Genomic DNA, 115,343 nt, shown 5'->3' on the forward strand with positions numbered 1-115,343 from the left:
ACCAACACCAATGGTTAACTGCCAAATAATATAAAATATTTATGATTTAGTATTTTTTTAATCCCGCGATGCATAAACCTCAATAATATCAATGATTCAAAATGAGAGAGTGCTCGGTACAGGCCGGTTGATTTTTCACTATGCTTGGAGATGCCTTTTGTTTCACCTCATCCCATGCTATCAAAACAACAAGGAGTTCACCGGGTATGTCTAACTTTTTTATGAACGACCGCAAGTCGCTGATTAATGACGTTATCGAAGGCGCTATCCTCACCACCCCTTACAAGAATCTGGCCAGACTTGACGTCGATTCGGCGATACGTGTCGTGGTGAGAAACGACTGGGACAAGAACAAGGTCGCCCTGATATCCGGCGGTGGTTCAGGCCACGAGCCCGCACACGTTGGGTTTGTCGGCAAAGGTATGCTGACCGCTGCCGTCTGCGGCGATGTTTTCGCCTCCCCGAGCGTAGACGCGGTGCTTAACGCTATCGTCGCTGTCACCGGTAAAGCAGGCTGTTTGCTGATCGTGAAGAACTATACCGGCGACCGTCTCAACTTTGGCCTGGCCGCCGAGAAAGCCAAAAATCTGGGCTATGACGTTGATTTAGTCATGGTTTCAGACGACATCGCGCTCCCTGACAACAAACAGCCGCGCGGCATCGCCGGTACGGCGCTGGTGCACAAAGTGGCAGGCTATGCGGCCGAACAGGGAAAATCACTTAAAGAGGTGACCCAACTTGCTCAGCAGGCCATCGACGCGACCTCGAGCATCGGCGTCGCGATGCATGGCTGTAATCTGCCGGGCGACGGTGATGAAGAGGAGAACGACCGTATCGCTGCGGGGCACGTGGAGCTGGGGCTGGGCATTCACGGCGAGCCGGGAGTGTCGGTGCTGAAAACCCACAATAGCCAAAAGATAGTCAATACGCTGGTTGAGGCGCTGCAAAAGGGCCTGAAGAAAAAGGACAAACTGGCGTTGCTTATCAATAACCTGGGCGGTGTATCTCCGCTGGAGATGAACCAGATAACCAAAGAGCTGGCGCATTCTGGGCTGAAAAATGCCATAACTTATCTCATCGGTCCTGCGGCGCTGGTCAGTGCGCTGGACATGAAAGGCTTCTCACTGTCGGCCATCGTGCTCGACAGCACCATTGAAGAGGCACTGCTGGCCGAGGTCGAGGCAGCCGGCTGGCATCCGCCGGTGAAGTTTGAAAAAGTGCCGCTGCAGAAGGCGAAAAAAATCACTCAGAAGGTGAAAGTTAAATCCTCTGCCAACGCCGAGGTAGGCAAGGTGGTCAAGATCATCACCGAGACGCTGGTTTCGCTGGAAAGTGAGCTGAACAAGCTCGATGCCAAAGTGGGTGACGGTGACACAGGATCGACCTTTGCTTCAGGCGCCAAAGATATTCAGCAACAGAATGAAGGCAACAAGCTGCCGTTGAATGACCTGTCTGCGCTCTTCACCGTGGTGGGTGACCGGTTGGCTACCGTGATGGGCGGGTCAAGCGGCGTGCTGATGTCTATCTTCTTCACTGCCGCAGGGCAAAAGGTGGCGGAAGGCGGCAATCTGGCCCAGTCGCTGCTGTTTGGACTGGAAAGAATGAAGCACTACGGCGGGGCTGATTTGGGCGACAGAACCTTGATTGACGCTCTCCAGCCCGCGCTCGAGGCGCTCGACAAGAAGGCGGGAGACGTGAAGGGAGCCTCTAAGGCTGCGGCAAAAGGGGCCAAAGATACCGCCAGTATGAAAAAGGCCAATGCCGGTCGGTCGTCTTATCTGAACAGCAACAGCCTGAAAGGGGTTAAAGATCCCGGCGCGGTGGCGGTAGAAAAAGTCTTTGCCGCACTGTTGGAAATAAAAGGATAAACCCAAAAAGCCCCGATGCAACTCGGGGCTTTACCTTTTCTAGCTCGGCCAACGGTCGAGAACGATTCCTCTATGCTCGGCCCTCGAGCCAAACTCCGCAAGCAGCGCTTTGACGTCGGGGTCCATATACCCCGCATTGTCATGCTCGACCCTGACCACGCTGTTGTCCGGGATTTCTGCCAGCAGGCTTTGCAGGCGCGGACTGTGCAGGAACGTCAGGTTCTGCTGAAAGCGCATCACGTAATGATTATCGTAGCGCGTCAGCTGTAGCGCATTGCTGTGACTCTTGTAAGTGCTGGTCAGCAGCTGCGCCAGCAAACCCATCCCGATACCGACTAGCATGCCGAACACCATGATGCCGACAATGGTTGCGATGAAAGGCACAAACTGCGCCAGGCCAAGCTTCCACTGTGCTTTAAACAACTCGGGTGAGGCCAGTTTGTAGCCGGTATACAGCAGCACCGTCGCCAGACAGGCCAGCGGAATGGTATTAAGCATCTCGCTAAAGAATATGCCGCTCAGCAGGAGCAGAATGCCGTGCAGCAGGATGGAGGTCTTACTGCGCGCCCCAGCGTTGACGTTAACCGAACTGCGCACGATGACTGCGGTAATCGGTAAGCCGCCGAGCAGACCGCTGAGCATATTGCCAATGCCCTGCGCCCGCATCTCTTTATCCGAGCAGGGCGCGGGCGTTTGCTGCTTCAGTTTTTTTAGCGCTTCCTGGCTCAGCAGCGTCTCCAGGCTGGCGACCAGCGCCAGCGTAATCGCGACGACGTAAACGGAGGGATTGGTCCACGCACTCCAGTTTGGGCCTTCAAGCTGCGCGGTCAGTTCGCCGAAGCTGTCGAATGAGGGAAGCAAAATACGCGGCATGCCCTGAATACTCTCGGGGAAAAGGTTTCCGCCAAACACCACGGCAAGACTTCCCCACAGCACCGCCACCAATGGGCCAGGTACGTAGGTCAAAAATTTGTTCTTCTTGAAGGCAGGCGTTGCCCAAAGCCAGAGGATAAACAGCGAGACAAGTGCCACGCCCGCGACTACCGGTGAGAGATGAAAAGAAGGATCGCCGAAGATGCCCCGTAGCCCTCTGTTTCCTTCATAGCCCAGTGCAACGGGGATCTGCTGGGTGATGAGCAGCAGGCCAATCGCCGCCAGCATCCCCTGAATCACGCTGCCGGGGATCAGTCGGGCAAACCGCCCGGCCTTGATTATCCCGAAGACAATCTGCAACGCCCCGGCCAGGATCAAGGCCAGCAGCAGGGAGGAGAAGGAGCCGAGGGTTTCCATGGCTCCAATGACGATGGTGACCAGCCCGGCTGCGGGTCCGCTCACCGCAAAACGCGACGGGCTCAACAGCGTGACCACCACGCCGCCTATCACGCCGGTTAGCAGGCCCACGAAAGGGGGCATGCCGCTGGCCTGAGCAATGCCCAGACTCAGCGGCAGGGCGACAAGGAAAACGACGATACCTGCGGGAATATCGTGACGAAGTGCGTTCAGATTCATGATGCGCCCTCTGCTGTGCTTTGATGCACCAGCTCTTTGAGATGTCCGCTGTGCAGATCATACACACAGCCAAATATGTTGAGAGTATGGCCCTGAGCCCAGCGTTGTTGCACCGGTGCGGTGGCCGTCAGGTTGGCAAACTGGGTTAGCACGTTGGCTTCCACCAGGCGATCCTGCCGCGTGCTTTCGTCCTGTGTGGGGTCTGGCGAAGGGTTCAGGCTCTCGCTCAATGCCTGGCGAAGCAGACCAATACGTCGGGAGAGGGCGTTATCCTGTGCAGCCAGCGGCATATCGGGGAGTGCGCTGGCAGCTTGCACGCCGCCGCAGCCGTAATGGCCGCACAGGATAATTGCGGAGATTTTGAGGTATTCGAGCGCATATTGCAGCACGCTAAGCAGGTTATCGTCATCGCTGACCACCATATTGGCGATATTGCGATGCACGAACAGCTCGCCCGGGTGGGAACCGGTGAGCACTTCGGCAGGGACTCGGCTATCTGAACAGCCTATCCATAGCGAATGAGGCTGCTGCGGCTGGGCCGTTTGTTCAAAGTACTTGGGACTGCATTGGCGCTGCATCAGCGCCCAACTTCGATTGCGAGCCAGCAGGGGTTTTAAGGTTGTCACGATGTGCTTCTCTCTGTCAGGGGAAAAGACGGCAATGGGCCGCTCGTCCGGTGGCTATCAACGTTTAAAGATTTACTACCTTTAATTACGACTGGAAGCTTCTTGATACATTTTTTAACAGATTAGACGGCATCAATGCCTTAGGACAATCCCCTGTTTTGGATCCCCCTCGCAGCAATTAGATAAAATTTGTGAATGTATTCGCGCTAATCTCTGTGATTTCAGGCCTTGAACAAAGATTATCCATCAATTTGGCTTAACTTATTTTCTGATGAAAATTACAGTTCTTTGCAAAACGAAACCAAAACCGGACATTAAATGCTCTGCAAAGTGGTGCGCGATGAGAAAAATTGCTATATGCTACTAGTTATCATTATCAGTTAACTGAGGGCAGCATCATGATTGCAGCGATAGTTACGGCGTGCGGATTGTGGGGAGTCAGTTGGTGTCTCGGAAAACGTCTTTCTAGCGCCTGGGGCGTTCTATTGCCCTGCGCGCTGCTGCCCATTCTGGCGCTGGCCAATATGACGCTGGAACAGCTCAGGTATCTGGTGATTATCGCGATGCTGGCAACGCTGGTGATGTTGCTTAACGGAACGTGGCGTCACTACGTCCTGCTGCCATCATTCGTGGCGCTGGCGGGTGGACTGGCGGCGATATCGGTGAACTTTAATTTGATGTAACAATGCAGAATATAGAGCTTTTTGGGATTATCTAAAAAGATTGGCTTATCGAACAAAGGATTGTACTGAGGGAGTTTTACAACAAGGGAATATCAGGGAGGGATTACAGGAGTCATCTGGTGCGAAGAGAGGGACTTGAACCCTCACGTCCGTAAGGACACTAACACCTGAAGCTAGCGCGTCTACCAATTCCGCCACCTTCGCACAAATGATTACTCTTACTGCTTATTAACATCGTTCATACATCACAGTGGTGCGAAGAGAGGGACTTGAACCCTCACGTCCGTAAGAACACTAACACCTGAAGCTAGCGCGTCTACCAATTCCGCCACCTTCGCGATCCGTTTCTTGTCACATAGATTTCGTCTATACGACTAAGACAACCACGGGGCCGAATTCTAGAGATTTTCGCGAGGGCGTCAATACTTATTTCTTCTATTAGCGGTGATTGTTGTAAAAAACAGCAAATCAGAGCCGAATTAGCCATTTCGAGACGAGATAGCGCGTTTATCGTTGGTTTTATGAACGTTTATTTTTTGCTACAGCCTCGAAAAGAGTTCGATGAGCCAGTCAAGCAGCACCCGAACGCGGGGGGCGAGAAAACGCCCCGGTGGATACATAATGTACAATGGCATCGGGGGCGGTATAAATTCAGGTAGCACCTCGACCAACTCTCCTCTCGCCAGACTCTGACTGACGACCTGCCTCGAGGTCTGTATCAGCCCATAGCCCGCTTTTGCGGCCGCGATATAGGCATCTGCCCCGCTGACCACCAGACTGTTCGCCATCTGCACTGTCTGCGTCTTCTTGTTAACCACAAATTCCAGCTGTGACTCTGGGCGCTGGTGGGCAAAGAAATAGCCCACGGCCTGATGCTTGCCGAGTTCCATCAGTGTCTGAGGCTGGCCACAGCGCGCAAGATAGTCTCTCGACGCACAGGTCGTCTGGGCCAGCATGGCAATTGGGCGCGACTGCAGGTTCTCACTCTCGCCCGGCCAGGCGCGGATCACGCAGTCAACGCCCTGATGCAGCATATCGACGGCGTTGTCGTTGGCGCTCAAGGTCAGATTAATGTGGGGATACCGTGCAGAAAAGTCCGGCAGTGCAGGTAACACAATTTCACGCGCCACGGAATGCGGCATGTCGATGCGCACATTGCCTTCAGGCTGAAGTTTTCGATGGGCAAACAGGTTATCGGCCTCGTCAAACGCCGAGATTAACTGGAGGCAGCGCTGATAATACAGTTCGCCCTCTTCGGTGATTTTTACCTGCCGCGTGGTGCGCAGGAAAAGTCGCACACCGAGGCGTTGCTCGAGGTTTTTGAGCGTCGTGCTGACCGTTGCGCGCGGCAGCTCAAGATCTTCTGCTGCGCGACTAAAACTGCCTAACTCGGTGATGCGAATAAAGATCCGCATAGCCTGAATCTGATCCACGAAGAGCCTTTTTAATTGGTTGCGATTTATGAACAGTGTTGCACAAATCGGCGTATTTATCTTTATGGCTTAAACAACCAAACTTCTTTCCATCTTCTGAAACAGGGTTAAGGAAAGCATAATGAAACAACGTCAATTAGGTAAAAACGGTCCGATGGTTTCAGCTTTAGGGCTCGGTTGCATGGGAATGAGCGAGTTTTACACTCAGGGCATGGACGAAAAAGAGTCGCTGGCGACGCTGGACCGCGCCATTGAGCTTGGGGTTACTTTGTTTGATACCGCCGACGTTTATGGTCCGCATACCAATGAGGAGCTGCTCGGCAGGGCATTGCAAGGGCGTCGTAATCAGGTCTTTCTGGCGACTAAATTCGGCATCGTTCGTGACTCGGCCAACCCGTTGGCACGAGGCTCCAACGGGCATCCTGACTACATCCGAAAATCGGTCGAGGGCAGCCTCAAGCGCCTTAATACCGACGTGATTGACCTCTATTATCAGCATCGTGCCGATCCGAGCGTACCGGTTGAAGACAGCGTTGGTGCGATGGCGGATCTGGTGCGTGAGGGCAAGATTCGTTACCTCGGGTTGAGTGAAGTCTCGGCGGCCACGCTTGAACGAGCGCACAAAGTGCATCCGATTAGCGCCTTGCAGACTGAGTATTCGCTGTGGAGTCGTGAGGTCGAAGAAAGTGTTCTGCCTGCCTGTGCACGTCTGGGCATCGCCTTTGTGCCCTACAGCCCGTTAGGTCGTGGATTTTTGACTGGCGCTATTCGCACGCCGGACGATTTTGCCGACAACGACTTCCGCAAAGGCAATCCGCGTTTTCAGGGGGAGAATTTTGCCAAAAACCTGCATCTGGTTGACAAGATAGTGGAAATTGCCAGAGAGAAAGGCGTTAAGCCTTCCCAGCTGGCATTGGCGTGGGTATTGGCACAGGGAGAAAACGTTGTGCCCATCCCGGGAACTAAGCGTCGCACTTATTTAGAAGAGAACATCGCCGCGCTTGATGTCATCCTGAATGAAGCCGAACTCGCGGCGATCGATGCGGCCTTCCCGCAGAATGCCGCCGTGGGGGAAAGATACGCTCACGACGTCATGCAACTGATTAATAGCTGAATCTTTCAAACTACAGCAGGTTGGCGGCTTTCGGTTATCCCAGTGGCTGACTTATGTCAGCGCCTGGAGATTGCTCCCGTTGCCGCCTCTCTGTCGCGTTAAGCTATTACGGGGGAATTAACGCTTTTTCTTCTTCACGTCGCGCGGTGGGCGGCCACGAGTGGCTTCGTACACCTTGAAACGACCATTCTGCGCCAGCACTTCATGGCTGCCGAAGGTGGCATCCAGCAGGGCGGCGTAAGGCAGGAAGGCGTTAGCCACGATGCGCAGTTTGCCGCCGATGTTCAGGTGGTTTACGGCCCCGCGGATCAGCTGCTCGGCCGCGTGAAGGCTGGTCTGTAAGCCCTCGTGGAACGGCGGGTTGGAGATAATCATGTCGAAACGCCCGGTAATGTCGGAATAGACGTTACTGGCTATCACCTCACCCGTAAGCCCGTTCGCCTCGAGCGTTGCCTTACTGGCTGCCAGCGCAGGGGCACTCACGTCACTCAGGGTAACTTTCATCTTCGGTGAGTAGGTCGCCAGCACCGACGCCAGAACGCCTGAACCACTGGCGATATCCAGCACTTTACCTTTGATTGGCTCTTCGAAGCTGTTGATCAGCAACAGGCTGCCGCTGTCCAGGCCTTCACGGCTAAACACGCCCGGCAGGGTCTTGATGGTGACTTCTTCAACCATGTAGGTCTGCCACCAGTCTTCTGCATCAAACTCTGGCTGTTTTTCAAGACGGCCGTGATACAGGCCACAGCGGCGGGCGCTGTCGACTTTATCGAGCTGGCAAATCTCTCCCAGGATCTCTTCTGCGCTGCGGACTCCGCTGCGGTTTTCACCCACCACGAAGACGTCAATGCCGACAGGTAGTTGGGAAAGCAGGTTGAAAAGCTGGAACTTGGCTTCCTGTTTGCTCTTTGGCCAGTAGTAGACAAGCATATCGCTCGACGCGATAAACTCGGCATCCGCGACCAGACCAAACTGCACGTCCTCTTTCATCGAGGCGTTGAGCATCTGCCAGTGGTGGTATTGGTTGGTGTGGACTCGCACACTTTCGGCGTCGAAATCGGCCGGCAGGTCATCTTGTAAATCACCGGCGAACAGGACGCGGCGGCCAATAAAATCATCGCTATGGCGCAGTATGACTTCACTGGCCGGGGTTAATGCTGACATCAGATAAGGCTCCTCAGGAATATGGGGCGCATTATAGAGGTTTATTGGCGCAGGTTCGATGTGTTTGCTAGCATAGCGCGCTATAAGAGTCGCCGACGGGCAGGAAAAAAGCATGGCAACAAGACGAGACTGGCTATTACAGCAGCTGGGAATTACCCAGTGGGCGCTGCGACGCCCCACGGTTTTACAGGGTGAGGTCGCCGTCAGTTTGCCTGAGCACACGCAGCTGTTAATTGTTGCCGACGTGCTGCCGCCTGAAGGTAACTCACTGGTTAATGACGTGATTCGCAGCCTAAGCCTGCATCCCTCGCAGGTTTACTGCCTGCAAACGGATCAGGTTGCGATGCTGCCTGAAGACACGCACTGCAATACCTGGCGACTGGGCATCAGCGAACCTTTGACGGTCGCCGGTGCGCAGTTATACAGCCCGGCGCTGGCCGAGCTTTCTCAAGACGCTGGGGCGAAACGCGCGCTCTGGCAGCAGATTTGTGAAAATGAACAACATTTCTACCCTGACAGCCGCGGATCTGACGCGCGCCTTTGAGATTGAACAAGCCAGTCACGCCTTTCCCTGGAGTGAAAAAACCTTTGCCACCAATCAGGGGGAGCGTTATCTCAATCTTAAGCTCGAACGGCAGGGCAAGATGGTGGGGTTTGCTATCGTGCAGACGGTACTCGACGAGGCCACGCTGTTTAACATCGCTATCGACCCGGCGTATCAGCGTCAGGGATTAGGCCGTTTACTGCTGGAAGAAGTGCTGGCGCAGCTTGAGCCGCGCGACATCTTTACCCTGTGGCTTGAGGTGCGGGCGTCGAATCGTGGCGCTATCTCGCTGTATGAAAGCATGGGGTTCAATGAGGTCTCGATTCGCCGTAATTACTATCCTGCGGCGGCGGGGCGGGAAGATGCCATCATCATGGCGCTGCCTTTAGGATAAAAAAAGCGGGCTTTTGGCCCGCTTTTTACATTTCGACACTGGGGTTATTGATGGCCGTGCGTTCTGTGCTTGGTCACAAAACCGAGAATCACACACATCACGAACACCACGAAGTAAAGTCCGTTCGCCGTTGCCAGCGCTGCGTGTGCACCGCTGTGGGCGACGATAGGGCCAGTAACAACGAAGGTCAGCATCGTGCCGACGGTGCCGCAGGTCAGAATAAAGTTCACCAGCTTCGGTGAGGAGACTTTGGTTTGCAGCGAGCCGAGGGTAATGATGGTGGTATAAATGGCGCTGGAAACGAAGCCAAGGCCGAGAATCGCGTAGGTCAGATGCGCCGGATTAGCGGTGGAGATGAACAGATACATCGCCACGGTCGCCAGTGCGGTCAGCAGGGTTACGATGCGCTGTAGGTCGAAGAAACGCAGCACCACGCTGAACACCCACATACCAATCATGTACGAGGTCCAGAAATCACTGACCAGCTTACCGGCCTGATTGATGTCCAGGTTGAAGGTTTTGGTCACATACTCCGGCACCCACTGAATGAAGCCCAGCTGGCCGAGGATGTAGCACAGCGCCGCAATCGACAGGAACAGTACGCCAATCCCCCATTTCTCTTTCGCGACCGGCTGTGCGTTGGTGTCGCCTTTATTGCCCAGGACCGGGAATTCGGCCATCAGCGTCAGCACAAAAATCGCCAGATAGATAACGCCGATGCAGGCATAGACCCAGTACCAGCCCACGCTGCGCGCCAGCAGTACGCCCGCAATTATTGGGAAAATCATGCCGGCCATGCTGAAGAAGGAGTCGGTAAACAGCAGGCGCGATCCGCGCTGGCGGCCTTCATAAATATGGGTTATCAGGAAGGTACCGATCGACATTGTGATGCCGCTGACCACCCCGAGTATGAACATGCACAGTGAGAAGACGCTGATACTTTTACTGAACATCAGGCCCGCGACCGCCAGCACCATCAGCACGAAGCCGAAAATGAGCTGACGTTTCAGTGGGATAACTTCCATCAACCAGGCATTAAGGAAGATAGCTATCAGGATCCCGGCGTTCAGGAAGGTAAAGGTGTTGCTCATGCTGGAAACCGGCAGGCCGAAATATTCGGCGATATTGCCCATAACCATGCCGGTAACAATGACCAGTGCGCCGGTCAGGCCGTAAGAGAAAAAGCTGATCCAGGTGAGAAGCAATCGATTACTTTTAGTCATTAAGATACATCCTTGTGATGTATAAGAGGTTAAAAAAACGCAAAAAAAGAGTTCAGATAACAGCAGCACAGGCTGCCGAGTCATGCCGTACAACTTTTATTGGCCGATTATCCAGAAAGGAACGGACCAGTTTTGTGATGGGACGGGTATTTTTAATGCAAGCCGTAAAGTTATGCAAAATTAATATGTGATTCAGGTCACGTTTTATTGAAAATTGCGAGAAATAAGGCCAATTTTCGCCCATTTAAGCCGCCTCCCTCAATCTCCTTTTTCGCTGTTACGGCAGCGAATGTAAAAGCATTGATTGTCTATCCCTGCCAAATCATAGAAAATAGCCGGCTATAACTTTTATTACCGCTTTGCCTGATGCCGTTCTGGCTAAAATCAATACCGATGCAGGGCGGACAACCGCAGAAACGTGGAAAAACATGTCTCCTAGTGAATACGCCCTCGAAGTCGCCAAACGTCGCACCTTCGCCATTATCTCGCACCCCGATGCGGGTAAAACTACCATCACTGAAAAAGTACTGTTATTCGGACAGGCTATTCAGACCGCCGGTACGGTAAAAGGCCGTGGCTCTAACAACCACGCCAAGTCCGACTGGATGGAGATGGAAAAACAGCGTGGTATCTCGATTACCACTTCCGTGATGCAGTTCCCTTACCGTAATGCGCTGGTTAACCTGCTCGATACCCCGGGGCACGAGGACTTCTCCGAAGATACCTACCGTACGCTGACCGCGGTTGACTGCTGCCTGATGGTAATCGACGCCGCGAAGGGCGTTGAGGATCGTACCCGTAAGCTGATGGAAGTGACCCGTCTGCGCGATACGCCGATCCTGACCTTTATGAACAAGCTTGACCGCGACATCCGTGACCCGATGGAAGTCATGGACGAAGTGGAGCGCGAGCTTAAAATCGCCTGTTCGCCAATTACCTGGCCTATCGGCTGCGGCAAACTGTTTAAAGGGGTTTACCACCTCTATAAAGATGAAACCTATCTTTATCAGACCGGTAAAGGCCACACCATTCAGGAAGTTCGTATCGTTAAAGGATTGAACAATCCCGACCTCGATGCGGCTATCGGCGAAGAGCTGGCAGCGCAGCTGCGTGACGAGCTAGACCTGGTGCAGGGCGCTTCTCACGAGTTCGACCATGAAGCCTTCCTGAGCGGTGACCTGACGCCGGTGTTCTTCGGTACCGCGCTGGGTAACTTCGGCGTAGACCATATGCTCGACGGTCTGGTCGAGTGGGCGCCTGCGCCAATGCCGCGCAAAACCGACGTGCGCGAAGTCGTTGCCGCTGACGAGAAGTTCACTGGTTTTGTGTTCAAGATTCAGGCCAACATGGACCCGAAACACCGCGACCGCGTAGCCTTTATGCGCGTGGTGTCCGGTAAATACGAAAAAGGCATGAAGCTGCGCCAGGTTCGTACCGGTAAAGACGTGGTGATTTCCGACGCGCTGACCTTTATGGCCGGCGACCGTTCTCACGTTGAGGAAGCTTACCCGGGCGATATCATCGGTCTGCACAACCACGGCACGATTCAGATTGGCGATACCTTTACTCAGGGTGAAAACATGAAGTTCACCGGTATCCCTAACTTTGCGCCAGAGCTGTTCCGCCGTATCCGTCTGCGTGACCCGTTGAAGCAAAAGCAGTTGCTTAAAGGTCTGGTTCAGCTGTCGGAAGAGGGTGCGGTGCAGGTGTTCCGTCCGCTTATCAACAACGACCTGATCGTGGGAGCGGTGGGTGTGCTGCAGTTTGAAGTTGTCGTGGCGCGTCTGAAGAGCGAATACAACGTTGAGGCGATTTACGAGTCGGTCAACGTTTCTACCGCACGTTGGGTTGAATGCTCAGACGTGAAGAAATTCGAAGACTTTAAGCGTAAGTGTGAGTTTAACCTGGCGCTGGACGGTGGGGACAACCTGACTTATATCGCACCTACGATGGTTAACCTCAATATCACCAAAGAGCGTTATCCTGAGGTTGATTTCCGCAAAACGCGCGAGCATTAATCTGCCGCACGCGTTTTCAGCGTTTCAAATTTCTCCTAAAAGACGGCGCAAGAGCCGTCTTTTTTTATGATTTTTTTCTGAATATTAGTTTCATTGTGAAATTACTTTGCACATTTTTGTCGGTTTTTTCGCCTATAATGGCCTAAAATGCTCGGACTTATCTGTATTACAGGTTAATTAGCCATTCTTACTACAGTTTTGTTCATGGTCGGCTATATTAAATAAACGCACAACGAAAGGCAGGTTTAAACGCTGGCCTCGGGATTCTAAGTAGAGACTTGTGCTGATTTATTAGAATTCACAGTGAAGTGTCACAGTAATGAATTTAAGTCGCCACGACCATGTGGTGTACAGAGTCCTAAATTTTTGGGCTCCCAAACTGTTAAGGAAGAAATCGATGAAAAAGTCTAATTTTGCATACTCAATGATGGCCGTTGTTCTGGGTACCGCCCTGATGAGCGGTAGTGCACTGGCTGCAACCGCTGAAAGCACGATGAATTCTGCGGGTGCAAAAATCGATAGCTCCATGAAGAAAGTTGATGGCTACATGGGCGATAGCGCCACCACAGCAAAAGTTAAAAGCGCTTTGGTAGACGATAAAGCAATCAAAAGCACCGACATTTCAGTTAAAACAGACAATGGCGTCGTGACACTGAGCGGTTTCGTCGGCTCTCAGGCAGAAGCGGAACAAGCTGTCGCGGTAGCCACCAAAGTTGAAGGCGTTAAATCCGTCAGCGACAAATTGCATACTAAAGACAGCAAGACTCAGTCAGTGAAAGGCTATGCGGGCGACACCGCCACCACGACCTCCGTAAAAGCCAAACTGCTGGCCGATGACATCGTGCCATCACGCATGGTTAAAGTTGAGACTACCGATGGCGTCGTTCAACTGTCAGGTACGGTAAAAGATCAGGCTCAGTCTGACCGCGCTGAAAGCGTTGCCAAGACCGTTAGCGGCGTGAAGAGCGTCAAAAACGACCTGAAAGTTCAGCCTTAATCCCTCTGAACGCGTTGCCTGCCCCACGGTGGGCAACAACCCTGACAGTTCTTATTGTTAATTAGAAAGGTCAGCGGCTTATTAGTAGAAATTTTTGGAACCACGAGTACTGAATAAAATAGAACGATTAACGATTTTTTTACCTGAAAAATCACTGAGTTTTCATCCGTTTTGTTTTTTTCAAGCTATCTTTAATACTGTACATCTTATTAAGTATCTACAGTAATAGCCGTTATTCAGGACGCATTTGTTAACCGAGTGACGTACGAATATTTTAAATAGGGTAAGGAGAAGCTTATGTTTCGTTGGGGTATTATATTTCTTATCATCGCGTTAATCGCGGCAGCTCTTGGTTTCGGTGGACTGGCAGGTACAGCGGCCTGGGCTGCAAAAGTGGTCTTCGTAGTCGGTATCATCCTGTTCCTGGTGAGCCTGTTTACCGGTCGTAAGCGTTTATGACGCTGTGAAGACTAAAGGATAAACTGATATTTATCTGATATTTCCCGGAGATTAAAAGGAATAACCTCGTAAGGCGCAGGGACGTAATGGAAGAGCCTGATGTTATTCATAAGCGTTATTTCCCATGCCGTATCCATGATGGAAACTGCACCTGATTTACAGGAAGTAACGATTTAATCTCCGGGATTTTGCAAGAAAGTGACGGATCGGTAAAAGACGGAGTATGCTCATCACAAAGAAGTGATTTTTGAGGAGTCTTCGTTGGGATACAGAATACCGGTCACGCTGGGTAACATTGAGCCCCTGGCCTATAAACCCTACATGCCGGGTAAAATCGCGTTGGTTTGTGAAGGCGGCGGGCAACGAGGCATCTTCACAGCGGGTGTGCTGGATGAATTTCAGCGTGCAGGCTTCAATCCATTTGATCTCCTGATCGGCAGTTCTGCCGGTGCTCAAAACCTTTCAGCGTATATATGCGGTCAGCCAGGCTACGCCCGGCGAGTCATCACGCGCTACACCACCAGCCCTAATTTCTTCAATCCTCTGCGATTTGTGCGCGGTGGACACCTTATCGATCTCGATTGGTACATTGATACTATTTCTAAAACCATGCCGCTGGCGATAGACACCGCCGAAAAGCTGCTGATTGATGGCCGGGAATTCCTGATGTGTGCCTGTCGCAGTGACGACTATGAGCCCAACTATTTTGCCCCCACCCGCGACAGCTGGCTGCCGGTGATTAAGGCCTCGAGCGCGATTCCGGGTTTCTACCGCATGGGCGTGGACCTCGACGGTATCAGCTATCAGGATGGCGGCATTAGCGATGCGATTCCCGTTGAGGAAGCCTACCGTCGCGGCGCCGACACGATTGTGGTTATCCGCACCGTGCCTTCCGCGATGTTCTATACGCCGCAGTGGATGAAACGTATGGAGCAGTGGCTGAGCGAGAGCAGCCTGCAACAGCTGGTGCACATGGTGCAGCATCATGAAAAGAGCTATCACCGTATTCAGCAGTTTATCGAGAACCCCCCTGGCAACCTGCGTATCTTTGAAATCTTCCCGCCGAAGCCGTTGGCCAGTCATGCGCTGGGCAGTCGCTTACCGGCTCTGAACCAGGATTATCACCTCGGACGCCGCTGCGCGCGCTATTTCTTGTCGATTGCCTCGCACTGGCTCATGCAGCGTGAAAATGACCAGCCGCTGCCGATCATGACTCCGCGTCCGAGAAGACCGCAGATAGTCGTGCCACCGATTGTCTCGCCTGAGATTGAATTGCCGGTTAGCCCGGTGGCGGCTGCAAATCAGTCTGACCTGATTATTCCTGATACTGCCGTGGCCGATGCCCGCCTTGCTGACCCGATTGCGCTGTCTGATAGCGGTAGCGAGAGTCCTTTCCTGCAAGCGGTTAATGCCTTTAAGGACGATATTTCAACCGCCATCAGCGCGCTCGCAGTCAGAAAATCAGCTTCTGAGATTTCCGTCGAGCGGCCAAAGACTGAGGGAGAAGGAGACAAGCTGTGAAGCCGGGATTGATAGACACTCACTGCCATTTTGATTTCCCTCCCTTCAGCGGTAACGAAGTTCAGAGTCTGCAAATGGCTGCCGAAGCGGGCGTTAACCAATTGATTGTGCCGGCGGTCGAGTCAGCACATTTTGCCCGCATCGAGGCGCTAGCCGAAAAACATCCTCAGGTTTTTGCCGCATTGGGGTTGCACCCTATCTGTATCGCCTCGCACAGCGAAGCCTGCCTTGAGAAGCTGGACCAACGTTTATCTGCACAGAATGAAAAGGTCGTCGCCCTGGGCGAAACCGGATTAGACCTTTATATGGAAACGCCGATGTTTGATAAACAGCAGCGTTTCCTGCGGGCGCAGTTCAAGCTGGCGAAGCAGTACAACCTGCCGATTATCCTTCATTCGCGGCGCACCCATGACCCCCTTGCCGCCATGCTGCGTAAAGCCGCACTCCCGGCAACGGGCGTGGTGCATGGTTTTGCCGGCAGCCTGTCGCAGGCCGAAGCCTTCGTGCGCCTTGGTTTCTCGATAGGCGTCGGTGGGACTATCACCTATGAGCGGGCGCATAAAACCCGTCAGGTGATGGCCAGGCTACCGCTTTCTTCGCTGTTGCTGGAGACCGATGCACCGGATATGCCGTTACAGGGCTTTCAGGGAGAGCCGAACCGACCCGAGCGGGCGGCCAGAGTCTTTACCGTGCTGTGCGAACTTCGTAATGAATCGCCAGAAGAGATTGCTCAGGCGCTGCGCGAAAATACCCGTCGTCTCTTTAATCTCAATGTCCCCCCTCAATGATGTGATGTTATTTAAATAACATTTACACTCGGCAATATTGGCCTTTTATAACTCTAATTTGTGATTTTTGCCGTAGTCTCTCCTAAAAATGTTATTTAAATAACATGTCGCGGTGGGGTAAAATCCTCTCATGAAGCGCGTTACCCGCATCAGCGATTGTCATGATTCGGGTATACACTTTTACTCTATGCCCGAAGGTGGGTATACGGCTATAACGTGATGTGAATCTCATTTTTTTGAGTAACGTTGCAATCAAATTTCATTTTGTGTGAAATACTGCACACCATAAATGGCGTAAACCTGTTCAAATTATCCCAACAGGTGACGGATTGTCCCGGCTGTGTGCCCAGTTTTGACGGCCTGTCAGAATTGAAAATTGTTGGAGAGTGTTATGACTGATTTACTCGCAGCGGCGCAGCGCGCACTGAATCTGATGGATTTAACCACCCTGAACGAAGACGATACCGACGCGAAGGTGATTGCTCTGTGTCAGCAGGCTAAAAGCCCGGCGGGCAATACGGCGGCTATCTGTATCTATCCACGGTTTATTCCCGTTGCGCGCAAAGCGCTGCGCGAGCAAGGCACGCCGGACGTACGCATTGCGACCGTGACCAACTTCCCGCACGGCAATGACGATATCGAGATTGCGCTGGCCGAGACACGCGCGGCGATTGCCTACGGCGCAGACGAAGTCGACGTGGTCTTCCCTTACCGTGCCTTGATAGCCGGTAACGAGCAGGTGGGTGCAGAGCTGGTAAAAGTGTGCGCAGAGGCCTGTCATGACGCCAACATTCTGCTGAAAGTGATCGTCGAAACCGGTGAGCTCAAGCAGGAATCACTGATCCGCAAAGCTTCCGAGATTGCCATCAAGGCGGGGGCAGACTTTATCAAGACCTCAACCGGCAAGGTGCCTGAAAATGCGACCCTGCGCAGCGCTGAGCTGATGCTGAACGTCATCAAAGACATGAACGTTGCCGAGTCCGTTGGTTTTAAACCTGCCGGCGGCGTGAAAACCGCAGAAGACGCCGCGCAGTATCTGGCGCTGGCTGACAATATTTTGGGCCGTGAATGGGCCGATGCCCGCCACTTCCGCTTTGGCGCCTCCAGCCTGTTGGCGAGCCTGCTGACCACGCTTGGCCATCAGGGACAGAAGTCCGGCAGCGGCTACTGATAACCCCTGCGAGGCGGCGGCGCGTTGCTGCATGCCTCGTTTTTTACTGCTGATATTGTGCTGTCCTCTCTGTATCCAAACTGGGGTGTGAACGTGGCTTCTGTACAAAAAACCTTTCTGGCTCAGGAAATTATTCGCAAGAAACGTGACGGACAACCGTTAAGTGAAGAAGAAATTCGTTTCTTTATTAATGGTGTTCGCGACAGCAAGGTTTCTGAAGGTCAAATTGCCGCGCTGGCAATGACTATCTATTTCAATGATATGAACATGGATGAACGCGTAGCGCTAACTATGGCGATGCGCGATTCCGGCACAGTGTTGAACTGGAAGCCTCTGGCGCTTAACGGGCCGATTGTCGATAAGCACTCTACCGGCGGCGTGGGTGATGTTACCTCGCTGATGCTCGGGCCGATGGTTGCCGCCTGCGGTGGCTATGTGCCGATGATTTCGGGTCGTGGTCTGGGCCACACCGGCGGTACGCTCGACAAACTCGAGAGTATTCCAGGATTCGACATTTTCCCCGACGATGAGCGCTTCAGAAAGATTATTCAGGACGTCGGTATCGCGATTATAGGACAGACCAGCTCGCTGGCGCCTGCCGACAAACGCTTCTATGCGACCCGCGATATCACCGCGACGGTAGATTCGATTCCGCTGATCACCGCCTCTATTCTGGCGAAGAAACTGGCTGAGGGGTTGGATGCGCTGGTCATGGACGTTAAAGTTGGCTCCGGCGCGTTTATGCCGACCTTCGAACTGTCGCAGGATCTGGCGCAGGCGATTGTTGACGTCGCCAACGGCGCAGGTTGCAAAACCACCGCTCTGCTGACCGACATGAATCAGGTGCTGGCCTCCAGCGCAGGCAACGCGGTAGAAGTGCGTGAAGCGGTCCGCTTCCTGACCGGTGAATACCGTAGCCCGCGTCTATTCGAGGTGACCATGGCGCTGAGCGTCGAGATGCTGCTTTCCTCGGGATTAGCGCAGGACGACGCGGATGCTCGCCGTAAACTGCAGGCGGTGCTCGACAACGGCCGTGCGGCGGAAGTCTTTGGTAAAATGGTGGCGGCGCAGAAAGGTCCGACAGACTTTGTAGAAAATTATGACCGCTATCTGCCTCAGGCGACCCTGAGCAAGAGGGTGTATTCAGAAAGGACCGGGATTGTTACCTCAATGGATACCCGCGCCCTGGGTATGAGCGTTGTGGCACTTGGCGGCGGACGTCGCCGTGCCAGCGACGCTATCGATTACAGCGTTGGGTTAACCCATATGGCGCGCCTCGGCCAGCAGGTTGATACTCAGCAGCCTCTGGCAATGATCCACGCCAACAGTGAAGAAGCCTGGCAACAGGCTGCCGATGCGGTACGTTCGGCCATCGTGTTGAGCGACGAGGCGCCAGAGACGCTGCCGGTGGTTTATCGCCGTATTAGCTGACGGCGTTGGCCCGGTTAACCCATTCACCAAAAGCGGCGGCCGTGCTGCCGCTTGCAACGCGTATTAATGCGCAGGAGAGCAAAATGAAACGTACATTTATCATGGTGTTGGACTCATTTGGAATAGGCGCCAGTGAAGACGCCGAACGCTTTGGTGACGTGGGTTCGGACACGCTGGGCCACATCGCCGAGGCCTGTGCCAGCGGCAAAGCCAATGTAGGCCGTAAAGGTCCGCTGCATTTACCCAATCTGACTGCGTTAGGTCTGGCGAAAGCCGCCGAAGCCTCAAGCGGCCATTTCCCGGCTGGGTTGGACGCTAATGCCGAGATAATCGGCGCGTATGCCTACGCCAAAGAACTGTCTTCCGGCAAAGATACGCCGTCAGGCCACTGGGAAATCGCCGGTGTGCCGGTATTGTTTGACTGGGGCTACTTCTCAGAGGAGACCAACAGCTTCCCGCAGGAGCTGCTCGACAAGCTGGTTGAGCGCGCTAATCTACCGGGGTATCTCGGTAACTGCCACTCTTCCGGTACCGTTGTGCTGGACGCACTGGGCGAAGAACACATGAAAACCGGCAAGCCGATTTTCTACACCTCCGCTGACTCGGTATTCCAGATTGCCTGTCACGAAGAGACTTTTGGCCTCGACCGCCTGTATGAGCTGTGTGAAATCGCTCGTGAAGAGCTGACCGAAGGCGGCTACAACATTGGCCGCGTCATTGCGCGTCCGTTTGTGGGTGACAAGGCCGGGCACTTCGAGCGTACCGGTAACCGCCACGACCTCGCGGTAGAACCGCCTGCGCCGACCATCCTGAAAAAGCTGGTCGACGAGAAGCAGGGCGAGGTGGTTTCCGTCGGTAAGATTGCCGATATTTATGCCCACGTCGGCATTACCAAAAAAGTCAAAGCCACCGGTCTGGACGCACTGTTTGATGCTACGGTTAAAGAGATGAAGGCTGCTGGCGATCGGACTATCGTCTTCACCAACTTCGTTGATTTTGACTCAGCCTATGGCCACCGTCGCGACGTACCGGGTTATGCGGCTGCATTGGAGCTTTTTGACCGCCGCCTGCCTGAACTGCTGGAGCTGGTCAAAGAAGATGACATCATTATTCTGACCGCTGACCATGGCTGTGACCCTACCTGGCGCGGCACCGATCATACTCGCGAGCACATCCCGGTATTGATCTATGGTCCAAAAGTGAAGCCCGGCTTCCTTGGCGCGCGTGATACCTTTGCCGATATCGGACAAACTGTTGCCAGCTACTTTGACCTGTCACCAATGGAATACGGAAAATCCATGCTTTAAGGCGGATTTTTTGCGAAACTTCTATTTTATATCCCATGATTATAAGGAATGTTATTTATGGCAACGCCACACATTAATGCAGAAATGGGCGATTTCGCAGACGTAGTCCTGATGCCTGGCGATCCGCTGCGCGCTAAACATATTGCCGAAACGTTCCTGGAAGATATCAAGCAGGTCAACGACGTTCGCGGCATGCTGGGCTTTACCGGCACCTACAAAGGCCGCAAAATTTCAGTAATGGGCCACGGTATGGGCATCCCATCCTGCTCGATTTATGCCAAAGAGCTGATTACCGAGTTCGGCGTGAAGAAAATCATCCGTGTAGGCTCCTGTGGCGCAGTGCGTGAAGACGTAAAACTGCGCGACGTGGTGATCGGCATGGGTGCCTGCACCGACTCTAAAGTTAACCGTATGCGTTTCAAAGACCATGACTACGCGGCAATTGCCGACTACGACATGGTGCGCAATGCGGCAGACGCGGCGGCGGCAAAAGGCATCAATGCTCGCGTTGGCAACATCTTCTCCGCTGACCTGTTCTACACCCCAGATCCGCAGATGTTCGACGTGATGGAAAAATACGGCATTCTGGGCGTTGAGATGGAAGCAGCAGGTATCTACGGCGTTGCTGCCGAGTTTGGTGCCAAGGCGCTGGCTATATGTACTGTTTCTGACCACATTCGCAGCGGCGAGCAGACCACGGCGGCCGAGCGTCAGACAACCTTCAACGACATGATTGAGATAGCGCTGGAATCCGTACTGCTGGGCGATAAAGCCTAAGCTTTCAGCGGATTGAAGGCATAAAAAAACGGAGGCCCAAGAGCCTCCGTTTTCATTGATAATCCTGCGATTGTCTCTTGCCGCTTCTATTGATTAACTGTCTTGCCTGCGTCTTACTCTTTGTCCTTATCTTCTTCTTTCTGCTCGCGGCTGCGCTGCAAATTTCGGTAGGCGGCCTGTACGGCCTCGAGTTCGGCTTCTTCTTCCGGCGTTAAGGTCGGCTTATCCTCTATGCGCTCCTCGGCGATGGCAATCACCAGCGGCTCATTGTTATGCTCCGGCAGGTCATCGTCTTCATCGCGCTCCTTCAGGCGCGTACTGGCGGTCAACAGGAACGGCGACTGTTCCCAGCGGCTGCGTCGACCCTGCAACAGCGTACGGGCCAGAATAATGCCGATAGCCAGCGCTAGCAGCATCATCAGGCGCAGCAAGTTGGTGGTGTTATCGACCTGCTTGGCCTCGGTTGCCAGCACGTGGGTGTCGAGCGTCATGCGCAGAAACCCGCTCGGGCCGTCCTTATCACCAATAGGTTGTACAATCTGGTGGTTGAAATAGCTGCCTGCGCGCTTACCGTCGAGCGCCAGCCTGTCGCGCACCGGCACTGTCTCACCTGAATGGGCTATCAACGAACCATCGAGTTGGTAAACGCTGGCATCAAGTATGCGACTGTGATCGGTAAGTTGATTTAAAATGGTGGTAATCTGCGCGATATCCGCGCCATCATTCTGACTGTCCATCAGGGGAGCCAGAGAGAATGCCACCTGGCGAGCGAGCGTTTGTGTCAGCTGCTCGACCTGTTGAGATCGCGCTAACTGGTGGCCTAGGCTAAAATAGGACGCACCTTGCATCAATAGAACTAATAAAGCTAAGCAAATCAGCACAATAACCGTGCGGTGTCTGCGAAGTTTCAGTTTGGCCTCTGCCATTCTGTTTCCTTAAGGTATTCGACGACTTTAATGTTGCCAGAAGCGTTAGCGATAGGGTAGCTTGATGCGTCGTTTTATCGCGGCCCCTCTGCTATTTGCTCTTACAGGAGAAATCATGCCAAACCGTCTGACCTATTGCGATCTTCCTTCCGAGATCCACCAATGGCCGGGACTTCCACTTTCACTCAGCGGTGACGAAGTGATGCCGCTCGATTACCGGGCAGGGCACACAGGCTGGCTCCTGTACAGTAGAAAGCTCAATAAAATCAGCATCAGTCAGTTTCAGAGCCGCCTTGGTCGTGCGTTAGTGGTCGTCAGTGCCTGGATGGTCGAGGACTATCAGGTCGTGCGCCTGGCCGGTCCGTTAACGCCGGACGTTTTCGAGCTGGCTGAAAACTTTGAATTCGACATTACTCCGCTGCGTAAGGTTCCGCACATGCGTACCCCGGGCCTGCTGGTCATGGACATGGATTCTACTGCAATCGAGATCGAATGCATCGATGAAATTGCCAAACTGGCCGGCGTCGGCGAGCAGGTGGCTGAAGTCACCGAACGCGCCATGCGCGGCGAGCTGGATTTTTCCGCCAGTCTGCGTCAGCGCGTCGGCACGCTGAAAGATGCCGATGCCAATATTCTGCTGAAAGTGCGCGAAACGCTGCCTTTCATGCCGGGTCTCAGGGTTATGGTTGCCCGCCTGCAGGAACTGGGTTGGCACGTCGCCATCGCCTCCGGCGGCTTCACCTACTACGCCAACTACCTTCGCGACGAGCTGGACCTGGTTGCCGCCGTGGCCAACGAGCTGGAAATCTATGACGGCAAGCTGACCGGTGAAGTGATTGGCCCTATCGTCGACGCACAGCATAAAGCCGACACGCTGCTGGCGCTGGCCGAAAAACTCGGCATTCCGAAAGAGCAAACCGTGGCTATCGGTGACGGCGCTAATGATCTGAAGATGATGTCGGTCGCAGGGTTGGGTATCGCCTACCACGCCAAGCCGAAAGTCTACGAACAGGCCGAAGTCTGCATCCGTCATGCCGACCTGATTGGCCTGCTTTGCATTCTCAGCGGCAGCGTAGCGTAATTTGAACAACGGGGCGTTTGCGCCCCAAAAAAGAGGTATGTTGTGGCAAAAGCAGCAAAACGCGCGTTTGTGTGTAATGAATGCGGCGCAGATTATCCGCGCTGGCAGGGGCAATGCAGTGCCTGTCAGGCCTGGAACTCCATTACCGAAGTCCGTTTGGCTGCTTCTCCTACCGTCGCACGCAACGAACGTCTCACGGGCTATGCCGGTGATGCGGGCGTTAGCCGCGTGCAGAAACTGTCGGAAATCAGCCTCGACGAGACCCCACGCTTTAGCACCGGTTTCAAAGAGTTTGACCGCGTACTGGGGGGCGGCGTGGTGCCGGGCAGTGCTATCCTTATCGGCGGTAATCCCGGAGCCGGTAAAAGTACGCTGCTGCTGCAAATTCTCTGCAAGCTTGGCGAAAACATGAAGACGCTGTACGTCACCGGCGAGGAGTCGCTCCAGCAGGTGGCGATGCGCGCGCACCGTCTCGGCCTGCCGACCGCCAGCATGAACATGCTGTCAGAAACCAGCATCGAGCAAATCTGCCTGATTGCCGATCAGGAGCAGCCGAAGTTGATGGTGATCGACTCCATTCAGGTGATGCACATGGCGGATATCCAGTCTTCACCGGGGACCGTAGCGCAGGTGCGTGAAAGCGCGGCCTATCTGACCCGCTATGCCAAAACGCGTGGCGTGGCGATCGTGATGGTCGGCCACGTCACTAAAGACGGCTCGCTGGCCGGCCCGAAAGTGCTTGAGCACTGCATCGACTGTTCGGTGCTGCTCGACGGTGACGCCGATTCGCGATTCCGCACCCTACGCAGCCACAAGAACCGCTTTGGCGCGGTCAACGAGCTTGGCGTTTTCGCTATGACCGAACAGGGGCTGCGTGAAGTGAATAACCCATCGGCCATCTTCCTCAGTCGCGGTGACGAGATAACCTCGGGCAGCTCGGTGATGGTGCTGTGGGAAGGAACCCGACCGCTGCTGGTTGAGATTCAGGCGCTGGTGGACCATTCGATGATGGGCAATCCACGGCGCGTGGCGGTGGGGCTTGAGCAGAACCGACTGGCGATTCTGCTGGCGGTGCTGCATCGTCACGGTGGCCTGCAGATGGCGGATCAGGACGTATTTGTCAACGTGGTGGGCGGTGTGAAAGTCACCGAGACCAGTGCCGACCTTGCGCTGCTGCTCTCTCTGGTATCGAGCCTGCGAGATAGGCCTTTGCCGCAGGACCTGGTGGTGTTTGGCGAGGTGGGACTGGCGGGAGAAATCCGTCCGGTGCCAAGCGGTCAGGAGCGCATTACCGAGGCCGCGAAGCACGGATTCAAGCGCGCTATCGTGCCACACGCCAACGTGCCGAAGAAGGTGCCTGAGGGAATGAAAGTATTTGGCGTTAAAAAACTGGCCGACGCTCTGGCAATTCTGGACGACCTCTAATCAACACAAGGACCCGCTATGCCGCAGTTTGATTATCTTAAGGCAGCGATTAAGCAACAGGGATGTACGCTGCAGCAGGTGGCTGAAGCCAGCGGAATGACCAAGGGTTATCTCAGCCAGTTGTTGAATGACAAGATTAAAAGCCCCAGTGCTCAAAAGCTGGAGGCGTTGCACCGTTTTCTGGATCTGGAATTTCCTCGTCGCGAGAAGAAGATTGGCGTAGTGTTCGGCAAGTTTTATCCGCTGCATACCGGCCATATTTATTTGATTCAGCGTGCCTGTAGTCAGGTCGATGAGTTGCACATCATCCTCGGCTATGATGAGCCGCGTGACCGTGAGCTGTTTGAGAACAGTTCAATGTCACAGCAGCCGACGCTCAGCGATCGTCTGCGCTGGCTGCTGCAAACCTTCAAGTATCAGAAAAATATTCATATTCATGCATTTAACGAAGAAGGCATGGAGCCATACCCGCACGGCTGGGACGTGTGGAGTCAGGGGATTACGGCCTTTATGCTGCAAAAAGGCATTCACCCCAACACCATCTATTCCAGCGAAGAGAACGATGCACCGCGTTATCGCGAGCATCTGGGCATTGATACGGTGCTTATCGATCCGAAACGTTCGTTTATGAAGATCAGCGGATCGCAGATTCGCCGTGACCCGTTCCGTTACTGGGACTATATCCCGACTGAGGTGAAGCCGTTTTTCGTGCGCACCGTGGCGGTGCTGGGCGGGGAGTCGAGCGGCAAGTCGACGTTGGTCAATAAGCTTGCCAACATCTTTAACACTACCAGTGCCTGGGAATACGGTCGCGAATATATTTTCTCGCATCTTGGCGGTGACGAGATGGCGCTACAGTATTCCGACTATGACAAAATTGCGTTGGGTCAGGCACAGTATATTGACTTTGCCGTTAAATATGCCAATAAAGTGGCCTTCATCGATACTGACTTTTTGACCACGCAGGCGTTCTGCAAAAAATACGAGGGCCGCGAGCATCCGTTTGTACAGGCGCTGGTGGACGAATACCGTTTCGACCTGGTTATTCTGCTCGAGAATAATACGCCCTGGGTCGCCGACGGCCTGCGCAGTCTCGGTAGCTCGCTGGATCGCGCCGAGTTTCAAACCATGCTGATTGAGATGATGGAGAAAAATAATATCGCCTTCACCCATGTCACGTCGTCTGATTACGATCAACGTTTTCTGGACTGCGTCGAGCTGGTTCAGAAGATGCTGGGCGATGAAGGCTCAACTATCGGTTCGTAATTTCTTTCGTAACAAAGGAATAGATAATAATATTCCTTTGTTATTTACAGAGTGAATATACTGTTTCTCTTAGTCGAGAATATTCTCTATCCGCAGTAGATATTTCTATTTTAAATAGCCTTCATATTATTCACCTTTTAATAATGCTACCTTATTTCATATCAAACGCCTTTGTATTTAATTATTTTTAATTCAAAGTGTTATTTTATTTTATTATCCTCTGGTAGCAATATGAAATTCAATCCTGTATTACAAGTGATGTTGTTATTAACTGCATCATTTACCTCCTTATATTCCCATGCGGTAGTCATGAATCACCCGACTTTTATTAAAAACGGCGGCGATGTTAATAATATTCCTAATACTCTTGAAATGGCTTACGGCCCCCTGCGAGAAAAAGCGTTATCCGCACGTTTTGACGCGGTAGGTAAAATTTATGCCTGTACGGCTACCTGGTTGGGCGACAGCAAAGACGGCAAGAAGAGCTATATTTTAACGGGTGCCCACTGTGCCGACTGGAAAGAACCCACCGCCGCGAAGGGGCCTTACGTGGGTCAATTCAAGGATAAAAACGGCAAGGTTATCGCCGAGGATGGGGTGTATTATTCCGGGCCATACCGTATAAATCCGCCGGAAGAAATGGGCGGCAACGGCAGCGATATCGCTATGCTGGTACTGAACAAAAAAGCCGACATGCTTGATAGCAAAGGGCAACCTGTGAGTCAGCCGTGGATCTATGACGGCAGTGAAGAAATAAATAATACCGTCAATTTCCTGGGCTATGGCAACTGGGGTACCGGCGATGTGTCCGCAAACGGTCAGTCACCGCAGGACGACTTCGCGCCGCAGGAAGGCTCCAAACGCGCTGCTGGCGAAAGCGTTATCGATGAACTCTTTGCGATGGATTACGCCCTGAGTGCGCCTTACCATCCGAATCAAGACTCCAAAGCCTGGGCACGCCTCGCGCCGGGCGACAGCGGCAGCGCCTGGTGGCAGCATCACCGTGGATTCTGGAGCATCGTCGGTGTCACTAAGGGCGGCTCAATGACCTCTTCTCACGCCGTTCGCGTCGCTAAATATGCGCAGTGGATTAAGAGCGTATATCCGCAGGTTCGCACCTTTACCAGCATGACCACTGTCGATGCTACGCATGAGCTGAAATTGCCTGACCTGTCGCATGAGGCGAAGGACAGCTCCGTGAGTTATACCGTTCCGAAGCAGTCGGCGGCGACCGGTCCGACGGACGCAGACTGGGATTTAGGTCAGGGTCATAGCATTATTCAACTTAACCTGCGCGATGTGAACCAAGGTTATTATCATCAGGTCAATATCCGCGCCTGGCGCGACGTTGGCTGTGCCAAAGCGCCGATGAACAGTGCGGTGAGCTGCGGTCAGAATCAGAGTTCGCTGGTGCTGAAATTTATGAGTGAGGACAATGAATCTCTGCCAGCCGGGCACTATCAAGGCGTATTCACTGTCTCGGCGCAAGGCTGGAATGACAAAGCTTATACCAACACCTTGACGCTTCACGCGGATATCAGGATTACTGATGAGGAAACGTCTAATCCTGAGCCTGAATATCCAAATTACCAGCGCGGACATGCTTATAAAGCGGGTGATATTGTGACGGCGAGAAACGGCAAACTTTATCAGTGTAAAGGCTTCCCCTATACCGCTTACTGCGGTTACAAAAGCGCGGCCTACGAACCCGGTAAGGGCGTAGCGGCGTATCTTGCATGGAAAGCGTTACGGTAAATCCAGCGAATAAAAAAGCCATCAACGATCGACGTCGTTGGTGGCTTTTTGTCGTCCTGGCCCGCAAAGCGGACGGCCTCAGCCAACGGCGTGCAGGAAGTAGGATCGCGGGCTCATGCTCATAGAGAGCACTTCTTTCACCAGCTTGTCGATACCGGCCTTCGCTTCAATAAGGCTGGTTGCCACCATATAAGCGGGCGTGGTCACCAGACTGTTTTTCACGTCCACTACCGTTTCATCATACGACGTGCGTTTATGTACAGCGCCCATGCTCTCGAGAATTTCGATAGTGTCGCGGTCATTGCCTATGGTCAGTTCTACGCCTTCACCATAAATCAGCGGGGCCAGTACTGGCGCAATCGAAAGGTATCCAGCCGGCTTGTTCTCATCTTTGAAACTGTTGAGAACCTCTAACGTCTCGCTGTGGATATCGCAGTCGGGACCTTTGAACGCAAAGTCAGAGAGGTTGATGGCAACACCGGCACCGCCCAGTACGATAACGGCGCTGAATTCGCGACTGTGGCATTCGGCAACGGCTTTAATTTCGCCGCGAACCATCCTTGCCGCCTCAACCAGCACGTTTCTTTCCTGATGCGACACTTCACCGGTAATGTGATTAATTATATGGTGATGCAGCATATCGGGCGCAAAGCATTGATAAGTCACCTGACTGCTCTCGAGCGCCAGAAGGGTCAGCACGACTTCATTGACATCGGCACCGTCATATACGCCGCAGCCGGAAAGAATAACCGCTACTTTTTTGCCATTCATCAACAGTCCCTCTTTTTATCAATGTGCTGAGAATTTTATTTTTGTTCAAAAATAATGGCCCCTTTGTGATCTGTATTAAGGATGTCGGTTTTATTTAATTTAAAACCCTGCGCTTTGTGAAGAGGGTCACTTTGCGGGGCAGATAAAACGCCGTCGCAAAAAAAGGCCGCACGAGGGCAGCCTTGGGGAAAATGCACAGTCACTATTTAGAACGTCACGATTTAGAAAGCCACCACAACTTTGCCCTGCATATGGCCGTCGAGCACCTTGTCATGCGCCGCCTGAATGCTTGCGACAGAAAGACCCGTCAGCGTATCGGTCAGGGTGGTTTTTACCTTGCCGGCGTCAACCAAATCGGCCACCTGCTGCAGGATTTTGCCCTGCTCGCCGATGTCCGGCGTGATGTACATGCTGCGGGTGAACATGAATTCCCAGTGCAGCGAGGCGCTTTTCAGCTTGAGCTGGTTTTGATCAAGCGGCTTGCTGTTCTCGACGATAGTGCAGATTTTGCCGAGCGGGGCGATAAGCTTGCCAATCGCTTCCCAGTGGCCGTCGGTATCATTCAGGCAGAAGATGTAATCGACCTGTTTGATATCATGTTTTGCAAGTTCTCCGACTAAATCCTGGTAGTTCACGGTCAGGTCCGCACCGCGCTCGATGCACCAGGCCGCTGACTCTGGGCGAGAGGCGGTCGCGATCACTTTGACTTTGCTACGTTGGGCGGCGAAGGGGATAGCCAGCGAACCTACGCCACCGGCACCGCCAACGATCAGTAGGGTTTTATCGGCATCGGCGTCCTGAATGTGCAGATGCTCGAACAGACCTTCCCAGGCAGTCAGCGCGGTCAACGGCATCGCTGCTGCTTCCGCCCAGTTTAACGAGGTCGGCTTTTTCGCCACGATGCGGTAGTCGATCAGCTGCTCGCTGGCGTTGCTGCCCGAACGGGTAATATCGCCCGCATACCAAACTTCGTCGCCAATGCTGAATCCGCTCGCGCTTTTGCCCACGGCCTTCACGACGCCGCTTGCATCCCAGCCCAATACTTTGGGGGCTTCGAGGCCGTTTTTAACCGCCCCTTTGTGAACTTTGGTATCTACCGGGTTGATGGAGACGGCTTTAATCTCAACCAGTAGGTCATTTTCACCCACTTCTGGCTGCGGTAGCTCGAGGGCAATAAACTGCTGGGGATTTTTAGGGTCAACGGCAATCGCTTTAATAGTCATGATGTCACTCCAATAAGGTGTCTGGGTTTTCTTCAATAACACCAGTGTAGCGGCCGAGAGCCAAGCTGATAAGATGGACAATAATTAACAAAGTGTTCGTCTGAGGTGAACAATTGTGTTTAAGCAACTGCAGGATATGGCGCTGTTTGCGCTGGTGGCCGAAACCGGCAGCTTCACGCTGGCGGCGAAAAGGGCCGGTTTGCCTAAGTCGAGCGTGAGTCAGCGCGTTAGCCAGCTTGAGCAGGGACTGGGGATGCGGCTGTTGAATCGCACCACGCGGCAATTGAACCTGACCTTTGCCGGAGAACGTTATCTGGTGCACTGTCAGGAGATGCTGTTGGCCAGCGAGCGCGCCGAGCTGGCGATTCTGCGCCTCAAGGATAACCCCAGTGGACGCCTGCGCATTACCAGCCCGGCCGGGTTAGGTGCCACGCTGCTAGCGAGGATGAACGCCGAGTTTTCGAAACGTTATCCCGACGTCTCGCTTGAGGTCTCGGTGTCGGATCAGTTGATTGATTTGGTACAGGAAGGCTTCGACGTTGCGCTCAGGAGCGGTAAACCGCAGGACTCATCGTTGATTGGTCGCTCGCTCGGTGAAGGGCCGCGCTACCTGCTTGCCGCACCAGACTATCTCGCTCAGCATCCGCCTCTCACCTTGCCTCAGCAGTTGGAGACGCACAGCTGTATCGGCCATCAGGCGTGGAAGGAGTGGATCCTACGCCGCGGTGACAGCTATCACCGCTGGGTGCTGCCGCCCGCACATCACACCGATAACCTGCTGTATGCACGGGAATGTGCGATTGCCGGGGCAGGGATCACGCTGCTGCCTGCCTTTATGTGCCGCGAAGAAGTGCGTAAGGGGCTGTTGGTGAGAGTGCTGCCCGAGTGGGAGGCGGAGAGCAATTCGCTGTATCTGGTCTATCCGAGCCGTAAGCTCAATTCGCCTGCGTTGGCCTGTTTTATCGATTTTATGCTCAACGACTACGCCTTTGCAGAACACTACCAGACGCCGCTGTAGGCAATAAAAAACCCGGACTGACTGCGTCCGGGTTTTGTATCTAGGCATCTGATTACATAAAGATTATTTAGCGATCTTCTTGTACTTGATACGGCGTGGTTCCAGGGCATCGGCGCCCAGGGTACGCTTCTTGTATTCTTCGTATTCGGTAAAGTTACCTTCGAAGAATTCAACTTTGCCTTCATCCTGATAGTCGAGGATGTGGGTCGCGATACGGTCGAGGAACCAACGGTCGTGGGAAATAACCATCGCACAGCCCGGGAACTCCAGCAGGGCGTTTTCCAGCGCGCGCAGGGTTTCGATATCCAGGTCGTTGGTCGGTTCATCGAGCAGCAGCATGTTGCCTCCAACCTGTAGCAGCTTGGCCAGGTGCAGACGACCGCGCTCACCACCGGACAGTTCGCCAACGCGTTTGCCCTGATCGACGCCTTTAAAGTTAAAGCGGCCAACGTAGGCGCGGCTTGGCATTTCGGTAGTACCGATACGCATGATGTCCTGACCGCCGGAAACTTCTTCCCACACGGTTTTGCTGTTGTCCATTGCATCACGGAACTGATCGACAGAGGCCAGCTTGACGGTTTCGCCCAGCTCGATGTTACCGCCGGTCGGCTGTTCCTGACCTGACATCATACGGAACAGGGTCGATTTACCCGCACCGTTAGGGCCGATGATGCCGACGATGGCGCCTTTCGGTACCGAGAAGGACAGATCGTCAATCAGAATGCGGTCACCGTAAGCCTTGCTCAGGTTAGTGACTTCAACAACTTTGTCACCCAGGCGCGGACCTGGTGGAATGAACAGTTCGTTGGTTTCGTTACGTTTCTGGTATTCGGTGTTGTTCAGCTCTTCGAAGCGTGCCAGACGCGCCTTGCCTTTAGACTGTTGGCCTTTGGCACCTTTGCGCACCCACTCCAGCTCTTTCTCGATAGACTTGCGACGCGCGGCTTCGGAAGAGGCTTCCTGTGCCAGACGTTCGTCTTTCTGCTCAAGCCAGGAAGAGTAGTTGCCTTCCCATGGAATACCTTCACCACGGTCAAGTTCAAGGATCCAGCCCGCGACGTTATCGAGGAAGTAACGGTCGTGGGTGATAGCCACTACGGTACCTTCGAAGTCGTGGAGGAAGCGTTCCAGCCAGGCTACGGATTCGGCATCCAGGTGGTTGGTAGGTTCGTCGAGCAGCAGCATTTCCGGCTTTTCGAGCAGAAGGCGGCACAGGGCCACGCGGCGACGCTCACCACCCGACAGGTTGGCAATTTTTGCGTCCCAGTCCGGCAGGCGCAGTGCATCGGCGGCACGCTCGAGCTGTGCGTTCAGGTTATGGCCATCGTGCGCTTGAATAATCTCTTCCAGCTTACCCTGTTCAGCGGCCAGCTTGTCGAAGTCGGCGTCTGGGTCTGCATACAGCGCGTACACTTCGTCCAGACGTTTCAGTGCGCCAACCACTTCAGCGACGGCTTCTTCAACCGATTCGCGAACGGTCTGCTCCAGATTAAGCTTAGGTTCCTGCGGCAGATAACCGATTTTCAGGCCTGGCTGTGGGCGCGCTTCACCTTCGATGTCGGTATCAATACCGGCCATGATGCGCAGCAGCGTTGACTTACCTGCACCGTTAAGGCCGAGAACGCCGATTTTTGCACCCGGGAAGAAACTCAGGGAGATGTTCTTAAGGATATGACGCTTTGGCGGGACGACTTTGCCAAGGCGATGCATGCTGTATACGTATTGAGCCACGTTGTTTTGAGCCTCTTGCTTGCAGGCCGGTTGCTGTAAACAGGTCAGGTTGACGCTGTGCGCACTCCGGCAGATTGAATTCAGCCGCGCCTGACTGCGGCAAGACTGATAGTTGTTCTGACTGCGAAGTTTAGCCTGTTTCAGCCTAACTCTCACCCCCCAGAGCCAAATAGATCTGCGCAAGATTTTGGTACTGGCTCAGCAGGTTTGCCTCCACGGCCAATTCGGCCAGGCGTCTACGCTGTCGGGCATCGAGCAGGTCAGCAAGCTTGCCCGCGCCTTCGCGGTAGCGTACTTCATACAGATATTCCGATTGGCGGCTCAGCGCAAGTATACGTTGCCGCGTTTGCTGTTCTGCCTTTAAGGTTTCGTGCCTGGAAAGGCTGTCGTCAACTTCGCGCATTGCCTGGTACAGCGTCTGGCTAAACAGCAGGCTTTTTTGCTCGAAGACATTCTGTGCCGTCTCTATTTGCAGATTCATTTTTCGCCATTCAACGAACGGCAGGGAGAGGCCTGCGCCCAAGGCACCCATTGGGTTGCTCAGTAATTTGCCCAACAGCGCGCTGCTGGTGCCGAGCGTGGCGGTCAAGCTGAGCGAAGGGTAATAGTCGAGCCGTTTAATGTCTTTCTGGTTCAATGTGTTACGCAAGCGAAGCTCCTGTGCCTTTACGTCGGGGCGGTTTTGCAGCACGGCGGCGGAGATGCCTGAATTCACCGTAGGGAGATAGCGATAAGCCAGCGGTGTGGGTTCTTCAATGACGGTGCCGGGCGGTGCACCGAGCAGTAACGTCTGCAGATTGACGACCTGGTCGCGTTCATTCTGCAACTGTACCAGGACGTTTTGCTGCTCCAGCAATCCCCGCTGCGCGTCGAGTGTGTCGAGCTGAGCGGTTTTGCCTGCGGCAAAGCGTACATTCGCCAGCTGTAGGGTTTTCTCCGCATATTCAATCTCTTGATGCGCAATGCTCAGGCGCCTATTCAGAGAAGCGCGCTGCCAGTAATATTGGCTGGCGGTGGCAAGAAGAGACAGGCGCGCGGCCCGCAGGTCCTGCTCGCTGGCCTGTTTCTCCCATTCTGTAGCGTCTTTTTGGCGCGCGATTTTTCCCCACAGGTCCAGTTCATAGCCGGTCGCCAGGCGGGCGCTGCTGCTTTTAGCGGTACTTTCGGACCGAGAAAGTGCCCGCGTCGTTCCGGTCGTGAGGCCAAGCTGCAGTTTCTCTACCTGAGAAATACCGGTCTCCTGCGCCGCCAGTCTGGCTTGATAAAGCCGCAGCGCGGCTAATGCGAGATCGGGATTACTTTTCTGCACCCGCGCAATCCAGCGCTCAAGGCGAGGATCGTGAAAATCATGCCAGGCAAAAATAGCGGGTAAAGCCTGACCTGACTCAACCGATTGCCACTGAGGAGGGTAGTGCACGACCGGAGGTGTGAACTCGCTTTTGACCCACGTGCCGCAGCCGACGAGCAGGCAGGCTATCGACAGGAAACAGACTCGAAGGGACAGTTTCATCATTTATTCGCTTGCCAGCGAAATGACTGGATCCATCCGTGCGGCTTTGTGAGCCGGCAGATAGCCGAAAATCATTCCAATAAGGGTCGAGCAGCAGAAGGCAATCGCCGCTGTCTGCCATGAGAAAATCGCGTTCAACGCGCCGTTGCCCAAGGTATTAAACAGCGGGCCAACCGCCAGCGACAGCGCAATGCCCAACACCCCACCGGTGATGCAAACCAGCACCGCCTCGACAATAAACTGCTGCATGATGTCACTGCGACGTGCGCCAACGGCCATCCGCACGCCAATCTCATGAGTGCGTTCGGTGACGGAGACTAACATGATATTCATGACCCCGAGGCTGCCGATGGTCAGCGAGATGGCGGCAACCATCAGGATAAGCAGGCTGAATATTGTCGAGGTGCGTTCTCGTGATTTACGGTATTGGTCCTGATTGAAAATCATGAAGTCCTTGGCCCCGTGGCGCTGGACAAGCAGCCGTTTTATGGCCTCTACTGCCGCCACGCTGTCGGCGCTGTCTTTAAGTTTTACGCTGATACTGCCGAGGGTCTGCTGCGCGGACATGCGCTGAAATACCGTGGAATAGGGGATCCAGACGTAGCTGGCGTTCGGCGGCGCGTGTTTATAGCTCGACGCGACGCCGACTATTCTCACCGGCAGGACGCCGAGATAAATAACCTGTCCCAACGGGTCCTGACGGTCCTTCGGGAACAGGATATTACGCAGGTTTTCGTCAATAACGCCTTCCTGTAACGCGCTGCGATCGTTTTGAAAAACGGTGCCCTGTAAAATTTCTATTCCGTTGATACGAAAATAATCGCGCCCCACGCCGGTCACCGTGCTTGAGGCCGTTTGCTGGCGGAAAACAACCTGTTTGGTGTCGGAAATTTCGGGGCTGACGCCGTCGACCTCGTTGAGGGCGGCGATGGCTTCGGCATCCGTCACCCTGAGAACAGGATTTACCAGCGGCCCAGTGCGATAAAAGTTGTCGCCCGGAAAGAGAGTAATGACGTTTGCGCCAAGCCCCTCAATTTCTTCCAGCGTTTTCTGTTTAGCGCCTTCGCCCAGTGCGGCGACGGTCACCACGGCGGCAATGCCGAAAATGATGCCCGCCATGGTCAGCAGGGTTCGCAGTCGATGCGCATTCATGGCTTTTAGGGCCATCAGCAGGGCGTTCTGCGCTCGTTCGAGGCCTCTCTGCCAATGGCTTTGCCGTTCAGAGGTTTTTTTCGGCAGGGTGGCCGGATTCGGCGCATGTTTGCCGGTATCAGACACCACCTCTCCGTCGCGCAGGGTGATAACCCGCTGTGCCTGACGCGCCACGTTGATGTCGTGGGTAACGATAATGACCGTATGGCCGAGTTGGTGCAGCTCGTTAAGGATCTGGAGTACTTCCTGCCCAGAGGTCGAGTCGAGCGCGCCGGTCGGTTCATCGGCCAGAATAATTTCTCCGCCGTTGATAAGCGCCCGGCAAATGCTGACCCGCTGCTGTTGCCCACCCGAGAGCTGACCCGGGCGGTGATGCTCGCGTCCTGCCAGACCAAGACGTGACAGCAGGGCACTGGCGCGCTCACGGCGGTTAATGCGTGAGACGTTGGCATAAATTGCCGGGATCTCGACGTTGGCGAGCGCGCTGATATCCGGCATCAGGTGATAGCGCTGGAAGATAAAACCTATGTGCTCGCGGCGCAGGGCGGCGAGTGCATCAGCGGAGAGTTGGGCGGTGTTTTGCCCGTCGATGTAAAGCTCGCCAGACGTGGCGACATCCAGACAGCCGATGATGTTCATCAGCGTGGATTTGCCGGAACCCGAGGTGCCCATGATAGCCACCATTTCACCGGCGGTGACCTCGAGCGTGATGTTGTTAAGCACGGTGATTGAAGAGGTCCCGCTGGCGAAGACGCGAGAGACGCCTTTAAGCGCGATGAGGGCTTGCTCAGAGGTTGTCACTGGTAAATTACCGCGTCGTCTTCGGACGTCTGTCTCACTAGCCCGGCGTTTAGTACCACTACCTCACCTATTTTAAGCCCCTGAGTGATTTCGATATCCACGCTGTTGGTGATGCCGGTCTGCACGTCGCGCCGTTCTTTTTGGCCATTTTTGTTGAGCACCTCGACCTGTTGCAGCTTATCGTTGACCCTGGTAACCGCTCGCGCGGGGATCAGCAGCACATTCTTCGCCTCCTGCAAGGGCAGCGTGACCTGCGCAGTCATGGCGATGCGCAGCCGATTCTCGGGATTGGGCACGTCGAGCAGTGCGTTGTAATACACCGAACCGTTGGCCGCAGCGGATACCGGGCTTGCCTGTCCGCTACTCTCTTGTTTCATAATGGATTCTGGCGCAAGCTCAATCACGCGCAGCTGGGCATGGTAACGTTTGCCAGGCTCGGCGAAGGTCGAGAAATAGGCCTTCTGCCCTTGACGGACACGGGTGATATCTGCCTCTGAGATCTGCACCTTGATGGTCATCACGTCGAGTTGGGCGAGTTTCACGACGGTCGGCGCATTCTGGCTGGCGTTCAGGGTCTGGCCCTGCTGCGCGACAATGGCGATGACGATGCCTTTTTTCGGCGCCAGTACTTTGGTGTAGCTCAGATCCAGCTTCTTTTTGTCGACCTCGATTTGCGCCTGCACTAATTGGGACTCAATCGCTACCCGCTCTGCGCGGGTCATCTTGAGAGCCATGTCGGCGTTCTCCAGTTCTTCACGCGAGCTGGCCTGCTGGCTCAGCATGCGTTTTTGACGAATAAACTGGGCGTTGGCCTGAGCAAGCTGTGCCTGCTTGGCTTTTTTGTTCGCGCGGATGACGTTGAGCGCGGCTTCGGCGTTGCGTAAGTTGTTACGCTGTTGCAGGGAGTCGATTTCGGCCAGCAACTGGCCCTTGACGACGGCGTCTCCCATTTTGACCTTTAGAGAGGTGACCTCACCGGTGACCTGTGCACCGACGTCAACGCGCTCGAACGCGTCGAGCTTGCCGGTGGCGAGCACGGCGTTCTCGATGTCGCCGCGCTTCACCTTAGCGGTAACATACTCAGGTTCGGTGGCCTTCAATCCCCCGCTCACCCCATAAATGCCGAGGGCCGCAGCCGATAAAAGCATTAAAATGAGCAAGGTTTTTAACGGCCTGTTGCTCGCTTTTTTCATCATATTCAATATGTTAATCCGGCTATTTTTTAATCACTCGGCGATGATAACTTTTGGCCTGTATCCGAGAACTTAATTCTCCTTATTTCAGGAATTAATCAGGTTTTAGGGCAGGCCACCCTGAGAGTCGGCCTGAGTAAGGTGGCGAGATATCGGGGTGTTCTTCAAACTGTGTAAAGTTTGCGGCGTGGGAAGGGCATTTCTTCATTTCTTGGGGCGAATAGATTAGCGTATACAATGTCTATCAATGACGACTGTGCATTTTTGTCATCAGGGCCTATTTTTTATGGGCAAGCAGTCAGCAACACAACCAGCGAGGATAAAGGTAAGTATGGTCAAGGCGGACAAGTGGCGATTTTTGACGGTGGGACTGTTGTTAGTGTCGGCAGCGGGCGCAGCCCACGCTGACTCTCTGGATGCACAACGCCAGCGTTACATGCAGATCAAGCAGGCCTGGGATGCCAATCAGCTCGACGTTGTGAGCCAGCTGATGCCCACTCTGACAGATTATCCTTTATATCCTTATCTGGAATACCGCCAGCTAACGCAGGATATTGCCCTGGTGACGCCGCAGCAGATTACGGCCTTCGTCAAGGCCAACCCCACACTGCCGCCTGCGCGTTCGCTGCCTGCGCGCTTTGTCAACGAACTGGCGAGGCGTCAGGACTGGCAGGGGCTGCTCTCCTTCAGCCCGCAGGCGCCGCGGCCGGTTGCCGCACGCTGCAACTACTATTTCGCCAAGTGGTCTACCGGCCAACAGCAGGTCGCATTCGATGGCGCTAAAGATATCTGGTTGACCGGCACCTCGCTGCCGGGCACCTGCGATAAGCTTTTCACCGTATGGCAACAAGCCGGTAATCAGACCGCGCTGACGACGCTACAGCGCATCGCTCTGGCGATGAAGGCGGGTAATAGCAGCCTAGTGACCTATCTCGCCAAACAGCTGCCGTCGGACTACCAGACGATGAGTGACGCGCTGGTGGCACTGCAAAACGATCCCAATACCGTCGAAAGCTTTGCGCGTACCGTTGGACCGACCGACTTTACCCGCAATGCCGTGAGCATCGCCTTTGCCCGCGTTGCGCGTGACAACGCCGATAATGCACGCTCGATGCTGCCTATCCTGGCGCGGCTGCAAAAAATGGACGATGGCGATCGCCTCGGTCTGGAAGAGACCGTTGCCTGGCAGTATATGGGCAGCGATGCGACGCCAGAACAGGCCGCGTGGCGCGACAACGTCATCCTTCGCAGTCACTCCACCTCGCTGGTTGAACGCCGCATTCGTATGTCTCTGGCTGCCGGTGACCGTCAGGGGCTGGCGCGCTGGATGCAGCAGCTTCCAGCGGACGCGATGCAGGAAGATGAATGGCGCTACTGGCACGCCGCGCTGCTCATCGATCAAGGCCGTCGTACCGAGGGTGAAAGCATTCTACGCACCCTGATGCAGGGCCGTGGTTTCTATCCGATGGCGGCGGCACAAAAGCTCAATGTCGCTTATCCCATGACCATTTCCGTGGCCGCAAGGCCTGACGCTAGCCTGGATAAGTCGCCGGAGATAGCCCGCGTGCGCGAGCTACTCTATTGGAATATGGATAATCTGGCGCGCACTGAATGGACGTATCTGGTGCAGAGCCGCAGTAAAACACAGCAGGAGGCACTGGCCCGTTACGCCTACGAGAAAGGCTGGCCCGAGCTGAGTGTGCAGGCCACTATCGCCGGTAAACTGTGGGATTATTTGCAGGAGCGCTTCCCACTGGCCTGGTCACCGGAATTCCGCCAGGCAACTGAAAATAAAGGCATTACTCAGAGCTACGCGATGGCGATTGCCCGTCAGGAAAGCGCCTGGAATCCGGCGGCACGTTCGCCGGTCGGTGCCGCAGGCCTGATGCAATTAATGCCTGCCACGGCGGAGCATACGGTGCAGATGAGCGGTATTCCTGGCTATACCAACAGCAGCCAGCTGCTTGATCCGCAAACCAATATCACCATTGGTACCGGGTATTTGGAATATGTCTATCAGATGTTTGGCCGCAACCGTATCTTGTCGAGTGCCGCCTATAATGCGGGTCCGGGCCGAGTGAATACCTGGCTGGGCAATACCGAAGGACGCGTGGACGCCGTCGCATTTATAGAAAGTATTCCTTTCTCTGAAACTCGCCGATATGTTAAAAATGTGTTAGCGTATGATGCGTTTTATCGCTACTTTTTACATCAGCCAGCCAAAGTCTTAACCGACGCGGAGTGGCAGAGGCGTTATTGATCTTTGCGCCACTATGGTATGCTGCTGTACTAGTTTAATAGTGTGGCAGCGTATCCATGGCACAAATTTCTTTGAATGACCCGGCTCTTTCCCAACAAGGCAATGAGGACTGGCAATGCTTTCTGGCATTGCTACAGCAATCTTTTGCTGAAAATCTGCAAAATTCCCTGCTTCAGCTTTTTCTTACGCCCGACGAGCGCACTGCGCTGGGAACGCGTTTGAGGATCATTGAAGAATTGATGAGGGGAGAGTTGAGTCAGCGCGAACTCAAAAACCAGCTGGGTGCGGGTATTGCAACGATTACGCGAGGCTCAAATGGGCTGAAATCCGCACCGCCTGAGCTCAAGGCCTGGCTGGCGGCGCGTTTACTAGAATCAGCGGACGACGACACAACGCAGTCGTAGCCTGCGCAGGCAGACGTTAGTGCGTCTGTGAACGTGTCTGGTAAATCGCATTATGGAAGGGCGCAAGGGCCAACACCAGCGCCTGATGATACACGCTGGTACGCGTTAGCTTCCCGGCGGTAAAGATACCAATCGCTCCCCCCTTGCGTTTAACTTCGGCAATGCCCGAGAGTTTTTCCATTTCGTCGCCCAATTCACTCCCCTGACCTATCTCCTGTAATATAATTTCAGGCAACATCAGGCTGGCAGAGCGCGATTCGCCGCGTTGATGCATGTTTTCAATCACCATCCACGCGAAAGTCATGTTGTCTTCGATTCCAGCTTCTATCCCGACCCAGAAATCCGCCTCGGGGCGGATTTGGCGTGCGCTGATGACGCGATGTCGTGCACCCGTACGGGTTTCGAGACTGCCAATAGGCTGTTCGGGAACGCCGCTGTCGACGTCGATGCCTTCAATGCGGAAAGAATCGGCACCGAAAATGTCCTCAAAAGCCATGGCAATTGCGTTAATTTTTGCTGGGTTGGTCGTAGCAGCGATAACGTGATACATAGATTTCATTGTCCTTAGCTTATTTCACGCAGTATAACGGAAAAAACTCATGTTACAGGTATATCTCGTCCGTCATGGCGAAACCGAATGGAATGCAGCACGCCGTATTCAGGGACAGTCTGACAGCCCGTTGACCGAAAAAGGGGTCTTTCAGGCACAGCAAGTCGCCGAAAGGGTGCGCAATGAGGGTATCACACATGTGATTGCCAGCGATCTAGGACGCACGAAACGTACAGCAGAAATTATCGCCGATGCCTGTGGTTGTGAAGTCATTACGGACCCGCGCCTGCGTGAACTGCATATGGGCGTGCTGGAAACTCGTCATCTCGACGGCCTGACGCCGCAGGAAGAGACATGGCGCAAGCAGATGGTCGATGGCACGCCGGAGGGACGTATTCCGCAAGGCGAGACCATGAACGAGCTGGCGTCGCGTATGCGTCAGGCACTCGACGACTGCCTGAATCTGCCGGAAGGCAGCAAGCCGTTGCTGGTGAGTCACGGTATTGCGTTGGGCTGTCTTATCAGCACCATTCTGGGACTGCCGCCGTACGCCGAGCGTCGTTTGCGTTTGCGTAACTGTTCTATCTCACGCGTCGATCATCAGCAAAGTGCGTGGTTGGCGTCAGGATGGATTGTTGAAACGGCAGGCGATATTGCGCATCTGGATCAGCCCGCGTTAGACGAATTACAGCGTTAATCTCATAACGAGCTGGTATAGCGAATAAACAGGCGCAGGCAGGAGGATGAATCCTGTCGCGTCTGATTACTTTTAGCGGCGGATAGGGATGAGGTAATCACAATCCATTTCTTTCGGCGGCTCGGTTCCCATGGTTTTACGCATTGGATGGAAACGCTCGATGTCCTGACCTTTACGACGGGTAAGTTTCAGCGTCGGCAGGCAGGTGGTGTACAGCGTCAGGATAAACTCCTGAAGCCCTTCCGGTGAACCTTTGAAGCGGAACATGGCGTATTCACCTTCGTTGAGCACAATTTCTTTTCCTTCCGGCATATTGTCGGTCAGATGGCTTGGCTCAATGGCGGTGGTATACATCACTTCCTGCTCGTCATCTTTTTCCTGGCTTGGTCTTGAATGATGAAGACCATAAAGAAGTGGCGGTAATTCTGTTGTTTCACCAATGTACTGACGCCAGAAATGATCCCGCATTTCATTACGGTAGGTTGTAATTTGTTCCAGCGTACAGGAATAGCTCTGCGTCACGCCAATCAGATGTTTTTCCGGCATAGAGATAAACTCCGGCTGCGGAAGAATGAAAGCACCTAAACGGATGGGTGGACAAATTCCGAAAGAGTGCCAATCTTCAGAGCGACGATACAGTGCAGGTGTTTGTGCAAATTGTTTTTTGAAAGCCCGGGTGAAAGTCTGCTGAGAGTCAAAACGGTATTGCAGGGCAATATCGAGAATTGGCCGACTGGTCAGACGCAGTGCTACTGCAGCTTTAGAAAGCCTGCGAGCCCGAATGTAAGCACCAATAGCATTATTCGTGACATCCTTGAACATACGCTGCAGGTGCCATTTAGAGTAGCCTGCTTTTGCTGCAACGTTGTCGAGTGATAACGGCTGGTCAAGGTGTGTTTCTAACCAGCTGAGAAGATCACGAATGATTCCTGCTTGATCCATAGATCATCCTCGTTGAACTTATATAGGCGCGTAGTAATTTAACCCGTGCATGATAGCAATTTTTTAACGTTAAAACTCGCAGATATTTTTTAGCATACTGTGCGATTTTGGAGAAATTATGGCTTAATCATTTTCACTTTGTGAGCCAGCGCAAGATGTTACAGTGGTAGGATTAGTTTATCAGTCAACTAAATGACTTGGGGTAACTCGATGAAAAATTGTTTAATTTTTGTACTTGGAGTGTTGTCGCTATGTTCCGCAGCGGCACAGGCGGAGCAGATTGGCTCTGTGGATACCGTGTTTAAACTCTTTGGACCGGACCATAAAATTGTGGTCGAAGCTTTCGACGATCCGGATGTTAAAAATGTAACCTGTTATATCAGTCGTGCCAAGACGGGCGGCATTAAAGGCGGCCTTGGATTAGCTGAAGATACCTCTGACGCAGCCATCTCCTGTCAGCAGATTGGTCCGGTCGAGGTGTCTGACGACATCAAGAAGGGCGGTGACAAGGGAACCGTGGTTTTCAAACAGAGAACGTCTTTGATATTCAAAAAGCTGCAGGTCGTGCGTTTCTATGATCCAAAACGAAATGCGCTGGTTTATCTGAGCTATTCCGACAAAGTGGTCGACGGTTCGCCGAAGAACGCCATCAGCGCAGTGCCGATTATCCCATGGGGTAATCGCTAAGCGACTGTCGCTCACGCTACGTAAAAGAAAAGGCCAGCTTTCGCTGGCCTTTTTAACTGTTACAGACCGGTTGGCAACCCGAGTGTTAACGATTCAACTCATTGATAGATAATCTATATCCCAACGCGACGATGCGGCTGGGGCAACGATCACTCTTCCAGGTCGCCGCAGAAGCGATAACCTTCACCGTGAATAGTGGCGATGATCTCTGGGGTATCCGGCGTCGCTTCGAAATGCTTACGGATGCGACGGATTGTGACGTCAACGGTACGGTCATGAGGCTTCAGCTCACGGCCGGTCATTTTCTTCAGCAAATCGCCACGGGTCTGGATCTTGCCCGGATTTTCGCAGAAGTGCAGCATCGCGCGGAATTCACTGCGCGGCAGCTTGTACTGTTCGCCCGCCGGGCTAACCAGTGAACGGCTGTTGATGTCCAGCTCCCAACCGTTAAAACGATAGCTCTCAACCAGACGACGCTCTTCACCCACCGGGCTCAGATTCATGGTACGGGTCAACAGGTTACGCGCACGGATGGTCAATTCACGTGGGTTGAACGGCTTGGTCATGTAATCATCGGCACCAATTTCCAGGCCAAGGATTTTATCGACTTCGTTATCGCGGCCGGTCAGGAACATCAGCGCGACGTTAGCCTGTTCACGCAGTTCACGCGCCAGCAACAGGCCATTTTTTCCCGGCAGGTTGATATCCATCACCACCAGGTTGATATTGTTTTCGGACAGTACGTGATGCATCTCGGCACCATCGTTGGCTTCAAAAACTTCGTAGCCTTCTGCTTCAAAAATACTTTTTAGCGTATTACGTGTTACTAATTCGTCTTCGACGATAAGAATTTGGGGGGTCTGCATTTTTGCTACCTAAGATTGCCAACAAATAGAAAATAGGAGTACAGAAGTCCTTGTTATACAGATGAATTTGACAGTTTCTTGTCGGGTTTCACTCGTGACATGACTAAAGTACGTAAACGCGTTCTTGGTACACTTTCCATCAACGGCAACAACATCGCCTGCTCAGTTGGGATACCACTTCCTGCAGTCCCGTTGGTACCTTGAGCGGCGCATATCCTAACCCTATTAACAGCAATATAACAGCGAGTACCGAAACTGCCACTCAACAAAACTACGCTTTGTTGACATATATCAATTTCAATTGTAGCACGGTAACAGAAAGGTGAAAAATACTTAAAATCCGGCACCCAGCACTTACATTTCGGCGTTTATTAAAAAATATTTGATAGATAAATAACGTTAAGTTTCAAAAAATTTAACAACTAGTCTCACTTTGCTTATCATTATGATTTTTAATGGTAATTAATCAGTCGTTTGCGCGGCATGGCTATTCAATGTCAGCCGAGCACGCCGAAGGCTTTTTTCCTTAGCCAACACCAAGACATATTCGAAGACTGTTAAACGGATGTGAATTATAATTGTGCCTATTCCGATTGTCTGTTGCCTTAAATAAACTCGAACGGCGACCTACTGATCTTCTTTAATCGTCATTTTTCAGAGGTAGCTCATGCAACTTCATATTATTCTCGTTTCCCCGGCTCGGCCCGAAAATGTGGGCGCAGCGGCGCGGGCAATGAAAACCATGGGCTTCGCCTCGCTGCGTATCGTCGACAGTCAGGCTCATTTGCAGCCGGAGGCGGGCTGGGTGGCCCATGGTTCCGCTGAAATTCTGCAAAATGCACAGCACTTTGCCACCCTCGAAGCGGCACTGGCCGACGTTGATTTCACGATTGCGACCACTGCGCGCAGCCGGGCAAAATTCCACTATTACTGCACGCCGCAGGAACTTGAGACCCAACTGGCCGAACGCCAGAACTGGGTCAATAACGTTGCGCTGGTGTTTGGTCGCGAGGATTCGGGCCTAACTAATGAAGAGCTCGAGTTGGCCGATCTGCTGACCGGCGTTCCGATGGTTGCCGATTATCCGTCGCTCAACCTCGGGCAGGCGGTGATGGTATTCTGTTATCAGCTCTCTTCGTTAAACCAAATAGCACAAAAGCAGGCGATTCAGGCCGAGGCGGGGCAACTGAATGCGCTGCGCGATCGCGTCTCGCGTTTGTTAGTTAATTTGGGCTCTCAGGATGACCAGAAATTGACGGATTGGCTGCACCAGAGACTCGGCGTTCTGGAGCAACGCGATGCCGCCATGCTGCACACGTTGCTGCACGATATCGAAAAAAAATTCGGCCACTGAGGTCGGACGCTTTTTAAAGAACAGCAAGTGGAATGTCTATCCTTTATGCAGAATGCTGGTTTTTTTATCTAAAAATTGCCTAAAAGACTGGTTTAATCCGCTGCATTCACTGTGTGCATTTTTTAGGCGAAAAATAGAAAAAAATTGACTTACCGAGGCTTATGCTTTAGCTAATAGGGCAGACAGAGTAAAAACTAACTAAATAAAGACAACAAAAACCAATGCGACACATCAGCCTGAACACCACAATTATTACAACCACCACCATTACCATCGGTAACGGGGCGGGCTGACGCGTACAGGAAAAACAGAAAAAGCCCGCACCTAACCAGTGCGGGCTTTTTTTTTACGGCTACATTCCCTAGTAAAATTTCTCGACAAGAGAGTAGGAGAAACCAGAAATGCGAGTGTTGAAATTTGGCGGGACGTCAGTAGCAAATGCCGAGCGCTTCCTGCGGGTAGCGGAAATCATGGAGAGCAATGCAAGCCAGGGACAGGTCGCTACGGTATTGTCAGCCCCGGCCAAAATTACCAATCATCTGGTCGCGATGATCGAAAAAACCGTTGCCGGGCAGGACATCCTGCCGATCGTAAGCGATGCAGAACGCATTTTTTCCGACCTGATTAACGGCCTTGCCGAGGCGCTCCCTGCCTTTGACCTGGTCGGCATCAAACGTTTTGTCGAGCAGGAATTTGGTCAGCTCAAACAGCTGCTGCACGGTATCGGCCTGTTGGGACAGTGCCCGGACAGCGTCAACGCCAGCATCATCTGCCGGGGTGAAAAGCTGTCGATTGCCATTATGGAAGCCGTATTCAAAGCCAAAGGTTTCGGTGTGACCGTGATTAATCCGGTCGAGAAACTGCTGGCCGTGGGCCACTACCTCGAATCTACCGTCGATATCAACGAGTCTACCGCCCGTATTGCTGCGAGCAACATTCCTGCCAGCGATATCGTGCTGATGGCCGGTTTCACCGCCGGTAATGACAAGGGCGAGCTGGTGGTGCTGGGACGTAACGGCTCCGACTACTCCGCTGCCGTGCTGGCCGCCTGCCTGCGCGCAGACTGCTGCGAGATCTGGACCGACGTCGACGGCGTTTACACCTGCGATCCGCGCACTGTGCCGGACGCTCGCCTGTTGAAGTCGATGTCTTACCAGGAGGCGATGGAGCTCTCGTACTTTGGTGCCAAGGTCCTGCACCCGCGCACTATCACACCTATCGCCCAGTTCCAGATCCCATGTCTCATCAAAAACACCGCCAATCCGCAAGCACCGGGTACGCTCATCGGCAGCCACAGTGCGGGCAGCGAATTTGAAGACAAAAATACCCCGGTCAAAGGCATCACCAACCTGAACAATATGGCGATGATCAACGTCTCCGGTCCGGGGATGAAAGGCATGATTGGCATGGCCGCCCGCGTGTTCGCGGTGATGTCGCGTTCGGGTATCTCGGTGGTGTTGATTACCCAATCTTCTTCCGAATACAGCATCAGCTTTTGCGTGCCGCAGGGAGAGCTGGTTCGTGCCCGTAAGGCGCTGGAAGACGAGTTTTACCTGGAGCTGAAAGACGGCCTGCTTGAGCCGCTCGACGTGACCGAAAAGCTGGCCGTCATCTCGGTGGTAGGCGACGGTATGCGCACGCTGCGCGGTATCTCCGCCAAGTTCTTCTCGGCGCTGGCGCGTGCCAATATCAATATCGTAGCCATCGCGCAGGGCTCGTCAGAGCGTTCTATTTCCGTGGTCGTCAGCAATGACGATGCGACCATGGGCGTACGCGTCAGTCACCAGATGCTGTTCAATACCGATCAGGTCATCGAAGTGTTCCTGATTGGCGTCGGCGGCGTCGGCGGTGCATTGATCGAACAAATCCGTCGTCAGCAGGCGTGGCTGAAGGCCAAGCACATCGATCTGCGCGTGTGCGGTATCGCCAACTCGCGCGCGATGCTGACCAACGTGCACGGCATTCCGCTGGAAAACTGGCGCGACGAGCTGGGCGCGGCCAAAGAGCCGTTCAACATCGGTCGTCTGATTCGTCTGGTCAAAGAGTACCACCTGCTCAATCCGGTGGTGGTTGACTGTACTTCAAGCGAGGCCATTGCTAACCAGTACGCCGATCTGCTGTCCGACGGTTTCCACGTGGTTACGCCGAACAAGCGCGCCAATACTGCGTCGATGAACTACTACCATCAGCTGCGTAAGGCGGCGGCGAGCTCTCGTCGCAAGTTCCTGTACGACACTAACGTCGGTGCGGGCCTGCCGGTTATCGAAAACTTGCAAAACCTGCTTAATGCCGGTGACGAGATGGTGCGCTTCAGCGGGATCCTCTCCGGATCGCTGTCGCAGATCTTCGGCAAGCTGGACGAGGGCGTGTCGCTGTCTGAGGCGACGCTGGCGGCGCGTGAAAGTGGTTTTACTGAGCCGGATCCGCGTGACGATCTCTCGGGTATGGACGTCGCGCGTAAACTGTTGATCCTGGCGCGTGAGGCCGGTTACAAACTTGAGCTGTCTGACATTGAAGTCGAGCCAGTTCTGCCGGTATCCTTTGACGCGACCGGTGACGTCAGCGCGTTCCTTGCACGCCTGCCTGAGCTCGACGCCGAGTTCAAAAAACGCGTGGCCGATGCGGCCGCAGAAGGCAAGGTGCTGCGTTACGTCGGCGCCATAGATGAAGGGCGCTGTAGCGTCAGGATCGAAGCCGTCGACGGTAACAGTCCACTGTATAAAGTGAAAAATGGCGAGAATGCGCTGGCGTTCTACAGCCGTTATTATCAACCGATTCCTCTAGTTTTGCGCGGCTACGGTGCGGGTAACGATGTTACTGCCGCTGGCGTCTTCGCCGACCTTTTGCGAACGCTGTCATGGAAGTTAGGAGTTTAATATGGTTAAGGTATATGCCCCGGCATCAATTGGTAACGTTAGCGTCGGTTTTGACGTGCTGGGTGCGGCAGTTTCACCGGTAGACGGTTCGCTACTGGGCGACTGCGTGAGCGTGGAAGCGGCCTCGCAATTCAGCCTCAAGAATGAAGGGCGCTTCGTGTCCAAGCTGCCGGACAAGATGGAAGACAACATTGTTTACCAGTGCTGGGAACGCTACTGCCAGGAAGTGGGCAAAGAAATCCCGGTCGCCATGACGCTTGAGAAAAACATGCCCATCGGCTCAGGGCTGGGTTCCAGCGCCTGTTCCGTGGTAGCGGGTTTGATGGCGATGAACGAGTTCAACGGCAACCAGGTGAGCGATACCCGCATGCTGGAGCTCATGGGCGAGCTGGAAGGCCGCATCTCCGGTGGCGTGCACTTCGACAACGTTGCGCCATGCTATCTCGGCGGCCTGCAGTTGATCATTGAAGAGCTGGGCATTGTGTCTCAGGACGTGCCTTGCTTCGACGACTGGCTGTGGGTGATGGCGTATCCGGGCATCAAGGTGTCTACCGCCGAGGCGCGCGCGATTTTGCCGGCCCAGTATCGCCGTCAGGACTGCATCAGCCACGGTCGTTATTTGTCCGGTTTCATTCACGCCTGCCATACTCAGCAGCCGCAGCTGGCAGTTAAACTGATGAAAGACGTCATTGCCGAACCTTATCGCACCCGTTTGCTGCCGGGCTTTGCTCAGGCGCGAACCGCTGCTGAAGAAATAGGGGCTCTGGCCTGCGGGATCTCGGGATCCGGTCCAACGCTGTTTGCTATCTGTAACGACAGCGAGACGGCGCAACGCATGGCTGATTGGCTGCAGAATCACTATCTGCAAAATGACGAAGGTTTTGTTCATATTTGTCGCCTGGATACCGCAGGCGCGAGACTATTGGGATAATCGATGAAACTGTACAACCTGAAGGATCACAACGAGCAGGTCAGCTTTGCACAAGCAGTGAAGCAAGGCTTAGGCAAGCAACAAGGGCTGTTCTTCCCGCTGGATCTGCCTGAGTTTGAGCTGACCGAAATTGACCGCCTGCTCGAGCTGGATTTCGTAACGCGCAGCAGCCGCATTCTTTCTGCATTCATTGGCGACGAAATTCCTGAAGAAGCGCTGTATCAACGCGTGAAAAATGCCTTCGCCTTCCCTGCACCGGTTGCTGCGGTCGCAGACGACGTAGCCTGCCTGGAACTTTTCCACGGCCCGACGCTGGCATTTAAAGACTTCGGCGGCCGCTTTATGGCGCAGATCCTGACTCAAGTGTCAGGCGATCAGCCGGTGACCATTCTGACCGCAACCTCCGGTGATACCGGTGCGGCAGTGGCTCACGCCTTCCATGGCCTGAAAAACGTGCGCGTCGTTATCCTATATCCGCGCGGTAAAATCAGCCCGCTGCAGGAAAAACTGTTCTGTACGCTGGGTGACAACATCCACACCGTGGCTATCGACGGCGATTTCGACGCCTGTCAGGCGCTGGTCAAGCAGGCGTTCGATGATGAAGAACTGAAGGTTGCGCTGCACCTTAACTCCGCGAACTCCATCAACATCAGCCGTCTGCTGGCGCAGATCTGCTACTACTTTGAAGCTGTGGCGCAGCTGCCGCAGGAAGCACGCAACCAGCTGGTCGTTTCCGTACCCAGCGGTAACTTCGGTGACCTGACGGCGGGACTGCTGGCGAAGGCACTGGGTCTGCCAATCAAACGCTTTATCGCGGCGACCAACGCCAACGACACCGTGCCACGCTTCCTGGTCAACGGCGAGTGGGCACCGAACAAGACGGTGGCAACATTGTCGAACGCGATGGACGTTAGCCAGCCTAACAACTGGCCACGAGTCGAAGAACTGTATCGTCGCAAGATCTGGCAGTTGAAGGATCTGGGCTACGCGGCAGTGAGCGACGAGACGACCGAAGACGCCATGCGCGAGCTGGCAGACATCGGTTACATCTCCGAGCCGCATGCGGCGATTGCTTATCGTGCACTGCGTGACCAGCTGAAAGAGGGGGAGTTCGGTCTGTTTATCGGTACGGCACACCCGGCGAAATTTAAGGAAAGCGTTGATGCCATCCTCGGTCAGGAGCTGCCGTTGCCGAAAGAGTTGGCCGACCGCGCCGACCTGCCGCTGCTGTCGCACAACTTGCCTGCGGACTTCAGCGAAATGCGTAAGTTTCTGATGGCTTTGCCTGAATAAACGGAATGCAAAAAACGAAAAGGCCATCATTTGATGGCCTTTTTACTGCGCTGAAGCAGGTCAAGCTACGCTCCCGTCATTTTATAAAACGAGTTGGAGGGTAAAGCGTTACTTCTGCTCTGCTCGCGTAAATACCAGCTCGTTGCCTTCGGAGCGCGCGGCGTCGAACCGATAACCCTCGAGCGAGAACGCCTGTAGCTGCTTACGCTGGGTCAAACGCTCCTTGATGATAAAGCGGCTCATCAGCCCGCGCGCTTTTTTGGCATAGAAGCTGATCACTTTATACTTGCCGTTCTTCTCGTCGAGGAACACTGGTTTGATTATCTCACCGTCCAGCTTCGCCGTTTTCACCGCCTTGAAGTACTCGTCCGACGCAAGATTCACCAAAATTTTATCTCCTTGTTCTTTAAGGATAGTATTCAGTTTATCGGTCAGCAGGTCACCCCAGAAAGCATAAAGATTAGTCCCCTGCGGATTGTTGAGGCGAATACCCATCTCAAGACGGTAAGGCTGCATCAGGTCCAGAGGACGCAGAATACCGTACAGGCCGGAGAGCATACGCAAATGCTTCTGTGCAAAATCGAAATCTTTCTCGCTGAAGTCTTCCGCCTGTAGGCCGGTATAAACGTCACCCTTAAATGCCAGGATAGCCTGACGCGCATTGTCCGGCGTAAAGTCCGGCTGCCAGTCGTTAAAACGCTCGGCGTTAAGGTGTGCCAGCTTGTCGCTGATTCCCATCAGGCTGGAAATCTCCGCCGGAGAAAGCTTTCTGGCAATCTCAATCAGCTGGCTGGATTTATCGAGCAGCTCTGGCTGAGTGAAGCGTTTGGTCGCAAGTTTACTTTCGTAGTCCAGCGTTTTGGCGGGTGAAATAATAGTCAGCATAGCGGCGTCCGGTTAGTCTGCGCAGTGTTGAGCAGGAAAGTGAATAATACAGTCTTTAGTTATTTTACCAAAAAACCGCTGCTTTAAAAAAATCGCAGCAATAGGCTCCGCCTTGAGCCTGATTATTTCCAGATGCCGTCCTGCAATTGCCCCTTCAGCTCAGGAAAACTGCCGGAGTTAAACACCGGTTCGCGGCCCATGACTCGCTGGCGTTCGAAGTCTCTCACCACCTTCAGCGCCAGCCCTGAGAGCAAAAGCAGGGCGGTCAGGTTGATCATGGTGATCACCGCCAGAGAGATGCTGGCCGTCTGCATCAGCAACGGCGTTCCAATAAAGGATCCCACCAGCAGCATCACCAGCATCGCCAGCCGCAGCAGGTAGAGAGAGCCGGTTTTGCCACGCTGCAAAAACAGCAGGTTATTTTCGGCATACATGCAGTTGGTCATCATGGTCGTAAAGCCAAATATCAACATGAATATCGCCAGCAACTGTGGACCGAACGAACCTATGCTTCCGCTCACGGCCTGCGTGAGGAGGGTGATACCGCTGATTTTGTCGGTCGGCGCAGTGAGCATGCCCGACGAGAGTATTATCATGGCGGTCGCGCTGCATACCACGAAGGTGTCAACCAGTACGCCCAGCATCTGAGTGAAGCCTTGATTGGCCGGATGACGTGACGCGGCCATGGCGGCAATGTGCGGCGTTGAACCTGACCCCGCCTCGTTGGAGAACAGGCCCTGCTGAATACCCTGAGTCATGGCAATGGTCACGCCATAGCCGAGCGCACCGGCGGCAAATTCCTGAAAGCCAAAGGCGCTTTTAAAAATGAGCAGAAACACTTCCGGCAGCCTGTCGACGTTGACCGCCATCACCCAGAAGGCCAGTAGCATATAGCTAAGGCACATAATCGGCGCCAGCCATACGGAAACCTTCACCAGCGTGCGCAGCCCGCCCGCGAGCGTTAGCGCGAAAAGAATGCCCAGCGCAATGCTGATGTGCCAAGGCGTCAAATTAAAGGCCACCGCCACCGCCTGGGTGACGGCTTTGGCCTGTAGAACGTTGAACACGAAGCCGACGATGAGGATCATCAATACCGAGAATAGCACCCCCATCCAGCGCATGCCGAGGCCACGGCTCATGTATTCGGAAGGTCCACCGCGAAACTGCATCTTGTTATCGGTGGTCTTAAACACCTGCGCGAGGGTGTTTTCTATCAGTGCGATCGGCATACCGAGCAGGGTGATTATCCACATCCAGAATATCGCCCCCGGACCGCCGGTGGTGATGGCCATCGCCACCCCGGTCAGACTGCCTACGCCGATGCGGCCGGAAAGGGTCACGGCCAGTGACTGGAACGACGAAACGCCGCGTGCATCGGCGGATTTATTGCGTCGCAGGCAAAGAAACATTTCTCGCCAGCGTCGAAACTGGATGAATCGCGTGCGCAACGTGAGGTAAATACCGAATCCTAAAAGGAAATAGATCAGTATTGATTCCCACAGAATGTCGTCGAGAAAGTTAAGCAAGCTGGCCATCAGAGTCCTTATTCCTTAAAAAATATATGGCTAATCCTTTATTCTTCGCCCGTTTTTTAACCATTTATTGCATTAATAATCAACTTTTATTGCATAAAACAATGAGCACTATAACTGCCTTGCGGATGTCTTGGCGCATGTTATCATCAAGAGAAGGCAAGGCATGAAAATGCCTCAACGATAATCTACAAACGATGAGATATGCCACAATGACCGATAAATTGACTTCCCTACGCGAACTGACCAAGGTAGTTGCAGATACTGGTGATATCGCGGCAATAAAGTTGTATCAGCCTCAGGATGCCACCACTAACCCTTCTTTGATCCTTAACGCTGCCCAGATCCCTGAATACCGCAAACTGATCGACGAAGCCATTGCATGGGCGCGCGACCAGAGCAGCGATCGTGACCAGCAGATCATTGATACTGCCGACAAGCTTGCAGTAAATATCGGTCTTGAAATTCTGAAACTGGTGCCGGGCCGTATTTCTACCGAAGTTGATGCTCGCCTGTCTTACGACACCGAAGCTAGCATCGCGAAAGCTCATCGTTTGATCAAACTCTACAACGATGCAGGCATCAGCAACGACCGTATCCTGATTAAACTGGCTTCTACCTGGCAGGGCATCCGTGCCGCCGAGCAGCTGGAAAAAGAAGGCATCAACTGTAACCTGACCCTGCTGTTCTCCTTCGCTCAGGCGCGTGCCTGTGCCGAAGCGGGTGCTTTCCTGATTTCTCCGTTCGTGGGCCGTATCCTCGACTGGTACAAAGCTAACGGCGACAAGAAAGAGTTCGCACCAAGCGAAGATCCGGGCGTGGTGTCCGTGACCGAAATTTACGAATACTACAAACAGCATGGCTATGAAACCGTCGTTATGGGCGCAAGCTTCCGTAATACCGACGAAATCATCGAGCTGGCGGGTTGTGATCGTCTGACCATCGGACCTGCGCTGCTTAAAGAACTGAAAGAAAGCGAAGGTACGCTGGAGCGTAAACTGTCTTACACTGGCGAAATCAAAGCGCGTCCGGCGCCGCTGACCGAAGCGCAGTTCTACTGGGACCACAATCAGGATCCTATGGCTATCGACAAGCTGGCCGACGGTATCCGTAAGTTTGCCGTAGACCAGGGCAAACTCGAAAAAATGATCGCCGACCTGCTGTAATCGCCCGTCTGGTGACAAACCTGAATAAAGAGGTGGCTTAGGCCACCTTTTTTTATACCTGTCTTGCTTAAAAAACCTCTTGTGCCCTGTGGTTCTGGCTTAGGTTGCCGATATACTTGTCTTTTACTGTGGCCGCCGCGAGCGGCATGTTTCACAGAGATCCAGGAGGAGCGAAATGGATAAATTACGAATTGGTCTGGTGTCAGTTTCCGATCGCGCGTCGAGCGGTATTTATCAGGATAAGGGCATTCCGGCACTGGAAGCCTGGCTGGGAGAGGCGTTAATCACCCCGTTTAGCCTTGAGAAACGCCTCATTCCCGATGAGCAGCCTCTGATTGAGCAGGCAATTTGCGAGCTGGTTGACGAAGCGGGATGCCATCTGGTGCTGACCACTGGCGGTACGGGTCCAGCGCGCCGCGACGTGACGCCGGATGCGACTATGGCCGTGGCCGATCGCCTGATGCCGGGCTTCGGTGAGCAAATGCGCCAAATTAGCCTGCATTTTGTGCCGACGGCCATTTTGTCGCGCCAGGTTGGCGCCATTCGCAAACAGGCGCTGATCCTCAATTTACCGGGGCAGCCGAAGTCGATTAAGGAAACGCTGGAAGGACTCAAGGGTGACGACGGTAACGTTATCGTGTCAGGAATATTTGCCAGTGTACCTTATTGTATACAGCTGCTGGAGGGGCCTTATATCGAAACCCACCCGGACGTCGTAGCAGCTTTCCGCCCCAAGAGTGCAATTCGCGATACAAAAAACTGAAGTTAGGCTATTTCTGCTATAAGATTCAGTGTCAGTGGTGTGAAAATTAATTGCCGCATATAGTAATGTTTACTTTACATAGTGCGGCAAGATTTTTTACCCCAACTCGATGCGTCAGGTATCTTATGCAACACGATAACAATCGTCGGCTTAACCGGCAGGACTACAAAACACTTTCTCTCGCGGCCCTCGGCGGCGCTCTGGAATTCTACGACTTCATCATTTTCGTCTTCTTCGCGGCAGTTATCGGTGACCTGTTCTTTCCGTCGTCTATGCCCGACTGGCTGCGTCAGGTGCAGACCTTTGGCATCTTTGCGGCAGGGTATCTGGCGCGTCCGCTCGGCGGCATTGTGATGGCTCACTTCGGTGATTTGGTCGGCCGCAAGCGTATGTTCAGCCTGAGTATTCTGCTGATGGCGCTCCCGACTCTGGCAATTGGCCTGTTGCCGACCTATTCCTCTATCGGCATTGCGGCACCTCTGTTGCTTCTCCTTATGCGACTGTTGCAAGGCGCGGCTATTGGCGGAGAAGTGCCGGGTGCATGGGTCTTTGTCGCCGAACACGTGCCGCGTAAACGCATTGGCTTTGCCTGCGGAACGCTGACGGCCGGTCTGACCTTGGGGATCCTGCTGGGATCGCTGGTCGCCACCTTGATTACCACGCTGCTGCCTGCCGCTGCCATCGCGCACGGCGGTTGGCGAATTCCGTTCTTTATTGGCGGTATCTTCGGGTTTATCGCGCTGTATCTGCGCCGCTGGCTACAGGAGACGCCTGTCTTCGTCGAGATGAAATCGCACAAGGTGCTCTCTGAAGGGCTGCCAATCAAATCAGTCATCGCCAATCACAAGAAAGAGATTGTGGTGTCGATGCTGATGACCTGGCTGCTGTCGGCGTGCATTGTGGTGGTTATCCTGATGACGCCAACCTATCTGCAAAAACAGTTGGGGATTCCGGCTGCGCTGACTTTGCAGGCCAACAGCATGGCGACGATTGCGCTACTGTTCGGCTGTATCTGTGCGGGGTGGGTGGTGGACCGCGTGGGGGCGAGCAAAACCTTTATCGTCGGCAGCCTGTTCTTCGGTATTTGCAGCTGGGCGTTCTATCACCTGGTCGCGCTAGACAGCACCTGGCTCAAGCCGATGTATACGCTGGTCGGCTTTAGCATTGGTGTGGTGGGGGCGGTGCCGTTCGTTATGGTGCGGGCCTTCCCGGCCGAAGTGCGATTCACCGGGATCTCCTTCTCCTACAACCTGTCTTACGCCATCTTTGGCGGCCTGACGCCGATTTTTGTCACGCTGATTATGCGCATAACGCCGATGGCCCCGGCCTATTACGTGCTGACACTGGCGGTTATCGGCCTTGGATTAGGCGTTTATCTAAATCGCGATTTGAATAATGAATCGAAGATTGAGGCCCGACTGGCCGAGGCGGGTCAATAAGCCACCGAGTGCGCAGTGAATCCTTGTCGATCCACTGCGCATCTTGTTATTCCCCGATCGGCAGCAGCGCGTAACCGTACTGCTCGTTAATGACCTCGGCCATCGCCAGATAAATAGCGCTGGCTCCGCAGAAAATCCCTTCAATCCCCGCGATGCGCAGCAGCATCACGCTGCCGCTCAAATTGCCCGCGGCCAGCAGAATAAAGAGCAACGTCAAACTGCCAAACACAATTTGCAGCGCGCGATTGTGCTTTAGCGAGCCGATAAACATCAGCAGCGTGAAACAGCCCCACAGCGCCAGATAAACGCCGAGCTGCTCCGGGCTACAGGCGTCGGCAAGCCCCATTTTTGGCAGCAGCAAAATGCCAATCAGGCTGAGCCAGAACGCACCATAGGAGAGGAAAGCGGTCATCCCGAAGGTGTTGCCTTTGCGGTATTCCAGCAGACCGGCAAGGAGCTGCGCCATCCCGCCAAAGAAAATCCCCATGCTGATAATCACTGCGGTCATCGGGAAAACCCCGGCGTTATGCAGATTCAGTAGAATGGTGGTCATGCCAAAGCCCATCAGCCCAAGGGGACCGGGATTGGCAAGTTTGCAATTTTGCATAGATGTCCTGAAATAATCGTTGTTCTGAAATAAATGATCCCCACATAGGTGAAGTCTGTGGAAAAAGAAGGTGCGCTATCTCAGCGAAAAATTGCGGTGATTATTCCGCCATGACCTGAGCGACGGGCATCATAAAGAGGGGTTGTTGGATAAATATTGATCTTACAGGGCAATTAAGACGAAATTTTTTTTGTTGTTGCCCTTGATGCTGAGAGACATGACCCCATCTTATTCTCAACCGCAGTTGTTACCGCCGGTCTTAAGCAATATCGGACAGTTGAAAAGCAAAAAACCGTCCGCATATAGAGTAACAACCTCAACGAATAATGAATTTTAGTGGAGACGTTTTAGATGGGTAGAATTATTGGAATCGACTTGGGTACCACCAACTCTTGTGTAGCGATCATGGATGGCACTACTGCACGTGTGCTTGAAAACGCCGAAGGGGATCGTACCACACCTTCAATCATTGCTTATGCGCAGGACGGTGAGATCCTGGTTGGCCAACCTGCTAAGCGTCAGGCCGTCACTAACCCGCAGAACACGCTGTTTGCTATCAAGCGTCTGATCGGTCGTCGCTTCCAGGACGAAGAAGTTCAGCGCGATAAAGGCATCATGCCTTACAGCATCGTTGGTGCTGACAACGGTGACGCCTGGATTGACGTTAAAGGCCAAAAAATCGCACCTCCGCAGATCTCTGCAGAAGTGTTGAAGAAAATGAAGAAAACGGCTGAAGATTACCTGGGTGAGCCAGTAACTGAAGCGGTTATCACTGTACCTGCATACTTCAACGATGCTCAGCGTCAGGCAACTAAAGACGCCGGCCGTATCGCAGGTCTGGAAGTAAAACGTATCATCAACGAACCGACTGCGGCGGCACTGGCTTACGGCCTGGATCGCGAAGTCGGTAACCGCACCATCGCGGTATACGACCTGGGTGGTGGTACTTTCGATATCTCTATCATCGAAATCGATGAAGTTGATGGCGAGAAAACCTTTGAAGTTCTGTCTACCAACGGTGACACCCACCTCGGTGGTGAAGACTTCGATAGCCGTCTGATCAACTACCTGGTTGAAGAATTCAAGAAAGATCAAGGTATGGATCTGCGTAACGATCCGCTGGCAATGCAGCGTCTGAAAGAAGCGGCAGAGAAGGCTAAAATCGAGCTGTCTTCTGCACAACAGACTGACGTTAACCTGCCGTACATCACTGCTGATGGCAGCGGCCCGAAACACATGAACATCAAAGTAACCCGTGCAAAACTGGAATCTCTGGTTGAAGACCTGGTTACCCGTTCTATCGAGCCTCTTAAAGTCGCTCTGAAAGACGCAGGCCTGTCTGTTTCCGACATCCAGGACGTTATCCTGGTCGGTGGTCAGACTCGTATGCCTATGGTTCAGAAGAAAGTGGCTGACTTCTTCGGTAAAGAACCACGTAAAGACGTTAACCCGGACGAAGCGGTTGCTATCGGTGCTGCTGTTCAGGGCGGCGTGTTGTCTGGTGATGTTAAAGACGTTCTGCTGCTGGACGTGACTCCACTGTCCTTGGGTATCGAAACCATGGGCGGCGTGATGACGCCACTGATCACCAAGAACACCACTATCCCGACCAAGCACAGCCAGGTGTTCTCTACCGCTGAAGACAATCAGTCTGCGGTAACCATTCACGTGGTTCAGGGTGAGCGTAAGCGTTCAGCCGACAACAAATCTCTGGGTCAATTCAACCTGGACGGTATTCAGGCAGCGCCACGCGGTATGGCTCAGATCGAAGTGACCTTCGACCTGGACGCCGACGGTATCCTGCACGTGTCTGCTAAAGACAAAAATACCGGCCGTGAGCAGAAGATAACCATCAAGGCATCTTCTGGTCTGAGCGAAGAAGAAATCCAGAAAATGGTTAACGACGCGGAAGCTAACGCCGAGTCAGACCGTAAGTTTGAAGAGCTGGTTCAGACTCGCAACCAGGCGGACCACCTGATCCACGGGACTCGTAAGCAGCTGGAAGAAGCCGGTGACAAACTGCCAGCCGAAGACAAAACTGCTATCGAAGACGCGTTGAAAGCGCTGGAAGTTGCAGCCAAAGGCGAAGACAAAGCTGAAATCGAAGCCAAGACCCAGGCTCTGGTTCAGGTTTCCGGTAAGCTGATGGAACTGGCTCAGCAGCAGTCTCAGGCTGAAGGCGGCGACGCGAGCGCGAAGAAAGACGACGACGTAGTCGACGCTGAATTCGAAGAAGTAAAAGATAAAAAATAATGCCCTTGAGGCAAAGTAATCGATACGTTCCCGAAAGTCTTTGAGATACAGGTAGGCGGCAAGTGAACTCACTTCAGGAGCTTACATCGGTAAGTGACTGGAGTGAGTGAGCACAGCCAACATCCCTATATTTCGAAGGATGAGGGGGATATTGATAACCAGCACGGGCGTCGAGGTAACTCTGCGCCCGTGCACGCATGTTGAGGGTAGCAAAGGCATGGCGAAGCAAGACTATTATGAGATTTTGGGCGTCTCCAAAACAGCGGACGAGCGCGAAATCAAAAAGGCTTATAAGCGCCTGGCGATGAAACATCACCCTGACCGTAATCAGGGCGATAAAGATTCCGAAAGCAAATTTAAAGAAATTAAAGAAGCTTATGAAATCCTGACCGATGCGCAAAAGCGTGCGGCCTACGATCAATACGGTCACGCAGCCTTTGAACAAGGCGGCATGGGTGGCGGTGGTGGTTACGGCGGCGGTGGCGGTGCGGACTTCAGCGACATCTTTGGTGACGTCTTTGGCGATATCTTTGGTGGCGGCCGTCGTCAACGCGCCAGCCGTGGCTCAGACCTGCGCTATAACATGGACCTGACTCTCGAAGAGGCGGTGCGTGGCGTAACCAAAGAAATTCGTATTCCAACGCTCGAAGAGTGTGACGTTTGCCACGGCAGCGGGGCGAAAGCGGGCAGCAAACCTGTCAGCTGTCCAACCTGTCACGGGCAGGGCCAGGTGCAGATGCGTCAGGGCTTCTTTACCGTACAGCAGGCGTGTCCGACCTGTCACGGCCGCGGCAACATCATTAAAGATCCGTGCACCAAATGTCACGGTCATGGCCGCGTAGAGCGTGCTAAGACTCTGTCAGTGAAGATCCCAGCGGGCGTAGATACTGGCGACCGCATCCGTCTTGAAGGCGAAGGCGAAGCCGGCGAGCAGGGAGCACCAGCAGGCGATCTTTACGTTCAGGTTCAGGTCAAGGCGCACAAGATTTTCGAGCGTGAAGGCAACAACCTGTACTGTGAAGTGCCGATCAACTTCGCGATGGCAGCACTGGGCGGCGAGATTGAAGTCCCAACCCTCGACGGCCGTGTGAAGCTTAAGATTCCGTCCGAAACACAGACCGGCAAGCTGTTCCGCATGCGCGGACGCGGTGTTAAATCCGTTCGCGGCGGCGCGCAGGGTGACCTGCTTTGTCGCGTGGTCGTTGAGACACCGGTCAACCTGAACGAAAAGCAAAAACAGCTGCTTCGCGATCTGGAAGAGAGCTTCGGTGGCGCATCGGGTGAGAAAAACAGCCCGCGTTCAAAAAGCTTCCTTGACGGGGTTAAAAAGTTTTTTGACGATTTGACCCGTTAAGTTCTTTTAAGGTTTTTAACGCCTTTTAAATCCCCGGCTGCAGAGTCGGGGATTTTTATTTGCCGCTAACCTGAGTACACTCCAATACTTATTTCGCGCCGTTATCATCGCGCGGACAGTGTTTCAAAAGGAGTATATAAAGTGACCAACCTGATTCGTCAGTTCCTGCGTATGGAAGCGTCGGGCGGAATTGTATTGATTGCGGCGGCGGTCGTCGCACTTTTAATGGCAAACACCTCACTCAGCGACCTTTACCTCAATTTCCTCAACTCTCCAGTATCCTTCAGCGTCGGCGGCGTCGGGCTAGACAAGCCCCTGCTGCTGTGGGTGAACGACGGGCTGATGGCAATTTTCTTCCTGATGGTCGGTCTCGAGGTGAAGCGTGAACTGCTGGAAGGTGCGCTTTCAAGCCGTGAGCAGGCGCTGTTTCCTGCGATTGCCGCACTGGGCGGCATGATAGTGCCCGCGCTTATCTATCTGTCGTTTAACGGTGCCGATGAAGTGGCCCGTCAGGGGTGGGCGATTCCGGCTGCGACCGACATCGCCTTTGCGCTTGGCGTGATGGCGTTGCTGGGTTCTCGTGTGCCGACTAGCCTCAAGGTGTTCCTGTTGGCGCTTGCCATCATCGATGACCTGGGCGCTATCGTTATTATCGCAGCCTTCTTCAGCCACGATGTTTCCGTTACCGCGCTGATGCTGTCGGTGCTGGCGATTGCGGCGCTGGCGTGGCTTAACTGGCGTGGGGTCACCAGGCTGACCCCTTACGTTATCCTCGGGATTTTCCTGTGGGTGTGTATCCTCAAGTCAGGCATTCACGCCACGCTGGCCGGGGTCATTCTGGGCTTCTTAATCCCGCTGCGTACCGAAGGCAAGACGTCGCCTGCGCGTTGCGTAGAGCACGGTATTCACCCGTGGGTCGCCTGGCTGATTCTGCCACTGTTTGCGTTTACCAACGCGGGTGTGTCGCTACAGGGCGTGTCTGGTGAAGGCGTGATGTCGCTGCTGCCAATGGGGATTGCCGCCGGGCTGCTGTTTGGTAAGCCGATCGGCATTATGCTGTTCTGCTGGGTGTCGATGAAGCTGAAGATTACGCGTCTGCCGCCGGGCGTGCGTTTTAGTCAGATTGCTGCCGTATCGGTGCTGTGCGGGATAGGCTTCACCATGTCGATATTCCTGGCGTCGCTGGCGTTTGGCGATGCGGATGCGTCGATGATGATCTATGCCAAGATTGGGATTTTGTTGGGTTCGGTACTGTCTGCGGTGATGGGATACCTGCTGCTGAGTCGCGCGTTGCCGAAGAAAGTGTGATCGGCACCCGCCAAATAACAGCAATAAAAAAACCGGCATATGCCGGTTTTTTTATCAAGCTCTCAACAAAATGCGATTATTGCATTGCGTTGATTTGCGCAGTCAGGTTTGACTTATGACGCGCAGCTTTGTTTTTGTGGATCAGACCTTTACAGGACTGACGGTCCACAATTGGTTGCATTGCGTTGAATGCATTTTGTGCAGCTTCTTTGTCACCAGCTGCAATAGCCGCGTGTACCTTCTTGATAAAGGTACGCATCATTGAACGACGGCTAGCGTTATGCTGACGGCGTTTTTCTGATTGTACGGCGCGTTTCTTAGCTGATTTGATGTTAGCCAAGGTCCAACTCCCAAATATTTTTCTATTGAGGACAATTCGAAGGCCGAGGAATATGCCTTTTCGGACTTCTTTTGTCAACGGATTTGTGCAAATAAGCGCCGTTTCTTTGCTCGAACTTCATCCGAACTTCAAGCGACGCTTGTTACGTTGTGATGGCGCAGGATTTTAACAGCTATCAGCCGCAGAATACAGCCCATCGCAATAAAATTCAGTTGAGAAGTGATTATTCTTCCAACAGAGATTGTTAATGCTGAGTTTTTTTGAGAAAACAGAAAGGATTGGCGAAAACGGGGTTTCAATGAAGCCTCACTGTTTTACAAGCGTCGAGTATAGAGACAATCTCCGGCCAAGTCGCCCTGATACCAAAAAAAATGCGGTATCGATGAGAGAATCCTGCGATCCCACGAATCGCTGGTTAACCTTATGGGCTGTACAAGGTATAATCCGCCGATTTCCTCTGTTTTGAGCCAGCTATGGATTTGAGCCTGTTATGGAGCTAATTCGCGGGATACACAATATTCGAGCGCGCCACCATGGGTGCGTACTCACTATTGGTAATTTTGACGGTGTACACCGTGGCCATCAGGCCTTGATCGAACAGCTGAAACTGGAAGGTCGCCGCCTGGGTTTACCGGTCATGGTAATGATTTTTGAACCTCAACCTCTGGAGCTTTTCGCCGCAGAGAAAGCCCCGGCACGCTTGACCAACCTGCGTGACAAGGCAAAGTATCTCGCCGAATGCGGGATAGACTATTTGTTGTGCGTGAAATTTGACCCGCGTTTTGCCGCGAACAGCGCTCAGGCCTTCGTGTCTCAGCTGTTGGTCGAAAAACTGGGCGTCAAATTCCTGACCGTCGGTGATGACTTCCGCTTCGGCGCTGCCAGACTCGGCGATTTCACGCTGCTGCTAAAGGCCGGTGCCGAATACGGTTTTGACATCGTCAGCACCCAGACCTTCCGCGAGGACGGTCATCGCATCAGCAGCACCGCCATACGCGACGCGCTGCGTGATGACGAGCTGGCGCTGGCAGAGAACCTGCTCGGCCATCCTTTCAGCATTTCTGGCAGGGTGGTGCACGGTGACAAGCTGGGCCGCACGATTGGCTTCCCGACCGCCAACGTCCCGCTCAAACGCCTGGTTAGCCCGGTTAAGGGCGTCTATGCGGTTGAGGTCATGGGCCTGGGTCCTGACCCGGTCCCCGGCGTGGCAAACATTGGTACCCGACCTACGGTCAACGGTGTCCGCAAGCAGTTGGAAGTTCACCTGCTCGACACCACGATAGATTTATATGGGCGCCACATTGACGTGGTACTCCGCGCAAAATTGCGCAATGAACAGCGTTTTGCATCGCTTGATGCGTTGAAGCAGCAAATTGCCAACGACGAGCAAACAGCCCGCGAGTTTTTCGGGCTGAAACTTTCTTGAGCGATAACCCATTTAGTAGCCCGGCTTCTAGCCGAAAAACGGAACCGAGAATCTTATGAGTGACTTTAAGAATACCCTGAACTTGCCGGAAACAGGGTTCCCGATGCGCGGCGACTTAGCCAAGCGTGAACCTGCGATGCTGGATAACTGGTACAAGCAGGATCTGTACGGGATTATCCGCGCGGCCAAAAAGGGCAAAAAAACCTTTATTTTGCATGATGGCCCTCCGTATGCGAACGGCAGCATTCATATTGGTCACTCGGTTAACAAGATTCTCAAAGACATTATCGTCAAGTCTAAAGGGATGGCCGGTTACGACTCGCCGTACGTTCCAGGTTGGGACTGCCACGGTCTGCCTATCGAACTGAAGGTTGAGCAGCTGATCGGCAAGCCGGGCGAGAAGGTCACGCCTGCCGAATTCCGTGCTGCCTGCCGTTCCTACGCTGCCGAACAGATTGAAGGTCAGAAAGCTGACTTCATCCGTCTGGGCGTGCTGGGGGACTGGGATCACCCATACCGCACCATGGACTTCAAAACCGAAGCCAATATCATCCGTGCGCTGGGCAAAATCATCAGTAACGGCCACCTGCTGAAAGGCGCTAAGCCTGTGCACTGGTGTACCGACTGTGGTTCTTCGCTGGCCGAAGCCGAAGTTGAATACTACGACAAAACCTCTCCGGCTATCGACGTAGCGTTCAACGCCGTCGATCCGACCGCCGTGGCGGCCAAGTTTGGTGCCACCGCTTTCCATGGCCCGGTTTCTCTGGTTATCTGGACCACGACCCCGTGGACCATGCCGGCCAACCGCGCTATCTCTCTGAACGCCGAGTTCTCCTATCAGCTGGTGCAGGTAGAAGACCGTTGTCTGATCCTGGCTACCGACCTGGTCGCCAGCGTGATGAAGCGTATCGGTGCAACCGAGTGGACCGTGCTGGGCGAGTGCAAGGGCGCTGACCTTGAGCTGATGCGCTTCCGCCATCCGTTCCTGGCGTTCGACGTACCGGCCATCCTCGGCGATCACGTGACGCTCGACGCCGGTACCGGTGCCGTACACACCGCACCGGGCCACGGTCCTGACGACTTCGTTATCGGCCAGAAATACGGTCTGGAAGTGGCTAACCCGGTAGGGCCAAACGGCTGCTACCTGCCAGGCACCTTCCCGGCGCTGGACGGCAAATTCGTGTTCAAGGCTAACGACATCATCGTTGAAATCCTGCGTGAGCACGACGCGCTGGTGCATTTCGAGAAATTCACCCACAGCTATCCGTGCTGCTGGCGTCACAAAACGCCAATCATCTTCCGCGCCACGCCGCAGTGGTTCGTGAGCATGGATCAGCAGGGTCTGCGCGCGCAGTCTCTGAAAGAGATCAAAGGCGTGCAGTGGATCCCGGACTGGGGCCAGGCGCGTATCGAAAACATGGTCGCGAACCGTCCTGACTGGTGTATCTCCCGTCAGCGTACCTGGGGCGTGCCAATGTCTCTGTTCGTGCACAAAGACACCGAAGAGCTGCATCCGCGCACGCTTGAGCTGATGGAAGAAGTGGCCAAACGCGTTGAGAACGACGGCATTCAGGCTTGGTGGGATCTCAACCCTGAAGAAATTCTGGGTGCAGACGCTGCCCACTACGTGAAAGTGCCAGACACGCTGGACGTATGGTTCGACTCCGGTTCAACCAGCTTCTCCGTAGTTGACGCGCGTCCAGAGTTCCACGGTCACGAGCCGGACATGTATCTGGAAGGTTCCGACCAGCACCGCGGCTGGTTCATGTCATCACTGATGATTTCTACCGCGATGAAAGGCCGTGCGCCGTACAAACAGGTTCTGACCCACGGCTTTACCGTGGATGGCAACGGCCGCAAGATGTCGAAATCTATCGGCAACACCGTGAGCCCTCAGGACGTGATGAACAAACTGGGTGCCGACATCCTGCGTCTGTGGGTGGCCTCGACCGACTATACCGGCGAAATCGCCGTGTCGGACGAGATCCTCAAACGTGCTGCCGACTCTTATCGTCGCATCCGTAATACCGCGCGCTTCCTGCTGGCGAACCTCAACGGTTTCGATCCGGCGCTGCACAGCGTGAAACCAGAAGATATGGTGGTGCTGGATCGTTGGGCCGTTGGCCGCGCGAAAGCCGCACAGGAAGAGATCGTTGCCGCTTACGACCGCTATGATTTCCACGGCGTAGTTCAGCGTCTGATGCAGTTCTGTTCCGTCGAGATGGGTTCCTTCTATCTGGATATCATCAAGGACCGTCAGTACACCGCGAAGAGCGACAGCGTGGCACGCCGCAGCTGTCAGACCGCGTTGTACTACATCGCCGAAGCGCTGGTTCGCTGGATGGCACCGATCATGTCCTTCACTGCTGACGAAATCTGGTCCGTTCTGCCGGGGGCTCGTGAGAAATTCGTGTTCACCGAAGAGTGGTATGACGGTCTGTTCGGACTGGCAGAGAACGAAGCCATGAACGACGAGTTCTGGTCCGAGCTGCTGAAGGTGCGTGGCGAAGTCAACAAGGTGCTTGAGCAGGCGCGTGCCGACAAGCGTTTGGGCGGTTCGCTCGAAGCTTCCGTTACGCTGTACGCCGATGACGCCTTGGCCGCTAAACTTAACAGCCTGGGCAACGAACTGCGCTTCGTGCTGCTGACCTCCGGTGCCAAAGTTGCTGCACTGGCCGACGCCGACGAAAACGCCATTCCGAGCGAACTGCTGAAGGGCCTAAAAATCGGTCTGGAAAAAGCAGAAGGCGAGAAGTGCCCGCGCTGCTGGCATTTCACCACCGACGTCGGTCACAATCCTGCACATCCCGAAGTGTGTGGCCGTTGTGCAACCAACATCGCCGGTGACGGTGAAGAGCGTGAATTTGCATAATGGGTAAACCAATCTGTTCTACCGGACTCCGCTGGCTTTGGCTGGCGGTTGTTGTGCTGGTGCTGGATCTCGGCAGCAAAGTGTTGGTGATGAATCATTTCCAACTCGGCGAATCGCTGCCGCTGATCCCGTTTTTTAATCTGACCTATGCGCATAATCCAGGGGCGGCCTTCAGCTTCCTGGCGGACAAAGGCGGCTGGCAGCGCTGGTTCTTTGCGGCCATCGCACTGGTTATCGTGGTGGCACTGCTGGTACTGATGTACCGCAGCAGCGGCAAGCAGAAGCTGAATAACATTGCTTTCGCGATGATTATTGGCGGCGCGCTGGGCAACCTGTTCGATCGCATGGTTCACGGTTTTGTCATCGACTTTATCGATTTTTACGTTAAAGACTGGCACTACCCAATATTCAACCTGGCCGACAGCTTTATCTGCGTCGGCGCAGTGTTAGTTGTTCTGGAAGGCTTCCTGTCCTCTTCAGACAAAACGGCAAAAAGTAAGGGATAAGATAATGACCGAGCAGGTGATACACGACAGCGCGGTGTTGGTTCACTTCACGCTGAAGCTGGAAGATGGCTCCACGGCGGAATCAACGCTCAGTCACGGCAAACCCGCTTTGTTCCGACTGGGCGACGGCAGCCTGTCTGACGCGCTGGAAAACGAGCTGCTGGGTCTGCGTGTAGGTGACAAGAAAGCCTTCACACTCTCTCCGGAGTCGGCGTTCGGCACCAAAAGCCCCGATCTGGTTCAGTTCTTTCCCCTGCGCGATTTTATCGAGACTGGCGTGCCCGATGTCGGTACCATTATGCTCTTCACCACCCGCGACGGCAGCGAAATGCCGGGTGTGGTGCGTGAAGTAACAGAAGGTTCGGTGACCGTCGATTTCAACCATCCGCTTGCCGGACAGCATATTGATTTTGATATTGAAGTATTAGAAATAGACCCTGAAATGGAGGCGTCTCATGCAAGTTCTGCTGGCTAACCCGCGTGGTTTTTGTGCCGGAGTTGACCGTGCCATTACCATCGTAGAACGTGCCCTTGAGCTTTATGGTGCGCCAATTTATGTGCGCCATGAAGTGGTGCATAACCGTTACGTGGTCGACAGCCTGCGCCAGCGTGGCGCGGTGTTTATCGAACAGATTAGCGAAGTTCCAGACGGTTCCATTCTGATCTTCTCCGCGCACGGCGTCTCGCAGGCGGTTAGGGCCGAGGCAAAATCTCGTGACCTGACCGTGTTTGATGCGACCTGTCCGCTGGTGACCAAAGTCCATATGGAAGTCGCGCGCGCCAGCCGTAAGGGCACGGAGGCTATCCTGATTGGTCACGCCGGTCACCCTGAGGTCGAAGGCACCATGGGGCAGTACAATAACCCTAAAGGCGGCATGTACCTGGTCGAGTCTCCGGCCGATGTGTTCAAGCTGGACGTCAAAGACCCTGAAAATCTGTGCTTTATGACCCAGACCACGCTGTCCGTTGATGACACTTCCGAGGTTATCGACGCGCTGCGTGAGCGCTTCCCGAAAATAGTGGGGCCGCGTAAAGACGACATCTGCTACGCCACCACTAACCGTCAGGAAGCCGTTCGCAACCTGTCGGACGAGGCTGACGTGGTGCTGGTTGTCGGGTCTAAAAACTCGTCTAACTCCAACCGCCTGGCCGAACTGGCACAGCGCGTAGGTAAACCTTCTTACCTGATCGACTCTGCCGATGATATCCAGGAAGAGTGGGTGAAGGGCGCGCTTAGCGTGGGTGTGACGGCGGGCGCTTCTGCCCCGGATATTCTGGTACAGCAGGTGATCGATCGCCTGAAAACTCTCGGCTGTCTGGGCGTGGTCAACATGGACGGACGCGAAGAGAACATCGTTTTCGAAGTTCCTAAAGAACTGCGTATCGATATCAAAGCGGTAGGTTAAGTATTTAAAATCTTCCCCCACTGAAAAGTGGGGGAAGTTCAGCATAGTAAAACGGTTATATTAGAGCCTGAACAGGTTCTGTCCCGCCCCTCGTGCCGACGTTGTCACCTGCAACAATGCCCCTTCGATTTCCCCAGGATTTTCCAGACCGGTGCGCGCCGACGTAATAAACAGCTGATTCATCCCGGCACCGCCAAACGTGCAGCAGCTTGGCTGCGTGACAGGCAGCGGCAGGGCATCAAGCGTCAGCAACTCTCCCTGATTGATCTTCTGACGCAGCAGGCAATGGTTGCCCCAGCAGGCGGTCAGCAGCAGCCCGTCTTCACTCAGCGCGGAGCCGTCCGGCGTTTTATCGCCGGGTGAGTAGCACGACAGTTTCAGCGGATTAATACGCCGCGCGTTGCCCGAATAAAATCGCTTCCGCACGCTGTCGGCAAACCACACTTTTCCCTCATGCCAGGCCAGCGTATTGGGGGTGCCTACGTTGTCCATCATCAGCACCGGGGCTGCATCGCCCGTTTCATAGCGATACCATCCGCCGATTTTGTCTTCTTCTTTAATGTCCATGGTGCCAAACCACAGAGAACCGTCGGGGGCGACCGCCGCTTCATTGGGGCGAGTGCCTTCCGCGCCCGCATAGCCACACAGCAGGGAACGCTTTTCACTCAGGTAGTCGTAAAGCGCCAGGCCGTCCTGCGCGACCAAGAGGAAGAGGTCCTGCTGGTCGGTGAGCAGTGCGGCGCTGGTCAGTGACGGAAGTGCCCGTGTTTCGAAGGAAGCCGTTTCAGGCCAATAGCGCAGCAGGCGTTGATTAAGAATATCGACCCACAGCAGAGACTGGGTACGCTGGCACCACACCGGGGTTTCGCCCAATTCGGCGCGATAGTCCGTTACGGTGACTATCTCAGAGCGCAAAAATGCTGACATGAACGTTTCTCCAGCAGAGGCTAAAAGGTATTTGTTTGATGAGTTTAGCCGTGCATTGCGGCCAGTGGAAAGAGAAAGCTGTGCGTAGACTGACGCAGGGCATAAAAAAAGCCTGCTGAAGTTTTCAGCAGGCTCGAACTTCTCGATCTCTTTATCTGTGTCTTGAGATAAAGGGGAGTTATTAGAAGTTGTAGTACAGACGCACCAGGTTGAGATCGCCGATCTTGTCGGTAGAGTTGGTGATCATGTGCTCGAAGTCGACCTGGAAGCCGTAATCAAGTTTCACAGCCACACCCACACCGTTGTCGGTACGCTGGTAATCACGTCCGCTCACATACTTCAGATGGTCACCCATGAAGTAAGGCTGCACGCTCTTGATGGCGAATTGCTTAACCGGGATGTTGTAACCGGCATAGTATTCGACGCCCCACGCGTTGCCTGCGAAGTAGTCCTGATCGTTGTTCACTTTGGTGGTCAGGAAGTTGTGATACCAGCCGCCGCCTGCAGACAAGGTCCAGTTGCCCGGTGTCCATGACAGAGCGGTACCCAGAATGCTCTGGTCGTAGTCTTTAGAGCCGCCTGCCGCACCCCGGTTTTTAACTTCTGCGCTGGTGTAGTTGTATGCGCTACCCCATGCCAGGTTGTCGGTGATGTGCCAGTTTGCACCAACAGAACCGCCGCCTTTACGTTTGTAGGCCAGGTTGTTGGATTCAAGCAGGTCGTCGTCGGAGAACAGGTAAGCGGCATAGAGATCGACCGGACCTGCTGCATATTTATATTTCAGCTGCTTACGTGAACGATATGAACCGTCGTAGTCACCGTTGATACCGTTACCCGGTGCCTGGGCCAACATGTCGTCATCCCAAACGTCGGTTTTCGCGCCGACAACATCATAGTAGATGCTGTTTTGCTGACCGTAGGTCAAAGTACCGTAAGTCTTGCTCTTGAAACCGGTATACAGCTGACGGCGAGTCGTATGGTGCGCGCCTTCAGCATAGTGGTCGTCCCAGCCGAAGACCGACGGAATGTTCACGCCGAGTTCGTAGTAACTGATCCAGTGAACGTCGTCAAACAGGAAGTAGTCAGCGGTGAAGCGGAAACGTGTGCCGCCGTCATAGCCGTTATTTTTGTAGGAACCTTTATCTGAGCCGCCCATGGTATTTTGGAACTGAGGACGGATGCTGCCACCGACTTTAAAGTCGAGACGGCTAAGCAGATCGTAAGGCTGAGGATCCTGTTTAATCAGCGTTATTTCTGCTTGTGCAGCGAAAGATGCGCCGCCTAAAAGTAGGCCAGCAACGACTGTTTGTGAAACCCTATTCATTTTAAATTTCATAAAAACTCCAGGTGCCAATACTGTGTTGGCATCCTAATTTTCCCTAGCTATACACGAGGGGGGATTAACGAGCATGTAACAGCCGTATTGCAATCCGTCTCGTTTTATCACTGACTTTCATTGCGCAACAGGCTGGTTCGCTTAATAATATTTAATTGCTAATTCAATGGTTTACCGATATTAAAGATTGGCTTATTTATCTTCCTGCCTCTGCAATAATGTTTCGACTTAAAATTAGCTGGCTATTTATTATCATAAGGGTTCAATAAAATCCAATAACGAAATATGAATTATTTATATCAGGCTTAATAAATTGATCTGCATCCGGGAAACGTGCAAAAAAAGAGATAATGCCTGTGCAGGTTATTCATCTGTATGCATGATTATTCATTTAAGTGAATTGCATTGTCTTGAGGGTTGTTATTGCTGGTTTTTTCAGCAATGTCGAAAGTGAAGGGCGAGGCTTTCGACCCGACGCGAAATAGGTTTTACTGATGTTAGCGTGCCTATATCATAATTTTCTAATTATGAGGCAATTTCACTAGCCGTGATGGAATGGGGTGGTTAACCTGATTCTGTTTTACGAAGCACACATTAATAAAGAGAGAAATTATGAGCAAAGCTGATATCCGCATGGCGATTGCCGGTTCCGGTGGGCGCATGGGTCGCCAGCTGATTCAGGCCGTACAGCAGGCTGAAGGTGTGGTTCTGGGCGCGGCGTTAGAGCGTAAAGGTTCTTCACTTGTGGGTACTGACGCAGGCGAACTCGCCGGTGTAGGCGCGATTAACGTTAAAGTCAGTGACAGTCTGGAAGCGGTAGCCGGTGATTTTGACATCCTGATCGATTTCACACGCCCCGAAGGGACTCTCGAGCACCTGAGCTTCTGTCTGAAACAGGGTAAAGGCATCGTTATCGGCACTACGGGGTTCGATGATGCAGGTAAAGCGGCAATTAAACAGGCTGCCGATGAAATTCCCGTCGTTTTCGCCGCGAACTTTAGCGTAGGCGTCAACGTGGTGCTAAAGCTGCTTGAGAAAGCGGCAAAAGTGATGGGTGACTACACCGATATAGAAATCGTTGAAGCACACCATCGTCACAAGGTCGATGCACCTTCAGGTACTGCGCTCGCTATGGGTGAAGCCATCGCGGGTGCGCTAGGCCGTGATCTGAAGGACTGCGCCGTCTATGCCCGCGAAGGCCATACCGGTGAGCGTGACCCGATGAGCATCGGTTTCGCCACCATTCGCGCCGGGGATATCGTCGGTGAACATACTGCGATGTTTGCTGATATTGGCGAGCGTGTAGAGATAACGCACAAGGCCTCAAGCCGCATGACTTTCGCCAATGGCGCAGTTCGTGCTGCTAAATGGGTATCACTCAAGAAAAATGGTCTCTTTGACATGACAGATGTCTTGGGTCTCGAAGATTTATAAGGTTCTCCAACAATCGTGATGTGGTTGTTTTTATCATAAGTTTTTGATGGAAGGGCAGTTATTTTATTGCCCTTTTCTTTTGTCTTAAAAATAGCGCCTTCAGTTGCTTTTTAATTCCAAGTTACCTTTTGTTGGCATTTACCCGGTTTTTTCTACCGTTTTGAACATAAAGTAGCCGCTCAATTTCTCTTCATTCGATTATAGTAAACAAAATAACGATTTTTTCAGATAACCCCGCTCGCAAACGTTTACTATGCTTACTTATCCTATCCTTTTATCGCTATTTGACGTTCATTTCGCTGAGTGATGCGAAAAACACAAAAATAATGGCGCTTTGGGTAGACAAACCCCACGCCCATCATTAGAATGCGCGCAATTTGCCAAAAATTAGCTTTTAGGGTAGAAAAATAACCGCTCTGAGTGCAATTTTTGCATTGATTAGGTCATTCGATCTGAATTAATATGCAAATATAATGATTGATTATTCTTGGAGGATGCTTTGATAAAGTCAGCGCTATTGGTTCTGGAAGACGGAACCCAATTCCACGGTCGGGCCATCGGGGCAGAGGGAACGGCAGTAGGGGAAGTGGTCTTCAATACGTCGATGACCGGTTATCAAGAAATCCTCACTGATCCTTCCTATTCCCGCCAGATCGTTACTCTTACTTATCCCCATATCGGCAATGTCGGCACTAACGCCGCTGATGAAGAATCCTCTGCAGTACACGCCCAAGGCCTGGTGATTCGCGATCTCCCTCTGATTGCCAGCAACTACCGTAATGAAGAAAACCTGTCTGACTACCTCAAACGCCACAATATCGTTGCTATCGCCGATATTGATACGCGTAAGTTGACACGTTTACTGAGTGAAAAGGGCGCGCAGAACGGCTGCATCATTGCCGGTGATAACGTAGATGCTGCGTTGGCACTCGAGAAAGCCAAAGGCTTCCCGGGCCTGAAAGGAATGGATTTAGCGAAAGAAGTCACCACTCAGGAGTCTTACAGCTGGCAGCAAGGTAGCTGGACTCTGGAGGGCGATTTGCCTGAAGCGAAGAAAGCTGAGGATTTACCTTTCCACGTTGTGGCCTATGACTACGGCGTGAAGCGCAACATTCTGCGCATGCTGGTTGACCGCGGTTGCCGCCTGACGGTGGTTCCGGCGAAAACCTCTGCTGCAGACGTGATGAAGCTCAATCCAGACGGCATTTTCCTGTCAAACGGCCCGGGTGACCCTGAGCCATGCGACTACGCCATTGAGGCTATCAAGACCTTCCTGACCACTGACATTCCGGTGTTCGGTATCTGTCTGGGCCATCAGCTGTTGGCATTAGCCAGCGGTGCCAAGACGCTTAAAATGAAATTCGGCCATCACGGCGGCAACCATCCGGTTAAAAATCTTGATAACAACACCGTGATGATCACCGCGCAGAACCACGGTTTTGCCGTAGATGAAGCCAGCCTGCCAGCCACGCTGCGCACGACGCACAAATCACTGTTCGACGGTTCATTGCAGGGTATCCATCGTACCGACAAGCCAGCGTTCAGCTTCCAGGGTCACCCTGAAGCGAGCCCAGGCCCGCACGATGCAGCCCCACTGTTCGATCACTTTATCGAACTGATCGAAGCCTACCGTAACAGCGGCAAATAATTAACAGGAGCAGATAATGCCAAAACGTACAGACATAAAAAGCATTCTGATTCTGGGCGCGGGTCCGATCGTAATCGGACAGGCCTGCGAGTTTGACTACTCTGGTGCACAGGCGTGTAAAGCCCTGCGCGAAGAGGGCTACCGCGTCATTCTGGTGAACTCTAACCCAGCCACCATTATGACCGACCCAGACATGGCCGATGCCACCTATATCGAGCCAATCCACTGGGAAGTTGTTCGCAAGATTATCGAAAAAGAGCGTCCAGACGCGGTACTGCCAACGATGGGCGGCCAGACTGCACTGAACTGTGCGCTGGAGCTTGAGCGTCAGGGCGTACTGGAAGAGTTCGGCGTGACCATGATTGGTGCAACCGCCGACGCGATTGACAAGGCAGAAGACCGCCGTCGCTTTGATATCGCGATGAAGAAAATCGGTCTGGGCACGGCACGTTCAGGTATTGCACACAATATGGAAGAAGCGCTGGTTATCGCTGCCGACGTTGGCTTCCCGTGCATCATCCGTCCTTCCTTTACCATGGGCGGCACCGGCGGCGGTATCGCTTACAATCACGAAGAGTTCGAAGAGATTTGTACTCGTGGTCTCGACCTCTCCCCAACCAAAGAGCTGCTGATTGATGAATCGCTGATCGGTTGGAAAGAGTACGAGATGGAAGTGGTCCGCGACAAGAACGACAACTGCATTATCGTTTGTTCTATCGAGAACTTCGACGCGATGGGTATCCACACCGGTGACTCCATCACCGTGGCCCCTGCGCAGACACTGACCGACAAAGAATACCAAATCATGCGTAACGCCTCTCTGGCGGTACTGCGTGAAATCGGCGTCGAGACTGGCGGTTCAAACGTACAGTTCTCTGTGAATCCGAAAGACGGCCGTCTGATAGTTATCGAGATGAACCCACGCGTATCACGCTCTTCTGCGCTGGCTTCTAAGGCAACCGGCTTCCCGATTGCTAAAGTAGCCGCCAAGCTGGCGGTGGGTTACACCCTTGACGAGTTGATGAACGACATCACCGGCGGCAAGACCCCAGCGTCATTCGAGCCTTCAATCGACTACGTTGTGACTAAAATTCCTCGCTTCAACTTCGAGAAATTTGCCGGTGCCAACGACCGTCTGACCACCCAGATGAAATCTGTGGGTGAAGTCATGGCTATCGGTCGCACCTTCCAGGAATCGATGCAGAAAGCGCTGCGCGGTCTGGAAGTGGGCGCAAGCGGCTTCGACCCTAAAGTGAGCCTCGACGATCCTGAAGCACTGACCAAAATCCGTCGTGAACTGAAAGAAGCCGGTTCTGACCGTATCTGGTTCATCGCCGATGCATTCCGTGCCGGTATGTCCGTAGACGGCATCTTTAACCTGACTAACATCGACCGCTGGTTCCTGGTACAGATTGAAGAGCTGATCAAACTGGAATCTCAGGTTGCTCAGGGCGGCTTTAGCGCACTGAACTACGATTTGCTGCGCGTGCTCAAGCGTAAAGGCTTCGCCGACCTGCGTCTGGCGAAACTGGTCGGCGTCTCTGAGAGCGAAATGCGCAAGCTGCGTCACAAGCTGAACCTGCACCCGGTTTACAAGCGCGTTGATACCTGTGCGGCCGAGTTCTCGACCGACACCGCCTACATGTACTCCACCTATGAAGAAGAGTGTGAGTCCAACCCAACTAACGGCACCCCGAAAATTATGGTGCTGGGTGGCGGTCCAAACCGTATCGGTCAGGGTATCGAATTCGACTACTGCTGCGTTCACGCCTCACTGGCGCTGCGCGAAGACGGTTACGAAACCATCATGGTTAACTGTAACCCTGAAACCGTTTCTACCGACTATGACACCTCAGACCGTCTGTACTTTGAGTCGGTAACACTGGAAGACGTGCTGGAAATCGTCCGCATCGAGCAGCCAAAAGGTGTGATCGTGCAGTACGGTGGCCAGACTCCGCTGAAACTGGCTCGCGAGCTGGAAGCCTGCGGCGTGCCGATTATTGGTACCAGCCCTGACGCGATTGACCGTGCAGAAGACCGCGAACGTTTCCAGCAGGCGGTTAACCGTCTGGGCCTGAAGCAGCCAGCGAACGCCACCGTAGCCACCATCGAACAGGCGGTAGAGAAGGCAGCCGGTATCGGTTATCCGCTGGTGGTGCGTCCATCTTATGTGCTGGGTGGCCGCGCGATGGAAATCGTTTATGACGAAATCGACCTGCGCCGTTACTTCCAGAACGCGGTGAGCGTATCCAACGATGCGCCAGTGCTGCTCGACCGCTTCCTCGACGATGCGATAGAAGTTGACGTTGACGCAATCTGCGACGGCGAGCGCGTGCTGATTGGCGGCATCATGGAGCACATCGAGCAGGCGGGCGTTCACTCCGGTGACTCCGCATGTTCACTGCCTGCTTATACCCTGAGCAAAGAAATTCAGGACGTAATGCGTCAACAGGTTGAGAAGCTGGCGTTTGAGCTTTCCGTTCGTGGCCTGATGAACGTGCAGTTTGCGGTGAAAGACAACGAGGTTTACCTGATTGAGGTTAACCCACGTGCTGCGCGTACCGTGCCGTTTGTTTCCAAGGCAACCGGCGTGGCACTGGCGAAAGTGGCTGCACGCGTGATGGCGGGTCAGACACTGGCCGAGCAGGGCGTAACCGAAGAAGTTATCCCGCCGTACTACTCGGTTAAAGAAGTGGTGCTGCCGTTTAACAAATTCCCGGGCGTTGACCCCATCCTCGGCCCAGAGATGCGCTCTACCGGTGAAGTGATGGGCGTTGGCCGCAGCTTCGCTGAAGCCTTCGCTAAGGCCCAGCTGGGTAGCCTGTCTGGGATGAAGAAAGCCGGTCGTGCGCTGCTGTCCGTTCGTGACGGTGACAAGGCGCGCGTGGTTGATTTGGCCGCCAAGCTGCAGAAACACGGCTTTGAGCTGGACGCGACACACGGCACCGCCGTCGTACTGGGCGAAGCAGGCATCAACCTGCGCCTGGTCAACAAGGTGCATGAAGGTCGTCCACACATCCAGGACCGCATCAAAAACGGTGAATATAGCTACATCGTCAACACCACCGCGGGCCGTCAGGCGATTGAAGACTCCAAGCTAATTCGTCGCAGCGCGCTGCAGTATAAAGTGCACTACGACACTACGCTGAACGGGGGTTTTGCTACCGCCATGGCGCTGTCTTCAGACCCAACCGAGCAAGTGATTTCCGTACAGGAAATGCACGCAAAAATTAAAGGCTAATCAAGGCTTTTAGCCTCGGTTGTTGTCTTGTAACTTAAGAAGGGCGCAGCATTATGCTGTGCCCTTCTTTTTTGTTTTTTATTGTTTTATTAAGAACCCATTAACGGTTTTTTTTTCCTCTGGCACAAAGTTGCGTATGCTCAATAAAATACGTTTTTATATGGAAGCTTTATGATCCTGATTATCTACGCCCATCCTTATCCCCGGCATTCCCATGCCAATAAGCATCTGCTTCAGGAAATTAAGGATCTCCCTGATGTAAAAATCAGATCTCTTTACGATCTTTATCCTGACTTCTCTATTGATATCAAAGCAGAACAGCAGGCGATGGAAGAGGCCGATCTGGTGGTTTTCCAGCATCCTCTACAGTGGTACGGTCTGCCACCGCTGCTTAAGCTGTGGATCGACAAAGTGCTCGAGCACGGCTGGGCCTATGGCCATGATGGCGATGCCCTGAAAGGTAAAGGCTGCCTGTGGGCGGTGACTACCGGCGGTAACGAGCAGCATTTCCAACTGGGGAGTTATCCTGATTTCGCTGCACTCGCCCAGCCTATTGAAGCAACGGCACTGTACTGCGGCATGAAATGGCAGCCCTACTTTGCGCTGCACAATACCTTTACCTGTAACGAGGTGACGCTGAAGGCGGGCGGCGAGGCGTATCGCCAGCGGTTGCTCGACTGGCAAGCGGCACATCCCGCGTCGTCAGCTTCGGCAGAACAGGCTCAATCATTGGAGGGGGAAGCGAATGGATAATCACAGCATGATGATCGAGGGGCTTATCTATCTCGGATCGGCCGCGCTGTTTGTGCCTATTGCCGTGCGTTTCGGACTCGGCTCGGTGCTGGGGTATCTGATTGCCGGCTGTATCATTGGCCCATGGGGCCTGAAGCTGGTCTCGGACGCCGAATCGATTCTAACCTTCGCCGAGATTGGCGTGGTGCTGATGCTGTTTATCATCGGTCTCGAACTCGACCCTAAACGCCTCTGGACCCTGCGTGCCTCGGTCTTCGGCGGCGGCAGTATTCAGATGGTCGGCTGCGGACTGGTGCTTAGCGCCTTCTGCGCTGCGCTGGGACTGGACTGGAAAATTGCGCTGTTGATTGGCCTGACGCTGGCGCTCTCCTCGACGGCGATTGCCATGCAGGCGATGAGCGAACGCAGCCTGACGCCAACGCCTATTGGCCGCAGCGCCTTTGCAGTGCTGCTGTTTCAGGATATCGCGGCTATCCCGCTGGTGGCGATGATTCCCCTTTTGGCCAGCACCGGTGAAACTACCACGCTGGCGTCCTTCGGCATTTCGGCTGCCAAGGTTGTCGGCGCGTTAGCCATCGTGGTGCTGCTTGGGCGCTACGTCGCTCGTCCGGTGCTGCATTTCGTGGCCCGCTCTGGCATGCGCGAAGTATTCAGCGCCGTGGCGCTGTTTCTGGTGTTTGGCTTCGGTATTTTACTGGAGATGGCTGGGCTATCGATGGCGATGGGCGCGTTCCTCGCCGGGGTGATGCTGGCAAGTTCCGAGTACCGACACGCGCTGGAAAGTGATATTCAGCCGTTCAAAGGGCTGCTGCTCGGGCTATTCTTCATCGGCGTCGGGATGTCTATCGACTTCGGTACGCTGGTGCATCATCCGCTGCTGATTGCCGTATTGCTGTTGGGCTTTATGGCGCTGAAGGCCGCCCTGCTGTGGATTGTTGCGCCCTGGCTCAGCGTGCCAAAGCGCCAGCGCGGCATGTTTGCCATCCTGCTGGGGCAGGGCAGTGAGTTTGCCTTCGTTATCTTCAGTGCCGCGCAGCTGGCCGGTGTGCTGCCTGCGGATTGGGCGAAGTCGCTGACGTTGGCGGTCGCGCTGTCGATGGCCGTCACGCCGGTGCTGCTGGTGATTGCCAGCCGTCTGGAGCGCAATGCGCCGAAGGACTCTCGTCCGCAGGACATTATCGACGACGAGCACGCCAGCGTGATCATTGCCGGTTTCGGGCGCTTCGGGCAAATCGCCGGACGTCTGCTGCTCGCCAACAATGTGCACACGGTGGTATTGGACAACGATCCTGACCACATCGAAACGCTGCGCAAGTTTGGCACCAAGGTGTTTTACGGCGACGCGACGCGCGTAGACCTGCTGGAGTCCGCCGGTGCGGCACAGGCCAAGGTATTGATCAACGCCATCGACGACGTGGAGGCTAATTTAGAGCTGACTCGACTGGCGAAGGAAAACTTCCCGAACCTGAAAATCATCGCCCGCGCGCGCGACGTTGACCATTGGTATCAGCTGCGTCAGTTGGGCGTTGAGGCGCCGGAGCGTGAGCTGTTTGAAGGCTCGCTGCGCGCCGGTCGAGAAACGTTGGAAATTCTGGGGCTAGACGCCTACGAGGCCCGCGAGAAGGCGGACCTGTTTAAGCACTACAACGTGAAAATGCTCGAAGCCACGCTGGCAAACTACGAAGACACCGAGTTCCGCCTCGCCAGTTTGGCCCGCGCCCGCGATATGCTTTCTGCGGCCATTGAGCAGGATCAGGCGCGTCTCGGCGAGCAGCAGCAAAGCTGGCGCGGCAGTATTGACGGTAAAGCGCCTGAAAATGAGGTTATTGAAGCCAAATAATTATTATCGGTGGCAATGACATAAAGATAATCTTATAAAGGCAAACCTATGGCAGGTTTGCCTTTTTATGTGTTGTCAGCTCAGCGCCACTTTAATACCCAGCGCGATCAACACCCCGCCCAGCATCTTATCTATGACCTTCTGCGCCTTTGCCAGTCCACGACGCACTGGGCCACTCTGAATCAGCACCACCAGCATCGGCCACCAGACAACCGACAGACCGACGATAATCGAGGCATACAGCAGTTTCTCACTCAGCGTTGAGTTGATTTGCAGCACCTGTGTGAACATCGCGAGGAAGAATAACGTCGCCTTCGGATTAAGCAGGTTACACAGATAACCCTGAGTAAACGCCTTGCCAAGCGTGACCTGCTGTGGCGCGATGCCATCAAGGTTCATCTTGCTGTTGGTGCGCGAGAACAGGCCCTGAAGTCCAACCCAGATCAGATAGGCTGCACCGACGTATTTTAACAGATCAAACAGCCACGGCGTCTTCGTTATCACCACCGCCAGACCGGCCACACAGTAGGACATATGGGTGATAACGCCGCAGACAACGCCGAGCGAAGTCATCAGTGCCGCCATGCGCGGATAGCGGGCCGCATTCTTAATAACCATGAAGAAATCCGGACCCGGGGAGATCATCCCCAACGCGGCAATCGTCGCGACAAACAAAGAGGTTTCGAGCATTTAACTGACCGTCATCAACTAACTAAGAAAATTTAGGCGGCATCATACGCCAATCTTTTTTTTTTAACAGTGGCAGCCTGTGTTGCTCGATTTCGTTTGTATACTTAATCAGCCGAAACGTATTAATCAGTTTACATGGGGAACTATCTCCATGCTTGGCGTGGCATGATTGTCTGCCTCGCTCGCTAAGGCTGATGCTTTGAGCGCCTTTCTTCCGCTGGAGTCAGTGTTTTATGCTGATGAAGTCCGGCTCTGCTAAGAGGTCTCTTATATCTTTATCTGAGCGCATTCTCCCTATCGACGGCGGATTGGGCTTTCCGTATAGTGTGGCTCTTTTCTGCCCCGACATAGAATCTGTTCCTGGTCTGCTGTATGTCGTCTGCCGGCGGAACCATGAATATGTTCTTATTAGCTCTTCACCAAAGGTTTCACGATGATTATCAGCCTGATCGCTGCAATGGCAGCGGATCGCGTTATTGGTATGGAAAACGCCATGCCCTGGCATTTACCGGCTGACCTGGCTTGGTTCAAACGCAACACCTTGAACAAGCCGGTTATTATGGGACGCAAGACCTTCGAATCAATCGGACGACCCCTGCCTGGCCGCCTTAACATCGTTATCAGCAGCCAGCCTGGAAGTCACGATGGCGTGACCTGGGTAACCTCCCCTGAAGAAGCACTGTCAGCGGCAGGAAACGCAGAAGAAGTGATGGTCATGGGCGGTGGGCGCGTGTATACCCAGTTCCTGAATCAGGCTAACCGCCTGTATCTGACCCACATCGATGCCGAAGTTGAAGGGGACACCCACTTCCCGGATTACGAGCCTGACGAGTGGGAAAGCGTGTTCAGCGAATTCCACGACGCCGATGAAGCCAACACCCACGGCTACTGCTTCGAAATTCTGGATCGTCGCGGCGAATAATTTCGCCTCGTTTGTCCTGATGCTATAAAGCAAAAAGGCACCCAATGGGTGCCTTTTTCTTTTTCATTCTGCCAGGGGAAAGGGTTTTTAAGACGCTTTTGGCGCCTGTTCTTTCTCTTTCTCTTTGCGGCGAATCGCTGGCTGCGTGAAATAGGTTTTATCTTCCCAGCGCAGCATCGTCATTTCGCCACCCCAGCAGCAGCCGGTGTCCAGTCCGTAAACGCCGGCCGGTGTGCCTTTGCCTTCGAGCGAGGCCCAATGACCAAAGATGATGCTGTAGCCCTGTTCCAGAACCGGGCTTGGCAGTGCAAACCACGGCTTAAGCGGGCGCGGCGCATCTTCCGGGGCGTCTTTGCAGATCATGTCCAGCTGACCGTTCGGGAAGCAGTAACGCATGCGGGTCAACGCATTGGTGCTGAAGCGCAAACGGGCGAGGCCGGTGAGTTCATCAGACCAGTTGTTTGGCATGTCACCGTACATGGCATCGAGGAACAGCGGATAGCTGTCGCTGCTCAGAATAGCCTCAACCTCGCGCGCACACATTTTTGCCGTCTCGACGTCCCACTGTGGCGTGATGCCTGCGTGTCCCATCACTAGCTTCAACTCGTCGTCGACCTGCAAGACAGGCTGGCGGCGCAACCAGTTGATAAGCAGGTCCGCATCCTCAGCTTCGAGTAGCGCAGTGAGTTTATCTTTGGGTTTGTTCGGCGTGATCCCCGCGTAAATAGCCAGCAGATGCAGGTCATGGTTGCCCAGCACCATGCGCACTGCGTCGCCTAGCCCCATCACGAAGCGCAGGACATCGAGCGAGGCCGGGCCTCGAGCCACTAAATCGCCGGTCAGCCAGAGCGTATCCTGCAGGGGATTAAATTCTACCCGCGTCAGAAGAGCCTTGAGCTCATCCAGACACCCATGGATATCACCAATTAAATATGTAGACATAGTATTAATTTATCAGCGTAGGCAGCGAAAGGCGGAACACAGGGATATCCACATTGAAGGATTGATTCTGGTGATCGACCATGAGGTAGTAGCCTTCCATGGTGCCCATCGGCGTTTCAAGGATGGCGCCACTGGTGTAGTGAAATTCTTCGCCAGGCGCGATAACCGGCTGTTCGCCGACCACGCCTTCGCCCTGAACCTCGGTTTTTTGGCCGTTACTGTTGGTAATCAACCAGTAGCGGCCAACGAGTTGCACGCTAAAACGCCCCAGATTGCGGACAGTCACGGTGTAAGCGAACACATAACGCTGCTCTTCGGGAATAGACTGAGCTTCAATGTAAACACTTTGAACCTGAACCACGACTCGAGGCTGATTTAGCATAATGGAACTCCGGCTAGGGTTACTGTTCGTTGTTCTGCTGTTCGTTGCTTTTACGCGTCGAAAGCCAGTTGGCCAGCTTGCAGTACTGCTCGACAGAAATGTTTTCCGCCCGCATGCTCAGATCCAGACCCAGCTCTAACATCTGCTCTGGGGTAAACAAGTGACCCAGGCTATTGCGGATGGTTTTGCGGCGTTGGTTAAACGCATCGGTGGTCAGGCGTGCCAAAATACGGATGTCCGATACAGGGTAAGGAATTTCCGCATGCGGAGTCAAACGTACTACCGCTGAGTCGACTTTTGGTGCCGGAGTGAAGGACTCAGGCGGCACTTCGAGGACTGGGATCACGCGGCAATAGTACTGCGCCATGACGCTCAGACGGCCGTAGGCTTTGCTGTTCGGGCCTGCAACCAGACGGTTCACCACTTCTTTCTGCAGCATGAAATGCATGTCGCTGATTGCATTGGTGTAGGTGAAAAGGTGGAACATCAGCGGCGTCGAGATGTTGTAAGGCAAGTTACCAAACACACGTAACGGCTGACCCAACTCTTCAGACAGTTCGCCAAAGTTGACGGTCATGGCATCGGCCTGGATGATTCGCAGCTTGTTGGCAAGCTTCGGATTCACCTCGAGACGGGCCGCCAAATCACGGTCCAGCTCGATAACAGTCATGTTTTCCAGACGTGCGGCGACCGGCTCGGTCAGCGCAGCCAGACCGGGGCCGATTTCAACAACGGCCTGACCCGGCATAGGGTGGATAGCGGAAACGATGCTGTCGATGACAAACTGATCTTTTAAAAAGTTTTGTCCAAAACGTTTACGGGCGAAGTGGCCTTGGTGGACTCGATTATTCATTGCTGTGTTTTTTCACTACTGTTGTTGTCGTTGCGGACAGATTGTTGTCATTGCTGACTGAGGCCATGTTAATGGCAAGATTTAAAGCGGTGATAAAGCTGCCCACGTCGGCTTTGCCGGTAGCAGCCAGGTCCAGCGCAGTGCCGTGATCGACCGAGGTACGAATAAACGGCAGCCCGAGCGTGATGTTCACCGCACGGCCGAACCCCTGATATTTTAACACCGGTAAGCCCTGATCGTGATACATGGCTAATACGGCATCGGCATGCTGCAAATATTTCGGCTGGAACAGCGTATCTGCGGGCAGTGGGCCTATCAGGTTAATTCCTTTCTCACGCAGCGAATCAAGCGCTGGCGTGATGGTGTCAATCTCTTCACGGCCCATATGGCCGCCTTCGCCCGCGTGCGGGTTGAGGCCACAGACATAAATCTGCGGAGAAGCGATGCCAAATTTGGTCTTGAGGTCGTTATCAAGAATGGTGATAACTTCGTGCAGACTCTGGCGAGTGATGGCGTCCGAGACGTCTTTAAGCGGCAGGTGCGTTGTCGCGAGCGCAACGCGAAGCTCTTCGGTTGCCAGCATCATCACTACGCGTTCGCAGAGGCTACGATCGGCAAAGAATTCGGTATGACCGATAAACGGGATACCCGCATCGTTGATAATACTCTTTTGCACCGGACCGGTAATCAGTGCGGCAAATTCGCCATTCAGCGCACCGTCACAGGCGCGCGCCAGCGTCTCGACCACGTAAGGGCCATTGGCGACGTTAAGCTGGCCGGGAACGGCGGGTTCAGCAAGCTGAACGGGCAGGACGGTCAATGTGCCTGCTGCCTGGGGTTTGGCACAGCCTGGGCGATAGTCCAGCAGACGAATTGGCAGATTCAGCGCTTTGGCTCGGGCGAGCAGCAGCGACGGACAGGCACAAACGACAAGCTCAACGGGCCAGTCCCGTTGAGCCAGTGCAAGAACCAAGTCAGGTCCAACCCCGGCAGGTTCGCCGGGGGTAATCACCACTGATTGTGTCACGTGGGTTTTATTGTCCATTGCCATCCAGAATTTTCACGTAAGACTGTGCACGCTGTTCCTGCATCCAGGACTGCGCCTCTTCTGCGAACTTACGGTTGAACAGCAGACGATACGCTTTGTCTTTCAGCACGGCATCCGTTCTGTCGACCTGGCGGGTATCAAGCAACTGAATCAGGTGCCAGCCGTAGGAAGAGCGAACCGGTGCGCTAATTTCACCTTTTTTCAACTTCAGCAGCGCGTCGCGGAACGCAGGATCGTACATGTCCGGAGAGGCCCAGCCTAAGTCGCCGCCCTGATTCGCAGAACCTGGGTCCTGAGACAGCTGCCTGGCTTCGTCTGCAAAGTTGGCACGGCCGCTTTTAATCGCTGCCGCAACTTGTTCAAGTTTAGCCTGCGCCTGCGCATCCGTCATAACGACAGAAGTTTTCAGCAGAATGTGACGTGCGTGAACTTCGGTAACAGACACTTTCTGGTCAGCCTGGCGCAGATCGTTGACTTTCAGGATGTGGAAGCCCACGCCTGAACGAATAGGACCGACAATCTGGCCTTTCTTCGCATTGGTCAACGCCTGAGCGAACAGTGAAGGCAGACCCTGAAGCTTGCCCCAACCCATGTTGCCGCCGTCCAGCGCGTGCGGATCGGCAGAGTAGGTCATCGCCATCTTGGCGAAGTCGGCACCGTGGTTCAGCTCGCTAACAATCTTCTTCGCCAGCATTTCGGTCTGATCGACCTGATCCTGAGTCGGGTTCTGCGGCAGTGGCAGCAGGATGTTGCTGAGGTTGTATTCGGCCTCGTTATCAGTCTGCGCAGACAGCTGTTTCGCCAGTGCGTCGACTTCCTGCGGCAGAATAGTTACGCGGCGACGAACTTCACCGTTACGTACTTCAGAAATCAGCATCTCTTTACGGATCTGAGCACGGTATACGTTGTAGTTCAGACCTTCATAAGCCAGACGGCTGCGCAGCTGGTCGACGGTCAGGTTGTTCTGCTGAGCGATACCTGCAATAGCCTTGTTAACGTCATCATCGGTTAGCGTAAGGCCCATTTTTGAGGCCATTTGCAGCTGGATGTTATCCATAATCAGGCGGTCAAGGATCTGGCGGCGCAGCGTCTGGTCGTCAGGAAGCTGTTGTTTCGCTTCTTTTGCCTGCTGTTTGACGGACTGCAACATGTCATTGACTTCGCTTTCCAGAACTACCCCGTTATCGACAACGGCGGCAACTTTATCAACCTCTTGCGGTGCTGCGAACGCGGTGTTAGCACAAAGCACCACGCCGAGGAGAAGTGTTCTCCAGTTCTTCATACTTTTTCCATTTATTTAACCGCAAATGCGGGTTCAAGTTTCAAGTTTACTGAATTCAACATGCCGTCGAGCATCAGAATGCACGTTGATAAGGCAGTATGCCGCTGGCTAACATTTCTTTGGTTCCGAGGGTTTGATTACTACTCAGGCCACGAAGTTCAATGTTAAATCCAATGCGGTTGTCATAGATGCTCGTTTGGCTGGTTGAATCCCAGTCGGTAATCTTGCGTTCGTAGCCGAAGTTAACCGCCCAGCAGCAGGTGCTGTACTGAACGCCCAGCAACTGATCGGCTGCCTGTTTCGCCTTGGTGTCGTAATAGTACGCGGCCACCACGGCCCAACGGTCGGCGATAGGCCAGCTGGCAATGATACCTGCCTGCGAGATGCCCTGCTGATAACCCGGGTTGGTGAGGTTAGGAAGCGTTGCCTCAATATATTCCGGGCTGGCATAACGATAACTCAACTGAACCATTTTTTCCGAATCGGAGCGGTATTCCAACACGGCATCGCCCAGCGCCAGCGCGTCGAGACGAGTGTCGTACTGCAAGCCACCGCGGAAGGCCATGGTATCGTTGATTTTATAGTAGGTGTCACCGGCCCAGACCAAGCTGCCTGTGTCGTTGCTCTTGTCCAGGCTGCTGTCAGGATCACCGGTACGCGGACGGGTGAAGTAGTAGATCTGACCCGCAGACACGTTGAAACGCTCGACCAGATTTTCGTCATAGATACGAGAGGTCACACCGGACGCCAGCTGGTTAGCCGAGGCAATACGGTCAAGACCACTGTAACTCTGGTCGCGGAACAGACCGGTATAGTCGGTTTGCAGCAGCGTGGAGTCGTATTCCTCGATATCGCTCTGGTTGCGATACGGGATGTAGAGATATTGCAACCGCGGTTCCAGCGTCTGGGTATAGCCAGAGTTCCAGTCCATGGTGCGATCGAACACCATTTTGGCGTCGCTCTTGAACTCTGGCATGACGCGGTTCACCGAGCTCTTCAGATCAGAGTCCGGGTACAGGTCGTAATAGCTGTTGGAAATGTTCTGCTGGTAATGGGTGGCCATTACCTTGACTTCGTTATCCCAGCTACCCCAACGGTTGCTCAGCGGCAGGTCAATCTGCGGGGCAATGTGCCAACGCGTCGCGGACGGGTAGGCAGGGTTAACGTTGGTAAATTTGACAATCTGCCCGTAGGTATGGAAGTCGAACGGCCCCAGATCGTTTTTGTAGTAGTTGATGTCCAACTGCGGCATGGCGCGGTAGACATTGGTCGCACTCGTCAAGGAGTCGGCGAAGATCTGGAACTGCTTGGTCGACAGCGTCACGTCCCAGTTTTCGTTGGCATAACCTACGCTGAATTTCTGCGTGGCATAGCCGTCGGTCGTGGAACCAAACTTGGAGTCGATATCGGTAAAGTAGTAAGGATCGCTGACCTTGGTGTAGTCAACGTTGAAGCGCCAGTTCTGATCGTAAACTCCGTTGTGGTTCCAGTAGAACATCCAGCGCTTGGTTTTATCGACATCCGGGTGAGCAGCCTCAACCAGCTTGTCATCAGCCAGGTAGTCGAACTCCATCAGACCGGCACCGAACTGCGTCAGATAGCGGAATTCGTTCTGCAACTGGGTTCCACGTTTACTCATGTAATGCGGAGTAATTGTGGCATCGTAGTTTGGCGCGATGTTCCAGTAATAAGGCAGCATGAACTCGAAGCCGTTCTTGCTGCCGTATTTTGCATTTGGAATAAGGAAACCGGAACGACGACGGTCGCCGATAGGCAACTGCATATACGGGCTGTAGAACACGGGAACCGGACCAATGTGGAAACGGGCGTTCCAGATTTCGGCCAGCTCTTCCTGACGGTCTTCGATAACCGTACTGCCTACCACGCTCCAGCTGTTATCGCCGGGCAGGCAGGAGGTAAAGGTGCCGTTGTTCAGGATGGTGTAGCGGTTATTGTCACGCTGCTTCATCATGTCGGCCGTACCGCGGCCCTGACGGCCCACCATTTGGTAGTCGCCCTTTTCGACGTCGGTATCTTTGGTGTTCAGGTTGGAGAAGGCTTTTGGACCTTTTAACTTAACCTGATCGCTGAAATACAGCACATCCCCGGTCGCGGTGACCGTGCGAAGAGGCGTTGCCTCATTAGGATGAGAAATCTGGTTGAGTTGTACCTGATCGGCTTTCAGTGAGCTATTGCCCTGATCGACGGTAACGTTACCCGTATAAAGAGCGCCGTTAGGATAGGTACCCTGTAGATTATCCGCCTGGATCTTGACCGGAAGCTGGTTAGGATCGCCTTGAACCAACGGCTTGTCATAGGTCGGCACGCCGAGCATACATTGTTCAGCGAGAGAGGCCAGCGCGCCCTGGCTATAAAGTGCCGTCCAAATCATTGTGGCCAGCAGGGTGGGGAAGCTTTTTTTCATACGTCTATTTTTCATACGTAAAATGTGTGTTCCGTCATCAGAGGCGTCATGCCGGCAAACGGTCAGAGACTATCTTACTCATCATCGTTGCGCTAGTGTTAAAATCCACAGGGTTAACGTTGTAGCCGTTAGGCACAACGGTAAATGCCGGTTATGATAAAGCAAATCTTACGCGACGGCATTGTGAATTGAGGAGTATATGCAGTATTGGGGAAAGCTGCTCGGACTTATCTTGGGCTTAATGTCCGGCATAGGCTTCTGGGGAATCGTATTGGGGTTGCTGATTGGGCATATGGTAGACAAGGCGCGGGCCTCCAAACGCCGTGGATTCTTCTCCGATCAGCAAACAAGACAAACAATTTTTTTCCGCACCACCTTTGAGGTGATGGGGCATTTAACCAAATCAAAAGGAAGGGTTACCGAAGCCGATATTCAAATTGCCAGCCTTTTCATGGACCAAATGCGTTTGCACGGCGAGCAGAGAGAGGCGGCGCAGCAGGCATTTCGTGTCGGTAAAGGCGGAAATTACCCGCTTCGCGATAAAATGCGTCAATTACGCAGCGTCTGTTTCGGGCGATTTGATCTGATCAGAACGTTTCTGGAAATTCAGATTCAGGCGGCGTTTGCCGACGGTTCGTTGCACCCTAACGAGCGTCAGGTACTGTACGTTATCGCCGAAGAGCTGGGCATCTCAAGACACCAGTTCGATCAGTTCCTCAGCATGATGGAAGGTGGCCAGCAGTTTGGTGGCGGCCAGCAGGGCCAATATTCGCACGGCAGTTATCAGCGTGCTCCGCAGGGGCCGACGTTGGCGGATGCGTGCAAGGTGCTGGGTGTGTCTGCGACAGACGATGCGACCACCATCAAACGTGCTTACCGCAAGCTGATGAGCGAACACCATCCCGACAAGCTGGTCGCGAAAGGCCTGCCGCCGGAAATGATGGAGATGGCCAAGAAAAAAGCGCAGTCGATTCAGTCAGCCTATGACCTGATCAAACGCGAAAAAGGTTTTAAATAAGCAACCGGTTTTGGTTGGCGCGCGCTGAACGCCGCGTGCGGCCAAAACCGCTTTCTAAACTCACCTCCTGCTTTCCCCCTAAATGAAATTAGAACTGAATCGTAATTCATGAAAATAATCACCTCGGCGATTCTTTGGCACTTTTCACCTCCCTATTTCTGCAAGGCATTGAATTTTCTTTGCTTAGAGAATGTCAGTTAAAAAACATTAAATAACTCGTTAACTATTGTTTAATATGGTTTTTTTATTAAATAATTAGAACTATCTTATTTCATTTCTTCGACATAACTTGACCCTTCTACGGCGCTTGAGGTGCAACGCCTCACATCGCTCATTCCCCTCTTCTTCGGGAAAGTTAAAAGGGACTTTAGATTATGGATACAGGCACTAACACGCTTCGTCAGGGGCTTTTTTATTTTCGGGTATTTTTAAGGCTGCTCGTCATTCTGCTCGTCTTGCCGGCAAACGCCGAATTACCCACTCTGCAACAGCCTGCGATGAGCCAAAATGAACAGGCTACGCGAGAAAGCCATGAAGCCCTGGCGGCGCAACATCTCTCCGCATTAGGGGGGCAGTTTGGATCGCTCGAGAGTCAATCTGGCGACAAACTGCTGAGTGGTTACGCTCAGGGGGTAGCGACAGGCCTGGCGGGACAACAGGCCGAAAACTGGCTGAATCTCATGGGGGGGTCTTCGCGCGTCAGCCTGGGGAGCAGCTTCGGGGCCTCCGAGAGCGAGATAGCCGCCGACGTGTTGATCCCATTTATCGATGATAAACAAAAACATCTGATGTTTAGTCAATGGGGAATTCGGCGGATAGACGGTCGGCAAACGCTGAACCTTGGGCTGGGTAGCCGCTATTTCGGTGACCAGTGGATGACCGGTGGGAATCTGTTTTTTGATAATGACCTGACGGGCAAGAATCGTCGCTGGGGAGCGGGCGTTGAATGGTGGCGCGATAATCTGCGCCTGTCTGCCAACGGCTATTTTCGTATTAGCAGCTGGCATCCGTCGCGAGACCTTGTGGAATACGATGAACGTCCGGCCAATGGCTGGGATCTCGAGGCCTCGGGCTGGTTGCCTGTTTATCCTTCGCTCGGCGCGAAAGTTAAGTACGAGAAATATTACGGCAACAACGTTGCGCTGTTTGGCCGCGAGACGTTGCAAAGCAATCCTGAGGCCATGAGCCTTGGCGCTAGCTGGACCCCAGTGCCGCTTTTGACCTTTGAGTTAGGTCATCGATTCGGTGCGCAGGGAAATAACTCCACCATCGGTATGATGATGAACTATGACTTTGGGCGCTCCCTTGAGGCACATTTCGAACCTTCTGAAGTCGCTGCTATGCGCTCGTTACAGGGCGGACGCTACGATCTCGTCTCTCGTAATAACCGTATTGTCCTCGACCATCGCAAAAAGAATCTGCTCTCCATTTCACTGCCGTCGAGTATTGAAGGAAACAGCCACGAGGGAGTGTCGATTGTCGCGCAGACCCAGGCACGACTCGGCCTGGCCCGTGTTGAATGGAACGCATCTACCCTGACATCCGCGGGCGGCAGCCTGACCAGCAACGTATCGACAGCGAAACTGGTGCTGCCTCCGTTTGGCGCGACTGAAGAAAACCGCTACGTTATCAGCGCTGTCGCACACGACAATCAGGGCAACGCCTCTGCACCTGCCTATACGACAGTCATCGTCAATGGACGAGCGCTAAGCCTGGAGAAATCGTCATTTTCTATCATCCCCGCCACCTTGGTTGCCAACGGGAACAGCACCGCAGAAGCCACGGTAACGCTGCGAGGAGAAGACGATAAAGCGCTAAGCGGCGAAAGTGTCACCTTACAACTGCAAGAGATCGTGCAGGCTCTGACCTCGTCGAGCGAAATCGTACATCTTGGCGAATTTACCGAACATCAACAGTCCGGCATTTACAAGGCCATTATCACGGCGGGTATGACGCCGGGACAGGTACGAATCCAGTCGAACCTTGACGACAAGAGTCTGTTTTCTGTTGATGTCATGCTTAAAGACAACGTCGTGCCTGCGAAAATAGAAAGCCTGACCGCTCCTGACGGTGCCAGTAGGCCTGTAGGGCAGTCTCTTAACGTAGAGGCGTTGGTTAAAGATTCACAGGATAATCCTGTGAGTGATATTAAAGTTACGTTCAGTGGCCCAGGTCTGAATATTACTGCTCAAACCCCCACCAACGAAAAAGGGTTTGCCACCGCCAGGATCAGCAGTCTTGTCGCCGGTGATGCCACTCTCATGGCAAAAATGGAAAACGGCAATCAACAGACGTTGGAAGTCCACTTTATCGCGCCCGTTGAGGAAAACATTATCAGCTTGACTGCTCCTGACGGTGCCAGTAGGCCTGTAGGGCAGTCTCTTAACGTAGAGGCGTTGGTTAAAGATTCACAGGATAAACCTGTCAGTAATATTAAAGTCACGTTCAGTGGCCCTGGTGTAAATATCACTGATGAAACCCCCACTAACGAAAAAGGTATTGCCACCGCCAGGGTCAGCAGTCATGCCCCTGGTAATGTCATTCTCACGGCAGAGACGGAAAACGGCATTAGAGGGGCGTTGTTAGTCCATTTCTTTATCTCGCCGCTTGAGGCACAGATTACCAGCCTGACTGCACCTGACGGTGACAGTAGGCTGGTGGGGCAGTCCCTTAACGTAGAGGCGTTGGTTAACGATTTACAGGGCAATCCTTTTAATAATATTGAAGTCATTTTCAGTGGCCTAAATCTGGATATCACTGAGAATACTTTCACCAACGAAAAAGGGCTTGCGACCGCCAGGGTCACCAGCCTTGTGCCCGGTGATGTCACTCTCATGGCAAAAACGGCAAATGGCAGTACAAAGGCGTTGCCAGTCCACTTCACATTGCCTGTCTCGGTCACTGCATTTGAGGCGCAGTCCACGGGATCGGATGACGTTTTTACCGATAACGACAGCATTACGGTGGTGACAGTCACCAATAGCCAGGGACAAATGGCTGCTGGCGTGCCGGTCGAGCTGGAATTTGATCGCAAAGTTCTTAATGTGCGTACCGATCCGGTCAAGGGTATGACGACAAAAGACGGTAAGCTGATTGTTTACGCCAAAAGCCAAGGCGAAGGCACTTTCGAAATTAAGGCTAAAACCAAAGGCACCGTGGGTAAATCTAAAAAGGTCAGTTTTGAACAATGGGCCGAGGTCGCGAAAATCTTCACAGAGAGTCCTCTTTATCAGTACGCCGATGAGGATGGCAGAGATGCAGAATTTATCATTGAGGTTAAAGATAAAGCGGGAAAACCGGTGGCCAACCGTCTGGTCGAGCTTGACCTTGACGGTCGACTGCCTCTCTCAACCACCCCGTCAGACAGAAGAACCGGCAGCGATGGCAGGCTCAGGGTCTATGTGAAATCGCCCAGAAAGCCGGACATGATTGACTCATACCCGCTGAAGGCCAATACGCGCAATACTCCGCAGAAATCGATATATGTGCATGTGGTCAAGAGCGTTCGTCCCGAGTTTCAGCTTCTACCAAGCCTGTCACCGTCAGCGGATAGACCTGAGGAATATGTGCAAGGTAAAAGGGTACAGAATTATTCCTTACGTAGATCGCCAATAGGTGCACAGTTGAGCCTGACAGAATATCTGTGGTACCAGGCTGATGCTTCCGACGAATCGAAAACCAGCAAAATTGCCGGAGCAAACGGTGAATGGTATACGCTGAAAAAAGAGGATATCGGTAAACGTGTTTTTTCCTGTGCCATGATAACGGACGAGTACGGGTTAAAGAGCGATTGGAAATGCACAGAGAAAAGCCCAGTGGTGCAGGGCTTGAATGGCAAAGCCAATATCAAGCTGACCTATGACTATACGCTTAACGCGGGTGGTCCCTTTGCTAAAGACGATTATAGATGGAAGGCAAGGTTCACCAATGCCTCCGGGAAACCGGTTGCAAACGCAAAAATGTGTTTCCGAACTTCGGGGCGATTCGGCGGTGTCGACCAGAATGATGGCTATGTAGGTACAACGGATTTGAATGGGGAGGAAACAGGAGGCGCTACTCTTATGCGTGGTACCTGGACGCTTAGCGCCGCGCTGTGCCCAGATGGCTATGATTCGGTAGACTGGGGAAGCGTAACCGACCGTGTCAAAATGGAGTGATTTGTATTATCCGTACTTTACGTTTCAACTAAAAAAACGCCGTGTCATTGAGCACGGCGTTTTTATCTTTACTGAATCAATAGGCTGAGCGGATAAATTAAAAATCTGGCTCGCAGCTGAATGTCATCGGCTCATCGGTTATCGGATGATAAATCGATAATTCCTGTGCGTGCAGCTGAAGGCGCGGGGCCATTGCCAGTGCCTCGGGGTGCGCATAGAACTTGTCGCCCAAAATCGGGTGACCCAGCGCTAGCAGATGTACACGCAGCTGATGAGAACGGCCGGTCACCGGGCGCAGCTTCACGCGTGTGGTGCCGTCTGTATCCCACGACAACACTTCATACTGTGTCAGGGCCTTCTTGCCGGTCTCGTGGCAAACCTTTTGCTTCGGACGATTAGGGTAGTCGCAGATAAGCGGCAAATCGATAATGCCGTAGTCTTCTGCCATGTGCCCCCAAACCCTCGCAATGTAGGCTTTTTTGGTCTCGCGCTCACGGAACTGACGCTTGAGTTCGCGTTCGGCCTCTTTCGTCAACGCTACGGCAATCACGCCGCTGGTCGACAAGTCGAGGCGATGCACGGACTCGGCCACAGGATAATCGCGCTGGATACGAGTCATCAGGCTGTCATGATGCTCGGCCGCTTTGCCAGGGACTGAGAGCAGTCCGCTGGGCTTATTCACCACCATCAGATGTTCATCCTGAAACAGCACCGACAACCAGGGATCGGTCGGCGGATGATAGTTCTCAAGCGGCAGAATGTTAGACGGTGGTGGCGTTATCATTGATGGCTCACCACAATCAGGCGAATGGCATCGAGACGCCAGCTCGCATCGTTAAGACTGTTCAGCACCTGTTGGCGATTAGATTCAATCGACTCCAGCTCGTCGTCACGGATGTTCGGGTTCACTTCTTTCAGCGCCTTCAGGCGTTCCAGCTCGAGCGTCAACTGCTGGTCGGCTTCAACTTTAGCGGCTTCAATCAGCGCCTGTGCTTCTACAGCAACCAGCGGTTCAGCCTGTTGCAGCATGGCATGCACGTCTTGCTGCACGGCATTCACCAGCTTGCTTGAGTTATGGCGATTTATTGCATTCAGCTGACGGTTAAAGCTTTCAAACTCAACCTGCGCCGCGAGATTGGTGCCCTTACGGTCCATCAACATGCGTACCGGCGTTGGCGGCAGGAAGCGGGTTAACTGCAGATGCTTAGGGGCCTGACATTCCACCACGTAAAGCAGCTCGGCCAGCAGTGTACCAACCGGGAGTGCCTTGTTTTTCAATAATGAAACGGCACAGCTGCCGGTATCGCCGGAGAGGATCAGATCCAGGCCGTTGCGAATAATCGGGTGTTCCCAACTGATGAACTGTGCGTCTTCACGCGACAGAGCCTGCTCACGATCGAAGGTCACGGTACAGCCGTCTTGCGGCAGACCCGGGAAGTCAGGCACCAGCATGTGGTCTGATGGCGTCAGAACGATCAGGTTATCGCTACGGTCTTCCTGGTTAATCCCCACGATATCAAACAGATTGAGCGCGAAGTTCACCAGGTTTACGTCGTCGTCCTGCTCTGCAATCGCGGTTGCCAGTGCCTGAGCCGGTTCGCCGCCGTTGGAGTGCATCTCGAGCAGGCGGTCGCGGCCCTGTTCAAGCTGCAGTTTCAACGCGTCGTGCTGGGTGCGGCTGGCGAGGATGAACTCATCCAGACCTTCCTGTTCCGCAGGCGTTGCCAGGAAGCCAATCAGCTGCTCGTAGCTACTGTCGTAAATGGTGCGGCCGGTTGGGCAGGTGTGTTCGAACGCATCAAGGCCTTCGTGGAACCAGCGCAGCAGGATAGCCTGAGCGGTTTGCTCCAGATAAGGCACCATGATTTCTATGTTGTTCTGTTGGCCGATACGGTCTAAACGGCCGATACGCTGCTCAAGCAGGTCCGGGTTAAACGGCAGGTCAAACATGACCATCTTGCTGGCGAACTGGAAATTACGGCCTTCGGAGCCGATTTCAGAACACAGCAGCACCTGTGCGCCGTCTTCTTCTGACGCAAAGTAGGCGGCTGCGCGGTCGCGTTCAATGATCGACAGACCTTCATGGAATACCGCAGCGCGGATGGCTTCACGCTCACGCAGCACCTGTTCCAGCTGGAGCGCGGTGGCTGCCTTGGCACAGATAACCAGCACTTTTTTGTCGCGGTTGGCGGTCAGGTAACCCAATAGCCACTCGACGCGAGGGTCGAAGTTCCACCAGGTCGCGTTATCGCCTTCAAATTCCTGATAAATCTGCTCAGGGTAGAGCATGTCTAACGCACGAGCTTCCTGCGTCTTCTTGCTGCCCATAATGCCGGACACTTTAATCGCCGTCTGATACTGAGTTGGCAGAGGCAGTTTGATGGATTCCAGATGGCGGTCCGGGAAGCCTTTAACGCCGTTGCGCGTGTTACGGAACAGCACGCGGCTGGTGCCGTGGCGGTCCATCAGCATCGCAACCAGCTTCTTCGCGGCGTCTTCATCGCCTTTATTGGCCGCGGTCAGCAGGGCATCGACGTCGGCATTGCCTACGCTCTCGCCCAGCAGCGCCAGCGCTTCTGGCGTCAGCGGCTGCTTGTTCAGCAGCAGAGTGACGGCATCAGCAACAGGCTGATATTGCTGTTGTTCTTCCACGAACTCTTCGTAGTCGTGGAAGCGATCCGGGTCCAGCAGGCGCAGACGAGCAAAATGGCTTTCCTGACCCAGTTGTTCAGGCGTTGCGGTCAACAGCAGTACGCTAGGGATAGTCTGCGACAGCTGCTCAATCACCATGTATTCGCGGCTTGGCGCGTCTTCGCTCCACACCAGGTGGTGGGCTTCATCGACGACCAGCATGTCCCACTCGGCGTCGTTAAGTTCTTCCAGACGTTGTTTGTTACGGCGCACAAAGTCCAGGGAGCAGATGACCAGCTGTTCGGACTCAAACGGGTTGGTCGCATCGTGACGAGATTCCGCGTAGCGGTCGTCATCAAACAGAGAGAAACGCAGGTTGAAGCGGCGAAGCATCTCGACCAACCACTGGTGTTGCAGGGTCTCAGGTACGACGATCAGCACGCGTTCGGCGCGGCCTGACAGCAGTTGCTGGTGGATTATCATCCCGGCTTCGATGGTCTTGCCCAGACCGACTTCGTCTGCCAACAGTACGCGCGGCGCATGGCGCTGACCCACTTCATAAGCAATATGTAGTTGGTGTGGGATCAGGCTGGCGCGCATACCTCGCAGGCCGCCAAACTCAAGACGGAACTGCTCGCGCTGATACTTACGCGCACGAAAACGCAGCGCAAAACGGTCCATACGGTCAATTTGACCGGCAAACAGACGGTCCTGAGGCTTGCTAAAGGTCAGCTTGCTGTCGAGCAAGACCTCACGCATCGCGACACCTTCTTCCTCGGTATCCAGACGCGTCCCCAGGTAGGTCAGCAGACCTTTGTCCTCAACCACTTCTTCAACTTTCAGCTGCCATCCCTCATGACAGCTGATGGTATCGCCCGGGTTGAACATTACACGGGTGATTGGGGAATCATTTCTGGCATACAGGCGGTTTTCACCAGTAGCGGGGAAAAGCAGGGTCACCATACGCGCGTCCACCGCGACGACAGTACCTAAACCTAATTCGCTTTCCGTATCGCTGATCCAGCGTTGACCAAGTGTAAAGGGCATAATGTCTCTCTGTGCTTTGTGTCTGTGTGTCGGGCCGTAGGGCTGAGCCCCTAAACTTTATGTAATAGCTTTTCTTTCCCCGCCTGGAAGGCGTGGAGTCTTTAAATGTGTGAGGTTAGATAAGAAATGGGAAAGGGCGCTATGTTAATTGAAGGTAGGCCATTCGTCACCTTTCATTGCGCCTTCTGGCTAAAACAATCCCATTTGTCCCGTTATCAGTGTAGTAAAATCGTCCTGCAGAAAAGGCAGTATGCCGTCAGCAACGGGTTCGAGCTGTTTCTCAATATAGTGGTCGTAGTCGATGGGGGACTGACGATTTTCCAGCGGTTCCGGGCCCGAGGTGGTCATCACGTAGCTTATCCAGCCGCCGTTCTGATACTGCATCGGCCGACCCTGGGCCTGATTGTATTCATCGGCAAGTCGAGCGGCGCGAACGTGCGGCGGAACGTTGCGCTGGTATTCGGTCAGGCGTCGACGCAGGCGTTTACGATAGACCAGCTGTGGGTCAAATTCACCGCTTAACGTGCGGTTGACATAATCACGAATATAGTCCTGATAGCCTTGATGATGAAAAATGCGCTGATAAAGCTCCTGCTGGAAGGTCTGTGCCAGCGGCGTCCAGTCTGTGCGTACCGTTTCGAGGCCCTTGTAAACAATATGCTCGCCTTCGGCATCTTTTACCAAACCGGCGTAGCGCTTTTTGCTGCCTTGTTCAGAGCCACGAATGGTGGGCATTAAAAAACGTTGGTAGTGAGTTTCAAACTCCAGCTCGAGTGCGCTTTCTAGCCCTAACTCCTGCCCTAAATGCATTTTCCACCAGGCATTCACCTTGGCAACCAGCCGTTTGCCAATCTCGTCGGCCTCGTCTGCCTGATGAGCGCGGTTCAACCATACGAAGGTAGAGTCGGTATCACCATAAATAACCTGATAACCCTCTTCCTCAATCAGCTGACGAGTCTGCTGCATGATGTCGTGACCGCGCAAGGTGATCGACGATGCAAGCCGCGGGTCGAAGAAGCGACATCCGCTGGATCCTAACACGCCATAAAGCGCATTCATGATAATTTTCAGAGCCTGTGAAAGGGGCAAGTTTTTCTGTTTTTTGGCCGCCTCACGACCCTGCCAGATTTGGCGGACTATCTCCGGGAGACAATGCTGCGTGCGCGAGAAACGCGCCTGCCGATAACCGGGAACAGAATGCTCATCGTCGGGTTGTGCAAGCCCGGTTATCAGGCCTACAGGGTCAATCAGGAAGGTGCGAATAATTGACGGATACAGGCTTTTATAGTCCAGCACCAGAACAGAGTCATACAATCCTGGGCGAGAGTCCATCACAAATCCGCCGGGGCTGTTTTCTTCCGGCCTCTCTCCCAAATTCGGTGCAACGTAACCGATACGATGCATTCGCGGCAGATAAAGATGGGTAAATGCTGCCACCGATCCTCCGCTGCGGTCTGCGGCCAGACCGGTGACTGACGCGCGCTCAAGCAAGAAGGAAAGCAGCTCCGTTTTGGCAAACACTCGGGTTACCAGTTCACAGTCCTTGAGGTTGTAGTGAGCCAGTGCCGGTTTGTCTTGCTGAAACCGTTGCTCAATCTCGGCCAGTCGTTGATAGGGGTTGTCGCTGGCTTTGCCTTCACCCAGTAATGTTTGCGAGACGTATTCCAGACTGAATGACGGGAAGTTCCAGGTCGCTGACTTTAATGCTTCAATGCCGTCGATGATGAGTCGGCCAGTGGCCTGTGCAAAGAAGTGCCCTTGCTTAAAGCCGTGCTCCCGCCATTCAAGCGCACTGCCATCACGCCCAAAACGCAGGGGGATTTGATACCGCTCGGCGTGCTTTTGCAGCACGCGCAGGTCAAACTGCACCACGTTCCAGCCAATGATCGCGTCGGGGTCATGCAACTGGAGCCAGTCGTTAAGCCTTTGCAGCAGCTGCGGGCGGCTGTCGACGTATTCTAGCGTAAAGTCGGCATTGGCGTCGGGCGTGCCGTTGGGAGGCCCCAGCATGTAAACCTGCCGCTGGCCACAGCCTTCCAGCCCGATGCAGTAGAGTTCACCGTTGCCGCTGGTTTCAATGTCTAGCGAGCAGAGTTTCAGGCTAGGTCGGTAGGCCTCGGCGGGCTTCATTCGGGTGTTTAGCAGCATGGCATCCTGACCCGGAGTGCCGCTAAACCAGACGGGGGCGGTGATATAGCGCTCCATCAGGAATCGTTCAGGCGGTCGAATGTCGGCTTCATAGAGCGTGAGGCCACCGTCTTTGAGGGTTTTCTCTATGCGCATCAACTGGCGATGCCCGCGGCAATAGAGGCCTAGCACATCGCGCAGGTGGAAATCTTTGAGCGGCAGAGGACGTAGGTCATAACCTTTCTCTGCAAAGAGCAGCTGCTCGGCTCTGGCCCGCTGTTCCGACGGCAAAAAGGCCACCGACTCCTGTGGGGGGAGTCTAACCTTTTGCGGGCCTTGGTCCGTGGCCAGCCAAAACTCGACCTCTGTGCCCTGTGGGGTGTCCCGCCAGTGACGAGTGAGGACAAAACCCTGACGTGGTTGAGTTTGCTGATTTTTTTGCGCGGCGACGTGGTTGATAACGACCTCAGTCAATAACGATGGATGCTTCAGTCTGAAGAGAAAGGGGCTGGCTGAGCAAAACCTGTAAGCGTTAAATATAGCATGGTTATTTATACAGTTCCCGTTGTTAAGATACGCGATAAGGGCCAATGCAGAAGGGAAGGATTAAATGCACATACAATTAGTGGGTTGACTCGTCTTAACCATTTACCGACAATTCAGCCTCTTTCATTTTCGCTTAAGCTGTGTCGGGTAAACTTCTGTATCCCCTCACAGAGAGTCAACCGCCTGTTGTGAGTCGACAGTCTTCAACCTTGATTTACCTGAAGTCATTAAAGGTTTGCTGTACGCCTGATGCGTACCTTAACACTGGAATTTTATGGAAGCCTATCTACAACATTTGGTCGCTCAGTCCGTGGGTTTCGCGCTTATCCTTGTTTCTGTTGTGGCGTTTTTCGAGTCGCTGGCACTAGTGGGTTTACTGCTGCCGGGCACGGTCATGATGGCAACGCTGGGCACCCTCATTGGCAGCGGACAAGTGGGTCTATATGAAGCCTGGCTGGCAGCAGGACTTGGATGTTTCGTTGGTGACTGGACGTCATACTTTATTGGGCGTGGATTCAAAGGGCCGCTGCACAACTGGTCGTTTTTGAAACGCTATCAGGCATTGCTCGACAAAACGGGACATGCACTTGAGCAGCATAGCTTTGCGACCGTAATTTTGGGGCGCTTTATTGGCCCAACGCGTCCGCTGGTGCCGCTGGTGGCGGGGATGCTTAACCTGCCGCCACTGAAATTTGCACCGCCAAATATTGTCGGCTGTATCACCTGGCCCCCGGTTTATTTTTTGCCAGGTATTCTGGCCGGAGTAGCGATAGATATTCCTCACAGCCACAGCAGCACGGTCTTTAAATGGGCGTTGTTCATTACCGTTGTGCTGATTTGGTTAAGTGCCTGGCTGGTGTGGCGTTGGATACGTTCCGAAAAGGTGCAAGCCGATGCCGTCTCGAAGTGGCTGCCGCTAGCGCGCCTGCGTTGGGTAAGCATCATCAGCCTCGTCGCAACAGCGGTGAGTATTTATATGTTGAGTAAGCAGCCGCTGATGCCGATTTACGCGCATCTACTCTATAAAGTCATCACCCGCTAACCCCACTTCGTCCTTGATGCTGTAGCTTCGTTGGCTGCGGCGTCTCGCCTGAATTACTTACTGATGTGGCGTTGAGAGGATTATTTATTGACGATCCCCAGTATCGCTGCTTCGGAGGCGGTGCCGTCTACCAGCGCCTGTGTTGGGCCGTCGTAGTCAACCCGGCCATCGACTATCAGCAGTGTGCGTTCTGCTATTCGTGCTGCGTCATCGAGATTGTGGGACACCATTAACAAGGTCAGCTGCCGTTGGTCGCAGACGTTATCTAGCAGCGTCAGCATTTCGCTGCGCAGTGCCGGGTCTAGCGCCGAGAAGGGTTCGTCCAGCAGCAATATAGGCTGGCTGCGCAGCAGGCAGCGCGCTAAGGCAACGCGCTGGCGTTGTCCGCCCGAAAGCTGCGAGGGTAACCTGTCCAGGCACTCTTCCAGCCCAACCTGTTGTGCCAATGCTTCGAGTTCTTGCTTCTGCGATTGATTGAGTTTCAAACCTGGGTGCAGCCCCAGGCCCATGTTCTGGCGCACGGTCAGATGGGAAAACAGATTATTTTCCTGAAACAGCATCGAGACAGGCCGTTTGGCCGGTGGCGTGCTCGTATGGTCCTGCTGGTTAAGCTCAATCTCACCGCGTCCTGGTCTAAGAAAGCCGGCAATCAGGCTTAGCAGGGTGCTTTTACCCGCACCGCTTGGGCCAAGAATAGCCACACGTTCGCCGGCATTGATCTGTAGATCAAAGCGCATCGGCAGATTATCAAACAGGTAAGTGACTCTATTGAGTGTCAGCATGGCGGCCCGGCAGTCTTTCGATAAGAGTAAACAGCAAGAAGCAGAGGAACAGTAACAGCATCGCTGTGACGGCCCCCTGTTGGCTTCGATAGGAGCCCATCTGTTGATAGAGATAGAAAGGCAGTGTGCGGAAATTTTCATTACCAAACAGTGCAATAACTCCGAAATCACCCAGCGACAGTACGCAGGCAAATGCCAGCGCCTGTGTCATTGGGCGCTTCAACGCGCTGAGTTCAATCCATCTCAGTCGGTTCCAGCCGCGCATATCAAGCGAGAGGCACAGCTGGGTGTAGCGTTCGGCGACGTCGCGCATCGGATTTTCGAGCACCTTAAGGGCGTAGGGGACAGCCATCAATGCGTTGGTCAAAATTACCAGCGCCCATGGTGACTGTGGCAGCCCGACGGTGTCGTTAAGCAACAGAAAGAAGCCGGTGGCAAGAACGATACCGGGCATCGCCAGAATCAGCATGCCGGAAAGCTCAAAGCTCTGGCCCCATTGATGACGCTGCCGCAATCGCAGTTCTCGACTGGTCCATAGCAGCATCATGGTCAGCAACAAGCAGAGTAGGCCGCTGCCTGCGGCGAGGCGCACCGACATCCACAGCGATTGCCAGAGTGCGTCTTGCTGCAGCACGTTTAACAGTGAAGCATTTACTCCGCCAAGCACTACTGCGAGCAGCGGCGGCAGGATAAGCAATAACGCGAGAGTAATCAGTAGAGTATCAAACACTCGGCGCAGCAGAGAGTCGTCCGGATTGCGCCAGCGCTGCGCGTGGGTATGACCCACCGGCAGAGCTTGACTCAGCTTCTGGCTGAGCAACACTAATCCAAGGCAGCAAAATAGCTGGATGAGCGCCAACAGCGCGGCGCGGCCGAGGTCATAGTCGTAACTAAGTGCTTGATAAATAGCCAGCTCAATGGTGGTGGCCTTCGGGCCGCCGCCGAGTGAGAGCACGGTGGCAAAGCTGGCGAAGCACAACATAAAAATTAGCGCACCCGCAGGCAATATTTGGCGTTTCAGCGCGGGCCATTCTACGAACCTGAACTGCTGCCAGCCGTTCATGCCGAGCTGCGCGGCAAGCTGGCGTTGTTCAATGGCAATATTTTCAAGAGATTGCAGCAGCAATCGCGTCGCCAGTGGCAAATTGAAAAATACGTGGGCGAGCAGAATGCCTTGTAGCCCATAGGGTGAGAAGCGATAGGGAAGGCCAATGAGGGCACACAGCTGAGAAAGCCATCCTTCGCGGCCATAGACGCTCAAAATACCAAACACCGCAACCAGCACCGGCAGGACCAGCGTCATGGCGCAGAGACGCAGCAGCCACTGCCTGCCGGGAAAACGTCGGCGGTAAAGACTTCGCGCCAGCAAAATAGCAGGAAGCATGGAACACAGCGCCGACAACAATGCCTGCCAGAAGGTAAAGCGAATGACGTGCCAGAGATAGCTGTCCTGCCAGACTGACCTGAACGCCAGCGCCGGTGCGTGGTGCAGCAGCGACCCCAGCGCCAAAAAGGCAACCAGCAGGATAACCAGTGCGGCTATGGCACCCGGCCATAGCCAGGCAGGGATCAGCGGCTGACGGCGTTCTGCCATGCCTGAGTCCATTTACTGCGGTTTTCAGCGACGGTCTTGGCGCTGTATTGAAGCGAAATAGCTGGCACGATAAGGGCATCATATCCTGCCGGCAGCGGCGTTTTGACCGCAGGATACATCCAGTTGCCTGTTGGGATCGCATTCTGGAAGCCCGGACTGGTGACAAATTTCATAAATTTTGCAGCCAGTTCAGGATGTTTGCTGGCAGCCAACTGGCCGGCAACTTCAACCTGCATGTATTGGCCTTCGCTGAAGTTGGCCGCCGCATAATTATCTTTTTTCTCTTCAATGATGTGATAAGCCGGAGAGGTGGTATAGCTCAACACAAGGGAGCTCTCGCCCTTCAGGAACAAGCCATAAGCCTCGCTCCAGCCTTTTGTGACGGTCACGGTCTTCTTGGCCAGCTTCTGCCAGGCCTCAGGCGCTTTATCGCCGTAGACTTTTTGTACCCACAGCAGCAGACCCAGACCTGGGGTACTGGTGCGAGGATCTTCGTAGATAATTGTCCACGGTTGCGGGCTGTCGACCAACTCTTGCAGGCTCTTCGGCGGATTCTTCAGCTTGTTTTTGTCATACACGAAGGCGAAGTAGCCGTAGTCGTATGGCACGAAGGTGCGGTCTTTCCAGCCACCCGGGATGTCCAGCGCAGTCTTGTCGACCGCCGGTTTGGCGAACAGACCGGTTTGTTCCGCAGCCTGCAGCAGGTTGTTGTCCAGACCCACAACCACGTCAGCCGGGCTGTTTTTTCCTTCCATACGCAGGCGATTGAGCAGCGAGACGCCGTCTTCCAGCGGGACATATTTCAGTTCACAGCCACAGTTGGCCTCGAAGGCTTTCTTGATGGCCGGACCTGGGCCCCAGTCGGCAGAGAAGGAGTCGTAGGTGTAAACGGTCAGAACAGGCTTGGCGGCCAGCGCCGGTGCGGCGACAAGCATCAGGCAGGGCAGTAATTTTTTAAACACTTTGCACTCCAACTTTACCTAAAGAAAAATAGGGGGGGCAAAGGACTTTGAGTCAGCGGGATGCACTCTCAAATCCCTTCGCCGGTATTAACCGGATCAGGTTCGACGGGTTTTTTCTCAGCCTCTTCCCCGCTTCGCCGTAGCGAAAAGCGTGAATCAGCACCCCGTTGAGAACGCGCTATTGTAGAGATTAAGTTAATGGGTTGAAAGCGGGTTTATGCGTCAGGAGGCGCAAACCAGGCAGATTTAAAGTCGAACCAACCCAGCGTATTCATCCTTACGCCGCGCATGCTGCGCTGTCCCTGTAGCAAAAGCCAATGGTGAAACAGAGGGTGAATGTGTCCGCCGTTGACCAGTTTCTGCGTCCATTCCGCCAGTGGCAGTTCACCGGCACGCCATTTCTGCGCCGCATTCTCAAGCCTGTCACCGAGACAAAATTGCATCAGCGGTAGCTCGAACAAGGTGGCAAACAGCGAAAACTCAATCGGTAGGGTAAAGTTGGCGCTGCCGAGCCACAAATCGCTCTTTGCCTCCCCACGATGCCAGGTAGCGTAATCAACTATCTGCACGTTGAGCTTCACATCGTGTGCCGCCAGCAGCGGGGCGAGCGCCTGGCAGATGTCCTGATACTCTGAGTGATCGCTGTAAAAGGTGAGGGTGAGTTCTTTAATATCTATCGGTTTTGGCTGCTGTAGCTGGGGGCGTCGATGGTGCCAGCGCGGCAATAATCCGTATGCCGGTGACCAATAGCGTTGATACGCAGGAGCAGAAGCATTGAGCAGCGCAATCGGATTAATCACCTCACACAGCCATTCCCGCAGCATAGTATTGCTTCCCGCCGGAGAACGCTGGTCGAAGAGCACAAAGTAGCAGCCTTCTTCGAGTCGACTTTCAAGCTGATCGTTAGCGGTATCGTCAGCCTGTAGTTGAACGCCAGAGTGCACTAATTCCTCGGTCAGCTCCGGCAGTACCCAGATGTTGACCTCATCGAGCAGCGCCCGATAGCCAAAATACTCATCAAAGGCACGGATCCTCAGCTGCGTTTGCTGATTATGCACCACCGCATAGGGGCCGGTGCCTATGGGGTGACGGGCAAAATCAGGCAGTGACGCCCACTCCTGCGGCAGGATAAGCGCATGTACGCTGCCCAGTAGCCAGGGCAACCAGTGGTCTGGCTGGCGGAGATGAATATCGATGACGTTTGGCGTTGGCGATTCGACCCGTGAAAAGTGAGTGAACAGCGGGTGGTGTTTTAAACGGGCAAAGGTGGTGATGATATCGGTCATCTCCAGCTCTCGACCGTGATGAAAATGAATCGCCGGGCGTAAATAAAAGCGCCAGTGAAGCGGGGTAACAGATTGCCAATGATGGGCGATATCCCCTCGTAGTTCCCCGTTTTCCTCATTTATGCCAATCAGGCCGCTGAAGATCTGTCGCGCCAGATGCGTCTCAGAACGTCTTAGCATCGAGCCCGGCAACAGGTTAGGCAGCGAGCGATAGTAAAGTACACGAAGTATATGTTTACCCTGGCGAAAACGGCGACCGAGCTGAGAAAGCAGCATCTGTCGCACCAGCGTTTTGTCGCCAACCAGCTGTACCACTTGGTCCACCCGATCCTGTTCGATCAGCTCCTCGGCCCGCAGTTGCTGGAGCGCGAGGCCGGTAAGGTGGAACGTCAGTCGCGATTTTTTACCTCTTCCCGATTCAGCTTCCCAGTTTATCCAGCCCTCATTCTGCATGCTGCCGAGCAGCGATCGCATGTGCCGACGTGAGCAGTTAATGGCCTCCGACAGCGACTGTAGCGTGGTCTCTGCGGATTGACCCTGGCAATGCTGCCACAGTCGCAGGAACTGCTGTTGCAAGCGAGGTGAGGACATAAAAGAGGAACTCCTGTCATAAAACTCATCAATTTATCTTTCCTCATATTACGCCCATAATCCCTGTCATCAAACAGTCCTGTGCCGTGATGCATCTAGCTTCGCGGCCGGTAAACAGTTTTCTGAGTAATGGTGAAACGTCGCCAGCCAGTGGGTTCTCTCACTGGTTTTTTTCTGTTCCTCACTTAGTCTTTGAGTTAAACGGGGTATTTCACTCTTCCGCTTTGCCGCAATCAGGGATGGTTTATGTCTTCTCGCCGCTTGTCGATTATCTTCGCTACATTTCTGCTGGTTTCCTTTTTAACGGGTATTGCCGGAGCGCTTCAGGCGCCTACGCTTAGCCTTTTTCTGACCAACGAGGTGAAAGTCAGGCCACTGTGGGTCGGGTTGTTCTATACCGTGAATGCGCTGGGCGGGATCGTTATCAGCTTTTTGTTGGCGAACTATTCGGATAAGAAGGGCGATCGTCGAAAATTGCTGTTCTTTTGCACCCTGATGGCTATTGGGAACAGCCTGATTTTTGCCTACAGCCGCGACTATCTGGTGCTTATCAGCGTCGGCGTTTTGCTGGCCGCCATCGGCAACGCCTCCATGCCGCAGCTGTTCGCCTTGGCGCGAGAATATGCCGACAGATCTGCCCATGAAGTGGTGATGTTCAGCTCGATGATGCGTGCGACGCTGTCTCTCGCCTGGGTGCTGGGGCCGCCGATTTCCTTCACGCTGGCGCTGAACTACGGCTTTACACTGATGTATCTCTGCGCCGCTGGCGTATTTATTTTCAGTGCGTTGATGGTGTGGTTCTTCCTGCCTTCCGTCGGGCGAATCGAGCAACCGGTCGATAAGGTCGTGGTACACGTCAGCGCATGGAAAAACCGCGACGTCCGCCTGTTGTTCTTTGCCTCTTTACTGATGTGGACCTGCAATATTATGTACATCATTGATATGCCGCTGTATATCACTTCAGATCTTGGGTTGCCCGAGGGGCTTGCGGGTCTTTTGATGGGGGCGGCGGCAGGGCTTGAAATTCCGGTGATGCTGATTGCAGGTTATCTGGTCAAGCGCACCGGAAAACGCCGCCTGATGCTGTGCGCGGCCGTATTTGGCATTCTGTTCTATCTCGGATTGGTGCTTTTCCAGTTTAAGGCCGCGCTGATGATCCTCCAGCTGTTTAACGCCATTTTCATCGGAATTATCGCCGGGATCGGGATGCTCTATTTTCAGGATCTGATGCCCGGCAGGGCGGGTTCTGCCACCACGTTGTTCACCAACAGTATCTCGACCGGAGCAATTTTAGCGGGCGTGATTCAAGGCACTATCGTGCAGAACTTTGGGCATTATCAGGTTTATTGGATGGCATTAGCGCTAGCGGTTGGGGCATTGGTGCTGATGACGAGGGTTAAAAATGTTTAACCCGCCTCGCAGCGGGTTAAGAGTTTAGTACTAACTGGTTCAATTACTTCATGAATGACGGCTGCTTTTTCTCATAGGCCGAGATGCTTTCTTCGTGCTGAAGGGTCAGGCCGATGCTGTCCAGACCGTTCATCATGCAGTGGCGGCGGAAGCTGTCGATTACAAACGCATACTCTTTCCCTCCGGCTCTGACTACCTGATTTTCGAGATCGACTTCGACGCTAATGCCTACATTTTCTCTCGTTAATGTAAACAGCTCGTCGATCTGCTCTTCGCTGAGCGTCACCGGCAGCAGCTGGTTGTTAAACGAGTTGTTATAGAAAATGTCGGCAAAGCTCGGAGCAATGACCGCATGGAAACCATAATCGGTCAATGCCCACGGCGCGTGCTCACGTGAGGAGCCGCTGCCAAAGTTTTCTCGTGCCAACAATATGCTGGCACCCTGATATTCAGGTTTATTCAGAATAAAATCAGGGTTTGGGGTATAGCCTTGCCCTTCGAGATAGCGCCAGTCGTAAAACAGGAACTGCCCAAAGCCAACGCGTGTGACCATTTGCAGGAACTGCTTTGGCACGATGGCGTCGGTATCGACGTTAGCAATGTCCAACGGCAGGACCAGACCGGTGTGGGTGATAAATTTAACCACGCGCGTCTCCTTGGTTCAGTTCGCGGATATCGGTAAAATGACCGCTAACCGCCGCTGCCGCCGCCATTGCTGGACTCACCAGATGCGTGCGTCCGCCGCGACCCTGACGGCCTTCGAAATTACGGTTGCTGGTCGAGGCACAGCGTTCGCCTGGATTCAGACGATCGTTGTTCATCGCCAGGCACATTGAGCAGCCTGGCAAACGCCATTCAAAACCGGCCTCGATGAAGATTTTGTCCAGACCTTCTTCCTCTGCCTGTGCTTTCACCGGGCCAGACCCAGGGACCACAATTGCCTGCACGCCAGCGGCGACCTTGCGGCCTTTGGCTATGGCGGCGGCCGCACGCAAGTCTTCGATGCGCGAGTTGGTACAGGATCCGATAAATACTTTATCAATGGCCACGTCGGTCAGCTTAATCCCCGGCTTCAGGTTCATGTAAGCCAAGGCTTTTTCAGCGGAAGCGCGCTCAATAGGATCGCTGAAAGAGGCAGGATCAGGGATAGTCTGGTTGACGCCCATCACCTGACCGGGATTGGTGCCCCAGGTGACCTGAGGGGCAATGTCGGCCACATCTAGCGTGACAACTTGATCAAACGTCGCGTCGGCGTCGGACTTCATGGTTTCCCAATAGGCGACGGCGTCGTCCCAGTCCTGACCTTTAGGGGCAAACTTACGGCCCTTCAGGTAGGCATAGGTGGTCGCGTCGGAGGCCACCAGCCCGGCTTTTGCGCCCAGCTCAATCGACATGTTACACAGGGTCATACGACCTTCCATGCTCAACGCCTCGACCGCTGGACCACAGTATTCCACGACGTGACCGGTACCGCCGGCGGTGCCGGTTTTACCGATCACTGCCAGAATAATGTCCTTCGCCGTGATACCGACAGGCGCATCACCAACGATTTCGATTTTCATCGTCTTCGCGCGGCCCTGTTTCAGCGTCTGCGTTGCCAGCACGTGCTCAACCTCTGAAGTCCCGATACCAAACGCCAATGCACCAAACGCGCCATGGGTCGAGGTGTGCGAGTCGCCGCACACCAGCGTCATGCCGGGTAGGGTCAGGCCTTGCTCTGGGCCCATCACGTGGACGATGCCCTGATAAGGGTGCTTGAGGTCGTATAATTCGATGCCAAATTCAGCGCAGTTCTTGATTAACTCCTGCATCTGAATTCGCGCCATTTCACCGCTAGCGTTGATGTCTTTGGTCTGAGTTGAAACGTTATGATCCATGGTGCCGAAGGTTTTACCCGGTTGGCGCACGCCGCGATTCATCGCCCGCAGACCGTCAAAGGCCTGCGGAGTGGTGACTTCATGAATCAGATGGCGGTCGATATACAGCAGTGGCGTCTCGTTCTCAGCCTCGAACACCACGTGCGCATCGAATAATTTTTGATATAACGTTTTGGACATTACGCCCCCTCGGCAACAACACGCGCAATGATGTCGCCCATTTCATTGGTTCCCATGGCCTGACCGCCCTGCGCCAGGTCTCCGGTACGATGACCCTGTTCCAGAACCTTGTTAACTGCCTGTTCGATTGCCGTGGCCGCGTCTTCGGCACCCAGGCTGTAACGCAACAGCAGTGCGGCAGACAGAATTTGGGCGATCGGGTTGGCAATGTCTTTACCGGCGATGTCCGGCGCGGAGCCGCCAGCAGGTTCAAACAGACCAAATGACTCTTCGTTCATGCTGGCAGAAGGCAACATGCCCATTGAACCGGTGATCATCGCGCATTCGTCGGACAGGATATCGCCGAACAGGTTGGAACACAGCATCACGTCAAACTGCGACGGGTCTTTAATCAGCTGCATGGTCGCATTGTCGATATACATGTGAGTCAGGCTGACGTCTGGGAAATCCTTCGCTACTTCGCTGACCACTTCGCGCCACAGGATTGAGGATTGCAGCACGTTGGCTTTATCGATGGAGGTCACTTTATTGCCGCGTTTGCGTGCCGATTCGAAGGCGATGCGGGCAATACGTTCAATCTCAAAACGGTGATAAACCTCGGTATCGAAGGCTTTTTCATGCATACCTTGACCTTCGCGGCCTTTAGGCTGACCGAAATAGATGCCGCCGGTTAACTCGCGGACGCACAGAATATCGAAACCCCGTGCGGCGATGTCACTGCGCAGCGGGCAGAACGCTTCCAGCCCCTGGTAGAGGCGTGCCGGACGCAGGTTGCTGAACAGCTTAAAATGCTTACGCAGCGGCAGCAAAGCGCCGCGCTCAGGCTGCTCGTCTGCCGGCAGGTGTTCCCATTTTGGACCGCCAACGGAGCCGAAGAGAATTGCATCTGCCTGTTCACAGCCGGCAACGGTTGCCGCTGGCAGCGCAGTACCGTGGTTGTCGATGGCTGCGCCACCCACGTCGTATTCACGGGTCGTGATATTCAAACCAAAGCGCTGGCGCACTGCCTCAAGCACTTTATAGGCCTGAGCCATAACTTCCGGACCAATTCCGTCACCGGGTAATACAGCAATATGATGGGTCTTACTCATGTTCACACCGTTTCCTGATTATTTTGTTTGCTAGTCTGGGTAATACGATCGCTTTGCAGACGCTGTTTTTCTATCTCGACTTGTTTGCTGCGCCAGATGCTGTTCAGCACATGCACCATCGCTTTCGCGGAAGATTCTACAATATCGGTTGCCAGCCCAACGCCGTGGAAACGACGCCCCTGGTAAGACACAACTATATCAACCTGGCCCAATGCGTCACGGCCGTGGCCCTTCGCCGTCAGCTGATATTTGATTAATTCTATCTGATAGCCGGTGATGCGATTAATCGCCTGATATACGGCATCGACCGGCCCGTTGCCGGTCGCCGCTTCGGTTTGAATTTCTTCACCGCAGGCCAGATTTACCGAGGCGGTGGCCGTGATGCTTGAACCTGACTGCACGCTGAAGTTATCCAGACGATAAAACTCAGGCTCTTCCTGCTGTTTGTTGATAAACACCAGGGCTTCTAAATCATAATCGAAAACCTGCCCTTTTTTGTCGGCCAGCTTCAGGAAGGCGCTGTACAGGTGATCCATATTATAGTCGGATTCCTTATAGCCCATCTCTTCCATACGGTGTTTCACCGCCGCGCGACCAGAGCGAGAAGTCAGGTTCAACTGTACCTGGTTCAGGCCAATCGATTCCGGCGTCATGATCTCATAGTTTTCACGATTCTTCAGAACGCCGTCCTGATGAATTCCTGATGAGTGTGCAAAGGCGTTAGAGCCGACAATCGCCTTATTGCCCGGAATGGGCATGTTGGTTATCTGGCTGACAATCTGGCTAGTGCGGTAGATTTCTTTGTGATTGATGTTGGTATGGACCTGCATGTATTCAGAGCGGGTCTTGATAGCCATGATAACTTCTTCCAGCGCCGTATTGCCTGCGCGCTCGCCAATACCGTTCAGCGTGCCTTCAACCTGACGCGCACCGGCCTGAATTGCCGCAATCGAGTTACCGACCGCCATGCCCAGATCGTCATGGCAGTGTACTGAAATCACGGCTTTATCGATGTTCGGAACGCGTTCATACAGATTGGTAATGATACCGCTGAACTGGTGAGGCGTGGTGTAACCCACGGTGTCAGGAATATTGATGGTCGTTGCACCGGCTTTAATTGCGGCTTCGACCACGCGGCACAGGTTGTCCAGCGGTGTGCGGCCTGCGTCTTCGCATGAGAATTCCACGTCGTCGGTATAGTTGCGTGCGCGCTTGACCGAATGAACCGCCATATCCAGCACCTGATCGAAAGAACGCTTCAGTTTGGATTCGATGTGCAGGGTAGAGGTGGCCAAAAATACGTGAATACGGAAGGCTTCTGCAACGCGCAGCGCTTCGGCAGCCACGTCGATATCGCCGTCAACGCAGCGTGCCAGACCACAAACGCGGCTGTTTTTAATCTGACGGGCAATGGTTTGTACCGACTCGAAATCACCAGGAGAAGAAACAGGAAAACCGACTTCCATGACGTCCACGCCCATTCTTTCAAGGGCGATGGCGATTTGCAGTTTATCTTTCACACTCAGGCTCGCCTGCAGTGCCTGTTCGCCATCACGCAGCGTGGTATCGAAAATAATGACTTGTTCGCTCATCTTAGTGTTCCTTGTCTGGGTTACTTTCGCGCGTTGCGGATAAAAAAAAACCCGCGCATTTGCGCGGGTTTGCTGTTTGTGGAGGCTGAAATCAGTTGTGATTTTCACCCACTGGCATACCGCGCAATGAATCTGCGTTGAGTAGTAGGCCAAGTAGACGGGTGAATTTAAACATGTGTATTTCAACTTCTCAGTATTTGGGGGGCGTTTTGCCTGTGGCCTAAATTGATACGTGAATGTGAAGTTGATGTCAACTTAAGAATGTTTGAAGTCACAAAATGACAAAGAGCAGAGAGGGAGAGTGAGGCGGAATAAAATTCTGCCTTTGTCTAAAAATCTGGTGCGATTGTTGGTGTGGATCGGATGGAGGCGTTGAATCTCGAAAATTATCAGCTTTTACTCATTATTTTCGGGCTCACAAAACGGATAATCAGGAATTACTCATGCTTGAAAATGGCGCTTTGGGTTAGCTTATTGAACTAAGTCTTAATTGTCTTTGGCAGGCTGTTTATTCGCGTGCCAGGTAATAGGGTTTTTTCTGCGCATTGGTTTTAATGGGCTTATATTATAATTTGGGAGGCGCAATGTCTGACGTTATTTTAGATAAAACTCAGGATGAAAATATCCCCGACAATACTCTGCGAACCCGTCACGAGGACAATCATTTGCGTCGTGCGGATTTAAATTTATTAACCGTATTTGATGCCGTTATGCAATTGCAGAATATTACTCGTGCGGCCCAAATGCTGGGTATGTCGCAGCCGGCGGTGAGCAACGCCGTTTCACGGTTGAAGAATATGTTCAGCGACGAGCTTTTTGTCCGCTCTGGGCGCGGTATTGAGCCAACGGCAAGGGCGCACCAACTCTATGGTCCGATCCGCCAGGCGCTGCAGCTGGTCACCAATGAGCTGCCCGGCCTCGGGTTTGACCCACAGACCAGTAGACGTCAATTCTCAATTACTATTAGCAGCCCGCTCGATATCCTGCTGGCACCAAAAATTCTTAGCCGCCTCAGCCAGCGCTCTCATTGCGTGACGCTTAATATCGAGTCGCTGGTTAACGAAAACCTGGACAATCAGCTGCGTTATCAGGAGCTGGAGTTTGCCATTGGTTATCGCGGTATTGAACGTTCTGATTTTTATAATCAGAAGTTGTTCGACGATGAGCTGGTGCTTATTTCCTCCAGAAATCATCCGCGAATAGGGCAGCAGAGCAGTGAGTGCTACTACTTTAATGAGAAGCACGCGGTGGTCAGGCTCAGCAATCACTGCTCATTCAGCTCTCCTTATTACAATACCCCTGAAACTCAGCAAAGAGTCTGCTATCAGGGCGCGAGCCTCATCAGCGTGATGGAGATAGTCTCACAGACGCAGATGCTGGCTCTGGTTCCTGGATGGCTGGCTGAGCAAAACGCCCATCGGCTGTCGTTAAAAATAGACACACTTGACTGGATGAACAACAAGTTAACCAGTTATTTATCCTGGCATGAGTCTGCCAGTAAAGATAAAGGAAATCTGTGGATGAAAGACTTGTTAATGCAGTGTGCGGAGCTTGAATAAAGAGTGCAGGTTATTAATTGATTCGCGTGACGGACAATGCGCACAAAGTGAATTGTCAGTGATTAATATTAGGTGTTTATGCTTTAGCAGATTTTTATACTAAGGTTTTCAGACGGAAATTTCTTATCCTCGCAAGCCGTGAAATCTTTCTTCTGGGCTCACTTCTTCCTGTTAACAGAGGGAGTGAGATTCAGTAATGAGGGGCTAGATTCATTAATTTTGTTAAAAATCAAGAGAAATGATCTTGCTTATTTCTTATATCGTGATGCCGATCACTTAATTGCGCTAAGAAAATTATGTCCATCTGGGGCATAATTTAACTCTGTAATTCTTTCCTTCCTCGTTATTTCCCCCAGATGGCCGACCCGTTATATGGTTTTTTATGTTGGTAAGTTGATTAAGCGCAGCGGCAGGCTGTTTTCAGCAACAACACGCATTATTTTGTCGTTTGCCTGGTCCAAATTCTGACGTTAAGGTAATCAGTTATATTGCAGAACGATAATTGCATAACGAACAAAGCATACTAAAGAAGGGTGCGAAGCCCTCTTATCCGGGATTAGGGAATGATTTCCGACATCCATTAGAAACGAGTCGTCCTAAAGAACAAAAGCCTGGAGGCAAACCCATGGAGATGTTGTCAGGAGCCGAGATGGTCGTCCGGTCGTTAATCGATCAGGGCGTAAAACATGTATTCGGTTATCCCGGCGGAGCGGTGTTGGATATCTATGATGCCCTGCACACAGTCGGCGGGATTGATCATGTGCTAGTAAGACATGAGCAGGGCGCTGTGCATATGGCTGATGGCTATGCGCGCGCGACGGGAGAAGTCGGCGTGGTGCTGGTCACCTCAGGTCCAGGTGCTACCAACGCAATCACCGGGATTGCTACCGCTTACATGGACTCTATTCCTATGGTGGTGCTCTCCGGTCAGGTTCACAGCTCACTGATTGGTTATGATGCCTTCCAGGAATGCGACATGGTCGGGATCTCCCGTCCTATCGTTAAGCATAGTTTTTTGGTCAAGCGTGCCGAAGATATCCCCACCGTCCTGAAGAAAGCCTTCTATCTGGCTTCAACCGGTCGACCGGGTCCGGTGGTTATTGACTTGCCGAAAGACGTCGTGAACCCTCAGGTCAAGCTGCCTTATGCTTATCCTGAGCAGGTGTCGCTGCGCTCTTATAACCCGACGGTGCAGGGTCACCGCGGGCAGATCAAACGCGCTCTGCAAACGCTGATATCGGCCAAGAAACCGGTGCTTTACGTCGGTGGCGGTGCGGTTAATTCTGATTGTAGCGCTGAGCTGCTGAAGCTTGCCGAAACGCTGAATTTGCCGGTGACCTCAACGCTGATGGGGCTGGGCGCGTTTCCGGGCACCCACCGTCAGAGCGTTGGCATGCTGGGGATGCACGGCACTTATGAAGCCAATATGACCATGCACAATGCCGACCTTATTTTCGGCGTGGGTGTGCGTTTTGACGACCGTACCACCAATAACCTTGAGAAGTATTGCCCGAACGCCACCATCATGCACATTGATATTGACCCGACGTCGATTTCGAAAACGGTGAATGCCGATATCCCTATCGTGGGTGACGCTAAACAAACGCTGGTGCAGATGCTTGAGCTGCTTGAAAGTTCTGACGAAAAGCAGGAGCTTGACGCACTGAGCGACTGGTGGCAGAGCATCGAACAATGGCGTGCCAAGAATTGCCTGGGCTATGACAAAAATACTGGCACCATCAAACCGCAGGCGGTGATCGAGACTCTGCATCGTTTGACTAAGGGTGATGCCTATGTCACCTCTGACGTGGGCCAGCACCAGATGTTTGCTGCGCTTTACTATCAGTTCGACAAACCGCGTCGCTGGATAAACTCCGGCGGTCTGGGCACCATGGGCTTTGGCCTGCCTGCCGCACTGGGTGTCAAACTCGGTCTGCCAGACGAAACCGTGGTCTGCGTAACCGGTGACGGCAGCATCCAGATGAACATTCAGGAGCTGTCTACCGCGCTGCAATACGATCTCCCAGTTGTTATTGTTAACCTTAACAACGGCTATCTGGGCATGGTGAAGCAGTGGCAGGATATGATCTATTCCGGTCGTCACTCGCAGTCTTACATGCAGTCGCTGCCTGATTTCGTCAAACTGGCCGAAGCCTATGGTCATGTGGGGATGGCGATTCGCCATCCTGACGAGTTGGAAAGCAAGCTGGCGGAAGCGCTGGCAATGAAAAATCGTCTGGTATTTGTTGATATCAGCGTGGATGAAACCGAGCACGTTTACCCGATGTTGATCCGTGGCGGTGGAATGGACGAAATGTGGTTAAGCAAAACGGAGAGGACATAATCATGCGCCGGATTTTATCTGTACTGTTAGAAAACGAATCGGGCGCACTGTCACGCGTGGTCGGGCTGTTCTCCCAGCGCGGCTATAACATTGAAAGCCTGACCGTGGCGCCGACCGACGATCCCACGCTCTCACGCATGACCATTCAGACCGTGGGCGATGCCAAGGTTCTTGAGCAGATAGAAAAG

91 protein-coding genes, 2 tRNA genes, 1 riboswitch and 1 other annotated feature (1 of these 95 running past the window's edge) are annotated in these 115,343 nt (G+C 53.6%); of the genes, 52 read left to right on the forward strand and 41 right to left on the reverse strand.

Annotation, left to right across the window (positions count from 1 at the left end; all coding sequences use genetic code 11):
- Window positions 1–206: 206 nt before the first annotated feature.
- Window positions 207–1,868, forward strand: a complete 1,662-nt coding sequence (locus BS640_RS01325) for a dihydroxyacetone kinase subunit DhaK (protein ID WP_084911676.1) — start codon at window positions 207–209, stop codon at window positions 1,866–1,868.
- Between the two features lie 39 nt (window positions 1,869–1,907).
- Here the strand turns inward: BS640_RS01325 and BS640_RS01330 are convergent, their stop codons facing one another.
- A complete protein-coding gene (locus BS640_RS01330) occupies window positions 1,908–3,377 on the reverse strand; it encodes a SulP family inorganic anion transporter (RefSeq protein ID WP_017494199.1) in 1,470 nt (489 codons plus the stop codon).
- A complete protein-coding gene (locus BS640_RS01335) occupies window positions 3,374–3,955 on the reverse strand; it encodes a carbonic anhydrase (protein WP_206600906.1) in 582 nt (193 codons plus the stop codon). The genes BS640_RS01330 and BS640_RS01335 overlap by 4 nt, the downstream gene beginning before the upstream one ends.
- Window positions 3,956–4,401: 446 nt before the next feature.
- Between BS640_RS01335 and BS640_RS01340 the strand changes: the two genes are divergently transcribed.
- Window positions 4,402–4,686 carry a DUF1435 domain-containing protein gene (locus BS640_RS01340; RefSeq protein WP_026110832.1) on the forward strand — a complete coding sequence of 95 codons (285 nt, stop codon included), beginning with the start codon at window positions 4,402–4,404 and terminating at the stop codon, window positions 4,684–4,686.
- Window positions 4,687–4,803: 117 nt separating this feature from the next.
- On the opposite strand, the gene BS640_RS01345 is transcribed toward BS640_RS01340, so the two are convergent.
- From BS640_RS01345 to BS640_RS01355, 3 genes are all read right to left on the reverse strand, one after another.
- Window positions 4,804–4,890: transfer RNA gene (locus BS640_RS01345), tRNA-Leu, on the reverse strand.
- Window positions 4,891–4,937: 47 nt separating this feature from the next.
- Window positions 4,938–5,024 (reverse strand) — tRNA-Leu (locus tag BS640_RS01350).
- Between the two features lie 201 nt (window positions 5,025–5,225).
- The gene (locus BS640_RS01355; RefSeq protein ID WP_084911680.1) at window positions 5,226–6,119 is read right to left on the reverse strand and encodes a LysR family transcriptional regulator; all 894 of its coding nucleotides are present in this window, start codon (window positions 6,117–6,119) and stop codon (window positions 5,226–5,228) included.
- A gap of 121 nt (window positions 6,120–6,240) precedes the next feature.
- Here BS640_RS01355 and BS640_RS01360 point away from each other — a divergent pair, with 121 nt between their 5' ends.
- Entirely contained in the window at window positions 6,241–7,233 is a 993-nt protein-coding gene (locus BS640_RS01360; RefSeq protein ID WP_084911683.1) for an aldo/keto reductase, read from the forward strand.
- Between the two features lie 117 nt (window positions 7,234–7,350).
- On the opposite strand, the gene rsmC is transcribed toward BS640_RS01360, so the two are convergent.
- Window positions 7,351–8,397 carry a 16S rRNA (guanine(1207)-N(2))-methyltransferase RsmC gene (gene rsmC, locus BS640_RS01365; RefSeq protein WP_017493269.1) on the reverse strand — a complete coding sequence of 349 codons (1,047 nt, stop codon included), beginning with the start codon at window positions 8,395–8,397 and terminating at the stop codon, window positions 7,351–7,353.
- Between the two features lie 112 nt (window positions 8,398–8,509).
- Here rsmC and BS640_RS01370 point away from each other — a divergent pair, with 112 nt between their 5' ends.
- Window positions 8,510–8,941 carry a DNA polymerase III subunit psi gene (locus BS640_RS01370; RefSeq protein ID WP_017493270.1) on the forward strand — a complete coding sequence of 144 codons (432 nt, stop codon included), beginning with the start codon at window positions 8,510–8,512 and terminating at the stop codon, window positions 8,939–8,941.
- Complete coding sequence (gene rimI, locus BS640_RS01375; protein ID WP_084911685.1) at window positions 8,892–9,335, forward strand: ribosomal protein S18-alanine N-acetyltransferase; 444 nt, start codon at window positions 8,892–8,894, stop codon at window positions 9,333–9,335. Before BS640_RS01370 ends, rimI begins: the two co-directional genes overlap by 50 nt.
- 44 nt (window positions 9,336–9,379) lie before the next feature.
- Here the strand turns inward: rimI and tsgA are convergent, their stop codons facing one another.
- Window positions 9,380–10,558 carry an MFS transporter TsgA gene (gene tsgA / locus BS640_RS01380; protein WP_017493272.1) on the reverse strand — a complete coding sequence of 393 codons (1,179 nt, stop codon included), beginning with the start codon at window positions 10,556–10,558 and terminating at the stop codon, window positions 9,380–9,382.
- A gap of 428 nt (window positions 10,559–10,986) precedes the next feature.
- Here tsgA and prfC point away from each other — a divergent pair, with 428 nt between their 5' ends.
- From prfC to deoD, 9 genes are all read left to right on the forward strand, one after another.
- A complete protein-coding gene (gene prfC, locus BS640_RS01385) occupies window positions 10,987–12,576 on the forward strand; it encodes a peptide chain release factor 3 (protein WP_017493273.1) in 1,590 nt (529 codons plus the stop codon).
- Window positions 12,577–12,973: 397 nt separating this feature from the next.
- Window positions 12,974–13,573 (forward strand): molecular chaperone OsmY, encoded by a 600-nt coding sequence (gene osmY / locus BS640_RS01390; RefSeq protein WP_017493274.1) that lies wholly within the window; start codon window positions 12,974–12,976, stop codon window positions 13,571–13,573.
- A gap of 297 nt (window positions 13,574–13,870) precedes the next feature.
- Window positions 13,871–14,032 (forward strand): DUF1328 domain-containing protein, encoded by a 162-nt coding sequence (locus tag BS640_RS01395; RefSeq protein ID WP_017493275.1) that lies wholly within the window; start codon window positions 13,871–13,873, stop codon window positions 14,030–14,032.
- Between the two features lie 261 nt (window positions 14,033–14,293).
- The gene (locus BS640_RS01400) at window positions 14,294–15,553 is read left to right on the forward strand and encodes a patatin-like phospholipase family protein (protein WP_017493276.1); all 1,260 of its coding nucleotides are present in this window, start codon (window positions 14,294–14,296) and stop codon (window positions 15,551–15,553) included.
- Window positions 15,550–16,341, forward strand: a complete 792-nt coding sequence (locus BS640_RS01405) for a metal-dependent hydrolase (protein WP_017493277.1) — start codon at window positions 15,550–15,552, stop codon at window positions 16,339–16,341. The genes BS640_RS01400 and BS640_RS01405 overlap by 4 nt, the downstream gene beginning before the upstream one ends.
- A 391-nt stretch (window positions 16,342–16,732) precedes the next feature.
- Window positions 16,733–17,512 (forward strand): deoxyribose-phosphate aldolase, encoded by a 780-nt coding sequence (gene deoC, locus BS640_RS01410; protein ID WP_084911687.1) that lies wholly within the window; start codon window positions 16,733–16,735, stop codon window positions 17,510–17,512.
- A 93-nt stretch (window positions 17,513–17,605) separates the two neighbouring features.
- Complete coding sequence (deoA, locus tag BS640_RS01415; protein WP_026110723.1) at window positions 17,606–18,943, forward strand: thymidine phosphorylase; 1,338 nt, start codon at window positions 17,606–17,608, stop codon at window positions 18,941–18,943.
- 83 nt (window positions 18,944–19,026) lie between these two features.
- The gene (deoB, locus tag BS640_RS01420) at window positions 19,027–20,250 is read left to right on the forward strand and encodes a phosphopentomutase (protein ID WP_084911768.1); all 1,224 of its coding nucleotides are present in this window, start codon (window positions 19,027–19,029) and stop codon (window positions 20,248–20,250) included.
- A gap of 57 nt (window positions 20,251–20,307) precedes the next feature.
- Window positions 20,308–21,027: a purine-nucleoside phosphorylase gene (deoD, locus tag BS640_RS01425; RefSeq protein ID WP_017493281.1), complete on the forward strand. Its 720-nt coding sequence runs from the start codon at window positions 20,308–20,310 to the stop codon at window positions 21,025–21,027.
- 113 nt (window positions 21,028–21,140) lie between these two features.
- Here the strand turns inward: deoD and BS640_RS01430 are convergent, their stop codons facing one another.
- Window positions 21,141–21,953 carry a YtjB family periplasmic protein gene (locus tag BS640_RS01430; RefSeq protein WP_017493282.1) on the reverse strand — a complete coding sequence of 271 codons (813 nt, stop codon included), beginning with the start codon at window positions 21,951–21,953 and terminating at the stop codon, window positions 21,141–21,143.
- 115 nt (window positions 21,954–22,068) lie between these two features.
- Here BS640_RS01430 and serB point away from each other — a divergent pair, with 115 nt between their 5' ends.
- The 4 genes from serB (at window position 22,069) to BS640_RS01450 (ending at window position 27,480) form a co-directional block, all read left to right on the forward strand.
- Window positions 22,069–23,034: a phosphoserine phosphatase gene (serB, locus tag BS640_RS01435; RefSeq protein ID WP_084911689.1), complete on the forward strand. Its 966-nt coding sequence runs from the start codon at window positions 22,069–22,071 to the stop codon at window positions 23,032–23,034.
- Between the two features lie 42 nt (window positions 23,035–23,076).
- Window positions 23,077–24,459, forward strand: coding sequence for a DNA repair protein RadA (gene radA, locus BS640_RS01440; protein ID WP_017493284.1), 1,383 nt, complete (start codon window positions 23,077–23,079; stop codon window positions 24,457–24,459).
- A gap of 18 nt (window positions 24,460–24,477) precedes the next feature.
- Window positions 24,478–25,725 (forward strand): multifunctional transcriptional regulator/nicotinamide-nucleotide adenylyltransferase/ribosylnicotinamide kinase NadR, encoded by a 1,248-nt coding sequence (nadR, locus tag BS640_RS01445; protein WP_017493285.1) that lies wholly within the window; start codon window positions 24,478–24,480, stop codon window positions 25,723–25,725.
- 309 nt (window positions 25,726–26,034) lie between these two features.
- Window positions 26,035–27,480, forward strand: a complete 1,446-nt coding sequence (locus tag BS640_RS01450) for a trypsin-like serine protease (protein ID WP_084911691.1) — start codon at window positions 26,035–26,037, stop codon at window positions 27,478–27,480.
- A gap of 78 nt (window positions 27,481–27,558) precedes the next feature.
- On the opposite strand, the gene elbB is transcribed toward BS640_RS01450, so the two are convergent.
- Together elbB and BS640_RS01460 are read right to left on the reverse strand one after the other, a co-directional pair.
- Window positions 27,559–28,251: an isoprenoid biosynthesis glyoxalase ElbB gene (gene elbB, locus BS640_RS01455; RefSeq protein ID WP_017494270.1), complete on the reverse strand. Its 693-nt coding sequence runs from the start codon at window positions 28,249–28,251 to the stop codon at window positions 27,559–27,561.
- A 221-nt stretch (window positions 28,252–28,472) separates the two neighbouring features.
- Complete coding sequence (locus tag BS640_RS01460) at window positions 28,473–29,474, reverse strand: zinc-binding alcohol dehydrogenase family protein (protein WP_084911693.1); 1,002 nt, start codon at window positions 29,472–29,474, stop codon at window positions 28,473–28,475.
- Window positions 29,475–29,589: 115 nt separating this feature from the next.
- Here BS640_RS01460 and BS640_RS01465 point away from each other — a divergent pair, with 115 nt between their 5' ends.
- On the forward strand, window positions 29,590–30,492 hold the full coding sequence (locus tag BS640_RS01465) for a LysR family transcriptional regulator (RefSeq protein WP_084911695.1): 903 nt from the start codon (window positions 29,590–29,592) through the stop codon (window positions 30,490–30,492).
- A 63-nt stretch (window positions 30,493–30,555) separates the two neighbouring features.
- Here the strand turns inward: BS640_RS01465 and ettA are convergent, their stop codons facing one another.
- From ettA to BS640_RS01485, 4 genes are all read right to left on the reverse strand, one after another.
- Window positions 30,556–32,223, reverse strand: coding sequence for an energy-dependent translational throttle protein EttA (ettA, locus tag BS640_RS01470; protein ID WP_026110843.1), 1,668 nt, complete (start codon window positions 32,221–32,223; stop codon window positions 30,556–30,558).
- A 145-nt stretch (window positions 32,224–32,368) separates the two neighbouring features.
- A complete protein-coding gene (locus tag BS640_RS01475) occupies window positions 32,369–33,736 on the reverse strand; it encodes a TolC family protein (protein ID WP_227953261.1) in 1,368 nt (455 codons plus the stop codon).
- Window positions 33,737–35,686 (reverse strand): ABC transporter permease, encoded by a 1,950-nt coding sequence (locus tag BS640_RS01480; RefSeq protein ID WP_084911697.1) that lies wholly within the window; start codon window positions 35,684–35,686, stop codon window positions 33,737–33,739. It abuts the gene before it with no gap.
- Window positions 35,683–36,834 (reverse strand): efflux RND transporter periplasmic adaptor subunit, encoded by a 1,152-nt coding sequence (locus BS640_RS01485; RefSeq protein WP_227953344.1) that lies wholly within the window; start codon window positions 36,832–36,834, stop codon window positions 35,683–35,685. The genes BS640_RS01480 and BS640_RS01485 overlap by 4 nt, the downstream gene beginning before the upstream one ends.
- A 376-nt stretch (window positions 36,835–37,210) precedes the next feature.
- Between BS640_RS01485 and sltY the strand changes: the two genes are divergently transcribed.
- On the forward strand, window positions 37,211–39,139 hold the full coding sequence (sltY, locus tag BS640_RS01490; protein ID WP_084911699.1) for a murein transglycosylase: 1,929 nt from the start codon (window positions 37,211–37,213) through the stop codon (window positions 39,137–39,139).
- A gap of 56 nt (window positions 39,140–39,195) precedes the next feature.
- On the forward strand, window positions 39,196–39,543 hold the full coding sequence (gene trpR / locus BS640_RS01495; protein ID WP_084911701.1) for a trp operon repressor: 348 nt from the start codon (window positions 39,196–39,198) through the stop codon (window positions 39,541–39,543).
- A gap of 16 nt (window positions 39,544–39,559) precedes the next feature.
- On the opposite strand, the gene yjjX is transcribed toward trpR, so the two are convergent.
- Window positions 39,560–40,093, reverse strand: coding sequence for an inosine/xanthosine triphosphatase (gene yjjX, locus BS640_RS01500; protein ID WP_017493014.1), 534 nt, complete (start codon window positions 40,091–40,093; stop codon window positions 39,560–39,562).
- A 49-nt stretch (window positions 40,094–40,142) separates the two neighbouring features.
- On the opposite strand from yjjX, the gene gpmB reads away from it, so the two are divergent.
- Entirely contained in the window at window positions 40,143–40,790 is a 648-nt protein-coding gene (gene gpmB, locus BS640_RS01505; protein WP_017493013.1) for a 2,3-diphosphoglycerate-dependent phosphoglycerate mutase GpmB, read from the forward strand.
- A 72-nt stretch (window positions 40,791–40,862) separates the two neighbouring features.
- Here the strand turns inward: gpmB and robA are convergent, their stop codons facing one another.
- Window positions 40,863–41,732 carry an MDR efflux pump AcrAB transcriptional activator RobA gene (robA, locus tag BS640_RS01510; RefSeq protein ID WP_017493012.1) on the reverse strand — a complete coding sequence of 290 codons (870 nt, stop codon included), beginning with the start codon at window positions 41,730–41,732 and terminating at the stop codon, window positions 40,863–40,865.
- A gap of 210 nt (window positions 41,733–41,942) precedes the next feature.
- Here robA and creA point away from each other — a divergent pair, with 210 nt between their 5' ends.
- Window positions 41,943–42,419, forward strand: coding sequence for a protein CreA (gene creA / locus BS640_RS01515; RefSeq protein WP_084911703.1), 477 nt, complete (start codon window positions 41,943–41,945; stop codon window positions 42,417–42,419).
- Window positions 42,420–42,568: 149 nt separating this feature from the next.
- On the opposite strand, the gene arcA is transcribed toward creA, so the two are convergent.
- Window positions 42,569–43,285 (reverse strand): two-component system response regulator ArcA, encoded by a 717-nt coding sequence (gene arcA / locus BS640_RS01520; RefSeq protein WP_017493010.1) that lies wholly within the window; start codon window positions 43,283–43,285, stop codon window positions 42,569–42,571.
- Window positions 43,286–43,952: 667 nt separating this feature from the next.
- Between arcA and BS640_RS01525 the strand changes: the two genes are divergently transcribed.
- From BS640_RS01525 to thrC, 5 genes are all read left to right on the forward strand, one after another.
- A complete protein-coding gene (locus BS640_RS01525) occupies window positions 43,953–44,639 on the forward strand; it encodes a tRNA/rRNA methyltransferase (RefSeq protein WP_084911705.1) in 687 nt (228 codons plus the stop codon).
- A gap of 221 nt (window positions 44,640–44,860) precedes the next feature.
- Window positions 44,861–44,932 (forward strand): thr operon leader peptide, encoded by a 72-nt coding sequence (thrL, locus tag BS640_RS22340; protein WP_081601441.1) that lies wholly within the window; start codon window positions 44,861–44,863, stop codon window positions 44,930–44,932.
- Window positions 44,868–44,987 (forward strand) — a sequence feature (Thr leader region). Its footprint overlaps the gene before it by 65 nt.
- Window positions 44,988–45,040: 53 nt before the next feature.
- Window positions 45,041–47,515: a bifunctional aspartate kinase/homoserine dehydrogenase I gene (gene thrA / locus BS640_RS01535; protein ID WP_017493008.1), complete on the forward strand. Its 2,475-nt coding sequence runs from the start codon at window positions 45,041–45,043 to the stop codon at window positions 47,513–47,515.
- Between the two features lies 1 nt (window position 47,516).
- Entirely contained in the window at window positions 47,517–48,446 is a 930-nt protein-coding gene (gene thrB / locus BS640_RS01540) for a homoserine kinase (RefSeq protein ID WP_017493007.1), read from the forward strand.
- A gap of 3 nt (window positions 48,447–48,449) precedes the next feature.
- Complete coding sequence (gene thrC, locus BS640_RS01545; RefSeq protein ID WP_017493006.1) at window positions 48,450–49,739, forward strand: threonine synthase; 1,290 nt, start codon at window positions 48,450–48,452, stop codon at window positions 49,737–49,739.
- Between the two features lie 108 nt (window positions 49,740–49,847).
- Here thrC and yaaA read toward each other — a convergent pair whose 3' ends face one another.
- Both yaaA and BS640_RS01555 read right to left on the reverse strand, forming a co-directional pair.
- Window positions 49,848–50,624, reverse strand: a complete 777-nt coding sequence (gene yaaA / locus BS640_RS01550) for a peroxide stress protein YaaA (RefSeq protein WP_084911708.1) — start codon at window positions 50,622–50,624, stop codon at window positions 49,848–49,850.
- A gap of 122 nt (window positions 50,625–50,746) precedes the next feature.
- Window positions 50,747–52,159 (reverse strand): alanine/glycine:cation symporter family protein, encoded by a 1,413-nt coding sequence (locus BS640_RS01555; protein ID WP_017493004.1) that lies wholly within the window; start codon window positions 52,157–52,159, stop codon window positions 50,747–50,749.
- A 209-nt stretch (window positions 52,160–52,368) separates the two neighbouring features.
- Between BS640_RS01555 and tal the strand changes: the two genes are divergently transcribed.
- The 3 genes from tal to BS640_RS01570 all read left to right on the forward strand — a co-directional run bounded on the left by tal (window position 52,369) and on the right by BS640_RS01570 (window position 55,524).
- On the forward strand, window positions 52,369–53,322 hold the full coding sequence (gene tal, locus BS640_RS01560) for a transaldolase (RefSeq protein WP_017493003.1): 954 nt from the start codon (window positions 52,369–52,371) through the stop codon (window positions 53,320–53,322).
- Between the two features lie 175 nt (window positions 53,323–53,497).
- Window positions 53,498–54,085 (forward strand): molybdopterin adenylyltransferase, encoded by a 588-nt coding sequence (mog, locus tag BS640_RS01565; protein WP_017493002.1) that lies wholly within the window; start codon window positions 53,498–53,500, stop codon window positions 54,083–54,085.
- Window positions 54,086–54,210: 125 nt separating this feature from the next.
- Window positions 54,211–55,524: an MFS transporter gene (locus BS640_RS01570; protein WP_017493001.1), complete on the forward strand. Its 1,314-nt coding sequence runs from the start codon at window positions 54,211–54,213 to the stop codon at window positions 55,522–55,524.
- 46 nt (window positions 55,525–55,570) lie between these two features.
- Here BS640_RS01570 and satP read toward each other — a convergent pair whose 3' ends face one another.
- Window positions 55,571–56,131: an acetate uptake transporter gene (satP, locus tag BS640_RS01575; RefSeq protein ID WP_084911710.1), complete on the reverse strand. Its 561-nt coding sequence runs from the start codon at window positions 56,129–56,131 to the stop codon at window positions 55,571–55,573.
- Window positions 56,132–56,482: 351 nt separating this feature from the next.
- Here satP and dnaK point away from each other — a divergent pair, with 351 nt between their 5' ends.
- The 3 genes from dnaK (at window position 56,483) to nhaA (ending at window position 61,046) form a co-directional block, all read left to right on the forward strand.
- Window positions 56,483–58,384 carry a molecular chaperone DnaK gene (gene dnaK / locus BS640_RS01580; protein ID WP_017493689.1) on the forward strand — a complete coding sequence of 634 codons (1,902 nt, stop codon included), beginning with the start codon at window positions 56,483–56,485 and terminating at the stop codon, window positions 58,382–58,384.
- Window positions 58,385–58,601: 217 nt separating this feature from the next.
- The gene (dnaJ, locus tag BS640_RS01585; protein ID WP_026110772.1) at window positions 58,602–59,738 is read left to right on the forward strand and encodes a molecular chaperone DnaJ; all 1,137 of its coding nucleotides are present in this window, start codon (window positions 58,602–58,604) and stop codon (window positions 59,736–59,738) included.
- Window positions 59,739–59,879: 141 nt separating this feature from the next.
- Window positions 59,880–61,046, forward strand: coding sequence for a Na+/H+ antiporter NhaA (gene nhaA / locus BS640_RS01590; protein WP_084911712.1), 1,167 nt, complete (start codon window positions 59,880–59,882; stop codon window positions 61,044–61,046).
- A 76-nt stretch (window positions 61,047–61,122) separates the two neighbouring features.
- Here nhaA and rpsT read toward each other — a convergent pair whose 3' ends face one another.
- Window positions 61,123–61,386 carry a 30S ribosomal protein S20 gene (gene rpsT / locus BS640_RS01595; RefSeq protein WP_045048604.1) on the reverse strand — a complete coding sequence of 88 codons (264 nt, stop codon included), beginning with the start codon at window positions 61,384–61,386 and terminating at the stop codon, window positions 61,123–61,125.
- A 490-nt stretch (window positions 61,387–61,876) separates the two neighbouring features.
- On the opposite strand from rpsT, the gene ribF reads away from it, so the two are divergent.
- The 5 genes from ribF to ispH are packed head-to-tail and all read left to right on the forward strand — an operon-like array spanning window position 61,877 to window position 67,596.
- Entirely contained in the window at window positions 61,877–62,812 is a 936-nt protein-coding gene (gene ribF / locus BS640_RS01600; protein ID WP_084911714.1) for a bifunctional riboflavin kinase/FAD synthetase, read from the forward strand.
- 55 nt (window positions 62,813–62,867) lie between these two features.
- The gene (gene ileS / locus BS640_RS01605; protein WP_017493694.1) at window positions 62,868–65,684 is read left to right on the forward strand and encodes an isoleucine--tRNA ligase; all 2,817 of its coding nucleotides are present in this window, start codon (window positions 62,868–62,870) and stop codon (window positions 65,682–65,684) included.
- The gene (gene lspA, locus BS640_RS01610) at window positions 65,684–66,190 is read left to right on the forward strand and encodes a signal peptidase II (protein ID WP_017493695.1); all 507 of its coding nucleotides are present in this window, start codon (window positions 65,684–65,686) and stop codon (window positions 66,188–66,190) included. Before ileS ends, lspA begins: the two co-directional genes overlap by 1 nt.
- Before the next feature lie 4 nt (window positions 66,191–66,194).
- On the forward strand, window positions 66,195–66,665 hold the full coding sequence (gene fkpB / locus BS640_RS01615; protein ID WP_017493696.1) for an FKBP-type peptidyl-prolyl cis-trans isomerase: 471 nt from the start codon (window positions 66,195–66,197) through the stop codon (window positions 66,663–66,665).
- Entirely contained in the window at window positions 66,646–67,596 is a 951-nt protein-coding gene (gene ispH / locus BS640_RS01620) for a 4-hydroxy-3-methylbut-2-enyl diphosphate reductase (protein ID WP_017493697.1), read from the forward strand. Before fkpB ends, ispH begins: the two co-directional genes overlap by 20 nt.
- 60 nt (window positions 67,597–67,656) lie before the next feature.
- On the opposite strand, the gene BS640_RS01625 is transcribed toward ispH, so the two are convergent.
- Both BS640_RS01625 and BS640_RS01630 read right to left on the reverse strand, forming a co-directional pair.
- The gene (locus BS640_RS01625; protein WP_017493698.1) at window positions 67,657–68,523 is read right to left on the reverse strand and encodes an SMP-30/gluconolactonase/LRE family protein; all 867 of its coding nucleotides are present in this window, start codon (window positions 68,521–68,523) and stop codon (window positions 67,657–67,659) included.
- 181 nt (window positions 68,524–68,704) lie between these two features.
- The gene (locus tag BS640_RS01630) at window positions 68,705–69,859 is read right to left on the reverse strand and encodes a porin (protein ID WP_017493699.1); all 1,155 of its coding nucleotides are present in this window, start codon (window positions 69,857–69,859) and stop codon (window positions 68,705–68,707) included.
- Window positions 69,860–70,471: 612 nt separating this feature from the next.
- Between BS640_RS01630 and dapB the strand changes: the two genes are divergently transcribed.
- The 5 genes from dapB (at window position 70,472) to kefC (ending at window position 78,775) form a co-directional block, all read left to right on the forward strand.
- Window positions 70,472–71,293 carry a 4-hydroxy-tetrahydrodipicolinate reductase gene (dapB, locus tag BS640_RS01635; protein WP_017493395.1) on the forward strand — a complete coding sequence of 274 codons (822 nt, stop codon included), beginning with the start codon at window positions 70,472–70,474 and terminating at the stop codon, window positions 71,291–71,293.
- A 499-nt stretch (window positions 71,294–71,792) separates the two neighbouring features.
- Window positions 71,793–72,941 (forward strand): glutamine-hydrolyzing carbamoyl-phosphate synthase small subunit, encoded by a 1,149-nt coding sequence (carA, locus tag BS640_RS01640; RefSeq protein ID WP_081601455.1) that lies wholly within the window; start codon window positions 71,793–71,795, stop codon window positions 72,939–72,941.
- A 16-nt stretch (window positions 72,942–72,957) separates the two neighbouring features.
- Complete coding sequence (gene carB / locus BS640_RS01645) at window positions 72,958–76,182, forward strand: carbamoyl-phosphate synthase large subunit (RefSeq protein ID WP_017493393.1); 3,225 nt, start codon at window positions 72,958–72,960, stop codon at window positions 76,180–76,182.
- Between the two features lie 171 nt (window positions 76,183–76,353).
- Entirely contained in the window at window positions 76,354–76,935 is a 582-nt protein-coding gene (gene kefF, locus BS640_RS01650) for a glutathione-regulated potassium-efflux system oxidoreductase KefF (RefSeq protein WP_017493392.1), read from the forward strand.
- Complete coding sequence (kefC, locus tag BS640_RS01655) at window positions 76,928–78,775, forward strand: glutathione-regulated potassium-efflux system protein KefC (protein WP_017493391.1); 1,848 nt, start codon at window positions 76,928–76,930, stop codon at window positions 78,773–78,775. Before kefF ends, kefC begins: the two co-directional genes overlap by 8 nt.
- A gap of 75 nt (window positions 78,776–78,850) precedes the next feature.
- Here the strand turns inward: kefC and BS640_RS01660 are convergent, their stop codons facing one another.
- Window positions 78,851–79,465 carry a LysE family translocator gene (locus tag BS640_RS01660; protein WP_017493390.1) on the reverse strand — a complete coding sequence of 205 codons (615 nt, stop codon included), beginning with the start codon at window positions 79,463–79,465 and terminating at the stop codon, window positions 78,851–78,853.
- Window positions 79,466–79,898: 433 nt separating this feature from the next.
- On the opposite strand from BS640_RS01660, the gene folA reads away from it, so the two are divergent.
- A complete protein-coding gene (folA, locus tag BS640_RS01665; protein ID WP_017493388.1) occupies window positions 79,899–80,387 on the forward strand; it encodes a type 3 dihydrofolate reductase in 489 nt (162 codons plus the stop codon).
- Window positions 80,388–80,474: 87 nt separating this feature from the next.
- On the opposite strand, the gene apaH is transcribed toward folA, so the two are convergent.
- The 6 genes from apaH to lptD all read right to left on the reverse strand — a co-directional run bounded on the left by apaH (window position 80,475) and on the right by lptD (window position 87,319).
- The gene (gene apaH / locus BS640_RS01670; protein ID WP_017493387.1) at window positions 80,475–81,329 is read right to left on the reverse strand and encodes a bis(5'-nucleosyl)-tetraphosphatase (symmetrical) ApaH; all 855 of its coding nucleotides are present in this window, start codon (window positions 81,327–81,329) and stop codon (window positions 80,475–80,477) included.
- A 4-nt stretch (window positions 81,330–81,333) separates the two neighbouring features.
- Window positions 81,334–81,711: a Co2+/Mg2+ efflux protein ApaG gene (gene apaG / locus BS640_RS01675; RefSeq protein WP_017493386.1), complete on the reverse strand. Its 378-nt coding sequence runs from the start codon at window positions 81,709–81,711 to the stop codon at window positions 81,334–81,336.
- Window positions 81,712–81,730: 19 nt separating this feature from the next.
- Complete coding sequence (rsmA, locus tag BS640_RS01680) at window positions 81,731–82,564, reverse strand: 16S rRNA (adenine(1518)-N(6)/adenine(1519)-N(6))-dimethyltransferase RsmA (RefSeq protein ID WP_017493385.1); 834 nt, start codon at window positions 82,562–82,564, stop codon at window positions 81,731–81,733.
- A complete protein-coding gene (pdxA, locus tag BS640_RS01685) occupies window positions 82,557–83,609 on the reverse strand; it encodes a 4-hydroxythreonine-4-phosphate dehydrogenase PdxA (RefSeq protein ID WP_038328252.1) in 1,053 nt (350 codons plus the stop codon). Before pdxA ends, rsmA begins: the two co-directional genes overlap by 8 nt.
- Complete coding sequence (gene surA, locus BS640_RS01690) at window positions 83,599–84,894, reverse strand: peptidylprolyl isomerase SurA (protein WP_017493383.1); 1,296 nt, start codon at window positions 84,892–84,894, stop codon at window positions 83,599–83,601. The genes pdxA and surA overlap by 11 nt, the downstream gene beginning before the upstream one ends.
- A gap of 73 nt (window positions 84,895–84,967) precedes the next feature.
- On the reverse strand, window positions 84,968–87,319 hold the full coding sequence (gene lptD, locus BS640_RS01695; RefSeq protein ID WP_017493382.1) for an LPS assembly protein LptD: 2,352 nt from the start codon (window positions 87,317–87,319) through the stop codon (window positions 84,968–84,970).
- 199 nt (window positions 87,320–87,518) lie between these two features.
- On the opposite strand from lptD, the gene djlA reads away from it, so the two are divergent.
- Both djlA and BS640_RS01705 read left to right on the forward strand, forming a co-directional pair.
- Window positions 87,519–88,337 carry a co-chaperone DjlA gene (djlA, locus tag BS640_RS01700; RefSeq protein WP_084911716.1) on the forward strand — a complete coding sequence of 273 codons (819 nt, stop codon included), beginning with the start codon at window positions 87,519–87,521 and terminating at the stop codon, window positions 88,335–88,337.
- A gap of 374 nt (window positions 88,338–88,711) precedes the next feature.
- The gene (locus BS640_RS01705) at window positions 88,712–92,494 is read left to right on the forward strand and encodes an inverse autotransporter beta domain-containing protein (protein ID WP_084911718.1); all 3,783 of its coding nucleotides are present in this window, start codon (window positions 88,712–88,714) and stop codon (window positions 92,492–92,494) included.
- A gap of 97 nt (window positions 92,495–92,591) precedes the next feature.
- Here BS640_RS01705 and rluA read toward each other — a convergent pair whose 3' ends face one another.
- From rluA to BS640_RS01720, 3 genes are all read right to left on the reverse strand, one after another.
- Window positions 92,592–93,278, reverse strand: a complete 687-nt coding sequence (gene rluA / locus BS640_RS01710) for a bifunctional tRNA pseudouridine(32) synthase/23S rRNA pseudouridine(746) synthase RluA (RefSeq protein WP_017494193.1) — start codon at window positions 93,276–93,278, stop codon at window positions 92,592–92,594.
- Window positions 93,275–96,172 (reverse strand): RNA polymerase-associated protein RapA, encoded by a 2,898-nt coding sequence (gene rapA, locus BS640_RS01715; RefSeq protein ID WP_017494192.1) that lies wholly within the window; start codon window positions 96,170–96,172, stop codon window positions 93,275–93,277. Before rapA ends, rluA begins: the two co-directional genes overlap by 4 nt.
- Before the next feature lie 189 nt (window positions 96,173–96,361).
- On the reverse strand, window positions 96,362–98,758 hold the full coding sequence (locus BS640_RS01720) for a DNA polymerase II (RefSeq protein WP_084911772.1): 2,397 nt from the start codon (window positions 98,756–98,758) through the stop codon (window positions 96,362–96,364).
- Window positions 98,759–99,119: 361 nt separating this feature from the next.
- Here BS640_RS01720 and BS640_RS01725 point away from each other — a divergent pair, with 361 nt between their 5' ends.
- On the forward strand, window positions 99,120–99,887 hold the full coding sequence (locus BS640_RS01725; protein WP_084911720.1) for a DedA family protein: 768 nt from the start codon (window positions 99,120–99,122) through the stop codon (window positions 99,885–99,887).
- Window positions 99,888–99,967: 80 nt separating this feature from the next.
- Here BS640_RS01725 and thiQ read toward each other — a convergent pair whose 3' ends face one another.
- From thiQ to sgrR, 4 genes are all read right to left on the reverse strand, one after another.
- Window positions 99,968–100,669, reverse strand: a complete 702-nt coding sequence (thiQ, locus tag BS640_RS01730; protein WP_017489910.1) for a thiamine ABC transporter ATP-binding protein ThiQ — start codon at window positions 100,667–100,669, stop codon at window positions 99,968–99,970.
- Window positions 100,653–102,263 (reverse strand): thiamine/thiamine pyrophosphate ABC transporter permease ThiP, encoded by a 1,611-nt coding sequence (gene thiP, locus BS640_RS01735; protein WP_017489911.1) that lies wholly within the window; start codon window positions 102,261–102,263, stop codon window positions 100,653–100,655. Before thiP ends, thiQ begins: the two co-directional genes overlap by 17 nt.
- Window positions 102,239–103,225, reverse strand: coding sequence for a thiamine ABC transporter substrate binding subunit (gene thiB, locus BS640_RS01740; protein WP_017489912.1), 987 nt, complete (start codon window positions 103,223–103,225; stop codon window positions 102,239–102,241). The genes thiP and thiB overlap by 25 nt, the downstream gene beginning before the upstream one ends.
- Before the next feature lie 55 nt (window positions 103,226–103,280).
- A riboswitch (TPP riboswitch) is annotated at window positions 103,281–103,402 on the reverse strand.
- 38 nt (window positions 103,403–103,440) lie between these two features.
- Window positions 103,441–105,102 carry an HTH-type transcriptional regulator SgrR gene (gene sgrR, locus BS640_RS01745; protein WP_017489913.1) on the reverse strand — a complete coding sequence of 554 codons (1,662 nt, stop codon included), beginning with the start codon at window positions 105,100–105,102 and terminating at the stop codon, window positions 103,441–103,443.
- 246 nt (window positions 105,103–105,348) lie between these two features.
- Between sgrR and BS640_RS01750 the strand changes: the two genes are divergently transcribed.
- Complete coding sequence (locus BS640_RS01750; RefSeq protein ID WP_017489914.1) at window positions 105,349–106,512, forward strand: MFS transporter; 1,164 nt, start codon at window positions 105,349–105,351, stop codon at window positions 106,510–106,512.
- A 43-nt stretch (window positions 106,513–106,555) separates the two neighbouring features.
- On the opposite strand, the gene leuD is transcribed toward BS640_RS01750, so the two are convergent.
- The 4 genes from leuD to leuA are packed head-to-tail and all read right to left on the reverse strand — an operon-like array spanning window position 106,556 to window position 111,252.
- Window positions 106,556–107,158 (reverse strand): 3-isopropylmalate dehydratase small subunit, encoded by a 603-nt coding sequence (gene leuD, locus BS640_RS01755; RefSeq protein WP_017489915.1) that lies wholly within the window; start codon window positions 107,156–107,158, stop codon window positions 106,556–106,558.
- Complete coding sequence (gene leuC / locus BS640_RS01760; protein WP_017489916.1) at window positions 107,151–108,569, reverse strand: 3-isopropylmalate dehydratase large subunit; 1,419 nt, start codon at window positions 108,567–108,569, stop codon at window positions 107,151–107,153. Before leuC ends, leuD begins: the two co-directional genes overlap by 8 nt.
- Window positions 108,569–109,660, reverse strand: coding sequence for a 3-isopropylmalate dehydrogenase (gene leuB / locus BS640_RS01765; RefSeq protein WP_038327480.1), 1,092 nt, complete (start codon window positions 109,658–109,660; stop codon window positions 108,569–108,571). Before leuB ends, leuC begins: the two co-directional genes overlap by 1 nt.
- A 2-nt stretch (window positions 109,661–109,662) precedes the next feature.
- A complete protein-coding gene (gene leuA / locus BS640_RS01770; protein WP_017489918.1) occupies window positions 109,663–111,252 on the reverse strand; it encodes a 2-isopropylmalate synthase in 1,590 nt (529 codons plus the stop codon).
- A 584-nt stretch (window positions 111,253–111,836) separates the two neighbouring features.
- On the opposite strand from leuA, the gene leuO reads away from it, so the two are divergent.
- The 3 genes from leuO to ilvN form a co-directional block, all read left to right on the forward strand.
- Window positions 111,837–112,811, forward strand: a complete 975-nt coding sequence (gene leuO / locus BS640_RS01775) for a transcriptional regulator LeuO (RefSeq protein ID WP_017489919.1) — start codon at window positions 111,837–111,839, stop codon at window positions 112,809–112,811.
- Between the two features lie 625 nt (window positions 112,812–113,436).
- A complete protein-coding gene (gene ilvI / locus BS640_RS01780; protein WP_026110260.1) occupies window positions 113,437–115,155 on the forward strand; it encodes an acetolactate synthase 3 large subunit in 1,719 nt (572 codons plus the stop codon).
- 2 nt (window positions 115,156–115,157) lie between these two features.
- Window positions 115,158–115,343, forward strand: partial view of an acetolactate synthase small subunit gene (ilvN, locus tag BS640_RS01785; protein WP_017489921.1) — the 5' end (the start) only. Its footprint extends 306 nt past the window's final position; 186 of the gene's 492 nt are visible here — the first part of the coding sequence; it begins with the start codon at window positions 115,158–115,160; the stop codon falls past the right edge of the window.

The organism is Rouxiella badensis (assembly GCF_002093665.1).
In the GTDB taxonomy this organism is placed as follows: domain Bacteria; phylum Pseudomonadota; class Gammaproteobacteria; order Enterobacterales; family Enterobacteriaceae; genus Rouxiella; species Rouxiella badensis.

Bases quoted from the DNA above. Each gene is read 5' to 3' on its own strand.
- prfC (WP_017493273.1), top strand. From the start codon at position 10,987: ATGTCTCCTAGTGAATACGCCCTCGAAGTCGCCAAACGTCGCACCTTC.
- BS640_RS01395 (WP_017493275.1), top strand. From the start codon at position 13,871: ATGTTTCGTTGGGGTATTATATTTCTTATCATCGCGTTAATCGCGGCA.
- nadR (WP_017493285.1), top strand. From the start codon at position 24,478: ATGCCGCAGTTTGATTATCTTAAGGCAGCGATTAAGCAACAGGGATGT.
- arcA (WP_017493010.1), bottom strand. From the start codon at position 43,285: ATGCAGACCCCCCAAATTCTTATCGTCGAAGACGAATTAGTAACACGT.
- lptD (WP_017493382.1), bottom strand. From the start codon at position 87,319: ATGAAAAAAAGCTTCCCCACCCTGCTGGCCACAATGATTTGGACGGCA.
- ispH (WP_017493697.1), top strand. From the start codon at position 66,646: ATGCAAGTTCTGCTGGCTAACCCGCGTGGTTTTTGTGCCGGAGTTGAC.
- thiP (WP_017489911.1), bottom strand. From the start codon at position 102,263: ATGGCAGAACGCCGTCAGCCGCTGATCCCTGCCTGGCTATGGCCGGGT.
- BS640_RS01705 (WP_084911718.1), top strand. From the start codon at position 88,712: ATGGATACAGGCACTAACACGCTTCGTCAGGGGCTTTTTTATTTTCGG.
- rluA (WP_017494193.1), bottom strand. From the start codon at position 93,278: ATGATAACGCCACCACCGTCTAACATTCTGCCGCTTGAGAACTATCAT.
- serB (WP_084911689.1), top strand. From the start codon at position 22,069: ATGCCAAACCGTCTGACCTATTGCGATCTTCCTTCCGAGATCCACCAA.
- apaG (WP_017493386.1), bottom strand. From the start codon at position 81,711: ATGCTAAATCAGCCTCGAGTCGTGGTTCAGGTTCAAAGTGTTTACATT.
- tsgA (WP_017493272.1), bottom strand. From the start codon at position 10,558: ATGACTAAAAGTAATCGATTGCTTCTCACCTGGATCAGCTTTTTCTCT.
- rsmA (WP_017493385.1), bottom strand. From the start codon at position 82,564: ATGAATAATCGAGTCCACCAAGGCCACTTCGCCCGTAAACGTTTTGGA.
- BS640_RS01525 (WP_084911705.1), top strand. From the start codon at position 43,953: ATGCAACTTCATATTATTCTCGTTTCCCCGGCTCGGCCCGAAAATGTG.
- creA (WP_084911703.1), top strand. From the start codon at position 41,943: ATGAAAAATTGTTTAATTTTTGTACTTGGAGTGTTGTCGCTATGTTCC.
- BS640_RS01370 (WP_017493270.1), top strand. From the start codon at position 8,510: ATGGCAACAAGACGAGACTGGCTATTACAGCAGCTGGGAATTACCCAG.
- leuB (WP_038327480.1), bottom strand. From the start codon at position 109,660: ATGAGTAAGACCCATCATATTGCTGTATTACCCGGTGACGGAATTGGT.
- surA (WP_017493383.1), bottom strand. From the start codon at position 84,894: ATGAAGAACTGGAGAACACTTCTCCTCGGCGTGGTGCTTTGTGCTAAC.
- deoC (WP_084911687.1), top strand. From the start codon at position 16,733: ATGACTGATTTACTCGCAGCGGCGCAGCGCGCACTGAATCTGATGGAT.
- sltY (WP_084911699.1), top strand. From the start codon at position 37,211: ATGGTCAAGGCGGACAAGTGGCGATTTTTGACGGTGGGACTGTTGTTA.
- BS640_RS01360 (WP_084911683.1), top strand. From the start codon at position 6,241: ATGAAACAACGTCAATTAGGTAAAAACGGTCCGATGGTTTCAGCTTTA.
- rapA (WP_017494192.1), bottom strand. From the start codon at position 96,172: ATGCCCTTTACACTTGGTCAACGCTGGATCAGCGATACGGAAAGCGAA.
- gpmB (WP_017493013.1), top strand. From the start codon at position 40,143: ATGTTACAGGTATATCTCGTCCGTCATGGCGAAACCGAATGGAATGCA.
- BS640_RS01625 (WP_017493698.1), bottom strand. From the start codon at position 68,523: ATGTCAGCATTTTTGCGCTCTGAGATAGTCACCGTAACGGACTATCGC.
- carB (WP_017493393.1), top strand. From the start codon at position 72,958: ATGCCAAAACGTACAGACATAAAAAGCATTCTGATTCTGGGCGCGGGT.
- trpR (WP_084911701.1), top strand. From the start codon at position 39,196: ATGGCACAAATTTCTTTGAATGACCCGGCTCTTTCCCAACAAGGCAAT.
- deoB (WP_084911768.1), top strand. From the start codon at position 19,027: ATGAAACGTACATTTATCATGGTGTTGGACTCATTTGGAATAGGCGCC.
- dapB (WP_017493395.1), top strand. From the start codon at position 70,472: ATGAGCAAAGCTGATATCCGCATGGCGATTGCCGGTTCCGGTGGGCGC.
- kefC (WP_017493391.1), top strand. From the start codon at position 76,928: ATGGATAATCACAGCATGATGATCGAGGGGCTTATCTATCTCGGATCG.
- BS640_RS01750 (WP_017489914.1), top strand. From the start codon at position 105,349: ATGTCTTCTCGCCGCTTGTCGATTATCTTCGCTACATTTCTGCTGGTT.
- ilvI (WP_026110260.1), top strand. From the start codon at position 113,437: ATGGAGATGTTGTCAGGAGCCGAGATGGTCGTCCGGTCGTTAATCGAT.
- elbB (WP_017494270.1), bottom strand. From the start codon at position 28,251: ATGAATGGCAAAAAAGTAGCGGTTATTCTTTCCGGCTGCGGCGTATAT.
- thrB (WP_017493007.1), top strand. From the start codon at position 47,517: ATGGTTAAGGTATATGCCCCGGCATCAATTGGTAACGTTAGCGTCGGT.
- thrA (WP_017493008.1), top strand. From the start codon at position 45,041: ATGCGAGTGTTGAAATTTGGCGGGACGTCAGTAGCAAATGCCGAGCGC.
- leuO (WP_017489919.1), top strand. From the start codon at position 111,837: ATGTCTGACGTTATTTTAGATAAAACTCAGGATGAAAATATCCCCGAC.
- BS640_RS01335 (WP_206600906.1), bottom strand. From the start codon at position 3,955: ATGCAGCGCCAATGCAGTCCCAAGTACTTTGAACAAACGGCCCAGCCG.
- yjjX (WP_017493014.1), bottom strand. From the start codon at position 40,093: ATGTATCACGTTATCGCTGCTACGACCAACCCAGCAAAAATTAACGCA.
- fkpB (WP_017493696.1), top strand. From the start codon at position 66,195: ATGACCGAGCAGGTGATACACGACAGCGCGGTGTTGGTTCACTTCACG.
- dnaK (WP_017493689.1), top strand. From the start codon at position 56,483: ATGGGTAGAATTATTGGAATCGACTTGGGTACCACCAACTCTTGTGTA.
- BS640_RS01485 (WP_227953344.1), bottom strand. From the start codon at position 36,834: ATGCTTTTATCGGCTGCGGCCCTCGGCATTTATGGGGTGAGCGGGGGA.
- BS640_RS01725 (WP_084911720.1), top strand. From the start codon at position 99,120: ATGGAAGCCTATCTACAACATTTGGTCGCTCAGTCCGTGGGTTTCGCG.
- BS640_RS01475 (WP_227953261.1), bottom strand. From the start codon at position 33,736: ATGATGAAACTGTCCCTTCGAGTCTGTTTCCTGTCGATAGCCTGCCTG.
- robA (WP_017493012.1), bottom strand. From the start codon at position 41,732: ATGGATCAAGCAGGAATCATTCGTGATCTTCTCAGCTGGTTAGAAACA.
- BS640_RS01430 (WP_017493282.1), bottom strand. From the start codon at position 21,953: ATGGCAGAGGCCAAACTGAAACTTCGCAGACACCGCACGGTTATTGTG.
- pdxA (WP_038328252.1), bottom strand. From the start codon at position 83,609: ATGGACAATAAAACCCACGTGACACAATCAGTGGTGATTACCCCCGGC.
- BS640_RS01325 (WP_084911676.1), top strand. From the start codon at position 207: ATGTCTAACTTTTTTATGAACGACCGCAAGTCGCTGATTAATGACGTT.
- ribF (WP_084911714.1), top strand. From the start codon at position 61,877: ATGGAGCTAATTCGCGGGATACACAATATTCGAGCGCGCCACCATGGG.
- osmY (WP_017493274.1), top strand. From the start codon at position 12,974: ATGAAAAAGTCTAATTTTGCATACTCAATGATGGCCGTTGTTCTGGGT.
- BS640_RS01570 (WP_017493001.1), top strand. From the start codon at position 54,211: ATGCAACACGATAACAATCGTCGGCTTAACCGGCAGGACTACAAAACA.
- BS640_RS01450 (WP_084911691.1), top strand. From the start codon at position 26,035: ATGAATCACCCGACTTTTATTAAAAACGGCGGCGATGTTAATAATATT.
- tal (WP_017493003.1), top strand. From the start codon at position 52,369: ATGACCGATAAATTGACTTCCCTACGCGAACTGACCAAGGTAGTTGCA.
- BS640_RS01555 (WP_017493004.1), bottom strand. From the start codon at position 52,159: ATGGCCAGCTTGCTTAACTTTCTCGACGACATTCTGTGGGAATCAATA.
- BS640_RS01630 (WP_017493699.1), bottom strand. From the start codon at position 69,859: ATGAAATTTAAAATGAATAGGGTTTCACAAACAGTCGTTGCTGGCCTA.
- thrC (WP_017493006.1), top strand. From the start codon at position 48,450: ATGAAACTGTACAACCTGAAGGATCACAACGAGCAGGTCAGCTTTGCA.
- rimI (WP_084911685.1), top strand. From the start codon at position 8,892: ATGAACAACATTTCTACCCTGACAGCCGCGGATCTGACGCGCGCCTTT.
- satP (WP_084911710.1), bottom strand. From the start codon at position 56,131: ATGCAAAATTGCAAACTTGCCAATCCCGGTCCCCTTGGGCTGATGGGC.
- mog (WP_017493002.1), top strand. From the start codon at position 53,498: ATGGATAAATTACGAATTGGTCTGGTGTCAGTTTCCGATCGCGCGTCG.
- leuC (WP_017489916.1), bottom strand. From the start codon at position 108,569: ATGTCCAAAACGTTATATCAAAAATTATTCGATGCGCACGTGGTGTTC.
- BS640_RS01330 (WP_017494199.1), bottom strand. From the start codon at position 3,377: ATGAATCTGAACGCACTTCGTCACGATATTCCCGCAGGTATCGTCGTT.
- BS640_RS01460 (WP_084911693.1), bottom strand. From the start codon at position 29,474: ATGACTATTAAAGCGATTGCCGTTGACCCTAAAAATCCCCAGCAGTTT.
- BS640_RS01660 (WP_017493390.1), bottom strand. From the start codon at position 79,465: ATGCTCGAAACCTCTTTGTTTGTCGCGACGATTGCCGCGTTGGGGATG.
- deoD (WP_017493281.1), top strand. From the start codon at position 20,308: ATGGCAACGCCACACATTAATGCAGAAATGGGCGATTTCGCAGACGTA.
- apaH (WP_017493387.1), bottom strand. From the start codon at position 81,329: ATGTCTACATATTTAATTGGTGATATCCATGGGTGTCTGGATGAGCTC.
- yaaA (WP_084911708.1), bottom strand. From the start codon at position 50,624: ATGCTGACTATTATTTCACCCGCCAAAACGCTGGACTACGAAAGTAAA.
- djlA (WP_084911716.1), top strand. From the start codon at position 87,519: ATGCAGTATTGGGGAAAGCTGCTCGGACTTATCTTGGGCTTAATGTCC.
- sgrR (WP_017489913.1), bottom strand. From the start codon at position 105,102: ATGTCCTCACCTCGCTTGCAACAGCAGTTCCTGCGACTGTGGCAGCAT.
- leuA (WP_017489918.1), bottom strand. From the start codon at position 111,252: ATGAGCGAACAAGTCATTATTTTCGATACCACGCTGCGTGATGGCGAA.
- lspA (WP_017493695.1), top strand. From the start codon at position 65,684: ATGGGTAAACCAATCTGTTCTACCGGACTCCGCTGGCTTTGGCTGGCG.
- rsmC (WP_017493269.1), bottom strand. From the start codon at position 8,397: ATGTCAGCATTAACCCCGGCCAGTGAAGTCATACTGCGCCATAGCGAT.
- thiQ (WP_017489910.1), bottom strand. From the start codon at position 100,669: ATGCTGACACTCAATAGAGTCACTTACCTGTTTGATAATCTGCCGATG.
- folA (WP_017493388.1), top strand. From the start codon at position 79,899: ATGATTATCAGCCTGATCGCTGCAATGGCAGCGGATCGCGTTATTGGT.
- kefF (WP_017493392.1), top strand. From the start codon at position 76,354: ATGATCCTGATTATCTACGCCCATCCTTATCCCCGGCATTCCCATGCC.
- ileS (WP_017493694.1), top strand. From the start codon at position 62,868: ATGAGTGACTTTAAGAATACCCTGAACTTGCCGGAAACAGGGTTCCCG.
- BS640_RS01340 (WP_026110832.1), top strand. From the start codon at position 4,402: ATGATTGCAGCGATAGTTACGGCGTGCGGATTGTGGGGAGTCAGTTGG.
- dnaJ (WP_026110772.1), top strand. From the start codon at position 58,602: ATGGCGAAGCAAGACTATTATGAGATTTTGGGCGTCTCCAAAACAGCG.